The organism is Roseovarius conchicola (assembly GCF_041403425.1).
Taxonomy (GTDB): Bacteria; Pseudomonadota; Alphaproteobacteria; order Rhodobacterales; family Rhodobacteraceae; genus Roseovarius; species Roseovarius conchicola.
Genome location: NZ_JBGEHK010000001.1, coordinates 1 through 115343, shown reverse-complemented (window position 1 = coordinate 115343; position 115343 = coordinate 1). Strand labels below are relative to the sequence as shown.

General features: G+C 59.8%; 99 protein-coding genes, 1 pseudogene and 1 riboswitch (1 of these 101 running past the window's edge). Of the genes and pseudogenes, 56 read left to right on the top strand and 44 right to left on the bottom strand.

Annotation, left to right across the window (positions count from 1 at the left end):
* Together V6N02_RS00500 and V6N02_RS00495 are read left to right on the top strand one after the other, a co-directional pair.
* Positions 1 to 1018, top strand: the 3' portion of a protein-coding gene (locus tag V6N02_RS00500; RefSeq protein WP_371223209.1) for a UDP-glucuronic acid decarboxylase family protein. Its footprint begins 23 nt before the window's first position; 1018 of the gene's 1041 nt are visible here — the last part of the coding sequence; the start codon falls outside the window, past its left edge; its stop codon occupies positions 1016 to 1018.
* 282 nt (positions 1019 to 1300) lie between these two features.
* A complete protein-coding gene (locus tag V6N02_RS00495) occupies positions 1301 to 3064 on the top strand; it encodes a glycosyltransferase family 2 protein (RefSeq protein WP_371223207.1) in 1764 nt (587 codons plus the stop codon).
* A gap of 23 nt (positions 3065 to 3087) precedes the next feature.
* Here V6N02_RS00495 and V6N02_RS00490 read toward each other — a convergent pair whose 3' ends face one another.
* The 4 genes from V6N02_RS00490 to V6N02_RS00475 all read right to left on the bottom strand — a co-directional run bounded on the left by V6N02_RS00490 (position 3088) and on the right by V6N02_RS00475 (position 7280).
* Positions 3088 to 3375 carry a hypothetical protein gene (locus V6N02_RS00490; RefSeq protein ID WP_371223205.1) on the bottom strand — a complete coding sequence of 96 codons (288 nt, stop codon included), beginning with the start codon at positions 3373 to 3375 and terminating at the stop codon, positions 3088 to 3090.
* 410 nt (positions 3376 to 3785) lie between these two features.
* A complete protein-coding gene (locus tag V6N02_RS00485; RefSeq protein WP_371223203.1) occupies positions 3786 to 4700 on the bottom strand; it encodes a glycoside hydrolase family 26 protein in 915 nt (304 codons plus the stop codon).
* A 107-nt stretch (positions 4701 to 4807) separates the two neighbouring features.
* The gene (gene galE / locus V6N02_RS00480) at positions 4808 to 5791 is read right to left on the bottom strand and encodes a UDP-glucose 4-epimerase GalE (protein ID WP_371223201.1); all 984 of its coding nucleotides are present in this window, start codon (positions 5789 to 5791) and stop codon (positions 4808 to 4810) included.
* 40 nt (positions 5792 to 5831) lie between these two features.
* A complete protein-coding gene (locus V6N02_RS00475) occupies positions 5832 to 7280 on the bottom strand; it encodes a tetratricopeptide repeat protein (protein ID WP_371223199.1) in 1449 nt (482 codons plus the stop codon).
* A 636-nt stretch (positions 7281 to 7916) separates the two neighbouring features.
* Here V6N02_RS00475 and V6N02_RS00470 point away from each other — a divergent pair.
* The gene (locus tag V6N02_RS00470) at positions 7917 to 8642 is read left to right on the top strand and encodes a hypothetical protein (protein WP_371223197.1); all 726 of its coding nucleotides are present in this window, start codon (positions 7917 to 7919) and stop codon (positions 8640 to 8642) included.
* A gap of 67 nt (positions 8643 to 8709) precedes the next feature.
* Here V6N02_RS00470 and V6N02_RS00465 read toward each other — a convergent pair whose 3' ends face one another.
* Positions 8710 to 9603: a MurR/RpiR family transcriptional regulator gene (locus V6N02_RS00465; RefSeq protein ID WP_371223195.1), complete on the bottom strand. Its 894-nt coding sequence runs from the start codon at positions 9601 to 9603 to the stop codon at positions 8710 to 8712.
* 84 nt (positions 9604 to 9687) lie between these two features.
* Between V6N02_RS00465 and V6N02_RS00460 the strand changes: the two genes are divergently transcribed.
* Together V6N02_RS00460 and V6N02_RS00455 are read left to right on the top strand one after the other, a co-directional pair.
* The gene (locus tag V6N02_RS00460; RefSeq protein ID WP_371223193.1) at positions 9688 to 12081 is read left to right on the top strand and encodes a GcvT family protein; all 2394 of its coding nucleotides are present in this window, start codon (positions 9688 to 9690) and stop codon (positions 12079 to 12081) included.
* A gap of 4 nt (positions 12082 to 12085) precedes the next feature.
* Complete coding sequence (locus V6N02_RS00455) at positions 12086 to 12844, top strand: 3-keto-5-aminohexanoate cleavage protein (RefSeq protein WP_371223191.1); 759 nt, start codon at positions 12086 to 12088, stop codon at positions 12842 to 12844.
* 47 nt (positions 12845 to 12891) lie between these two features.
* Here V6N02_RS00455 and V6N02_RS00450 read toward each other — a convergent pair whose 3' ends face one another.
* Positions 12892 to 13806, bottom strand: coding sequence for a LysR family transcriptional regulator (locus V6N02_RS00450; protein ID WP_371223189.1), 915 nt, complete (start codon positions 13804 to 13806; stop codon positions 12892 to 12894).
* Between the two features lie 124 nt (positions 13807 to 13930).
* Here V6N02_RS00450 and xdhA point away from each other — a divergent pair, with 124 nt between their 5' ends.
* The 7 genes and pseudogenes from xdhA to V6N02_RS00415 all read left to right on the top strand — a co-directional run bounded on the left by xdhA (position 13931) and on the right by V6N02_RS00415 (position 22914).
* Positions 13931 to 15388, top strand: a complete 1458-nt coding sequence (xdhA, locus tag V6N02_RS00445) for a xanthine dehydrogenase small subunit (RefSeq protein ID WP_371223187.1) — start codon at positions 13931 to 13933, stop codon at positions 15386 to 15388.
* A gap of 13 nt (positions 15389 to 15401) precedes the next feature.
* Positions 15402 to 17720 (top strand): xanthine dehydrogenase molybdopterin binding subunit, encoded by a 2319-nt coding sequence (xdhB, locus tag V6N02_RS00440; RefSeq protein WP_371223185.1) that lies wholly within the window; start codon positions 15402 to 15404, stop codon positions 17718 to 17720.
* A complete protein-coding gene (gene xdhC, locus V6N02_RS00435; RefSeq protein WP_371223183.1) occupies positions 17717 to 18532 on the top strand; it encodes a xanthine dehydrogenase accessory protein XdhC in 816 nt (271 codons plus the stop codon). Before xdhB ends, xdhC begins: the two co-directional genes overlap by 4 nt.
* A 53-nt stretch (positions 18533 to 18585) precedes the next feature.
* Positions 18586 to 20187 (top strand): xanthine/uracil/vitamin C permease, encoded by a 1602-nt coding sequence (locus V6N02_RS00430; protein ID WP_371223181.1) that lies wholly within the window; start codon positions 18586 to 18588, stop codon positions 20185 to 20187.
* A 59-nt stretch (positions 20188 to 20246) separates the two neighbouring features.
* Positions 20247 to 21542, top strand: coding sequence for a guanine deaminase (gene guaD, locus V6N02_RS00425; RefSeq protein ID WP_371223179.1), 1296 nt, complete (start codon positions 20247 to 20249; stop codon positions 21540 to 21542).
* 2 nt (positions 21543 to 21544) lie between these two features.
* Complete coding sequence (locus tag V6N02_RS00420) at positions 21545 to 21967, top strand: GlcG/HbpS family heme-binding protein (RefSeq protein ID WP_371223177.1); 423 nt, start codon at positions 21545 to 21547, stop codon at positions 21965 to 21967.
* A gap of 111 nt (positions 21968 to 22078) precedes the next feature.
* A pseudogene (locus V6N02_RS00415) lies at positions 22079 to 22914 on the top strand (bifunctional allantoicase/(S)-ureidoglycine aminohydrolase).
* A 1-nt stretch (position 22915) separates the two neighbouring features.
* On the opposite strand, the gene bhcR reads toward V6N02_RS00415, so the two are convergent.
* On the bottom strand, positions 22916 to 23743 hold the full coding sequence (gene bhcR, locus V6N02_RS00410) for an HTH-type transcriptional regulator BhcR (protein ID WP_371223175.1): 828 nt from the start codon (positions 23741 to 23743) through the stop codon (positions 22916 to 22918).
* A gap of 169 nt (positions 23744 to 23912) precedes the next feature.
* Here bhcR and bhcA point away from each other — a divergent pair, with 169 nt between their 5' ends.
* The 4 genes from bhcA (at position 23913) to bhcD (ending at position 28281) form a co-directional block, all read left to right on the top strand.
* The gene (bhcA, locus tag V6N02_RS00405) at positions 23913 to 25103 is read left to right on the top strand and encodes an L-aspartate--glyoxylate aminotransferase BhcA (protein ID WP_371223173.1); all 1191 of its coding nucleotides are present in this window, start codon (positions 23913 to 23915) and stop codon (positions 25101 to 25103) included.
* Positions 25103 to 26068 (top strand): beta-hydroxyaspartate dehydratase BhcB, encoded by a 966-nt coding sequence (bhcB, locus tag V6N02_RS00400; RefSeq protein WP_371223171.1) that lies wholly within the window; start codon positions 25103 to 25105, stop codon positions 26066 to 26068. Before bhcA ends, bhcB begins: the two co-directional genes overlap by 1 nt.
* A gap of 12 nt (positions 26069 to 26080) precedes the next feature.
* Positions 26081 to 27244, top strand: coding sequence for a 3-hydroxy-D-aspartate aldolase BhcC (gene bhcC, locus V6N02_RS00395; RefSeq protein WP_371223169.1), 1164 nt, complete (start codon positions 26081 to 26083; stop codon positions 27242 to 27244).
* A gap of 71 nt (positions 27245 to 27315) precedes the next feature.
* Positions 27316 to 28281 carry an iminosuccinate reductase BhcD gene (gene bhcD / locus V6N02_RS00390; RefSeq protein WP_371223167.1) on the top strand — a complete coding sequence of 322 codons (966 nt, stop codon included), beginning with the start codon at positions 27316 to 27318 and terminating at the stop codon, positions 28279 to 28281.
* 394 nt (positions 28282 to 28675) lie between these two features.
* Here the strand turns inward: bhcD and V6N02_RS00385 are convergent, their stop codons facing one another.
* The 3 genes from V6N02_RS00385 to puuE are packed head-to-tail and all read right to left on the bottom strand — an operon-like array spanning position 28676 to position 32063.
* Positions 28676 to 30112: a nucleobase:cation symporter-2 family protein gene (locus V6N02_RS00385; protein ID WP_371223165.1), complete on the bottom strand. Its 1437-nt coding sequence runs from the start codon at positions 30110 to 30112 to the stop codon at positions 28676 to 28678.
* A 56-nt stretch (positions 30113 to 30168) separates the two neighbouring features.
* Entirely contained in the window at positions 30169 to 30654 is a 486-nt protein-coding gene (locus V6N02_RS00380; protein ID WP_371223163.1) for an ureidoglycolate lyase, read from the bottom strand.
* On the bottom strand, positions 30651 to 32063 hold the full coding sequence (gene puuE / locus V6N02_RS00375; RefSeq protein WP_371223161.1) for an allantoinase PuuE: 1413 nt from the start codon (positions 32061 to 32063) through the stop codon (positions 30651 to 30653). Before puuE ends, V6N02_RS00380 begins: the two co-directional genes overlap by 4 nt.
* A gap of 148 nt (positions 32064 to 32211) precedes the next feature.
* Here puuE and uraH point away from each other — a divergent pair, with 148 nt between their 5' ends.
* Positions 32212 to 32565 (top strand): hydroxyisourate hydrolase, encoded by a 354-nt coding sequence (gene uraH, locus V6N02_RS00370; RefSeq protein ID WP_371223159.1) that lies wholly within the window; start codon positions 32212 to 32214, stop codon positions 32563 to 32565.
* Here the strand turns inward: uraH and V6N02_RS00365 are convergent.
* On the bottom strand, positions 32562 to 33473 hold the full coding sequence (locus tag V6N02_RS00365; RefSeq protein WP_371223157.1) for a LysR family transcriptional regulator: 912 nt from the start codon (positions 33471 to 33473) through the stop codon (positions 32562 to 32564). The two genes, uraH and V6N02_RS00365, sit on opposite strands and share 4 nt — an antisense overlap.
* A 98-nt stretch (positions 33474 to 33571) precedes the next feature.
* Between V6N02_RS00365 and V6N02_RS00360 the strand changes: the two genes are divergently transcribed.
* Positions 33572 to 34807 carry a urate hydroxylase PuuD gene (locus tag V6N02_RS00360; RefSeq protein ID WP_371223155.1) on the top strand — a complete coding sequence of 412 codons (1236 nt, stop codon included), beginning with the start codon at positions 33572 to 33574 and terminating at the stop codon, positions 34805 to 34807.
* Between the two features lie 46 nt (positions 34808 to 34853).
* Here the strand turns inward: V6N02_RS00360 and V6N02_RS00355 are convergent, their stop codons facing one another.
* The 11 genes from V6N02_RS00355 to V6N02_RS00305 form a co-directional block, all read right to left on the bottom strand.
* Positions 34854 to 36266 carry an exonuclease domain-containing protein gene (locus V6N02_RS00355; RefSeq protein WP_371223153.1) on the bottom strand — a complete coding sequence of 471 codons (1413 nt, stop codon included), beginning with the start codon at positions 36264 to 36266 and terminating at the stop codon, positions 34854 to 34856.
* A gap of 1 nt (position 36267) precedes the next feature.
* The gene (locus tag V6N02_RS00350) at positions 36268 to 36786 is read right to left on the bottom strand and encodes a hypothetical protein (RefSeq protein ID WP_371223151.1); all 519 of its coding nucleotides are present in this window, start codon (positions 36784 to 36786) and stop codon (positions 36268 to 36270) included.
* Positions 36787 to 36790: 4 nt separating this feature from the next.
* The gene (locus tag V6N02_RS00345) at positions 36791 to 38611 is read right to left on the bottom strand and encodes a DUF294 nucleotidyltransferase-like domain-containing protein (protein ID WP_371223149.1); all 1821 of its coding nucleotides are present in this window, start codon (positions 38609 to 38611) and stop codon (positions 36791 to 36793) included.
* A 99-nt stretch (positions 38612 to 38710) separates the two neighbouring features.
* The gene (locus V6N02_RS00340; protein WP_371223147.1) at positions 38711 to 40495 is read right to left on the bottom strand and encodes a sodium:solute symporter family protein; all 1785 of its coding nucleotides are present in this window, start codon (positions 40493 to 40495) and stop codon (positions 38711 to 38713) included.
* A gap of 4 nt (positions 40496 to 40499) precedes the next feature.
* Positions 40500 to 40760, bottom strand: a complete 261-nt coding sequence (locus tag V6N02_RS00335; protein ID WP_371223145.1) for a DUF4212 domain-containing protein — start codon at positions 40758 to 40760, stop codon at positions 40500 to 40502.
* Between the two features lie 62 nt (positions 40761 to 40822).
* Complete coding sequence (locus V6N02_RS00330; RefSeq protein ID WP_371224551.1) at positions 40823 to 41509, bottom strand: adenylate kinase; 687 nt, start codon at positions 41507 to 41509, stop codon at positions 40823 to 40825.
* On the bottom strand, positions 41509 to 43449 hold the full coding sequence (gene acs, locus V6N02_RS00325; protein WP_371223143.1) for an acetate--CoA ligase: 1941 nt from the start codon (positions 43447 to 43449) through the stop codon (positions 41509 to 41511). The genes V6N02_RS00330 and acs overlap by 1 nt, the downstream gene beginning before the upstream one ends.
* Before the next feature lie 521 nt (positions 43450 to 43970).
* A complete protein-coding gene (locus V6N02_RS00320; RefSeq protein WP_371223141.1) occupies positions 43971 to 44216 on the bottom strand; it encodes a MoaD/ThiS family protein in 246 nt (81 codons plus the stop codon).
* 3 nt (positions 44217 to 44219) lie between these two features.
* A complete protein-coding gene (locus tag V6N02_RS00315; protein WP_371223139.1) occupies positions 44220 to 46472 on the bottom strand; it encodes a xanthine dehydrogenase family protein molybdopterin-binding subunit in 2253 nt (750 codons plus the stop codon).
* Complete coding sequence (locus tag V6N02_RS00310) at positions 46472 to 46951, bottom strand: (2Fe-2S)-binding protein (protein WP_371223137.1); 480 nt, start codon at positions 46949 to 46951, stop codon at positions 46472 to 46474. The genes V6N02_RS00315 and V6N02_RS00310 overlap by 1 nt, the downstream gene beginning before the upstream one ends.
* Positions 46948 to 47808, bottom strand: a complete 861-nt coding sequence (locus V6N02_RS00305) for an FAD binding domain-containing protein (RefSeq protein WP_371223135.1) — start codon at positions 47806 to 47808, stop codon at positions 46948 to 46950. The genes V6N02_RS00310 and V6N02_RS00305 overlap by 4 nt, the downstream gene beginning before the upstream one ends.
* 350 nt (positions 47809 to 48158) lie before the next feature.
* Between V6N02_RS00305 and V6N02_RS00300 the strand changes: the two genes are divergently transcribed.
* The 11 genes from V6N02_RS00300 (at position 48159) to V6N02_RS00250 (ending at position 60128) form a co-directional block, all read left to right on the top strand.
* The gene (locus V6N02_RS00300) at positions 48159 to 49283 is read left to right on the top strand and encodes an ABC transporter substrate-binding protein (RefSeq protein ID WP_371223133.1); all 1125 of its coding nucleotides are present in this window, start codon (positions 48159 to 48161) and stop codon (positions 49281 to 49283) included.
* Positions 49284 to 49397: 114 nt separating this feature from the next.
* Positions 49398 to 50330, top strand: a complete 933-nt coding sequence (locus V6N02_RS00295; protein ID WP_371223131.1) for an ABC transporter permease — start codon at positions 49398 to 49400, stop codon at positions 50328 to 50330.
* Entirely contained in the window at positions 50330 to 51145 is an 816-nt protein-coding gene (locus V6N02_RS00290; protein ID WP_371223129.1) for an ABC transporter permease, read from the top strand. Before V6N02_RS00295 ends, V6N02_RS00290 begins: the two co-directional genes overlap by 1 nt.
* A gap of 2 nt (positions 51146 to 51147) precedes the next feature.
* Positions 51148 to 52242: an ABC transporter ATP-binding protein gene (locus V6N02_RS00285; RefSeq protein ID WP_371223127.1), complete on the top strand. Its 1095-nt coding sequence runs from the start codon at positions 51148 to 51150 to the stop codon at positions 52240 to 52242.
* Between the two features lie 60 nt (positions 52243 to 52302).
* Entirely contained in the window at positions 52303 to 52965 is a 663-nt protein-coding gene (locus V6N02_RS00280; RefSeq protein ID WP_371223125.1) for a TetR family transcriptional regulator C-terminal domain-containing protein, read from the top strand.
* A 24-nt stretch (positions 52966 to 52989) separates the two neighbouring features.
* Positions 52990 to 55050, top strand: a complete 2061-nt coding sequence (locus V6N02_RS00275) for an oxidoreductase (RefSeq protein WP_371223123.1) — start codon at positions 52990 to 52992, stop codon at positions 55048 to 55050.
* A gap of 1 nt (position 55051) precedes the next feature.
* Positions 55052 to 57157 (top strand): oxidoreductase, encoded by a 2106-nt coding sequence (locus V6N02_RS00270; RefSeq protein WP_371223121.1) that lies wholly within the window; start codon positions 55052 to 55054, stop codon positions 57155 to 57157.
* Complete coding sequence (locus V6N02_RS00265) at positions 57154 to 57630, top strand: hypothetical protein (RefSeq protein WP_371223119.1); 477 nt, start codon at positions 57154 to 57156, stop codon at positions 57628 to 57630. Before V6N02_RS00270 ends, V6N02_RS00265 begins: the two co-directional genes overlap by 4 nt.
* The gene (locus tag V6N02_RS00260) at positions 57627 to 57827 is read left to right on the top strand and encodes a hypothetical protein (protein WP_371223117.1); all 201 of its coding nucleotides are present in this window, start codon (positions 57627 to 57629) and stop codon (positions 57825 to 57827) included. The genes V6N02_RS00265 and V6N02_RS00260 overlap by 4 nt, the downstream gene beginning before the upstream one ends.
* Positions 57817 to 59793, top strand: coding sequence for an oxidoreductase (locus tag V6N02_RS00255; RefSeq protein WP_371223115.1), 1977 nt, complete (start codon positions 57817 to 57819; stop codon positions 59791 to 59793). Before V6N02_RS00260 ends, V6N02_RS00255 begins: the two co-directional genes overlap by 11 nt.
* A 2-nt stretch (positions 59794 to 59795) precedes the next feature.
* On the top strand, positions 59796 to 60128 hold the full coding sequence (locus V6N02_RS00250; RefSeq protein WP_371223113.1) for a hypothetical protein: 333 nt from the start codon (positions 59796 to 59798) through the stop codon (positions 60126 to 60128).
* A gap of 232 nt (positions 60129 to 60360) precedes the next feature.
* On the opposite strand, the gene V6N02_RS00245 is transcribed toward V6N02_RS00250, so the two are convergent.
* Genes V6N02_RS00245 through V6N02_RS00230 form a run of 4 tightly spaced genes read right to left on the bottom strand, consistent with a single transcriptional unit; the run spans position 60361 to position 63946 of the window.
* Positions 60361 to 61749: an aminotransferase gene (locus V6N02_RS00245; RefSeq protein WP_371223111.1), complete on the bottom strand. Its 1389-nt coding sequence runs from the start codon at positions 61747 to 61749 to the stop codon at positions 60361 to 60363.
* 14 nt (positions 61750 to 61763) lie between these two features.
* Entirely contained in the window at positions 61764 to 62138 is a 375-nt protein-coding gene (locus tag V6N02_RS00240) for a cupin domain-containing protein (protein WP_371223109.1), read from the bottom strand.
* A gap of 9 nt (positions 62139 to 62147) precedes the next feature.
* Positions 62148 to 63278, bottom strand: coding sequence for an acetylornithine deacetylase (gene argE / locus V6N02_RS00235; RefSeq protein ID WP_371223107.1), 1131 nt, complete (start codon positions 63276 to 63278; stop codon positions 62148 to 62150).
* Complete coding sequence (locus V6N02_RS00230) at positions 63275 to 63946, bottom strand: TetR family transcriptional regulator C-terminal domain-containing protein (RefSeq protein WP_371223105.1); 672 nt, start codon at positions 63944 to 63946, stop codon at positions 63275 to 63277. Before V6N02_RS00230 ends, argE begins: the two co-directional genes overlap by 4 nt.
* Positions 63947 to 64122: 176 nt before the next feature.
* Between V6N02_RS00230 and V6N02_RS00225 the strand changes: the two genes are divergently transcribed.
* Both V6N02_RS00225 and V6N02_RS00220 read left to right on the top strand, forming a co-directional pair.
* On the top strand, positions 64123 to 66189 hold the full coding sequence (locus V6N02_RS00225; RefSeq protein ID WP_371223103.1) for an FAD-dependent oxidoreductase: 2067 nt from the start codon (positions 64123 to 64125) through the stop codon (positions 66187 to 66189).
* 2 nt (positions 66190 to 66191) lie between these two features.
* Positions 66192 to 67394, top strand: a complete 1203-nt coding sequence (locus V6N02_RS00220; protein WP_371223101.1) for an aromatic ring-hydroxylating oxygenase subunit alpha — start codon at positions 66192 to 66194, stop codon at positions 67392 to 67394.
* A gap of 76 nt (positions 67395 to 67470) precedes the next feature.
* On the opposite strand, the gene V6N02_RS00215 is transcribed toward V6N02_RS00220, so the two are convergent.
* Complete coding sequence (locus V6N02_RS00215) at positions 67471 to 68475, bottom strand: GGDEF domain-containing protein (protein WP_371223099.1); 1005 nt, start codon at positions 68473 to 68475, stop codon at positions 67471 to 67473.
* Between the two features lie 5 nt (positions 68476 to 68480).
* Positions 68481 to 69080 (bottom strand): heme NO-binding domain-containing protein, encoded by a 600-nt coding sequence (locus tag V6N02_RS00210; RefSeq protein WP_371223097.1) that lies wholly within the window; start codon positions 69078 to 69080, stop codon positions 68481 to 68483.
* A gap of 120 nt (positions 69081 to 69200) precedes the next feature.
* Positions 69201 to 69306: riboswitch (TPP riboswitch) on the top strand.
* Positions 69307 to 69465: 159 nt separating this feature from the next.
* Here V6N02_RS00210 and V6N02_RS00205 point away from each other — a divergent pair.
* From V6N02_RS00205 to V6N02_RS00190, 4 genes are read left to right on the top strand one after another with little or no spacing between them, the layout of a single operon-like run.
* Complete coding sequence (locus tag V6N02_RS00205) at positions 69466 to 70401, top strand: ABC transporter substrate-binding protein (RefSeq protein ID WP_371223095.1); 936 nt, start codon at positions 69466 to 69468, stop codon at positions 70399 to 70401.
* The gene (gene tenA, locus V6N02_RS00200) at positions 70401 to 71072 is read left to right on the top strand and encodes a thiaminase II (RefSeq protein ID WP_371223093.1); all 672 of its coding nucleotides are present in this window, start codon (positions 70401 to 70403) and stop codon (positions 71070 to 71072) included. Before V6N02_RS00205 ends, tenA begins: the two co-directional genes overlap by 1 nt.
* Entirely contained in the window at positions 71069 to 71794 is a 726-nt protein-coding gene (locus tag V6N02_RS00195; RefSeq protein WP_371223091.1) for an ABC transporter ATP-binding protein, read from the top strand. Before tenA ends, V6N02_RS00195 begins: the two co-directional genes overlap by 4 nt.
* On the top strand, positions 71791 to 72525 hold the full coding sequence (locus V6N02_RS00190) for an ABC transporter permease (protein WP_371223089.1): 735 nt from the start codon (positions 71791 to 71793) through the stop codon (positions 72523 to 72525). Before V6N02_RS00195 ends, V6N02_RS00190 begins: the two co-directional genes overlap by 4 nt.
* Before the next feature lie 142 nt (positions 72526 to 72667).
* Here V6N02_RS00190 and V6N02_RS00185 read toward each other — a convergent pair whose 3' ends face one another.
* Both V6N02_RS00185 and V6N02_RS00180 read right to left on the bottom strand, forming a co-directional pair.
* Positions 72668 to 74233: an FAD-dependent oxidoreductase gene (locus V6N02_RS00185; protein ID WP_371223087.1), complete on the bottom strand. Its 1566-nt coding sequence runs from the start codon at positions 74231 to 74233 to the stop codon at positions 72668 to 72670.
* Positions 74234 to 74316: 83 nt separating this feature from the next.
* Entirely contained in the window at positions 74317 to 74859 is a 543-nt protein-coding gene (locus tag V6N02_RS00180; protein WP_371223085.1) for a hypothetical protein, read from the bottom strand.
* A gap of 131 nt (positions 74860 to 74990) precedes the next feature.
* Between V6N02_RS00180 and V6N02_RS00175 the strand changes: the two genes are divergently transcribed.
* The 5 genes from V6N02_RS00175 (at position 74991) to V6N02_RS00155 (ending at position 82912) form a co-directional block, all read left to right on the top strand.
* Positions 74991 to 75995 carry a hypothetical protein gene (locus V6N02_RS00175; RefSeq protein ID WP_371223083.1) on the top strand — a complete coding sequence of 335 codons (1005 nt, stop codon included), beginning with the start codon at positions 74991 to 74993 and terminating at the stop codon, positions 75993 to 75995.
* Positions 75995 to 76408, top strand: coding sequence for a hypothetical protein (locus V6N02_RS00170; protein ID WP_371223081.1), 414 nt, complete (start codon positions 75995 to 75997; stop codon positions 76406 to 76408). Before V6N02_RS00175 ends, V6N02_RS00170 begins: the two co-directional genes overlap by 1 nt.
* A gap of 106 nt (positions 76409 to 76514) precedes the next feature.
* Positions 76515 to 77810 carry an O-acetylhomoserine aminocarboxypropyltransferase/cysteine synthase family protein gene (locus V6N02_RS00165; RefSeq protein ID WP_371223079.1) on the top strand — a complete coding sequence of 432 codons (1296 nt, stop codon included), beginning with the start codon at positions 76515 to 76517 and terminating at the stop codon, positions 77808 to 77810.
* 154 nt (positions 77811 to 77964) lie between these two features.
* On the top strand, positions 77965 to 80838 hold the full coding sequence (locus tag V6N02_RS00160) for a hypothetical protein (protein WP_371223077.1): 2874 nt from the start codon (positions 77965 to 77967) through the stop codon (positions 80836 to 80838).
* Between the two features lie 160 nt (positions 80839 to 80998).
* Positions 80999 to 82912 (top strand): cation:proton antiporter domain-containing protein, encoded by a 1914-nt coding sequence (locus V6N02_RS00155; RefSeq protein WP_371223075.1) that lies wholly within the window; start codon positions 80999 to 81001, stop codon positions 82910 to 82912.
* Positions 82913 to 82916: 4 nt separating this feature from the next.
* Here the strand turns inward: V6N02_RS00155 and cobT are convergent, their stop codons facing one another.
* Positions 82917 to 83933, bottom strand: a complete 1017-nt coding sequence (cobT, locus tag V6N02_RS00150) for a nicotinate-nucleotide--dimethylbenzimidazole phosphoribosyltransferase (protein WP_371223073.1) — start codon at positions 83931 to 83933, stop codon at positions 82917 to 82919.
* Between the two features lie 79 nt (positions 83934 to 84012).
* Between cobT and cobS the strand changes: the two genes are divergently transcribed.
* Complete coding sequence (gene cobS, locus V6N02_RS00145) at positions 84013 to 84783, top strand: adenosylcobinamide-GDP ribazoletransferase (protein ID WP_371223071.1); 771 nt, start codon at positions 84013 to 84015, stop codon at positions 84781 to 84783.
* A gap of 47 nt (positions 84784 to 84830) precedes the next feature.
* On the opposite strand, the gene V6N02_RS00140 is transcribed toward cobS, so the two are convergent.
* From V6N02_RS00140 to V6N02_RS00115, 6 genes are all read right to left on the bottom strand, one after another.
* Complete coding sequence (locus tag V6N02_RS00140) at positions 84831 to 85349, bottom strand: CarD family transcriptional regulator (protein WP_371223069.1); 519 nt, start codon at positions 85347 to 85349, stop codon at positions 84831 to 84833.
* Positions 85350 to 85650: 301 nt separating this feature from the next.
* Entirely contained in the window at positions 85651 to 85989 is a 339-nt protein-coding gene (gene fdxA / locus V6N02_RS00135; RefSeq protein WP_371223067.1) for a ferredoxin FdxA, read from the bottom strand.
* Positions 85990 to 86041: 52 nt separating this feature from the next.
* The gene (locus V6N02_RS00130) at positions 86042 to 86422 is read right to left on the bottom strand and encodes an RNA-binding S4 domain-containing protein (protein ID WP_371223065.1); all 381 of its coding nucleotides are present in this window, start codon (positions 86420 to 86422) and stop codon (positions 86042 to 86044) included.
* 467 nt (positions 86423 to 86889) lie between these two features.
* Positions 86890 to 87168: a hypothetical protein gene (locus V6N02_RS00125; RefSeq protein ID WP_371223063.1), complete on the bottom strand. Its 279-nt coding sequence runs from the start codon at positions 87166 to 87168 to the stop codon at positions 86890 to 86892.
* A 2-nt stretch (positions 87169 to 87170) separates the two neighbouring features.
* A complete protein-coding gene (locus V6N02_RS00120; protein ID WP_371223061.1) occupies positions 87171 to 90014 on the bottom strand; it encodes a helicase-related protein in 2844 nt (947 codons plus the stop codon).
* Positions 90015 to 90033: 19 nt separating this feature from the next.
* Entirely contained in the window at positions 90034 to 90606 is a 573-nt protein-coding gene (locus V6N02_RS00115; RefSeq protein WP_371223059.1) for a tetratricopeptide repeat protein, read from the bottom strand.
* A gap of 71 nt (positions 90607 to 90677) precedes the next feature.
* Between V6N02_RS00115 and V6N02_RS00110 the strand changes: the two genes are divergently transcribed.
* Positions 90678 to 90965, top strand: a complete 288-nt coding sequence (locus V6N02_RS00110) for an SCP2 sterol-binding domain-containing protein (RefSeq protein ID WP_371223057.1) — start codon at positions 90678 to 90680, stop codon at positions 90963 to 90965.
* Positions 90965 to 91939 carry an alpha/beta fold hydrolase gene (locus V6N02_RS00105; RefSeq protein ID WP_371223055.1) on the top strand — a complete coding sequence of 325 codons (975 nt, stop codon included), beginning with the start codon at positions 90965 to 90967 and terminating at the stop codon, positions 91937 to 91939. Before V6N02_RS00110 ends, V6N02_RS00105 begins: the two co-directional genes overlap by 1 nt.
* On the opposite strand, the gene V6N02_RS00100 is transcribed toward V6N02_RS00105, so the two are convergent.
* Positions 91923 to 92753, bottom strand: coding sequence for a fumarylacetoacetate hydrolase family protein (locus tag V6N02_RS00100; RefSeq protein WP_371223053.1), 831 nt, complete (start codon positions 92751 to 92753; stop codon positions 91923 to 91925). The two genes, V6N02_RS00105 and V6N02_RS00100, sit on opposite strands and share 17 nt — an antisense overlap.
* Positions 92754 to 92833: 80 nt before the next feature.
* On the opposite strand from V6N02_RS00100, the gene V6N02_RS00095 reads away from it, so the two are divergent.
* From V6N02_RS00095 to V6N02_RS00085, 3 genes are all read left to right on the top strand, one after another.
* Positions 92834 to 93835, top strand: coding sequence for a ligase-associated DNA damage response exonuclease (locus V6N02_RS00095; protein ID WP_371223051.1), 1002 nt, complete (start codon positions 92834 to 92836; stop codon positions 93833 to 93835).
* Entirely contained in the window at positions 93832 to 95430 is a 1599-nt protein-coding gene (locus V6N02_RS00090) for an ATP-dependent DNA ligase (RefSeq protein ID WP_371223049.1), read from the top strand. Before V6N02_RS00095 ends, V6N02_RS00090 begins: the two co-directional genes overlap by 4 nt.
* A gap of 75 nt (positions 95431 to 95505) precedes the next feature.
* Complete coding sequence (locus V6N02_RS00085; RefSeq protein WP_371223047.1) at positions 95506 to 97326, top strand: M3 family oligoendopeptidase; 1821 nt, start codon at positions 95506 to 95508, stop codon at positions 97324 to 97326.
* Between the two features lie 71 nt (positions 97327 to 97397).
* Here V6N02_RS00085 and V6N02_RS00080 read toward each other — a convergent pair whose 3' ends face one another.
* From V6N02_RS00080 to V6N02_RS00070, 3 genes are all read right to left on the bottom strand, one after another.
* A complete protein-coding gene (locus tag V6N02_RS00080; RefSeq protein ID WP_371223045.1) occupies positions 97398 to 98894 on the bottom strand; it encodes an NAD(P)(+) transhydrogenase (Re/Si-specific) subunit beta in 1497 nt (498 codons plus the stop codon).
* A gap of 14 nt (positions 98895 to 98908) precedes the next feature.
* Positions 98909 to 100483, bottom strand: a complete 1575-nt coding sequence (locus V6N02_RS00075; RefSeq protein WP_371223043.1) for a Re/Si-specific NAD(P)(+) transhydrogenase subunit alpha — start codon at positions 100481 to 100483, stop codon at positions 98909 to 98911.
* A 145-nt stretch (positions 100484 to 100628) separates the two neighbouring features.
* Entirely contained in the window at positions 100629 to 101075 is a 447-nt protein-coding gene (locus V6N02_RS00070) for a methyltransferase family protein (RefSeq protein ID WP_371223041.1), read from the bottom strand.
* Positions 101076 to 101263: 188 nt separating this feature from the next.
* Here V6N02_RS00070 and V6N02_RS00065 point away from each other — a divergent pair, with 188 nt between their 5' ends.
* The 7 genes from V6N02_RS00065 to V6N02_RS00035 all read left to right on the top strand — a co-directional run bounded on the left by V6N02_RS00065 (position 101264) and on the right by V6N02_RS00035 (position 108809).
* Complete coding sequence (locus tag V6N02_RS00065; protein ID WP_371223039.1) at positions 101264 to 101623, top strand: MmcQ/YjbR family DNA-binding protein; 360 nt, start codon at positions 101264 to 101266, stop codon at positions 101621 to 101623.
* Positions 101620 to 102813: a kynureninase gene (gene kynU, locus V6N02_RS00060; RefSeq protein ID WP_371223037.1), complete on the top strand. Its 1194-nt coding sequence runs from the start codon at positions 101620 to 101622 to the stop codon at positions 102811 to 102813. The genes V6N02_RS00065 and kynU overlap by 4 nt, the downstream gene beginning before the upstream one ends.
* Positions 102814 to 102894: 81 nt before the next feature.
* Complete coding sequence (locus V6N02_RS00055; RefSeq protein WP_371223035.1) at positions 102895 to 103347, top strand: hypothetical protein; 453 nt, start codon at positions 102895 to 102897, stop codon at positions 103345 to 103347.
* 244 nt (positions 103348 to 103591) lie between these two features.
* The gene (locus tag V6N02_RS00050; protein WP_371224550.1) at positions 103592 to 106051 is read left to right on the top strand and encodes a Hint domain-containing protein; all 2460 of its coding nucleotides are present in this window, start codon (positions 103592 to 103594) and stop codon (positions 106049 to 106051) included.
* Between the two features lie 165 nt (positions 106052 to 106216).
* On the top strand, positions 106217 to 107209 hold the full coding sequence (locus V6N02_RS00045; protein ID WP_371223033.1) for an ABC transporter ATP-binding protein: 993 nt from the start codon (positions 106217 to 106219) through the stop codon (positions 107207 to 107209).
* Positions 107206 to 108027: an ABC transporter permease gene (locus tag V6N02_RS00040; RefSeq protein WP_371223031.1), complete on the top strand. Its 822-nt coding sequence runs from the start codon at positions 107206 to 107208 to the stop codon at positions 108025 to 108027. The genes V6N02_RS00045 and V6N02_RS00040 overlap by 4 nt, the downstream gene beginning before the upstream one ends.
* Positions 108024 to 108809, top strand: coding sequence for an ABC transporter permease (locus V6N02_RS00035; protein WP_371223029.1), 786 nt, complete (start codon positions 108024 to 108026; stop codon positions 108807 to 108809). Before V6N02_RS00040 ends, V6N02_RS00035 begins: the two co-directional genes overlap by 4 nt.
* On the opposite strand, the gene V6N02_RS00030 is transcribed toward V6N02_RS00035, so the two are convergent.
* Entirely contained in the window at positions 108806 to 109591 is a 786-nt protein-coding gene (locus V6N02_RS00030; protein ID WP_371223027.1) for a gamma-glutamyl-gamma-aminobutyrate hydrolase family protein, read from the bottom strand. The two genes, V6N02_RS00035 and V6N02_RS00030, sit on opposite strands and share 4 nt — an antisense overlap.
* 83 nt (positions 109592 to 109674) lie before the next feature.
* On the bottom strand, positions 109675 to 109803 hold the full coding sequence (locus V6N02_RS00025; protein WP_478013480.1) for a DUF2256 domain-containing protein: 129 nt from the start codon (positions 109801 to 109803) through the stop codon (positions 109675 to 109677).
* A 162-nt stretch (positions 109804 to 109965) separates the two neighbouring features.
* On the opposite strand from V6N02_RS00025, the gene pepN reads away from it, so the two are divergent.
* Positions 109966 to 112518, top strand: coding sequence for an aminopeptidase N (gene pepN / locus V6N02_RS00020; protein ID WP_371223023.1), 2553 nt, complete (start codon positions 109966 to 109968; stop codon positions 112516 to 112518).
* A 66-nt stretch (positions 112519 to 112584) separates the two neighbouring features.
* The gene (locus V6N02_RS00015) at positions 112585 to 113115 is read left to right on the top strand and encodes a hypothetical protein (protein WP_371223021.1); all 531 of its coding nucleotides are present in this window, start codon (positions 112585 to 112587) and stop codon (positions 113113 to 113115) included.
* On the opposite strand, the gene V6N02_RS00010 is transcribed toward V6N02_RS00015, so the two are convergent.
* Positions 113108 to 113812: a transglycosylase SLT domain-containing protein gene (locus tag V6N02_RS00010; protein WP_371223019.1), complete on the bottom strand. Its 705-nt coding sequence runs from the start codon at positions 113810 to 113812 to the stop codon at positions 113108 to 113110. The two genes, V6N02_RS00015 and V6N02_RS00010, sit on opposite strands and share 8 nt — an antisense overlap.
* 143 nt (positions 113813 to 113955) lie before the next feature.
* Here V6N02_RS00010 and V6N02_RS00005 point away from each other — a divergent pair, with 143 nt between their 5' ends.
* Positions 113956 to 115203 carry a hypothetical protein gene (locus V6N02_RS00005; RefSeq protein ID WP_371223017.1) on the top strand — a complete coding sequence of 416 codons (1248 nt, stop codon included), beginning with the start codon at positions 113956 to 113958 and terminating at the stop codon, positions 115201 to 115203.
* Positions 115204 to 115343: the final 140 nt, after the last annotated feature.

Sequence of the window (115343 nt, the reverse complement as noted above, 5' to 3'; positions counted from 1 at the left end):
GGGCGTGGGTGCCCGGTCGATGGTTGCGCGTGCGAAGATGGGTTCGCAGCAGCGCGTGTTGATCGCAGGGGGAGCCGGGTTTCTGGGTTCTCAGCTTTGCGACGTTTACATAGAACAGAAATTCAAGGTGGTGTGCCTGGACAATCTGTCTACGGGCAGGATTGAAAACATAGCTCACCTGCTGGACAACCCGGATTTCGAGTATGTCCAGCACGATGTCGTCGATCCGTTCAGGACGACGCAGAGGTTCGATTTCATCTACAACATGGCCTGCCCCGCGTCGCCGCCGAGGTATCAGGAAGACCCGATAAAGACCTTCCAGACCAATGTGCGCGGTGCAGAAAACCTGTTGGAGCTGGCGCAGGAAACAGGTGCGCGCATTCTGCAAGCTTCAACCTCCGAAGTGTACGGAGATCCACAGGTCTCGCCTCAACAAGAAAGCTATCATGGGAATGTCCACACGATGGGTCCCCGCTCGTGCTATGACGAGGGGAAACGGGCGGCGGAAACCCTGTTTCACTGCTATAACGATCAGCGTGGCGTTGATACGAGAGTGGCGAGAATCTTTAACACCTATGGCCCGCGTATGGACCCCGAAGACGGCCGGGTTGTGTCGAACTTCGTCACGCAGGCCCTGCGCGGCGATGACATAACGATCTATGGCGACGGAACCCAGACGAGGTCATTTTGCTATGTGGATGATCTGGTGCGCGGCCTGCATTCCCTGATGCATTCCGATTTGCCCATTCATCGCCCCGTCAACCTTGGCAATCCTGGCGAGTTCACGATGAAGCAACTGGCGCGCATCGTCATTGACGAGGTCAAAACGTCATCCAAAATCAGGTTTGAAGACCTGCCGGTTGATGATCCGCGTCAGCGTCGCCCGGATATTTCCGAGGCCCGGAAAAGGTTGAACTGGACGCCACAGATCAATCTGAGTGCGGGATTGCGCCTGACCATTCCCTATTACATGTCGGAATTGCGCAGAAATGCACCGAAGGTTTCAACCGCCGTTTGACGCGGGAGCAGTCCAATTCTCACGCATGACCACGGTTTTTCATTGCCGTTGAACAACCGTGGTCTGCTCAAACCCGTCGGCCCGATCACTGAACGCAAAGCTTGTTCCGGATGAGAATGGCCGGTATTTGTACCATGTCTTTCGGGGCTGGCGATGCCCCGATTTTGCCGCGAAACTGTGTGAAAGTACGTGATGCAATCACCACCTGACACTCTCACACCCCCTATTCCATCCGAACCAGCCCAACATTCCGGCCGCCCGTCCTATACCAGGCCGTTGCTGATGGGGCGCAAGCGGGTGAAATACCACCTGTTGGCCATCATATGGGTTATCGCCGCCTCTTGGTTCTGGGTCTGGTGGTTGCATCCTGATCACATCTTGCCCGGTGTGCGGTATTGGGTGGCCACCGTGGCGCTTAGCTGGTTGTTCATCCTGCAAATCCTGTTGATCGTGGTGTCGCGGCGCGCGATTGTTCCGGCTGGCGCACCGCCGGACCCGGCAACGGTCAGAGTGGCGATGATAACCACCAAAACGCCATCCGAACCCTTCTCGCTTGTTCGCAAGACGCTGGAAGCCATGCTGGCGCAGACATATCCGCATGATACCTGGCTTGCCGATGAAGACCCGCAGGCCGAGACCATCGAATGGTGCAAGGCGCATGGTGTCAGGATTTCGACCCGAAAAGACAAGCCAGAGTATCATCGCGCGGAATGGCCGCGCCGAACGCGGTGCAAGGAAGGCAACCTGGCCTATTTCTATGATCACTATGGATATGACGAGTATGATTTCGTCTCACAGCTGGACGCCGATCACGTGCCGCAGCCCACTTATCTGGAAGAAATCATGCGCGGCTTTGCCGATCCCGAGGTCGGATATGTCAGCGCGCCCAGCATCTGTTCATCCAATGCCGAGGAAAGCTGGGCCGCGCGTACGCGGCTGGATACCGAGGCGGGGTTCCACGGGATATTCCAATGCGGATACACCAATGGCCTGACGCCGATGTGCATCGGGTCGCATTACGCGGTTCGGACCAAAGCCTTGAAAGAGGTCGGAGGGCTGGGGCCGGAACTGGCCGAGGATCATTCAACCACGATGATCATGAGTGCCGGCGGGTGGAAAGGAGTGCACGCCTTTGACGCGATTGCCGAGGGCGAAGGCCCGGCAACTGTGTCCGATCTTTGCACCCAGGAGTTTCAGTGGTCGCGCAGCCTGGTGTCCTTGCTGTTGTTCCACACGCCGCGGTATTTCAGGGATTTGCCTGTGCGCCTTCGGCATCAGTTCGTGCTGTGCCAGCTGCTCTATCCGATTATCGCCAGCGTCATGGTCGTGTTCTACGTCGTGCCGATCTCGGCCGTGATGTTCGACCTGCGATATGCCAATGTCACGTATCCCGATTTCATCCTGCATTTCACGGCCCCGACCGTGGCCATGATCGCCTTTTCCGTGTCGCTGAAACGGGACGGTTTCTATCGCCCCAAAACCGGGCGCGTCTGGAGCTGGGAGAAGGCGTTGTTTCCGGCGCTTCAATGGCCTTGGGTTCTTTGGGGCTGCATCATGGCGGTGCGCGACAGGATCTTTGGCGGGTTTGTCGATTTTCGGATCACACCGAAGGGGGACGATGTCGAAGCCACGCTGCCGATCAGTATCGTTCTGCCCTATGTCGTGTTGGCATTGGGATGTTTCATTCCGATCATCATGGTGGGTTACCTGCGAGATGCCGCGGGGTTCTACCTGCTGACCTTCATCAGTGGATTTGCATATACCGTCGTTGCGATCCTGATCGTTGTGCGCCACATTCGCGATAACAAAATCCGCCTGAGCCGTGCACTTAGATCGTTGACCTTACAGCTGACAATTGTCCCGCTCTTGGTCGTTCTGTCCTCATCCGCGCTTTATCTTCGTGGTATGGATGGGCTTTATGCCCTGTCGCTGGGACTGGGCAAATACCAATTTGTACAAGCTCAATATGTCGTGTCTGGGGCGGGGATGTCGGGGACGCAGCCCAGCGTCAGATACTCATTTACCTGGCCCGTGCAAACACAGTAAGCGCTGCGCCTGCTTCGCGGCACTCAGCGCGTATGGCAACGGGACAAACGGCCAAAACCCGACGGGGAGCAGATGTAAGAGCCGTTTCCGTGCTTGGCTATTCTGGCGGCCAGCCGTTTGCGTTCGCGCGCGGACAAGCGGACCGTTCCCACCGTCGCTTTCTTGGCATTGCTGTGCCAGTCATAGCTGACCTTCGAGACGGTGTTTTGCTGCGTATTGACGCGTTCGGATGCAGAGGCGTTCAGGGCCATTAGCGCTGTTGAGACGAACACTGCGAGCGTGAGTTTTGTACCTTGTTCGAAAGGTTTCATCTGCTTTTCCTAATCAGGCAGCCCTGAAAAACGGCAAAGCGTCTTTCAAAGTGCATCATTTTTCTTTTTCCGCAGTTGCCCCATCGCTTTTCTTGCTCGTGCGTACGGGGTGCCTCGCCTACACCGTTACCGTGCAAGCGGCGATCAAAACAACCACAGAATGATTGAGACCTGATTAGGATGGTGATTTTGAGGCGGCGGTGGGGTGATTGCATGGCTCATAGCCCGGCAAACCGGCTTGAAACCGTGGTTTTTATTGTTTGAATTCTTCACATTAAGCAGGTTTGGCGCGGGGCTGTGGTTTCTTGCGATTGCGCTGGCGATAAACCGCCACCTTTCCAGCGCAAAAAAGAAGAGGCGCCGTTTCCATGCGCCTCTTCCTTGTTCCGGTCGCTAAATCGCGGTGAATCTTAGTCGATAACGCGTTCGTTCACGCGCCAATCCGGCAGGCCATACCCGTCTGGCCAAGGGTAAACTTCGTGCTGATTGAAATAGACCACGCCGACCAGTTCGGGGAACTGGGGGTATATCTGCCGCACGGCATTCTCCCATTTCCGGACATAGGCCTCGGTTCCCACATAGCCAAGTTCTGCGACGACAACCGGCTTACCGAACTTGACGGCCCGGTTGTAACGTGGGGTCAGGATATCAACGAACCCAAGTTCCTTGCCAAATCTTTCCTGTTCCCACGCCTGCAATCCGAAAACGGACACACCCACAAGGTCAACATAGTCATCACCGGGGTAGTAATCAGAGAGGTTTTCGTAACCCAAAGGCGACCACATGTAGTTGGCATTCGGCGCCTCGGCCCTGCAGATATCTACGGCACGGCGGTAGCCTTCGATATAGTCTTCTTTTTTCCAACCTGCCCAGATGAACTGACCGGTGTAATCGTCCATCTCCTGGGCCCAGCGCACGGTCACCGCGCTTTCCATGGTGCCAAGAACCGCACAGATTCCGCGCATGTACTGATCGTAATTGCCCTCGGAGAGATTGCGCTGCAGGATTTCGGCCGTGTTCCGTTCCGAACGCGACCACGTCCAGGGTTCGATCGTGACAAGGACAGCGCGGTTGCGTTCCTTGGCATAGACATCGGCATCCACCAGGCTGGGCAGGAACACGTCTTCCCATGGCAGGAAGAGATGCTCGATCGTGACCTCGGGATCGGATTCAAAATCTCCACCGGGGTCATAAACCCCGAACGGCATTTCCCCGGGTGGGGCGGCTGACGCGTAGCTGATCGGAGACAGGGCAAGGCACGTAGCGGCCAATATGGCGCGCCAGCCCGGTCCGGTTGCTTTTCCAACTGAGGACATGAAGGTCATGTTCTTATCCTTTTCGTCATTGGGGAGCGGTTGAAAATCCAGGCTCCCAATCTCAATCGATGCTTGTTCAAATTCATCAGGGGTTGTGCTTTTGCGGTCCGGGCTTCTCATGAGACATGCACTCCAAAGCTGGGGGCCGCGTCCCGGATAATGCTTTCCAGATCACTGCGTTCGGCGGTGAAACCAAGAAGCGTGCTGGCTTGGGACGGATCCGCGATGAGTATCGGAGGATCCCCTTCCCGGCGTGTCTCATAGCGGATTGGCAAGGGTTTGCCCGTCAGTTTTTCGATACCCGCCACCAGTTCCAGCACGGAATGCCCTTCGCCCGTTCCGAGATTCACCGCAAAGCTGTTCGCGCCGGATTCAAGTCGGGCCAGCGCCGCGACGTGACCTCGCGCCAGATCCTGCACATGGATGTAGTCGCGAATGCAGCTTCCGTCGGCCGTCGGATAGTCTGTTCCGAAGATGCCGAAACTATCGATCTGCCCCGCGGCGGCCATCAACGCCAAGGGGATGACGTGGGTTTCCGGGGCATGCTTTTCACTCAATTCGCCCTCGGGATCGGCCCCTGCCGCATTGAAATAGCGCAACGCGGCGTAGCGAATGCCATGGGCGGTTTCGACATCCCGCAACATGCGTTCGCAGACAAGTTTGGTGGTTCCGTAAGGATTGACGGGATGCTGTGGCGTTTCTTCGGAAATCGGGACCGTTTCAGGCGTTCCATAGGTCGCGCAGCTGCTTGAAAGGATGATCCCCGTGACGTCGGCATCGCGGCAGGACCTGAGCAGCGAAACCATGCCTGTAACATTGTTGTCGTAATAGGCAATCGGGTCTTTTACGGATTCACCGACATAGGCCGAGGCGGCGAAATGCATGACTGATTTCGTGTCATATGCCTTCATCACCGACGTGACCGTCGCGGTATCGCGCACATCGGCCTTGATCAAGGGACCCCATTTCACAGCGGTCTCGTGACCCTCGGACAGGTTATCGATGACCACGGGCATATAGCCGCTCAGCGACAGATGCTTGCAGACGTGGCTACCTATGTAGCCCGCGCCACCGGTGACGAGTATGGGTTTGTTCTTCATTCTTCTACCAACTTCGGCTGCTTTCGGGTTCTCAGGCTCGTTATCTGAACTGCCTGGCCAAGAGCGGGCCGATGACATTCGGCTCCACAACGGAGTGTTTGCAATTGCGGGAAATTCGGGAGGCCTTGCACTCTTTGACAATCGCCCGAATGGTCGCCTTGGTGGCGCGCCCGCTGGGATTGCCTTTGAAACTGCCGCGGCTTTTCATATCCCCCTGCAACAGGTAGATCGCCAGGTTGGGATTGGCCGCAAACAGGTCTTTTCCGAACTCGTCCGAGACGACATCGTCCCAGTTGCCAAGACGTTCGCCAATTGATTTGTATTCGCGCACGCTTCTGGCCTTGGCGGCCTGAATTGACAGTTCGTATTGCGACGTTTCATTGGGCGTCAGCAGATCGGAATATTTCTCGATGTAACCGCTTGCCCGGCCCGGTTGCCGGCGCACGTTCATCTGGTTTCCGTCCCTGACCAGGCTGATCAGAAACTTCGCCGCATCCTTGTTGCCCTCCGAAGCAGCGTCTTCGAGCTTGGCAATGGTCTTGGGACCGCTGGCGCGCATACTGATCCCCCACATCTGACGCTGGGCATCCAGCACTTCGATCCGCGAGGAATTCTGCGCGCGGGCCAACTGGGCAAACTCATTGAATTTTTTGCCTCTCGCTTTCCCGAGGAACCCGTACATGGCACCTTCTGCCAATGTCTCCCAGGCCGATGTGCGACCCAATTCGCCAGCGCGCCGCAAATACATCTCGCCTTTTCTGGCGTTCCTTTTCTCCCACATCAGGAAGGCGCCAAGCTGTTCCAGACCCTCGCCGTTCCCGTCTTTGGCAGCGTCCTCAAAAAGCTGTGTCGCGCGCGCGGTGTTCTGGCGCAGGCCGTCACCATTCAGCAAGAACGATCCCAGCGTGATTTTTGCCTGGGTGTCGCCGTCCTGAACGGCCTGATCCAACAGGCGCGCCCCTTCATCGACATCGCGATCCAGAACCCAGCCCCCGATCAGCCCTTCCCCGAGAACGCGGGCCGCCTCGGTCCCACCGTTGGCGGCAGCGGCGGTCAGCAAGCTGCGCGCGGCCTCCGGGTCGGCCTGGGAATTGATGCCCCATAAGCGGTCAATTCCCAGTTTTGTCTGGGCACGCACATCACCTGCAGCGGCAGCTTGTTCAAGCAATTCAAGCCCTGAATCGGGATCCGCGTCGAGGTAGATACCATCGACAAGAAGAGTGCCCAATTTGATCTTGGCGTCCAAATCCCCGCTATTTGCGGCTTGCATCAACAGGGCTTTGCCGGCCTGAGCATCTTTAGGGATTCCATCGAGTCCATAGACGAGCGCTTCGCCCAATTTCCGCTGAGCGGCGACGTCTCCCGCCTCGGCCTTGCTTTGAAGGCCATCGAAATCAAGCTCTTGAGCCACGGCAATGCCAGCGGCCGAATGCACAAAAAACACGGCTGTTAACGCGCCTTTAAGTGCGAATGATACGATCTTCTGCATTTCTATCAACTTACCCCCCCTAAGGTATGTCGATAGATTCCCGATGTGCCTATTCAGCCTGCCATAATCAAAATAGTGTTTTTTAATATGTTAAAATCATTGCATATTTCTTTGTCGCATTCCAGATTTTATTGCCGAATTTCTCCAGATCAGGCCATTCCGGGACCGGATTTCGCTAAAAAGGTGATGAAATGGCGATGCTTACCCCCTATGCGTGTTCACGGTCTCGACTTTTGATTAACTTATCAGAATCACAGGCCTCTTCCCCCAGCGCACATGGGATGGTGTGTGGCGGCTCCGGCAGTCAGCGGGACAATTGCAGCCGAGGACAGTTCATTGCAATTTCTGAGAGGCCGAGAGGCGTCTTTGCCCTCGCTCCCGGCGTCATGGCCCCACCACGGCCGCCCGGGGAATCGGGGCAGGTTATCAGCGATAAGTTTCTGCAGGTTTTCCCGCCCTAACGCGACGTTTTTGAGCTATGGATACGGCTCCGGATTCTGCGCCGAGGCCTGTTCTTGCGGCAGGCAGATCATCCTCTTGTCGGCAGGTGCAGATTGCCCGCGCTGACTGTGCGCCGGGCGCCCCGGAAAAGCGCAAAGGTTGACTAAATTGCCATAAAGTAAGAACTTTGCAAGGTTGAACGACGCGCTACACATTTATTACTGGGGGGTAATTATGAAGTTTTTAGCCATTTTTCCTATTCTTGCGGCGGCCGTGTCGATACCGATCGTCGCCCATTCTCAGGAGCAGTCGGAATCTGCTCTTCCGGTGGCATTCTGCGATCCTTTGATGTCCGAGGACCGGCTGGACCTGGAGGACGATGACAGAGACGAGGAAGAGTTAGAGATTGACCAGACCTATCGATACGATCTGGAAGAAGCCGAACCACTGACGACGCGCGAAGACATCATGAACGCGCTGTTTGAAGAAAAATGGAATTTCGAAACCAAAGACCCCATCGCGCGGCGAGAGCTTTGCGATGCCGAAGAAAACTACGTCGTGCTATGGAGTAAATTGCTGGCGCCAATGGAGTCGGGGGAAATGTCTTTGGATGCAGAGGGTTACACGTCCATTCGCAAAGATGGCACGTTCCAATTCGTCTTTGCCGAACGCCCCTATTCAGGAAACTGGGAACTTGACGGTGTAGAAATGGTCCTGACGGCCGATTGGCTGAACGAGGGTGCACCCTACCGGAACCCGGTCGAGTTTGTAAGAACACCGGTTGAGACCGTGGCTGCTGACGGCGACGAATACAGCTTTGTGGATGAGATGTATCGCTTGGGGGGCTTTCGCTTCTATCGGATTCCAACCACGGTCAAGGGTCGGAGCCAGAACTGCAGCTGTGAAAACATAGACCGTTAGAACTGGCAGCCCGACAGCTGCGTCACGTTATGTCCAAGATGGCCGCCTGACGGCTGTCAGCGGGATGTCAGCGCTTTCCTTGGGTATTGCTGGCAGGTTCGTCCTGCCAGTATTCTCCGAGTTCGTGGTTGTGTCGTTCGATCTTCGCAATACGCTCCTGCGCGGTGGCCCCGTTCCGCTGAATGATCATTCCGATGATCGTCTCAAAGAAAACGAGCGCGGTGGCGTGGGACGGGAAAAACTGGGGGCTGTCTGTCTTAAGGCAAAAACAGTGGTCCGCGTATTCGGCCGCAGGAGCGAGAGGGCTATCGGTCAGGACGATGACCGGGACGTTCTGAGCGGCGACATGACGGGCAAGTTCGACCGCCCGCGCCGCGTAGGGTTGAACGCTGAAAACAAGACAGGCGTCACGGTGGTCGAGGTCGGCCAGATCATTTGCCAAAGCACCGCTTTCAAGGCCAAGTGAGCGCCAGTTCCCAAGCGACATATTGGCCAGATAAGCGGCGTAATCCACGATTGGTTTCGCGCTCAGCAACCCGATCAAACTCACCCGGCGCGCCTTGGCAAGCACGCTCGCCGCGGCTTCAAGCTGCGCTTCGTCCAGATCGGTAAGCATCGCGTCTATGTTGCGAAGAGAGGCCGAGACGTGATGCGCGGCGAAACTGGTTTCGTCGGTGCTGTCGCGCAGCTGCGCCTGCGCCTTGTCGGCCAGGAACGTGCGCTTGTGCAGAAGGTCTTGCCGGCACACGTCGCGCAGATCGTCATAGGTTTCATAGCCAATAGCCCGCGCCAGGCGGGTGAAGGTCGGGGCGGGCAGATTGGTCGATTTCGCGACAAAGCGTTGTGACCGGGTGGCAATCTCGCCAGGGTTTTCAACAACATACCTTGCAGCCTTGCGCAGCTGCGGGCTGAGGCTTTGGATTTTGCCCGGGGTAAGGTCAACAGGTTTGGGTCTGGGCATGATGATGGTTTCTTTGTTGCATATGTTACGCTGACTTGTATTTGATGAAACATATGCAACACGACTCGTCAAGCCGAGGCCCTCATGACCCAAACCTCACTCCCTGCGCATGCTTCGGTCGTCGTCATCGGCGGCGGTATCATGGGGTGTTCGACGCTGTACCACCTCGCCCAGATGGGCGTGGGCGATGCCATCCTGATTGAACGCAACAAGCTGACCTCGGGCACCACATGGCACTCGGCCGCGCAGGTCAGGGCGCTGCGCCATTCGCAGAACCTAACCCGGATGATCCAGTATTCGGTCGATCTTTACTCTCGTCTTGAGACAGAGACGGGTCAGAATGTGGGCTGGATCCAGAAGGGCAGCCTGTCGGTTGCCACATCGGAGGGAAGGCTGACACATATCCGCCGACAAGAAGCCTTGGCGCATGCCTATGGCGTCACGGCACAATCCATCAGCGCGGATGAGGCCAAGGCACGCTGGCCGCTGATGAACGCAGACGATGTGATCGGCGCGGTCTGGTCCCCCGATGATGGTCGCGTCAGCCCGTCCGACGTTTGTGCGGGCCTGGTCAAAGGGGCCAAAAGGTTGGGCGCCACGATTTTCGAGGACACGGGCGTGACCGGTATTCTGACCGAAAATGGGCGCGTCAGAGGTGTTGAAACAACGCAAGGCACCGTAACCTGCGATGCCATTGCGCTCTGTGCCGGGCTGTGGTCGCGCGAGATCGGGGCGATGGCCGGGGCCGAGGTCCCTGCCCTCGCATGTGAACACTTCTATCTGTTGACCAAACCGATTGACGGGATTGCGGGCAACATGCCCACCCTCAGCGATCACGACAGCCATCTTTACATCCGCGATGACTCTGGTGGTCTGCTGGTGGGATGTTTTGAACCGATGGGCAAGCCAATCGCCCCCGGTGTGCTGGATGAAAGCTTTGAATTCGGCCTTCTGCCGGAAGACTGGGATCACTTTGAACCGATGATGCTGAACGCGCTGCACCGGCTGCCAGCGCTTGAGACGGCCGAGGTGAAAATGCTGCTGAACGGGCCGGAGAGTTTCACGCCGGACGGGATGTTCATGCTGGGCGAAACTGCTGAAACGAAGGGGCTTTTCCTGGGGTGCGGCTTGAATTCGGTCGGCATCGCCTCGGGGGGTGGCGCAGGTATGAACCTGGCGCATTGCATCGTGCATGGCCGCACGGCTTACGATCTGGGCGAGGCAGATGCCAAACGCTTTGCACCGGTCTTCAACTCGCTTGAACACCTAATGGCGCGCGCGCCCGAGATACTTGGAACCCATTACGAGATCGCTTACCCGGGCCGTCAACTTGCCACCGCCCGCAACCTGCGCGCGCTTCCTCTGGAAAAAGAATACAGGGCGGCGGGCGCCTATTTCGGCCAGTTCTATGGCTGGGAACGCCCGCTCTATTTCGGCAAGACGACTGAACCCGAGATGACATTCGGCACCCCGGATTGGTCTGACAACGTGGCTGCCGAGGTGAAGGCGGCCCATGAAAGCGCTGCAATCTTTGACGCCTCCCCTTTTGGCAAGATCGAGGTCGAAGGCCCGGATGCCGAGGCCTTTCTGCAGCATGTTTGCGCATCGAACATGGCCAAAGCGCCGGGGAGCGCGATTTACACGGCTGTTCTGAACGAACGCGGGACGTATGAGTCCGACATCACCGCGCATCGGATCACCGACACTCACTATCGCCTGTTCACCGGCACCAATGCGATCAGGCGGGATCTGGCGTGGTTTCAACGCCATACCAACGGGTTTGACGTGACTTTGACCGACAGCACGGAGGACTATGCGGTTCTGGGCCTGATGGGGCCGGACGCGGCACGGATCGTCACCGAGACAGGGGCTGAATGCCTGACCGAATTGGGGTATTTTAAGGTTGGCCCGGCCCATATCGCCGGATGCCATGTGCGGGCGGTGCGGATGTCTTACGTGGGTGAGGCCGGGTGGGAAATCACCATGAAGGCGGAAAACGCGGCGCCCGTATATCGTGCGTTGACCAAAGCGGGGGCGCCGCCCGCCGGCTTGTTTGCCCAGACCTCCATGCGGATCGAAAAAGGCTTTGCCGCGTTCGGGCACGAGCTGGACACGGACACGTCCCCGGTCGAAGCGGGGCTGGATATGCTGGTGGCGAAGACCAAGCGCTTTGTCGGGTCAGAAGCCCTGGCCCAGCGCCGTGAAACCGCCAAGCGCCGTCTTGTCACGGTTGTTCTGGCGGATGAAACTGCCGTTCCGCTGGGTCATGAGCCGATCTATGCAGGCGAGCGCATTGTCGGGCATACGACATCTGCCTCCTTCGGGTATCGTATCGGGAAACCCGTTGCCCTTGCCAGCGTGGGCATGGACGACGCCGATCACGCAGAGGTCGAAGTGGATATTGCCGGGGTCCGTTTTGCCGCGAGATTGCAATATGCCTGCGCCTTTGATCCCGCAGGCCACCGGATGAAAGGGTGAACAGATGCCACGGCCCTATGTTCTTGTGGCGCCGAACGGCGCGCGCCGCACCCGGAAAGATCACCCGGCGGTTCCGATAGACATGGATCAGATTATCCAAGCCGCGCAGGCCTGTGCCGCTGCCGGGGCCGATGGCCTCCATTTGCATATCCGGGATGACGATGGGCAGCACACACTGGAGGCCGGTCGCTATCGCGAGACGATTGCCGAACTGGCGCACCGTGTGCCGTCGATGGATGTGCAAATCACCACCGAAGCCGTTGGCCGTTATACCGTCGAAGATCAACTGCGCTGCATTGAAGAGGTCAAACCGGCCTGGGTCTCCATCGCCGTGCGAGAGGTCAACCGCGCGCCGGATTTGGCCAGTCGAGTCTACGGCACATGTGCCGATCTGGGCGCAAAGGTACAGCATATTCTCTACGATGCAGATGATGCTGACCTGCTTGATCACTGGTTGGGCGACAGCACGGCCCGCGCGGATCAAACCGACAGGCTGGTGGTTCTGGGCCGCTACGCGACCGGCGAGAATGCGAAGCCTTCCGATCTTGATGGGGCAGCCCTTGCCCAAACGGCGAAGAGCAGGTGGATGGCGTGCGCTTTTGGCCCGTATGAACATGATTGCCTTCTGCGCGCCGCCCAAATGGGGGGCGATATCCGGGTTGGGTTTGAAAACAGCCTATCCGGATCAGATGGCGCGCCATGGACCGATAACGCGGCATCCGTTTCGGCCTTGATTGCGAAAATGACAGCTGAAGGGGTGTGAGCCGGGCCTTCCCGCCCCGAACACACAGACCTTTGTAAACCAGAAAGCTAGGATGCGGCTTTCTGGGCTTTCAGGCGTTGGCGTGCCTCGGACACTATAAAGTCGATAAACAGACGGACCTTTGAATCCTGAAGCCGACGATGCGGATAAAGACAGGCGAACGATACCGGTATCGGGGGCGTCTCGGTCAGGATCTCGACCAGCGCCCCGCTTTGCAGATGATGCTCGATTTCAAAGCGCGGTTTGTTGACGATGCCCCGGCCATCCAGCGCCCAGCCGGTCAGCACATCGCCATCGTCGGAATCAAACTGCCCCGACACATGAAGCTTCCGCAGACCCTCCCTGCCCTGAACAGTCCAGTAATACTCGGGCGATCTGGGAAAACGCAGCAAGAGGCAGTTATGCCGGTCAAGATCGTCTACGGTTTCGGGCGTACCGTTTTTCGCAAGATAGTCGGGGGCTGCACAGAGCGCGCGGGGACAATCCATGATCTTGCGCTGTTTCAGGTTTGAATCCGGCAGATGCCCGACGACGAAGGCCGCATCTATACCGTCTTGCAACAGGTCCACCGTGCGGTCTGTCTGGCGCAAACGCACGCTGACACCCGGATAGGTTTCCGCAAACCGGGGGATCAGCGGCGCGATGATCCGGCGGCCAGCGCTCAGCGGGGCCGAGACCTGCACGACACCATGCGGATTGCTGGAAAACCCCGAAACGGCGGCCTCTCCATCCTCGATGGCCCCAACGATTTTCCGGGCGTGATCATAAAACGCCTGCCCGGCTTCGGTTGGCATCAGTTTGCGCGTGGTGCGGTTGAACAGCCGCACATCAAGGCGGTTCTCGAGCTCTTTGATCCGGTTGCTGGCCACGGCCGGCGTCAGGCGCAGATCGCGGCCTCCGGCGGTGATGCTGCCCAGTTCGACCACCCGCACAAAGACCTTCAGGCTTTCGATATAGGGCATCTGCCACCTCCTTCTATTTTCAACGATTCATTGAAGTAGCTTAGCATACTTGCACGTATATCTGAAAATCGACCTGCGGCATACTGAAAGAATAAAGACTCAAAGCCAGCCCGCAGGGGGAGCCATGACCACCAGATCAAACATTCGTTTTGTGCTGAATGACGAGGATGTGACGCTTGATCGCGTTGGGGCTTCGGACACCCTGTTGGATTTCCTTCGGATCAATCGTCGCCTGACCGGCACCAAGGAAGGTTGCGCCGAGGGCGATTGCGGGGCCTGTACCGTGCTGGTTGGTCGCCTGGCCGAGGGCGCGCTGCGTTATGAGCCGGTCAATGCCTGCATCCGGTTGCTGGCCTCACTGGATGGGTGCCACGTCGTGTCGGTCGAACATCTGTCAGGCCCCGAAGGACGATTGCACCCTGTGCAACAAGCCATGGTCGAGCATCACGGTAGCCAGTGCGGTTTCTGTACACCGGGTTTCGTGATGTCGCTTTATGCGCTGTGGATGGAAAACCCTGATCCAACGGAAACCGAGATCGAGACTGCCCTGCAGGGCAATCTTTGCCGCTGCACGGGCTATGAGCCAATCATCAAAGCGGCCAAGGCAGCCACCACGCTGGGCAGCCCGGCCGATGACGCGCTGACCCGCGAGCGCGCAGCCATGACCGAACGGCTGTCTGCCCTGCAAGACGGGCAGCGCGTCGAGGTGGCGGATGGCAACAGCCTGTGCATCCTGCCCGCCTCGGTCGATGATCTGGCCGAGGTCTTACTGGAACGGCCCAAGGCCACGCTGGTCGCCGGGGCCACCGATGTGGGGCTTTGGGTCACGAAATTCCTGCGCGATATCTCGCCCGTTGTGTTCCTGAATCACCTTGAGGAACTGCGCGCGCTGGATGTCACGGACGAGACAATCGAGATCGGCGCGGGGGTCAGCTATACCGACAGCCGCGCGGCCATGGCCACGGATTACCCGCATCTTGGCCCTTTCTGGGATCGCATCGCCGGGTGGCAAATCCGCAGCATGGGCACAATCGGCGGGAATGTCGCCAACGGCTCGCCCATCGGGGACACGCCGCCGGTGCTGATCGCGCTGGGTGCCACAATCACGCTGCGGCACGGGGCCAACAGCCGGACCTTGCCCATCGAGGATTTCTTTATCGAGTATGGCAGGCAGGACCGGGCCGAGGGCGAGTTCCTCGCCTCGATCAGCGTGCCGCGCCCGGCCGCGAACGGCCTTCATGCCGCCTACAAGATTTCCAAGCGCCGGGACGAGGATATCTCGTCCGTGTGCGCGGCCTTCAACGTGACGGTCGAGAATGGCCAGATCACCGCCGCCCGTATCGCCTTTGGCGGCATGGCCGGCACGCCCAAACGGGCAGCGCATTCCGAAGCCGCGCTGGTTGGACAGGCCTGGAGTGAGGCGACACTGCTGCACGCAGCAACCCGGCTTGAGGATGACTTCAAACCGCTCACCGATTGGCGTGCTTCGGACGCCTACCGGATGCAGGTGTCAAAGAACCTGTTCCGCCGGTTCTGGCTGGAACAGCAGGACGCGGGCACCCCCGTCCGGCTGAGCGTTTAGGGAGGAAAAAGCCATGGGAGACCAAAGCATTCAAGGCGGCGTCCATACCGATCTCAAGCACGACAGCGCCATCAAGCATGTCACGGGGCGCGCCGAGTATTGCGATGACATTGCCGAACCCGCAGGCACGCTGCACGCCTATCTGGGCCTGTCGACCCGCGCCCATGCGCTGATCCGTGAGATAGATTTGAGCGCCGTGCGCGCCGCCCCCGGCGTGATCGGCGTATTGCGGCCCGAGGACATTCCGGGCGTTAACGATGTCAGCCCCACGGGCCTGCATGACGAACCGATCTTTGCCGAGGAAAAGGTCGAGTTCTGGGGCCAGCCGATCTTTGCCGTGGTGGCCGAAACCCGCGATGCCGCCCGACGTGCTGCCAAGCTGGCCCGGATCACCTATGAAGACCTACCTCATGTGTTGGAACCTGATGCGGCGCAGGCGGCGGACATGCCCTACGTCACCCCACCACTCACGCTGAAACGCGGGAACGCGGATGAGGCCATGGAACAAGCCCCTCATCGGATCAAGGGCCAGATGCGCATCGGCGGGCAGGATCACCTTTATCTTGAAGGGCATATTGCTTTTGCCATTCCGGGCGAAGACGAGGATGTGCTGGTGCATTCCTCGACCCAGCACCCGAGCGAGGCGCAGCATATGGTGGCGCATGTGCTGGGTGTGAACTCGAACGCCGTGACGATCAATGTCCGCCGCATGGGCGGGGGCTTCGGCGGCAAGGAAACACAGATGAACCTGTTCTGTTCGGTCGCCGCTGTTGCGGCCAAGAAATGGAACCGCGCCGTCAAAATCCGCCCCGACCGTGACGATGACATGTCCGCCACCGGCAAGCGCCATGACTTCGTGATCGATTACGAGGTGGGCTTTGACAATGACGGACGCATTCTTGCCGTCTCGGGCGATTTCGCTGCGCGCTGCGGATTTTCGTCGGACCTGTCGGGGCCTGTGACCGACCGGGCGCTGTTTCACGCCGACAACGCCTATTACTATCCCAACGTGCTGCTCAATTCGCACCCGATGAAGACCAATACCGTTTCCAACACCGCCTTTCGCGGCTTTGGCGGGCCACAGGGCGTGATTGCAGCCGAGCGCATCATGGAAGAGATCGCCTATCATCGCGGGTTGGACACGCTGGATGTGCGCAAGGTGAATTTTTATGGCGAGGGTGGCCGGGATGTAACGCCCTATCACCAGACGGTTGAGGACAATATCGCGCCGCGCATCGTGGCGGAACTGGAAGAGAGCGCCGGGTATCAGACGCGCCGTCAGGCAATACTTGACTGGAACGCGAAAGGCGGGCCGATCCGTAAGGGGATTGCCCTGACGCCGGTGAAATTCGGCATCTCCTTCACCGCCACCTGGTACAATCAGGCGGGCGCGCTGCTGCACATCTACTCCGATGGCTCGATCCATCTGAACCATGGCGGCACCGAAATGGGCCAGGGGCTGAACACCAAGGTGGCCCAGGTGGTGGCCGATGAATTGCAGGTGGATTTTGACAAGATCAAGATCACCAAAACCACCACTGAAAAAGTGCCCAACACATCCGCGACCGCCGCCTCCTCCGGCTCGGACCTCAACGGGATGGCCGCCCAGGACGCTGCCTTGCAGATCAAGAAACGCCTGATCGCGTTCGCCGCCGAACGCTGGCAAACCGAAGAAAGCAAGATCCGCTTCATCCCCAATGCGGTCGAGATCGGAACCGAGGTGATCCCGTTCGACGACTTCATTCGCGAAGCCTATATGGCGCGCATCCACCTTTCGGCGGCGGGCTTTTACAAGACGCCCAAGATCCACTGGGACCGCGCCACCGGCAAGGGCCGCCCGTTCTATTACTACGCCTATGGCGCGGCCTGTTCCGAGGTCTCCGTCGATACGCTCACCGGCGAATACCGGGTGGAGCGGACGGATATCCTGCATGACGTGGGCCGCTCGCTGAACCCTGTGATCGACAAGGGTCAGGTGGAAGGTGCGTTTATCCAGGGCATGGGATGGCTGACCACCGAAGAGCTGTGGTGGGATGATCAGGGCCAGCTGCGCACCCATGCGCCCTCGACCTACAAGATTCCGCTGGCCTCGGATCGACCGCGGGAATTCAACGTCAAGCTCGCGGACTGGTCAGAGAACCGAGAGAACACGATCAAGCGATCAAAAGCCGTGGGCGAGCCACCCTTCATGCTCGGCATTTCGGTGTTCGAGGCGCTGTCCCATGCGGTGGCGAGCGTGGCGGATTACAAGACTTGCCCACGCCTCGATGCACCCGCCACGCCCGAACGCGTGTTGATGGCAGTTGAGCGGCTGCGCGGAGCGTCGTCATGACACTCGCGCGCTTCTTTCAGGCCCATTCGCAGGTGATCCATGTGTGCCTTGCGCGCGTGCGCGGTTCGTCCCCGCGCGAGGCGGGGGCCGAGATGTTCGTGGCTGAGAACGCTTTGCACGGAACAATCGGGGGTGGTCAGCTGGAATACATGGCGATCGACAAGGCGCGTGCCATGCTGCGCGCGGGCCGAACAAGCGAACATATGGATGTGCCGCTTGGCCCCGAAATCGGCCAATGCTGTGGCGGGCGCGTGGATATCACCCTCGCCCTTATGCATGCCGCTGATCGCACGAACGCGTTGGCCGATGCGGCGGCGGAACAGGCGGCCATGCCCCATATCTACGTGCTGGGTGCGGGCCATGTGGGCCGCGCGCTGGCCACGCTGTTTCAGGCGATGCCGGTGCGCTGCATTCTGATCGACAACCGGGTCGAGGAGTTATCGCTTTGCGACGCACAGGTGGAGAAACGACTGACCGCCCTGCCCGAGGCGGATATTCGCAACGCTCCGACCGGAAGCGCCTTTATCGTGCTGACCCATGATCACGCGCTGGATTTTCTGCTGACCGCCGAGGCGCTGGCGCGGGGCGACGCGGCCTATGTGGGCCTGATCGGATCGGCCACCAAGCGGGTGAAGTTCGAGCGCTTCTGCAAGACCGATGCGCCCGAGGTGCGCACGGGCGATTTGATTTGCCCCATCGGAGCGAATGGCAGCAGCGACAAGCGACCTGAAATCATTGCCGCTTTCATAGTGGCCGAAGTGATGGCGCGGCTGACAAACCACGCCAGGCAACGCGTTGAAATACATAAATAAAGAGAAAACCGACCCGCGACAGCGGGCAATTCCGACAGGAGGGACATAACGACATGTCTGATGCAACCTATCAATACAAGTTGTTCGCACGGAACGACTTCAACGCCTTTTGGGCGTTGTTCACCGACAACCTCGTCAATCTGCTGATCCTTTCGGCAATCTGTCAGTTCGTCTTTCAGATGCCGCCCGAGATCGTCTTCGGGCGTATCGTGCCCGGTGCGGCCATTGCCATTATCGCGGGGGTTGCCGTCTACACAATGATGGCGAAATGGGCCGCGAACCGACAGGGCAAGGACGTCACCGCCCTGCCCTATGGCATCTCGACGCCGGTGATGTTCGTCTATCTCTTCGGCGTGATCGGCCCGATCTACTGGTCGACGCAGGATGCGTTGCTGGCCTGGCAGGTGGGCATCGGCGCGGGGTTCATGGGGGGCATCGTCGCCGCCTGTGGGGCTCTGGTGGGTCCGTTCCTCAAGAAGATCACACCGCGTGCTGGCATGTTGGGCACGCTGTGCGGGATCGCATTGGTGTTCATCGGGTCCGTGCCGCTTTCGCAGATTTTCGAGCATCCACTGATCGGCTTTACCTCGCTGCTCTTCATCCTTTGGGGGTTGATTGGCCGGTTCCGTCTGCCCGGGAACATTCCGGCGGGTCTTGTGGCCATCGGCGCGGGGACAATCATTGCGATTATCCTCGGAGAGGCCAGCTTTGATGCCAGCGGCATCGGGTTCTATCCGCCGATTCCCTATATCGGCGACATGATCGCGGGGGTGCAGTATCTCTTTGCCAATCCCGAGCTGTTCCTCGTGCTGATCCCAGTGCAGATCTACAATTTCATCGAAACGATGAACAATGTGGAATCCGCCGAAGCGGCGGGCGATCATTACCCGGTCGGCCTGTGTCAGCTTACGGACGGTGCGGGGACCATGATCGGCGCGCTGTTCGGCTCGCCCTTCCCCACCACCGTCTATATCGGGCATCCCGCATACAAGCGGCTGGATGCGCATGCGGGCTATATCATCGGCGTGGCGGGAGTTATCGCGGCGGCAGCCTTCTTCGGCTTCCTGTCGTTCCTTGCCGGGCTGATCCCGGTGGCCGCCGCCGCCCCTGTTCTGGTCTTCGTGGCGGTCAGCCTGATCACCAACACTGGCTACGCGGTGAAACCCCTGCACATGGCCGCCGTGGCCTTCGCGATCCTGCCGCATATTTCGGCCTTCCTGATGGTCAAATGGGGCTCGCTGATGAACGCGCTGCGCGATGTCGGCGTGGAAGGGCTGCCCGGCCTTGGAGACGAGGGGCTGACAGCCGCGCTTCTGCAAGGGGGTGCGCATTACGAGGGGCATCTGGCCCTCAGCCAGGGCGCGATCATCACTGGACTGGTCTGGGGGGCCATCGTGGCGGACGTGATTGACGGGCGGTTCCGCTATGCCGGTGGCTTTGCGATTGCGGCTGCGGTGATGTCATCCATCGGGGTCATCCACTCCTACACGCTGCAAATGCCGCAGTTTGACCAGATCACCCTCGGCTACCTGATCATCGGTGCGTTCCTTTACATCTATCCGATGCTTGTCCCGCACGAGGATCTGATGCATCGGGTCATCGTTCCGGATGAACCGGACCTGATCGACGACGATACGCCCGCGATAGACGCTTGAGCAACGGGCCGGGGTGGATCACACTCCGCCCCGGCCATACCTTCCCAACGAGGCCCATCATGACCGACACGCTGCTGCGCGGACGCCTTCTGACTTTCCATCGCGAGCCTGTGGATGGCGCAGAGACCGACGCCTATACCTATCTCGAAGACGGTGCCCTGCTGCTGCGCGACGGGGTGATTGTGACGCGGGGAGAGTTTGCCGATGTGACCGCGCAAGCCCCCGACGCGCCGGTGATGGACCATCGTCCACACCTGATGATGGCCGGGTTCATCGACACGCATCTCCACTTCCCGCAGGTGCAGGTCATCGCCAGTTGGGGCGCGCAGCTGCTCGACTGGCTGAACGGTTATGTCTTTCCCGAAGAGGCGCGCTTTGCCGAGCCGGCCCATGCCGATGCCATCGCGGGCCGCTTCCTTGACCTGCTCACTGACCATGGCACCACCACGGCGGTGGCCTATTGCTCGTCCCACGCCGCCTCGGCCGAGGCCTATTTCACCGAAGCGCAGCGCCGCAATATGCGGATGATCGGCGGCAAGGTTCTGATGGATCGTAACGCGCCCGAAACGGTCTGCGATACACCGCAATCGGGCTATGATGACAGCAAGGCGCTGATCGCGCGCTGGCACGGCACCGGGCGGTTGGGCTATGCGATCTCGCCGCGCTTTGCCATCACCTCGACCCCCGCGCAGATGGAGATGACCGGTGCCCTTGCCGCAGAGCATCCGGACTGTCACATCCAGACACATCTATCTGAAAATATTGATGAAATTGCCCTTGCGACCTCGCTTTACCCAGAGGCCAAAGACTACCTGCATATCTATGAAACCTACGGCCTACTGAGCGATAAGGCCTTGTTGGGTCATTGCATCCACCTGTCGGACCGTGAAGTGGCCAGCTTGGCCGAAACCGGCGCGCATCCGGTGTTCTGCCCGACCTCGAACCTGTTTCTTGGCTCCGGCTGCTTTGACGACGCGCGGATGCGCGCAGCGGAGGTGAGCAACGGGATCGCAACTGATATTGGCGGCGGCACCAGCTATTCCATGCTGCAAACGCTGAATGAGGGTTACAAGGTTTTGCAATTGCAGGGCCAGAGCCTGCACGCCTTGCGCGCCTTTCACTGGATCACGCGGGGCAATGCCGAGGTGCTGGGGCTGGAGGACAGGATCGGCACGCTGGATGCGGGCACCGAGGCGGATATCGTCGTGCTGGATGCCCGTGCGACACCTGCCATGGCCCTGCGGATGGAACGCGCCGAAACGCTTGACGAAGAACTGTTCGCGCTGCAGATCATGGGCGATGACCGCGCCATCGCGCAAACCTATGTGGCCGGTGTGCCGCAAAAAGGAGCCTAGACATGCTGAGCGTGACCCGTCTGGATGCCAACGATGCCGATATCCTGATTGCGGGCGCTGTGGCCCATGCGGAACAGATCGGCGTGCCGATGTGCATTGCCATCACCGACGAGGCCGGTCAGTTGATCGCCTTTCGCCGGATGGATGGCGGCAAAGTCACCTCAAGCACCATTGCAATCGACAAGGCGTTTACCGCGGCAGGCGCGAAAAAGGCCACGCATGAATACGGCGCGGCCAGCCAACCGGGCGCGGCAGCCTACGGAATCGCCTCGGCCATTGGCGGGCGGTTGATGGTGGTGGGCGGGGGCCTGCCCGTGATCGTCAGGGACGCCGTTGTTGGTGGCATTGGTGTCAGTTCTGGAACGCCGGACCAAGATCGTGCCGTGGCGCAGGCCGGGATTGATGCCTTCCTCGCGCAGCTCTGAAAACACGCTTATTTTCAAGAGTTTCCGAAAGGACCTGTTTCAGGTTTCGCACTGCCGCTCTGTGCCCCCTGAACATACATTCAAGAAGAACGGCGACAGATCGGAGACGTTATGACGGCACGCTATTATGCTCCCACCGGGGGACATCCCGGACAGGACCAGCTTCTGACCGACCGCGCCGTTTTTACCGACGCTTATGCCGTGATCCCCAAGGGCACGATGCGCGATATCGTGACCAGCTTCCTGCCGTTCTGGGAGGATACGCGGCTTTGGGTCCTGTCGCGCCCACTCAGCGGGTTTGCCGAGACGTTTTCGAATACATCATGGAGGTCGCTCCGGGCGGCGGATCGGACCGGCCCGAGACGGATGCGGGCGCCGAGGCGGTGCTTTTCGTGGTGGAGGGCGAGGCGACGCTGACTGTGGCAGGCAATACCCATGTGCTGACGCCCGGCGGATATGCCTTTCTGCCCCCGGGCAGTGACTGGACGCTGCGCAATGCGGGCACCGTGCCCCTTCGTTTTCACTGGATCCGCAAGCTTTATGAGCCGGTCGACGGCCTTGCCCTGCCCGATGTCCTGATCGCCAACGAGCAGGAGATTGTGCCCACCCCGATGCCCGGCACGGATGACAAATGGGCCACCACGCGCTTTGTCGATCCATCTGACATGCGCCATGACATGCATGTCACCCTCGTGACCTTTGAACCCGGGGCCGTGATCCCGTTTTGCGAAACCCACGTGATGGAACACGGGCTTTACGTGTTGGAAGGTAAGGCGGTCTATCGCCTCAACCAGGATTGGGTCGAGGTGGAGGCCGGCGATTACATGTGGCTGCGCGCCTTTTGCCCGCAGGCCTGTTACGCCGGTGGGCCGGGGCGCTTCCGCTATCTGCTTTACAAGGACGTGAACCGGCATATGAGCCTGCGTGGGATCAACCCGCGCGGGTGATCTATCCTCCGATGGCTTTGGACAATTCCGATGCCGCACCGATCACCGCCTTACTCAGCGGCTCGATCTGGTCAACGCCAACCCGGCTTGTCGGCCCCGAAACGGAAATGCCTGCCACCGCCTCGCGGTTCATATCAAAGACGGCAGCGGCAATGCAGCACATGCCCAAATTGCGTTCTTCCCCGTCGATGGAATAACCGCGCGCGCGTGTTGTTTTCAGATCGGCGATCAGCGCATCATGGTCCACGATCGTGTTGGGCGTGAACGCCTCGCGCGGCTCGCTGGCCAGGTGCCGCTCAACCCTGTCCGGGGGCATTTCGGCCAACAGCGCCTTGCCGATCCCCGAGGAATGCATCGGTGCCAGCGTGCCGGGCGGAAAGAACGCGCGAATACTCTGTTCGGTTTCCACCTGGCTGAGAAACAGCACCTGCCCGCTTTTCTCAATCCCGAGATTGGCCGTCTCACCCGTCACTTCCATCAGGCGGCGCAGAACGGGGCGCGCACGTTCGACCAGGCTGGTGCGTTGCAGGAACCGCGCGCCGATCAGAAAGGCCTGCGGCCCGATATTCCAGACCTGCTCGGCAGCGTCGAATTCAACAAGACCCCGCCCCTCCAGCGTGATCAGCACGCGGTAAAGGGTGGCCGGGGATTGGTTCGTCTCGCTGGCCAGCACCGAAAGCGGCTTGCCCTGATCCTCGCTGAGATATTCGAACACCTCCATCGCCCGGTCGAGCGATTTGATGGTGTTTTGCGCGGTTTTATCGTCCCAGCCACGGGGCCGCCCCCGCGCGCGTCGCCCGGTTTGGGACTCGCTTTTGGGAAGATTCATCGGCTCTCTCATTTTCAATACAAAAAACAATTTCATATTATGAAAAAATCAAGCCTTTGACAATGTTTAATTTATTTTCCTTTTTTGAAAATGAAAAATGATTTCAAAAAAATTTCAATATGCGTCATGCCCTCTTAAGATGGGCAATAGCTTTACAAGGAGACGGAATATGAGCTTCCAAAATCCAGTATTCATTCCAGGACCGACAAACATCCCGGAAAACCTGCGCAAGGCCTGCGATATGCCGACGATTGACCACCGGTCACCGCTTTTCGGCAGCATCCTGCACCCCGCCCGCGAGGGTGCGCGCAAGGTTCTGAAAAGCACTTCCGCCGAGGTTTTCATCTTCCCCTCCACCGGCACCGGCGGTTGGGAAACCGCGCTGACCAACACGCTCAGCGCTGGCGACAAGGTTCTGGCCGCCCGCAACGGCATGTTCAGCCAGCGCTGGATCGACATGTGCCAGCGCCACGGGCTGGAGGTTCAGGTGGTCGAAACGCCATGGGGCCACGGCCTGCCTGCGGATCGCTATGCCGAGATCCTTGCCGCCGACACGGCCCATGAGATCAAGGTGGTTCTGGCCACCCATAACGAGACCGCCACAGGTGTCCGCTCGGATATTGCCGCCGTGCGCCGGGCGCTGGATGCCGCAGGTCACCCGGCAATGCTTTTTGTCGACGGGGTCAGCTCGATCGGCTCAATGGACTTCCGCTTTGACGAATGGGGCGTGGACGTGGCCGTGACCGGCTCGCAGAAAGGTTTCATGCTGAGCGCCGGGCTTGCCATCGTTGGGTTCAGCCAGAAGGCGATGGAAGCCACCAAAACCGGCACCCTGCCGCGCACCTTCTTTGATGTGCATGACATGGCCAAAGGCTATGAGAATAACGCCTATCCTTACACCCCCGCCGTGGGGCTGATGAACGGGCTGAACATTGCCTGCGGCATGTTGTTGGACGAAGGGCTGGAGACTGTTTTTGCCCGCCACCATCGCATTGCCGAAGGCGTACGCGCCGCCGTACATGCCTGGGGTCTGGACCTCTGTGCCGCTGACCCATCGGTTTACTCCGACACAGTGAGCGCCATTCGCACGCCCGAAGGCTTCAATGCCACCGACATCGTGACCCATGCCGCCGAGACCTATGGCGTCGCCTTTGGCGTCGGCCTCGGTGAAGTGGCCGGCAAGGTGTTCCGCATCGGCCATCTGGGCAGTCTGACGGATGTGATGACGCTGTCCGGCATCGCCACAGCCGAGATGTGCATGGCCGATCTGGGTCTGGATATCGCGCTCGGCTCGGGCGTGGCTGCCGCGCAGGATTACTATCGCGGCCATCCCGCGGCAGCGCAGAAAGCAGCGGCATGATGAAGGATGCCGGTATGATCATCCCCACCTACGAGGACATGCTGCGCGCGCATGAGCGCATCACCCCGCATATCAACCGCACGCCGATCCGAAGCTCGGATTACCTCGACGAGCTGACCGGTGCGCAGCTGTTCTTCAAATGCGAGAACTTTCAGGAGCCGGGCGCCTTCAAGGTGCGCGGTGCCACCAACGCCGTCTTTGGGCTGAGCGACGAACAGGCCGCCAAGGGCGTGGCAACGCATTCCTCGGGCAACCACGCCTCTTGCCTTAGCTATGCGGCGATGCTGCGCGGTATCCCCTGCAATGTGGTGATGCCAAAAACCGCCCCACAGGCCAAGAAAGACACGGTGCGCCGCTATGGCGGGCAGATCACCGAATGCGAAGCCTCAACCACCTCGCGCGAGGAAGCCTTCGCGAAGGTTCAGGCCGAAACCGGCGGGGATTTCGTCCATCCTTACAACGACCCGCGCGTGATCGCCGGGCAAGGCACCTGTGCGAAGGAAATGATGGAACAGACCGATGGTGTCGACATCGCCATCGCCCCGATTGGCGGCGGCGGAATGATCTCGGGCACCTGCCTGACCCTGTCGACGCTGGCGCCTGAGACCCGGATCATCGCTGCCGAGCCAGAGCAGGCCGACGATGCCTATCGCAGTTTCAAGGCGGGGCACATCATCGCCGATGATGCCCCACAAACCGTGGCAGACGGGCTGAAAGTGCCTTTGAAAGACCTGACATGGCACTTCGTGTCGAACCATGTGAGCGACATGCTGACCGCGTCCGAACAAGAGATCATCGACGCGATGAAACTCACCTGGAAACATCTGCGCGTGGTGATGGAACCCAGCTCGGCTGTGCCCCTCGCCACCATCCTCAAGAACAAAAGCCGTTTCGCGGGCAAACGCGTCGGCGTGATCATCACCGGCGGCAATGTCGATCTCGACACGCTGCACTGGACCATTTGAAGGGAGAGACCCATGAACGCGACTGTGAAACTCGAAGAGCTTGAGGTTGGTTTTGACGTGCCTGCCCTGCCCGGCATGGACGAGGCTGACATCCAGACGCCCGCGCTTGTGCTTGATCTTGATGCGCTGGAACGCAACATCAAAAAGATGGGCGATTACGCCAAGGCCCACGGCATGCGTCATCGCGTGCATGGCAAGATGCACAAATCGGTCGATGTGGCCAAGCTGCAGGAGCGCCTTGGCGGGGCCGTCGGGGTGTGCTGTCAGAAAGTGTCCGAAGCCGAAGTGTTTGCCCGCGGCGGGATCAAGGACGTTCTGGTCTCCAACCAGGTGCGCGATCCGCGCAAGCTGGACCGGCTGGCGCAACTGCCCAAGTTCGGTGCCCGCACGCTGGTCTGCGTCGATGATCTGGCCAATGTGGCCGAACTGTCCGGGGCGGCCCAAAAGCATGGCACCGAGATCGAGTGCCTGATCGAGATTGACTGTGGCGCAGGGCGTTGCGGTGTGACCACGACGGAAGCCGTCGTCGAGATTGCCAAGGCGATCGAGGCCGCACCAAACCTGAAATTTACCGGCATCCAAGCCTATCAGGGCGCGATGCAGCACATGGATAGCTATGAGGATCGCAAGGCCAAGCTGGACGTGGCCATCGCACAAGTGAAAGACGCGGTGGATGGGCTTGCCGCGACAGGGATCACCGCTGAGCTGGTTTCGGGCGGCGGCACCGGCTCCTACTATTTCGAGAGCAATTCCGGCGTCTATAACGAGCTGCAATGCGGCTCTTACGCCTTCATGGACGCCGATTATGGCCGCATTCTGGACAAGGACGGCAACCGTATCGATCAGGGCGAATGGGAGAACGCGTTCTTCCTGCTCACGCAGGTGATGAGCCACGCCAAGGCCGACAAGGCCATCGTGGATGCGGGCCTCAAGGCGCAGTCGGTCGATAGCGGATTGCCGGTGATCTTTGGGCGCAATGACGTCGAATATGTCAAATGCTCGGATGAACATGGCGTGGTGGCCGACCCGGACGGGGTGCTGGCGGTCGGCGAGAAGCTGCGCCTCGTGCCGGGCCACTGCGACCCAACCGCCAATGTGCATGACTGGTATGTCGGTGTGCGGAACGGCAAGGTTGAAACGGTCTGGCCGGTCAGTGCACGCGGCAAAGCCTACTGATTTTCCTCAATATCCCAATACCCGCCTCGCCCTTTCATTGGGCGGGGCACGTTTTTCAAAGGAGTGCCCCCATGCTGATCGTTCCCGAGCGCGAGATCGCCAACCTGATGACCCGCGAAGCCGCGTTTGACGCGGTAGAACAGGTGTTTGCCGCCATGGCCGCAGGTGATGCCTATAACTTTCCCGTGGTGCGCGAGGCGATTGGCCATGCCGATGCCCTCTATGGTTTCAAGGGCGGGTTTGACCGCGCGGGACAGACGTTGGGGTTGAAGGCGGGCGGTTACTGGCCCAACAACCTTGAGACGCAAGGCATCATCAACCACCAGTCCACGGTCTTCCTGTTTGATCCTGACACCGGTCGGGTCAGCACCATGGTCGGTGGCAACCTTTTGACCGCTTTGCGCACCGCGGCGGCCTCGTCCGTGTCGATCAAACATCTGGCGCGCAAGGATGCGAAGGTGATCGGCATGATCGGCGCGGGCCACCAAGCCACGTTCCAGCTGCGCGCGGCGTTGGAGCAGCGTGACTTCGAGAAGGTGATCGGGTGGAACCTGCACCCCGAGATGCTGCCCAATCTCGAAAAGGTCGCGGCCGAGGCAGGTCTGCCTTTCGAGGCAGTGGAGCTTGACGGGATGCGCAACGCGGATGTGATCATCTCGATCACCTCGTCCTTCGATGCCATTCTGGGCGCAGATCAGATCAGCCCCGGCTGTCATATCGCCTGCATGGGCACGGATACCAAGGGCAAGCAGGAGGTCGAACCGGAACTGCTGCAAAGCGCCACTGTCTTTACCGACGAGGTCGCGCAATCCTCAACCATCGGCGAGGCACAACATGCGGTGGCGCAAGGGTTGATCAAACTGGAAGACATCACGCAGGTGGGGGCCGTGATCAACGGCGCGCATCCCGGGCGTGCCTCGGAGGACGAGATCACCTTGTTCGACGGCACCGGCGTTGGCTTGCAGGATCTCGCCGTGGCAGCCTCGGTCGTCCGGCTGGCCGCCGAGCAAGGCATCGCGATTGAGGTGGATGTCTGAACGAAACCCGTTTCGCGACTCATATGGTTTTGAGGTGTTTGGATTTGCGGGACGGAGCGGACATTCGCCGCATACCAGCCACCGGAGGCCAGCATCAGCCTCTGGGGTGGCGAGCCACCATTTGCTTCCGGGCGCTTTATGCTCGCAAAGCACATCCACAGAATGAGCGTAGCACCTGCGTCAGACAAATCGCCAGCCCATGGGAGGGGCTGACGATGGCCGGGCCGCTGCGCGGCTGTTAACCGGCCTGGCGCACAGTCGTGACGACCGCACAGGACTCAAAGCCGCCATTCGTTGTCACAAACACTGATGCCCCTTGTATCAGGTCACATCAGCCCCCTCCGAGGAAAAGGCTGGGCCTTTCAGTGCCTGGCCGCGCAGGGCGGCACTTGACCTAATCCTCGCTGGGAAGTGACCCCCTGCCATGGCCGGACAAGCCGCCCGACACCTCCTCGGTGGCTTCCCCGGCCAGCTCTTCGGGCAGGATCAGGTTCAGCGCGATGGCGATCAGTGCCGCGGGCAGCAGGCCGCTGGTCATCAGGATGCGCAGGGTATCTGGCAGGTATTGCACCGCTTTCGGGTCAAGCTGCAGCCCAAGACCGACCGAAAGGGATATGGCGAAGATCACCATATTCCGGCGGTTCCAGTTGACATCGGACAGCATCGAAATGCCCGCCGCGACCACCATGCCGAACATCACGATCACACCGCCTCCAAGCACCTCGATCGGGATCGTTCGGATCACCGCGCCCACTTTCGGCATCAGGCCGCAGAGGATCAGGAACAGCGCACCGATGGTCACCACGTGACGGCTCATCAGGCCCGTCATTGCGATCAGCCCGACGTTCTGACTGAACGAGGTGTTGGGAAAACCACCGAACATACCCGCAATCGCTGTGCCGACGCCGTCGGCATAGGTCGCACCGGTGATTTCCTTTTCGGTCGCTTCACGGTTCGCACCGCCCTTGGTGATGCCCGACACGTCACCCACGGTTTCAACCGCAGAAACGAAGGCCATCAGACAGAAGCCGGCGACAGCGGCGACGCTGATTTCAAACCCGTATTTGAGAGGCTCCGGGAAGGCAATCGGCGCGGCGCGCTCCCAGCTTGCGGCGATGCCCTCCATGGTAACCATTCCGGCCATCATCGCGTAGATATAACCAACCACGATACCAATCACGACCGCGGACACCGCCAGCATTCCCTTGGCGTAGAATTTCAGCGCTAGCGTGACAAACACAACCACCAGCGCGGCAGACCAGTTCAGCAGGCTGCCATATTCCGGCGTGTCGATGGCCGGCACCCCGCCTGCGGCGTATTGGATACCCACCTTGACCAGCGCCAGCCCGATCATCGTGACCACGAGGCCAGTCACCAGCGGCGGCAGCGCAAAACGGATCTTGCCGATGAATGTTGCGATCAGGGCATGAAACAGACCGCCAATCACGACCCCGCCGAACAGGACCGGCAACGCCTCGACGCCCTTGCCGTCCACCAGCGGAATCATGATGGGAATGAAGGCAAAGCTTGTGCCCTGCACAATGGGCAGGCGCGCGCCCACCGGTCCCAGCCCGATCGTCTGAAAGAGCGTCGCAATCCCGGCAAAGAGCATCGACATCTGGATCAGGTAGGTCATGTCGGGGAAGCCCTGCGCGGCCGCATCCGACCCGAAGCCGAAGCCTGCGGCCCCTGCGATGATGATCGCGGGGGTCACGTTGGAGACGAACATCGCCAGGACGTGCTGAATGCCCAGCGGCACAGCGCGGTGCAGCGCGGGGGTGAAGTTGGGGTCCCGCAGCTGTTCGGGTGTTCCGATTGAGGTATCTGCCATCTTGGTCTTACTCCTCGATTGGTGGTTCGCCCGGGCAGTGCCCCCGGCAGCACGCATTAATCTTTGATGATGTAACTGGTGTCGAACCAATGCTCCTCCAGGTTGTCGCCCTCCCCGATCCGGTCCACGACCGCGAACAGACCGGGGGCGTGCAGCGGCGTCAGCACGCCGTGCCACGTCCCGCGGTGCAGGTTGATCCCCTGCCCCGCGCACGCCATGAACGCGAGGGGCGTGCCCGGCACGCCGCCGTCATCTGCGGCAACAATCACCAGAAACGGATCGTGGCTCATCGGCACAAAGGCCTGGCTACCCCCGGGGTGCCGCTCGACCATATCCAGTGTCAGGGGCAGCGTGCGGGGCTCGGCCTTGAACAGGCTGATCCCGGCGCGGCCATCGGTAAAATCAAGCTGCGCCAGATCGTGATAACGCCCGCACAGGCCCTGATTGATGATCTTGTCTGGCGCGCCCGCGGCCTCCAGAACATCGCCGAAGGGCGCGAAAGCCTCTGCCGTTAGCGGCACCGCTTTGATCACCCGGCTCATCCGCCCAGCTTTTCCTGCAAGCGCAGTTCTGCGATCCGTTCGACCTGTCGGCAGGCCTCGGCAAACTCGGTGGCGCGGTCATGGGCCACGCGGCGCTCGAACGCCTCCATGATCGACGCCTTGGTGTTGTCGCGCACGGCGATGATGAAGGGAAAGCCGAACTTGGTGGTGTAGGCGTCGTTGAGCTTGGTAAACGTGCTGCGCTCACCGTCGGTCAATGCGTCCAGCCCCACCGAGGCCTGTTCGGCCGTTGATTCCGCCGTCAGCCGCTTGGCCTCGGCCAGCTTGCCCGCCAGATCGGGATGCGCGGTCAGCACGCCCAGACGCTTTTCCTCGGACGCCGCGCGAAAGATGCGCGCCAGCGCGGAATGGACCCCGCGCGCGCTGTCATGGGACGGCCCCAGTTCAAGCGCATGGGCCCCTTCGGCGATCCACGGGCTGTGTTCGAACACGCCGCCAAATGCCTGGACGAAACTGGCCTTGTCCATTTCTGAGGGACGCACCCGGGCAACCGGCGGATGTGTGGCGGCCCAGTGTTCGGCGATCTGCAACCGGGTGGCAAACCACACGTCCTCATGCGCGCGCATGTGATCAAGCGCGCGGCACAGCGCAGCGAAGCGTCCCGGGCGACCCATCAAGCGGCAATGCAGCCCGATGGACAGCATCTTGGGCGCACCCGCGACGCCCTCTTCATAAAGCACATCGAAACTGTCGCGCAGATATGCCTCGAACTGATCGCCTGAATTGAAACCCTGCGGCGTGGCGAAGCGCATGTCGTTGCAATCAAGCGTGTAAGGGACGATCAATTGATCGCGGCCCGCTGCCTTCATCCAATAAGGCAAGTCATCGGCGTAACTATCTGCGATATAGTCAAATTCTCCCTCACCGGCCACCAGTTCAACCGTGGTGTCGGAACAGCGTCCGGTGTACCATCCGCGCGGTGCGCTACCGGTGACGTTTGTGTGCAGACGGATCGCTTCACGGATTTGCACGCGTTCCTCGTCGGGCGTCATATCCTTATGCTCGATCCATTTCAGCCCATGGCTGGCGATCTCCCACCCGGCGGCTTTCATGGCCGCCACCTGTTCGGGCGCGCGTGCCAGCGCGGTGGCCACGCCGAAGACTGTAACGGGTGTGTCCTTGAGCAGCCGATGCAGCCGCCAAAAACCCGCCCGCGCCCCGTATTCATAGATCGATTCCATGTTCCAGTGACGCTGCCCCGGCCAGGCCGATGCGCCCACGATCTCGGACAGGAACGCCTCGGACGCCGCATCGCCATGAAGGATGCAGTTCTCGCCGCCCTCCTCATAATTCAGCACGATCTGCACAGCGATTTTCGCACCGTTCGGCCAATTGGCGTCAGGCGGCGTTTCACCATATCCGGTCATGTCACGGGGATAGCGCGTCATTCCAGGGCCCTTTCTTGTTTCCAAACCTTTGTAAACCAAAATAATCGGCGTGTTTTTCAAAAAGGATGCGAAAGTGTTTCCCGTCTCGACACCTTTGCCAACGGGCCTTCACCCTCGCTATAGAGAGGGGAGTAACAAGGAGGCCCCGATGGCCGGATATCTGACAACGCATGTTCTGGACACCGCGCGCGGTGTACCTGCCGAAGGGCTGACCATTGATCTTTACCGGATCGAGGGCGACGCGCGGGTGCTGTTGAAGACGCTCAAGACCAATGATGACGGGCGCACGGACGAGCAGATCTTGCCGGAAAAGGATTTTGAGACAGGCGTTTACGAGCTTGTCTTCCATGCAGGCGCTTACCTTGATGCCATTGGCACGCCGCCTGAAAGCCCGCGCTTTCTGGATGTGATCCCGCTGCGGTTCGGCATGTCCGAGGCCACGCATTACCACGTGCCGCTGCTGCTTTCGCCATTTGGGTATTCGACCTATCGGGGCAGCTAGGCCGCCTCTTTGATTGCTGCGGCAATCCGCTCCACCGCGAAATCCATGAACAGCCGCGCCTTTGGGTCCTGACCACGCCGGTGGGTATAAAGGCAGGCCATCTGAACGGGTTCGGGCGGCGTTTGCGTCGCCACCAGCACCAGCCGCCCCGCGGCAAGGTGATCCGCCACCTCAAAGCGCGGCTTCATGACAATGCCCTGCCCGTCCAGTGCCCAATCGGTCAGCACGTCGCCATCATCGGATTCATAGCGGCTGCTGACCTTGAAACGCTCAACCCCGTTCGGCGTTTTCAACCGCCATTGAAACTCGGTTGCGCCGGGAAAGCGCAGGTTCAGGCATTCATGCGCCCCGTTGAGCAGGTCCTTCCCCTCTTTCGGCATCCCGCGCGCCTCGACATAGGCCGGGGCCGCACAAAGGACGCGTTCCACATCCGCGATCTTGCGGATGCGCAGGTTGCTGTCTTCGGGTTGGCCGAGGAAAAACGCCAGATCCAGCCCCTCGCTGGTCAGGTCAACCTTCCGGTCGGTCAGACGCAGACGCAGGCTGACATCCGGGTAATCCGCCAGGAACGCCGGGACATGCGGCGCGATCAGGCGGCGACCCACACCAAGGGGTGCCGCCACATACAGCGACCCTTTGGGTTGTTGCGTGATATCAATCACTTGCGCCTCGGCGCTCTCTACCGATTCCAGAACCTCGCAGGCCCCGCTATAGAAGGCGCGCCCTTGTTCGGTGGGTGTCAGGCTGCGGGTGGTGCGTTGAAACAACCGCACGCCCAAATGCGCCTCAAGCTGCGAGATGCGCGACGAGGTCACCGCCGGAGAAATCCGCAGATCGCGCCCGGCGGCGGACATGCTGCCCAGCTCGTAAACGCGGACAAAGGTCCGGATATTGTCGAGATAGGACATTATTCAGCTTTTTTTGATACTGCTTGGCATTCTCTTGCAATAGCAGAACATTCTCGGATCGCCTAGTCTGCCTGAAACACGTCTGAGGGAGAACAGCAATGTATGATTTAGCAGTGATGTGGGATTGGGTGGGGTTTGCCGTGCGCTGGCTCCATGTCATCACCGCCATTGCCTGGATTGGTTCGTCCTTCTATTTCGTGGCGCTTGACCTGGGCCTCAGGAAAGCGCCGCATCTGCCCCCCGGTGCCCATGGCGAAGAATGGCAGGTGCATGGCGGCGGGTTCTATCACATTCAGAAATACCTCGTGGCCCCGGAGAACATGCCCAGCCATCTTGTCTGGTTCAAATGGGAAAGTTACGCGACATGGTTGTCGGGGGCGGCCCTTCTGGCGATCCTTTACTGGGTCGGGGGCGAGCTTTACCTGCTTGATCCCAACAAGGCCGACCTGGCGCTGTGGCAGGGCATCCTGATCTCGGCAGGGTCGTTGACCATTGGCTGGATTTGCTATGACTTCCTGTGCAAATCCAAGCTGGGCGAAACGCCCACCATGCTGATGTTGCTGCTGTTCGTGATCCTGGTGGTGATGTCCTGGGGCTATCACCAGATTTTCACCGGTCGCGCCGCCCTGCTGCATCTGGGGGCGTTCACCGCGACGATCATGACGGCCAACGTGTTCTTCATCATCATGCCCAATCAGCGCATCGTGGTAAAAGATCTGCAAGAAGGCCGCACTCCCGATCCGAAATACGGCAAGATTGCCAAGCTGCGCTCGACCCATAACAATTACCTGACCCTGCCGGTCGTATTCCTGATGCTCAGCAACCACTACCCGCTGGCCTTTGCGACCGAGTATAGCTGGATCATCGCCAGCCTGATTTTCCTGACCGGTGTCACGATCCGGCATTACTTCAACACGCTGCATGCCACCGGCAGCGGCCCGCATTGGACATGGGGCGTGACGGTTCTGATCTTTGTCCTTATTGCGTGGCTGTCTTCCCTTCCCATGCAGGACAGTTACGAGGAGGCCGAAACACGCGAGCTGACGCGGTACGAACAACAATTCGCCTCGGCCGAGGGGTTTGACGAGGCCTATGACGTCGTGCTGGGCAACTGCTCGATGTGTCACGCCCGCGAACCGGCCTGGGAGGGGATGCATTGGCCGCCCAAAGGCGTGGTTCTGGAGACCGAAAGCGATGTCGCCCGACAGGCAAAGGCGATCTTCCTGCAAGCAGGTGTCAGCCACGCCATGCCGCCACCCAATGCCATATCCACCATGAGCGCCGAGAACCGCGCCGCCATCGTTGCCTGGTTCCGTCAGGGCCCTGCCCTTTGATGTGAAATCCGGCTAACGACTACAGGCCAGACGACGCAGGTATGGCCTACTCATTCAGGTCGAGAAGCAAGCGGTTGTGCTTCTGGGTTTCCTCGATCAACTGGCCGAACGTGTGAACCCCTTTGCCCTCTAATAAGGGAAGCAGCTTTACCAACGCATCGGCAGTCGCCTGAGCGTCACCCAGAGCGGTATGGCGCAGCTCGGCAGGGATCGTGATTGACAGGCGATCGCACAGCGCATCCAGAGAGTGTTCTTCATTGGTGCCGAATACCACCGCCGAAAGAAGCACGGTATCCAGTACCGGGTGGGTCCACTCCACCTTCATCTCGGCCTGATACTTGCGCAGCAGACCGATATCGAAGGGCGCGTTATGGGCAACCAGAACCGCGTCCCGGGCAAAATGATGAAAGGCTTGCCCGACCTCGCCAATTCCGGGGGCACCGGCCACATCCTTATCCGTCACGTGATGGATTTTCGTGGAGGCTGGCGGGATCGCCCGGCCTGGGTTTACATAGGTGTTCAGCACCTCGCCTTCCACGATGCGGCCGTTCAGGACGCGCACCGCGCCCAGTTGCACGATGTCGTCTTTTTCCACCGAAAGGCCCGTTGTCTCGGTGTCAAATGGCACAAAGCAAAGCCGGGACAGAGGCGTGTCCTTGATGTCCTTTGTCTCTGCCGCGTTCATCAGATCGAAGTCGAACACCAACGGGCGCGCGGCGATATGTTCGCTATGGCCCGTATCCGCATCGATAAAGATCATGTGACCATCATCGCTGAGCGCCTTCAACCGGGCATCGAAACTGGTTTCGCGCGTCATATCATAAAGCTTGAAAGACACCTCGGTTTCGCTTTGCGACAAACGTTCCATCGCCTCAAGCACCTCTTCGGTGTCGAAGTAATCCGCCAAAGGCGCTTTCAGACGGGGTGGCGCAATCTGTGACAGAACGCCTGCGGCCTGCGCATCGTACAGCACGATCTCCTGCGCGGGGTTCAGAAGGATCGTGGCGATGGGGATCTCGGTCAGAAGGGCGGTGAGTTGTTCGCTTTCGGCCCTCAGACGTTGGGTTTCCCGCGCCACTTTGGCAGCGGTATCCATGACCGATGAGTTCACGGTCTGGCTCAATGCGTTGGCGGCTGGCGCCAGATCGCCAAGATAGCGCGCAGCGTCGGTGCTGACCTCGCTGTCAACACCGGAATGGGCGCGCAGCCGAAGGCCCGCAGACAGGGCGTTGATCGGTTTTGCGACGTTCTCATCGAACAAAAGCCAGATGCCCAGCGCAAGGCCGGTGTTCAGGAAGACGAAGACGATGAAGGCCGTGACAAAAGGAGCCGTCGGCAAATCAATCTCGGCCCGAGACCAGCCAAAGGCCATCGCCCCCCCAGCCAGCCCCGTTCCTGCAACTGCGAGAAAACAGAAGAACAGGAAAATGCGGAAGCGCAGGCTGAGTTTGGTGAACATGTCAGGTCTCGCACACGAGTTTTAGGATCGGATCGCCGTCAGGCATGGTTTGCCAGTCGGCATTGGCCACGGTGCCGTCATCGCCAAATTCGGCCCCGTCAATCAGCAAGGCCGAGCGCGCGCCCTTGCAATCAAACAGCATCGGGGCCTGATTGACCGGCGACCATCGGCCAAAGAAGTAAAGATCGGCCAGCCGTTGATCCGGCAGGTTGTCATTCCTGCGCGCGGTGCCTGTGTCCACGGCCACAAAGCGTTTGGTGTAGGGCCAGACTTGCGTCCACGGTCTGAGCCAGCTTTGTTCGTCCACGGTCATGGCGATCTCGACATCTTTGGGCAGACGCTCGGCCGTGCGGTCAAACCAGGTGTATTCATTGGAAATCGTCATGCCGATCATGCCTAAGCCAGCGGCCACCGGCATGATCCATTTGGGCAGGCGTCGGCCTGTGCTGATATTCAGCAGCATGGCGACCCCGGCGCAGGCGATCCCGGCAAAAACTGTGGCGATGAGTTCTATAAACATGATGTCACCCTAACGCACCTTTCCCCGATCCCACAGCCGATTGCATTGTCTTGATCACGACGAACGCATCGCGCAGATGGCTGCGCTCGAAATCGGACAGGACGGACGGATCGAGATAGTTGCCGGGCTTTTCGCCCGTTTTGATCTGGGTCGCCTGATGCTCAAGCCGCATGATGGCGATCACATCGTAGGCATCCAACAGGTCGGCGCCGCCGGATTTTGACAACACGCCCGCCTCGATTGCCGCCTCCAGCCGGGCGCGCGTGTTGACCGGGCGCAAACGGCCTTGCAGCGTATAAATCCGCCCCAGATCGACCACTGGCACCACGCCGTTATGTTTAAGGTCAAGCTGATTGCGGTGATCGCCCGAGCGGATCGTGGCAAGCCCGCGCAACAGCCCCAGGGGTGGCTGGTGCTTGAGCGAGTTCGAGATCATATGCGCCGTGAAGATCGAGTTCTTGGAGGCCGCCTTCAGCGTGTCCTTCTGCAAGTTTTCAAACAGGCTTTCATCCCCGCCGATGGGGCGCAGATCGAACATCACCGAGGCCAGCATTTGCGCCTCGGGATCGGGCTTGGCAATCCAGCCTTTGAAGTAATCCCGCCAGACCAGCAGAGGCTGGCACCAGCGCGGGTTGGTCGCCATCATGTCACCGGGGCAGTAGAAATACCCGCAGCGATCCAGCCCGTCGCTGACATATTTCGCAAGTTTCGCGAAATAGGGCATGTCGGCCTCGCGCACGTCGTCGGACAGGATCAGGCAGTTGTCCTGATCCGACACGCCCGTCTGTTCCTGACGTCCCTGGCTGCCGCAGGCCAGCCAGAGGTAAGGCACTGGCGGCGCGCCAAGGTCTTCCTCGGCAAGCGCCAAGAGGCGGCGTGTTGCGGTATCGGCGATATCCGTGATCAGCCGGGTGACAACCTCGTGCCGGTTGCCGGTTTCCACCAGTTGCACAAGCAGCTGCGGAATCTCGGCCGTGGCGCGGGCCATTTCGGTGGCGTCAGCTGCCTCGGCCACGCGGCCGACCAGATCAGCAGAGGACAGGGCCTGGGCGCGGGTCAGATCCGTTTGCGTGACGATACCAACCAGCCTGGACCCTTTCACGATCGGAACATGCCCGATGCCCCGCTCGACCATCATGTGCAGAACATCCGTTACCAAAGCCTTTGGCCCCAGCGTCAGCGGGTCTGCCGTCATGATCGACGAGACCGGCGCATCCGGATCCTTACCCTCGACGATCACCCGGCCCGTCATGTCCCGCAAGGTGACGATCCCACGAAACTGCTCGGGGTCGCTGATGCACACGGATGAAATGTGACGCTCGTGCATCTGGGCCGCCGCCTCGCGGATGGAGGTTTCGGGCGTGCAGGTCACCGGGTCACGCGTCATCAGCCGCTTGACCGGCATCGTGGTGAGGCCCTTGCCGTCCGAGCGGCCCGGATGGCGACGGTCAAAGAATTTGGCCGCTGGCGCATGGGCGTCGATCAATCCGAACAGAACCTCGGAGGGGACCACGATCATGGTCGCTTCCTTGGCCGTTACAGCCGTGCGGCTGGCGATTCCGCCCCGCAGCAGCGCGCGTTCTCCGAAGGAGTTTCGCGGGCCGAGGATGGACAGTTGAACGTCGGCCTCATCCGTAATCTCAACCTCGCCATCGGTGATGACATAGAGGCTGGAAATCTCATCCCCGACCGTGAAGATCGTCTCGCCGACCGCAAAGGTCTTGGCCTCACACGCCTCGGCGGTGGACGCAAGCATCGCATCCGGCAGGCTGTCATAGGGGTGTACCGAGGCAAGGAACTGGGTCAAATCCGCCGGAAGGGGCATAGTCAGAACTTTCTAATGATGTGTCCCGCCCACAGTGACGCGGACGGGACAAAAGTGGAATGCGGGGCGCTGCCGCAGGGACAGCGCCCGGCGTTCTGTTTAGTGGCCGTCCACTGCAGTGCCGGCACCACGCGGGATGCGTACACTTTCCACAAGATCCTTGATCTCTTGCGGGGTCTCTTTGGTCATACCCGAGACCACGTAGGCCACCGCGAAGTTGACCATCGCACCGATCGCACCGAACGAGGTGGATTTGATCGGGCCCAGCAGCGGGTTGGCATCCGTGAACGAATTGGTGTCCGGGATGAAGAACCAGCCCTTGTGCAGGAAGATGTAGAGCAGGGTAACCGCCAGACCGGCCAGCATACCTGCCACCGCGCCTACGTTGTTGATGCGGGTCGAGAAGATGCCCATCATCAGCGCAGGGAAGATCGAGGCCGCCGCAAGTCCGAAGGCCAGGGCCACGGTTTGCGCCGCAAATCCCGGTGGATTGAGGCCCAGAAGAACCGCCACCACAATCGCTGCTGCCATCGAGATACGGGCTGCCAGAAGCTCGTTTTTCTCAGACATGTTCGGTGTCAGCTGACCTTTGAGCAGGTCATGGCTCACCGCCGACGAGATCGCCAGAAGCAGACCCGCCGCCGTGGACAGGGCCGCCGCAAGGCCACCCGCCGCAACCAGGCCGATCACCCAGCCGGGAAGGCTTGCGATCTCGGGGTTGGCAAGAACAAGGATGTCACGATTGAACTTGGTCAGCTCGTTGCCTTCCCAGCCGTTCTCGGCTGCCTTGGCTTGGAGGTCTTCGTTCTTGTCGTTGTAGTACTGGATCTTGCCGTCGCCGTTCTTGTCTTCCCAATCCAGAAGGCCGGTTTTCTGCCATGTGGCCATCCAGGCGTATTCCGGACCGGTTTCGATCTGTTCAACGCTGACCGCAGGGGCATCTGTCCCATTGGGCCACATCAGTTCCGAGATGTTCAGCCGTGCCATGGCCCCCACAGCAGGCGCTGTCAGGTAGAGCAAAGCGATGAACACCAGCGTCCAGCCAGCCGACCAGCGGGCATCCGACACTTTGGGAACGGTGAAGAAGCGCATGATGACGTGGGGCAGACCCGCGGTCCCGATCATCAGCGACAGGGTGAAGAGCACCATGTTGATGGTCGAGCCATGCGCGGCTGTGTATTCCTTGAAGCCAAGGTCGGTCACGATAGCATCCAGCTTGGCCAGAAGCGGTTCGCCACTTTCAACGGTACCGAACAGACCCAGCGCCGGGATTGGATTGCCGGTCAGTTGCAGCGAGATAAAGACCGCCGGGATCGTGTAGGCGGTGATCAGAACGCAGTACTGCGCCACCTGGGTGTAGGTCACACCCTTCATGCCGCCGAACACGGCATAGGCAAACACCACACAGGAGCCGATCAGCAGGCCCCAGAAGGCGTCAATCTCAAGGAAGCGACCAAAGGCAATGCCCACGCCCTGCATCTGACCAATCACGTAGGTAATCGAGGCCACCAGCAGACAGATCACAGCCACCATACGTGCGGTGGGCGAGTAGAACCGATCGCCGATGAACTCGGATACGGTGAACTTGCCGAACTTGCGCAGGTAAGGTGCCAGCAGCAGAGCCAGAAGCACATAGCCGCCCGTCCAGCCCATCAGGAAGGACGAGTTGTCATAACCGGTGAACGCAATCAGGCCCGCCATCGAGATGAACGAAGCCGCTGACATCCAGTCGGCAGCGGTGGCCATCCCGTTGGTGACCGGGTGCACGCCGCGACCGGCAGCGTAGAATTCAGAGGTCGAACCCGCCCGGGCCCAAACCGCGATGCCGATGTAAAGCGCGAAGGATGCACCCACAAACAGCAGGTTAAGTGTAAACTGATCCATTGCTTTATTCCTCGTCCACGCCGTGTTCCTGATCGAGCTTGTTCATGCGCCAGGCGTAGAAGAAGATCAGGATCAGGAAGATGATGATCGACCCTTGCTGGGCGAACCAGAAGCCAAGGTCGGTACCGCCGACGGAGATGCCCGACAGCAGCGGGCGCAGGATGATCCCGAACCCGAATGAGACCAGTGCCCAAATGGCAAGGCTGATCAGGATGAGACGCACATTGGCGGACCAATAGGCGTTATTTTCATCGTTTTGAGACATGGGTTTCCTCCCTCAATATCTGTCCCTCTGACCCCGTTTGGGGGGTCTTGCGTTGATGCGCCCTATGCCGTGGCCTTGGACACAACAGCGCTTAAATCGGATGCGATCTTGTCAATCGCCCCCATCGCGTCGACGCGGCTCAGCGCATCGGCATTCTCGTAATAGGCAATCAGCGGCGCGGTCTGGGCGTGATAGGCCTGCAGACGCTGCGCCACGGTTTCGGCGTTGTCATCGGCCCGCCGTTTCATGTCGGTCGATCCGCATTTATCGCAGATGCCCGGCTTGGCCGTGGGCTTGAAGCTGTCGTGAAAGCCTTCCCCACACCCGCCACAGGTGAATCGGCCCGAGATGCGTTCGACCATGGCGGCATCCTCGACCTCAAGGCTGATCGCGGCGTTGATCTTTTGGCCGGTGCCTTTCAGCAGATCGTCCAGAGCCTCGGCCTGAACCGTGGTGCGCGGGAAGCCATCGAGGATGACGCCCTTGGCACAATCATTGTCACAAAGACGGTCGCGCAGGATCGCAATGACGATTTCGTCACTGACCAGATCGCCGGCTTCCATGACGGCCTTGGCGCGTTGCCCGGCCTCGGTCCCCGCAGCCACGGCAGCGCGCAAAAGATCACCTGTTGATAGCTGGACCAGCCCGTGTTGCTCTTCAAGCATACGGGCTTGCGTCCCCTTGCCTGCCCCCGGAGGGCCAAGCAGGATCAGGACCGGAGCGTCGGTTTGTGTCACCGCGGCGTCCATCATCCGCCCCTCCGGTTCATGCGGTTGTCGATCAGATCGTCCACCACCGACGGATCGGCGAGGGTCGAAGTGTCGCCCAACGCGCCAAAATCATCCTCGGCAATCTTGCGTAGGATGCGGCGCATGATCTTGCCTGAACGGGTTTTCGGCAGGCCGGGTGCCCACTGGATCAAGTCGGGCTTGGCAATCGGGCCGATCTCGGTACGCACCCAGGTTTCCAACTCTTTGCGCAGTTCATCCGAAGGTTCCTCGCCGTTCATCAGGGTCACATAGGCGTAGATCCCCTGCCCCTTGACGTCATGCGGATACCCGACCACTGCGCTTTCGGCGACTTTCACATGAGCAACCAGCGCGCTTTCGACCTCGGCCGTGCCCATCCGGTGGCCGGAAACGTTGATCACGTCGTCCACGCGGCCCGTGATCCAGTAATCGCCGTCGTCATCGCGGCGGCACCCGTCGCCCGAGAAATAGTAGCCTTTGTAATCGCTGAAGTAGGTCTTCTCAAACCGTTCATGGTCGCCCCAGACGGTGCGCATCTGACCGGGCCAGCTGTCCTTCATGCACAGAACGCCTTCGACGCCATTGCCCTCGATCACTTCGCCGCTCGTGGGCTCCAGCACGACAGGCTGCACGCCAAAGAAAGGAATTTGCGCAGCGCCGGGTTTCAACGCGGTCGCACCGGGCAGCGGGGTCAGCATATGACCGCCAGTCTCGGTCTGCCAGAACGTGTCGACGATGGGGCATTTGCCCTTGCCGACAACCTCGTTGTACCAATTCCATGCTTCCGGATTGATCGGCTCCCCAACGGAACCCAGCACCCGCAGGTCGGACAGGTCGTGCTTTTCAACCCAGTCATTGCCTGCGCCCATCAAGGCGCGAATGGCGGTCGGAGCCGTGTAAAACTGGTTGACCTTGTGCTTGGCGCAGACTTCCCAGAAACGGCCCGCATCGGGATAGGTCGGTACGCCTTCAAACATCACGGTCGTCGCACCATTCGCAAGCGGGCCGTAGACAATATAGCTGTGGCCCGTGACCCAGCCCACATCCGCGGTGCACCAGAAAACATCGCCTTCATGGTAATCAAACACGATCTCGTGGGTCATGGATGCATAAACCAGATAGCCCCCGGTCGTGTGCACCACGCCTTTGGGTTGCCCGGTCGAGCCGGAGGTATAGAGGATGAACAGCGGGTCTTCCGCGTTCATCTCTTCGACGGGGCACTCGTCCGATGCCTCGGCCATCATGGCGTTGCAATCATAATCGTGCTCGGTCCATGTGGTCTGTTCGCCGGTGCGTTTGACCACAAGGCATTTCACACCTTCCTTGCAATGCAGAAGAGCCGCATCCGTGTTGGATTTCAGCGGCGTTTTTCGTCCACCCCGGGGCGCGTGATCAGCGGTGATGACAACTTTCGCGTCACAACCATTGATCCGCGCGCCCAGAGCGTCCGGGGAGAAACCGGCAAAAACGATAGAATGAATGGCTCCGATCCGCGCACAGGCCAGCATGGCATAAGCGGCCTCGGGGATCATTGGCAGATAGATGACGACACGGTCGCCCTTCTCAACGCCCAAAGAGCGCAACACGTTGGCCATTTTACAGACGGATCCGTGGAGGTCGCGATAGGTGATATGCTGGGCCGCCTCTTTGGTCGGGTCATCCGGCTCCCAGATGATCGCGGTCTGATCGCCACGGGTTTCCAGATGACGGTCAATGCAGTTGGCTGAGACGTTCAGGGTGCCGTCCTCGAACCAGCGGATATCGATCTTGCCGGGCTCGAACGAGGTGTTCTTGATCTTGGTGAACGGCTTGATCCAGTCGATCCGCTTGCCATGCTCGCCCCAGAAAGCATCCGGGTCATTCACCGATGCGCTGTACATCTGCGTGTAGTCGCGGGCGCTGACATGTGGCTTGGGTGTTGTCGAATCCTCGGTGTTCATTGGCGTCCTCCTCACGCTGCACGAACTTTGATCCCCAAAACTGGGTAGATCGGTGCTTGACGCCGGAAAATACACAATTCTGTAGATTTTCGAGTAATCTATTGTCTTTGGTGAATTTTTTTGTGAATTTATCAATCAAAATCATCAGAAAAATGTAAATTATTTTACAATCTGGAATTTCTTCCAATGATTTCCGTAGGGTAACTTTGGCGTGATGATCCTTGGCACCCCATTTCGGCATACCAATGCATACAATATAGAGGCTGTATTGAGGATTTCCAGTTCTTCGGCACGGTGTCAGAGGGGTGGTGCCAACACACTTATACCGCGAATCGCACCCCGTAACCCGAGCTTTGGCGAGGTGTCAGTCGGCGACCTTAGTTGGCATGCACGGAACCATCTGGCACAGATGTGTGGGGGGGTCCGGCTTTGGCTCAGGGCCCAACGCCGCGCCCAGCTGCTCGCCAAAGCGAATTGCCAGCCAATCGCGAGGTCTGTAGACCGATCTACTATCGATCCCCTTACCCGCCCTTCAATCGCGCCAGCAAGACAACCTCGCTATCCGGTTTGATTGGCTGGAACCAGCTGTCGTTATAGATGCGTCCGTCGATGGCGACGGACACACCCCTTTTCAGCTGAGGGCGGATTGCCGGATATTTCTCCGACAATCCATCCAGCAGTTCGCGCAGGGTACTCGCCTCGATCTCGACCTCGGTTTTATCCTCGGTCGCGGCCGCAAGCGAGCCCCAGATGCGCACCTGCACCATGGCTTATTTCGACTGCATCGCCGCCAGAACCTTGGGCGGTGACATCGGCAGCTGGGCCATGCGCACACCGGCGGATTCCGAGACCGAGTTGGCAATCGCCGCCAGGGGCGGAACGATCGAGGTTTCACCCACGCCACGCACTCCGTAAGGGTGGCCCGGGTTCGGGATTTCCAGGATCACCGTGTCGATCATCGGCAGGTCTGACGCGACGGGAATGCGGTAATCCAGGAAGCCTGCGTTTTGCAACACGCCGTCCTCGCCATAGATATATTCCTCGTTCAGCGCCCAGCCGATGCCTTGCACGGCCCCGCCCTGAAACTGACCTTCCACATAGGCCGGGTGTACCGCCTTGCCAGCATCCTGAAACACGGTATAGCGCAGGATTTTCACCGCACCGGTGTCGGGGTCCACCTCGGTATCCACCATATGCGTGGCGAACGAGACCCCTGCCCCTTCGGGATTGGCCTCGTGATGGCCCGCAATCGGCCCGCCGGTGTTTGAAGCTGTCGCGGCGATTTCGGCCAGGGTCATTGGCGGGTGATCGCCCGCGTTGGGGCCCGCCGGTTTGGCGGCACCGTCTTCCCAAATCACGGCCTCTTCATCAATGCCCCAAACCATGGCGGCGCGCTTGCACATCTCACGCTTGGCAGCGCGGGCGGCTTCAATGGTGGCAAGGCCCACGGCAAAGGTCACACGGGAGCCATCGGTGACCTCGTTCTGACCAAGGCTGCCGGTGTCGGCCACGATGGTGCGCACCTTCTCATACGGGATGCCCAGCTCTTCGGCGGCCATCATCGACATGGACGCACGAGAACCACCAATATCGGGATTGCCTTCAGACACGGTGACCGTGCCATCGGGCGTGATGTTCAGCGACACGCAGGTGTCCCCGCCAAAGTTGAACCAGAACCCACACGCCACGCCGCGACCCTGATTAGGACCAAGCGGCGCTGTCCAGTGCGGATGGTCCTTGGCTTTGCGCAGTGTCGCCTCAAGGCCAATCGCCGGATAGGTCACGCCGTAGGAGGATTTCGTGCCCTCGCGTGCAGCGTTTTTCAGGCGCACTTCCAGAGGATCGAGGCCGAAGCCCTTGGCCAACTCATCAATCGCCGACTCCACGGCGAAGGCGGCCATCGGCGCGCCCGGTGCACGGTACGCGGCCTGTTTGGGACGGTTGGTGACAATGTCCCAGCCAACGGTTTTGACATGCTCCAGATCATAGGGCGCAAAGGCCGACATCGAGCCGAACTCGACGGGCGAGCCGGGATAGGCCCCGCCTTGATAGCGCAGTTCGGCCATCGCGCCGGTGATGCGGCCATCCTTGGTCATGCCAATGCGCACATCGACAGAAGACGAAGCTGTAGGCCCGGTGGCCCGCAGCACTTCGGACCGGCTCATCACCATTTTGACCGGGCGGCCTGATTTCTTGGACAGGGCCAATGCGACGGGTTCAAGGAACACTGTGGTTTTGCCGCCAAAGCCGCCACCAATCTCCGAAGCGGTGACGCGCAATTGGCCCTGCTCCATCCCGAAAATCGCGGCGCAGGTGTTGCGCACCATGTAATGACCTTGGGTGCAGCACCACAGATCGGCCTGCCCATCCGGACCCATCGAGGCCATGCAGGCATGGGGTTCGATATAGCCCTGGTGGGTGGCTTCGGTTTTGTAAGAGCGTTCCAGAACCTTGTCCGCTTTGGCCAGCCCGGCCTCGATATCGCCGTGACCAAACTCGAACCGCGAGATCACGTTGGGCGACATGCCCGCAGGCACCGTTTCATCGGTCCGCCCTTCATGCAGGACAGGAGCGTCGGCGGTGATCGCCTCATCCACATCCGTCACATGCGGCAGCACTTCATAGTCCACCTTGATCAGCTTGAGGGCGCGTTTGGCAATCGCCTCGGACGAGGCGGCAACCGCAGCGACAGCATGCCCGTCATAGAGCGCCTTTTCACGCGCCATGCAGTTATCAAGGATATCGGCGGTGAAATCATCGTCCTCAATCGGGTTGAAATCGGCACTGGTCACCACCGCGCGAACACCGGCCAAAGCCTCGGCTTCGGATGTGTCGATCGAGACGATCCGCGCATGGGCATGGGGGCTGCGCAATACGCGGCCAATCAGCATGCCCGGTGCTGTGATATCCGCACCAAACCGTGCGCGGCCAGTGACCTTGTCAATCCCGTCAGGGCGGTTGGGGCGGGTGCCGACAACCTTGAAGTCACGGGTCTGGGTGTCTGATTTGCTATCCAGGGCCATTACGATGCCTCCCGCATTTCTTCGGCTGCATCCATCACAGCGCGAATGATTTTATCATAGCCCGTGCAGCGGCACAGGTTTCCAGCCAGCCAATAGCGGGCCTCCTCCTCGGTCGGGTCGGGGTGGTGTTCCAGCAATGACTTGGCCGCCACCAGAAGGCCCGGGGTGCAGATGCCGCATTGCAGGGCGGCGTGTTCGATGAACTTGCGCTGCAGCGGGTGCAGGTTTTCGCCATCCGACATGCCTTCGATCGTGGCCACCTCGGCACCTTCCGCCTCGGCCCCTAGCACAAGACAGGAGCAGACCAGACGGCCATTCACGGTGACCGAACAGGCCCCGCAATCGCCGGTGCCACAGCCCTCTTTCGAGCCGGTCATGCCAAGACGGTCACGCAGAACGTCCAGCAGGGTTTCATCGGGCTCGCACAGGAATTCGGTGGGATCGCCGTTGATGGTTGTTGTGACGTGAACCTGGCTCATGACGCACCTCCTGCGCGCTTTTTGGCTATTTCGGCGGCCCGGCGGGCCAACACTCCGGCGACATGCACGCGGAACTCGACCGTGCCGCGTTTGTCGGAGATGGGTTTGGCAGCGGCCGAGGCGGCAGCGGCAAGGGCCTCCATCGCCGGCTCGTCCAGCTTGGTGCCGATGATGGCCTGCGCGGCCTCCTCCACCAGCAAAACAGTGGCAGCCACCGCACCAAGTGAGACACGCGCGTCGGTGCAGGTGCCAGCCTCATCCAGCGTCAGCGAGACACCGCAGCCAACCACGGCAATGTCCATTTCGGTGCGCGGAATGAACCGCAGATAGGCATCGGACGAGCGCGCGGGGCGCGCCGGCAGGAAGATCGAGGCAACCAGCTCGCCCTTGCCCAGCGAGGTTTTGCCCGGTGCAACGGGGATATCCTCGACCGGGACATCGCGGGTTCCATTCGGCCCGACGACGCGGGCGGTGGCTCCGGCAGCAACCATTGCAGGTACGCTGTCGGCAGCGGGCGAGGCGTTGCACAGGTTACCGACCATGGTGCAGCGACCCTGAATCTGGGTGGATCCGATCAGGTTCGTGCCTTCGACCACACCGGGCCAGTCAGCAACCAACCCCGAGTTCTCGCTCAGCTCGGCGCCAGAGACAGCAGCGCCGATGCGCCAGCCGCCGTCTTCCTGCGTGATCTGGCGCATTTCATCGATGCGCTTGATATCCACAATCGTTTCGGGATCCGCCATATCCGAGCGCATCCGAACAAGAAGGTCGGTGCCGCCTGCCAGGACCTTGGCATCGGGCTGATCAGCAAGAAGGGCCACGGCCTCTTCCACTGACTGAGGGGCTACATATTGCATGATGGCTTTCCATACTCCCAGGACTATCTGAGCAAGGCTTGCTGCAAGCCGTGACAGAGATCAATGTATTTTCTTATCTCCCCCTCCGGCGCCGGGTTACAGCCCCCAATCGGGGTACTTGATCTGCAGGCTCCGGTGGCTATCGTGACAAAGTGGATTGACTCGTTCCAGAAATCAATACATTCATTGAATGATTGTTCAATCACACTAGAGTTTGAAAGACCCTTTTGAAGAAAAATGACCGGGAATAAGTGGTTGCAACCTTAACCTGCAGCACATTCAACCGGCGGAAGAGGGCAAAATATCCAGCCAGATCATAGCGATCTGGCATCAACAGGGAGACGATAAGAATGGATGTACTCGACCAACTAGGATCAATGCGCGAAGGCAAGATGAGCCGACGCGCATTTACGCGTTCACTTCTGGCGGCAGGCGTTGCCGTGGCCACGGTTCCGGGCGCGACGCGCAAGGCGATGGCCGCCGAAGGTGATCAGGCGACCTATTTCACTTGGGGTGGCTATGACATCCCCGAACTGTTCGGCGAATATCAGGAGAAGAACGGTGAACTACCGAACTTCTCGATCTTTGGAGCCTCGGAAGAGGCACTCACGAAAATTCGCGGCGGTTTTGTCGTCGACGTATCCCATCCATGCAACCAAGCGCTGCCGCGCTGGGTGAATTCAGGTTTCTTCCAACCAATCGACACCGGGCGTCTGGCGCATGCCGGCGACGTGATGCCAGCATTGACTGACCTGCCCGGCAACGACGCTGGCGAAGGCAAGTTGAACATGATGCCGTTTGACTGGGGTCAAACGTCGATCACCTACCGGACCGACCTGTTCGAGCTGGAAGGCGAAGAAAGCTGGGATATGCTGTGGGATCAGCGCTATGCGGGCCGCCTTGGCAGCCTGGCCGCCGGGGCCGATGCCTGGTGGATCGGCGCGATCAAGGCCGGTGTTTCCTTTGATGAGCTGAACACCGACGAGGCATTTGAAAAAATCGCGGCCGTCATGCGTGAACAGCGTCCGCTGTTGCGCACCTATACCGACGACACCACAACGCTGGAACAGGCGCTTGCATCTGGCGAGATGGTCGCGGCCATGACATGGAACAGCTCGGCTGCCCTGTTGAAATCCGAAGGTGTTCCGGTTGCGTTTGCGCAGCCCAAAGAAGGCGCGCTGACCTGGGTCTGCGGCCTGATGATCCACAAGGACGCGCCCAATCTGGACCGCGCCTATGACGTGATCGACAGCCTGCTTTCCGTGGAAACCGGCAAGTTCATGATCAATGATTACGGCTATGGCCATTCCAATGCCAAGTCGTTCGAAGGGTTCGACGAAGAAATGCTCGCCGGTATCGGCCTCAGTTCCGACCCATTGAAAATCCTCAACGCCGGGCATTTCCAACAACCTCAGTCGCAGGAATGGGAAACCAAGATGAACGGCATGTTTGAGGAAATCAAAGCCGGCTTCTGATCCGTCCCTTTACCGCCCTGCCCCTTCGGGCGGGGCGGCCACATTGCCATCAAGAACACGTTTCGCCGAAAGGCATTCCAAAGGAAGGATCGGGGTTTTTCCCGAGCATAGTTCATGGCCGATCAAACCGCAGTAGCTCCGTCCAGCAGCCCCTCCACTCCGCCACGCGTGAATTGGTTTCAGCGCCAATTGCACAAGTCCGAGTCTTTTCGCGGCTACACGCTCTTGTCGCCGGCGCTGATATTCCTCGGAATCGCAATCCTAGTCCCTTTCGCCATTCTGGTGGTGATGAGCTTCTGGACAACAGCCGGGTTCGACTTCAACCGCGAACTGACCACTCATAATTACGAGCAGATCGCCGAACGTCCGATCTATCTGGCGCTCTTGTGGCGCTCGCTGTGGATTTCCACGATTGCCACAGTCGCCACCGTGATCCTGTGTTATCCGATGGCCTATTACGTCGCCTTCCACGTCCATCGCAACAAGATGATGTGGATCGTGCTGATGACACTTCCTTTCTGGACCTCCTATCTGCTGCGCGTCTTCGCGTGGAAGGTTGTGCTGGGCTATGAGGGCGTGATCAATTCCGGGCTGATATGGGCGGGGTGGATCGAAGCCCCTCTGGAGTTTCTGCTCTACAGCCCTTCGGCGGTGATCATTACGCTGGCCCATGCCTGGGCGGCCTTTGCGATCCTGCCGCTTTACGTTTCGCTGGAAAAGATCGACAAATCGCTGCTAGAGGCCGCAACCGATCTGGGCGACGGGCCGGTGCGCCGGTTCTTCCGCATCACCTTTCCGCTGTCGATGCCCGGTGTGATCTCCGCCTCGATCCTGATCTTCATCCCGACCACGGGCGACTATATCACCCCGGCGCTGCTGGGTGGGCCTGATGGCATGATGATCGGCAACCTCATTCAGGCACAGTTCGGCCCGGTCAACAACTGGCCCATGGGAGCCGCCCTCTCAATCGTCCTGATGCTCACCATCGCGGCCATTTCCGTGGCCTTCATCCTGGTCACCTTCTTTGTCAGAAAGCGGATCACCTGATGTCAGACTCGTATATCAACAAACCAAACCGCCCGCTGCAGCTCTATGCGATCATCTTTCTGATCTTCCTCTATGTGCCGGTTCTGTTCCTGCCGCTCTTCAGCTTCAATGACAGCATCTATGTGCGCTTCCCGATGGAGGGATTCACGCTGCAGTGGTATCGCGAGTTGATGGGCCGTGAGGCGGTCTGGGCCGCGCTGATGAACAGCTTCAAGGTCGGGATCACAGCCTCGATCATCGCCACCGCTCTGGGTATCTTCGGGGCCAAGGCGATCACGCGGTACCGCTTCCGCGGCAAGGGACCGATCGTGACTTTCATCATGTTGCCGCTGGTGGTGCCGCTGATCATTTTCGGCGTGGCCCTGCTGGTGCTGATGACCTCCATCGGCATCCCGCTCTCGCTCTACACCGTGACCATTGGTCACCTGATCATCTGCATTCCCTTCGCCATTGCGGTGCTGCTGCCGCGCTTTGAAGGCTTCGATGCCTCCATCGAAGAAGCCAGCGCCGATCTTGGTGAAAACGCGTGGTGGACATTCTGGCGGGTCACCCTGCCGATGATTTTCCCGGGCGTCGTGGCAAGCCTTCTGCTGTGCTTTACCGTCTCGTTCGATGAATTCATCCTGGCGTTCTTCCTCAATGGAACCGAAGCCACCCTGCCAATGTACATCTGGGGCCAACTGCGCTTCCCGCAGGAATTCCCCTCTGTTCTGGCCCTGTCCTCGATGATCATCGCCGCATCGTTCATCATCGTGTTCTTCGGCCAGTGGATCAACCGCGATGCCAGCATCTCCTCTATTGAAGGTGGAAAATAACAATGAGCCACGACGATTTCATCTCCATCCGCGACGTCCAGAAATACTTTGGATCGTTTCAGGCCATCGAGAACATCACGATGGATATTGGCCATGGCGAGTTCTTTTCTCTGCTTGGCGCTTCGGGCTGCGGCAAGACCACCTTGCTGCGGATGCTGGCCGGGTTTGAAAGCCCGACATCAGGCGAGATCTATATCGACGGTCAGCCGATGTCAGAGGTGCCGCCGCATATGCGCCCCGTAAACATGGTCTTCCAAAGCTATGCGATTTTCCCGCATCTCAACGTGCGCGACAACATCGCCTATGGGCTGCGCAAGCGCAAATTGCCCAAAACTGAGGTCAACAAGATGGTCGACGAGATGCTCGATCTGATCTCGTTGCCCGATTACGGGGATCGCAAGGCCAATCAGCTGTCCGGTGGTCAGCGCCAACGGATCGCCCTGGCCCGCGCACTGATCCTGAAACCCAAGGTGCTGCTGCTGGACGAGCCGCTGGGCGCGCTGGACAAGCAGCTGCGCGAACAGATGCAGCTGGAATTGCGCGCGCTGCAACGGGCCGTGGGCATTACCTTCGTCTTCGTGACCCACGATCAGGAAGAGGCGATGACCCTGTCGGATCGCATTGCAGTCATGGCCAATGGCCGGGTGATGCAGCTGGACTCCCCCGGTGGCCTCTATGAATCGCCCAACTCGCGCGATGTCGCATCCTTCATTGGGACGATGAATTTCTTCGACGGTGTCGTCAAAGAGCATAAGGGGGCCGACCTGACCATCGAGGCGCAAGGCATCGGCACGGTCGCGGCCAACACCCGGAATGGTCCGTTCCAGACCGGCGATAAGGTTCAGGTGGCGATCCGGCCCGAAAAGCTGAAGCTGACAACCGAGCGCCCGGAAGGCGCGACCTATACGGCGCAGGGCAAGGTCGAGAACATGGCCTATCTGGGCGAACGCAGCCATTTCCAGGTGGGTATGGACGGGGTGGAGGGCCATATTGCGGTCTCATCCCAGAATGACCGCCCCGGGGCACAGCCCTTTGCCATGGACAGCCCTGTCTGGCTGCAATGGGAAAATGACGCGTTGGTCGTGCTGCGCCGCTGAAGATCCGCGAAAGGCCCGCTAAAGCGGGCATGATGCCTTAACAACTGAAAGCAAAGACAGATGCCTGACCTCAATACCAAGGCGCAAGGGGAGCAAAAACTGCCCCCGCGCACCGCTCCGAAGGAGACGCGGCGCCTGCAGTTGATCGAGGCCACAATCGAGTCGATCGCCAAGCATGGCATTTCAGGGACAACGATGAAAACCGTGACCGGAATCGCCGGGCTGTCGATGGGCATCGTCAACTTTCATTTTCAAAATAAAGACACGCTTTTTGGCGAAACCCTGCGTTATCTGGCCGAAGAACATCGCAACCTTTGGAGCGAGGGCATAAGAGAGGCCTCGCTCAGCCCGAAAGACAAGCTGATGGCGATTATCGAAGCGCATTTCGATCCGAGGATCTGCAACCGTAAGAAACTGACCGTGTGGTACAATTTCTACGGCGAGGCCGCCAATCGTGCCGCTTACCGGCAAATCATGGCCGATATCGACGACGAGCGCTGGCAGGCGACAACCAACATCTGTCGCGAAGTGATCGCAGATGGCGGTTATGCCGGGTTGGACCCTGCGGACATCACGAACACAATCGAGGGATTGTCAGACGGTTTTTGCCTGAACATCCTGCTCTATCCTGATGATTTCAATCGCGAAACTGCTATTCAGCGTGTTTGCGGCGTATTGGCGGGGTTCTTCCCTGAACATTTTCTCCCGGTTGCCCGCCTGTAGCAACTAACGCCGTAGGTGTCAGCTATGTCGCGCGATCCTCGTTATGATATCTTGTTTGAACCGGTTAAAATCGGCCCCGTCACGGCGCGGAACCGGTTCTACCAGGTGCCCCATTGCAATGGCATGGGGCGCAGTTACCCCAGTTCGATGGCCGCGATGCGCCGCACCAAGGCCGAGGGCGGCTGGGCGGTTGTGTGCACTGAAGAGATCGAAATCCATCACAGTGCGGATCATTCGCCGTGGATGGGCGGACGCCTTTGGGACGAGCGCGACATTCCGTATCACGCCCGCATGTGCGACGGCATTCACGAGTTTGACAGCCTCGCCGGGGCCGAGCTGAACTATGCGGGGTTCATGGCCGCCAACCGCTATTGCCGCCTGCCGCCGATGGGTCCGTCCCACATGCCTGTGGCCACGACCGACCCGCTGCAATCGCGGGCCATGGATAAGGAAGACATCCGCAACCTGCGCCGCTGGCACCGTGATGCTGCCTTGCGGGCCAAACAGGCAGGGTATGACCTGATCTATGTCTATGCCGGTCATCACCTAAGTGTGTTTTCGCATTTCCTGTCGCGCTATCGCAATGAGCGCACGGATGAATATGGCGGCTCGCTAGAGAACCGCGCGCGGCTGTTCCGCGAGGTTCTGGCCGACACAAAGAATGCTGTGGGAGACAGCTGTGCGGTGGCCATTCGTCTGGCGGTTGACGAGTTGATGGGCCCGGACGGGTTTACATCCGAGGGCGAAGGCCGCGAGTTGATTGAAATGATGGCCGAAGACCCAGACCTGTGGGATGTGAACGTCTCGGGCTGGGAAAATGACAGTGCCACATCCCGGTTTAAAGCATCGGGTTTTCAGGACGATTACGTCGCCTTCGTCAAATCCGTGACCACCAAGCCGGTTGTGGGCGTGGGGCGCTATACGTCGCCCGATGCGATGGTCTCGCTGATCAAGGGGGGCAAGCTGGACTTCATTGGGGCCGCACGTCCCTCCATCGCCGATCCCTTCCTGCCCAAGAAAATCGAAGAAGGGCGGATCGAGGATATCCGCGAGTGCATCGGCTGTAACATCTGCGTGTCGGGCGATCACAGCTTTACCCCGATCCGATGCACCCAGAACCCGACCATGGGGGAGGAATGGCGGCATGGCTGGCACCCGGAACGCATTGCGCCCAAGACAGCGGATGAAAGCGTTCTGATTATCGGTGCCGGACCGGCGGGCATGGAAGCGGCGCGCGCTTTGGGCCTGCGCGGGTACAAGGTGACGCTGGCCGACAGGTCGGAGGAACTGGGCGGGCGTATGGTTGCCGAACGCCGTCTGCCTGGCCTTGCCGAATGGGGCCGCGTGATTGACTATCGCGCCTATCAGATCAGCCAGATGGTCAATGTTGACGCGTATCTTGAAAGCGAGATGAGCGCCGAGATGGTGCCGGATTTCGACGCGGATCATGTGGTGATCGCCACCGGCGCGCATTGGCGTCTGGATGGCACAGGTCGCGCGAACCCGACAGGGTTTGGCACCCTTGAAAGCCAGATGATCCTGTCGCCCGAGGCGGTGATGGCTGGCACTGTGCCGGATGGCCCGGTCGTGATCTTCGATGATGATCACTATTACATGGGCGGTGCACTGGCCGAGAAACTGCGCCTGGCCGGGGCCGAGGTGACGCTGGTCACTCCTTCCACCGCGGTCAGCGAATGGACCCATAACACGCTGGAACAACACATCATTCAGGCCAAGCTGATGGAGATGGGCGTGCAGATCGTGCTGAGCCATAACATCGCCCAGATCAATGCCGGTGAGGCGGTTCTGGAATGTGGGTATACCGGGGCCACGCGCGCCCTACCCTGCGCTGCCGTTGTCCCTGTCACCATGCGCCTACCCGATGATGCGCTTTACACCGCTCTTGAGGCGCAAGACCTGCCCTCGCTCACCCGGATCGGGGATGCGCTGGCCCCCAGCACGATTGCCGCCGCCGTTTACAGCGGTCACCGCTATGCTCAGGAACTGGGCCAGACCATCGGCGACAGGGCACCCTTCCGCCGCGAACTGATCAACCTTTCCGAAGATTTCCCGCAAGGACACTGACATGCCCCGCGATACGACCGACCGCGATCCGCGTTACGATATCCTGTTTGAACCGATGCAGATTGGCCCGGTCACGGCCAAAAACCGGTTCTACCAAGTGCCCCATTGCACAGGTATGGGCCATTTGCGTCCGCGCACCCTGGCCCATATGCGCCGCATCAAGGCCGAGGGCGGTTGGGGCGTGATCTGTACCGAGTATAACTCGATCCATCCCAGCTCGGATGACCTGCCAACCCCTTCGGCAAGCCTGTGGAACGACAGCGATATTCGTGCCCATCGCCTGATGACGGACATGGTGCATGAACATGGCGCGCTAGCAGGGGCAGAGCTTTGGTATGGTGGTCATCGCAGTGCCAATCTGATGACCCGTCAGGTGGCGATGGACATCCAATCGGTGCCAAATGCCGTCGGCCACCCCTATCAAACCCGCGCAATGGACAAGACCGACATTCGCAACCTGCGCCGCTGGCATCGCAAGGCCGCCATTCGCGCGCGCGATGCGGGGTTTGACATCGTTTACGTCTACGCCACCCATGGCTATCTGCTGGCCAATTTCCTCAATCCAAAGGTCAACACCCGCAGTGATGAATATGGCGGCAGCTTAGAGAACCGCACCCGGCTGATCCGCGAGCTGATCGCGGAAACCAAGGATGCGGTAGGGGATCGCTGTGGTGTTGCCGTGCGCTTTGCTGCGGATGAGCAGATTGGCGAAGACGGTGTGCCCATCCATGGCGAGCGCTGCGATATGTTCGAAATGATGGCCGACCTGCCCGACATCTGGGACATCAATATCAAGGATTACAGCCTTGAGATGGGCGTGTCGCGCTTTATCAAGGAAGGCTCGCTGGAGCCTTACATGGATTTCGTGAAGGGCGTGACCAGCAAACCTGTGGTCACGGTTGGGCGCTTCACCTCGCCCGATACGATGGTCAGTCAGATCAAGCGCGGGATCACGGATTTCATCGGCGCGGCGCGCCCGTCCATTGCCGATCCTTACCTGCCCAACAAGATCGAAACCGGCGATCTGAGCGCGATCCGTGAATGTATTGGCTGCAACATCTGTTATTCGGGCGACAGCAGCGGCACACCGATCCGCTGCACGCAGAACCCGACAATGGGTGAGGAATGGCGAAAAGGCTGGCATCCTGAGAACATCGAACCGGCGGCCAGCGACGACAGCGTGTTGATCGTCGGCGCAGGCCCGTCCGGGCTGGAGGCCGCGCGCGCCTTGGGCAAACGCGGATACAATGTGATGCTGGCCGAAGCCACGCGCGAAATCGGCGGCCGGATCACCCGCGAGGCCACCCTGCCGGGGATGAGCGAATATATCCGTGTGCGCGATTACCGCGATCAGCAACTGCTTGAGATGATGAATGTCGAAGTGTTCCGCGAAAGCGAGTTAGGCGTGCAGGACGTGATGGATGTGGGCGCACAGCATGTGGCGATTGCCACCGGGGCGACCTGGCGCAAGGAGCGCTACAATGGCTATGGTTATGTCGATATCGCCGCCAAAGGCAGCACCCCTGTGATCCTGACGCCCGATGATATCATGGCGGGCACGATGCCCCCCGAAGGACCGGTGATGGTCTACGATGAGGATGGCTATTACATGGGTGGTGTGATCGCCGAGGCACTGCGGGCTGCCGGGCATGAGGTGACGCTGGTGACACCTTCGGAAACCGTGTCCCCTTGGGCGGGCTATACGTCCGAGCGGTGGCGTGTCCGCACCCATCTGATGGAGATGGGGGTCAGCTTTGAGCTGGCGCATTCCCTGTCGGAATTTGACGGCGAAGCGGCAACGCTTGCTTGCGAGTTCACCGAGGTGGAAAAATCGATCAAGGTCGCCTCGGTTGTGATGGTCACACAGCGCAAACCCAATGATCAGCTCTATCACGATATCATGGCCAGCGTGGACGGCGATGCGTCCCGCCTGCCCTTCACCCTTGCACGCATCGGCGATTGCGAGGCCCCGGCCATCGTCGCCGCCGCCGTCTATGCCGGGCATAAATATGCGCGCGAGCTGGACACCGAACCGGATATCGACGAGCCGATGAAACATGACCGCGTCGACGTCGGCGAAACCCCGGAAGGAGCGCATTTGGCATGACAGAGGTGAGCCAAAAATATCTCGATACGCTCAAACTGTACTACGAAGAAGAGGTTGAGGGAGAGGCGTATTTCGGCGCGCTGGCCGAGCGCTTGGAAGACCCCGAGGAAAAACGCAAGATGCAGATGATGGCGGATGTGGAAACCTATGCCGCTGCATCTGTCAAACCCTTGCTGGACAAGCACGGCCTGAGCCCACGGCCCACGGCGGATTTGCATGCCTCGGGCCGGGCATCCGCCGCCAAGGCCACCGGCGATTTTGCGCATTTCATGGCCGAATGGCGCAAAAGTTTCCCCGCTTACATGGATGATTTTGAGGGGCTTGAGGCGATGGCTCCGCCCGAAGATCTGCCGCCACTCAAGGTGCTGACCAATCACGAGATTGCCGCGATTGAATTCCTTGAACGCGAAGCCAAGGGAGCAGCCGACAGCACAGCCCCCATGCAACATTACCTGGAGACAGGTGAGGCATGACACGGCGGGCGATCTCTGTTCTGGCCATTATTGGTCTTACCGGAGCCGGGCTGACCACTTATGCGCTCACGCGTCCCGATCCTGCACCGGTGTTCGACGATGGTCTGGGCGAGCCGATTGACTGCACCACCTGTGATGCGCGCCAGAAAGCCAAGAAACGGCTAAGTGACCACTTGCGGTCAAAGAATGCCGAGTGAGACCATGAGTGGCGGTTTCGACACCCTGTTCTCGCCGCTGGAAATTCGCGGTAAGGTTCTGAAAAACAGAATTTTTTCCACTGGCCACATGACGGTGATGATCCGCGATGGTCAGCCTACCGACCAGATGGTCGCCTATCATGAGGCGCGGGCAAAAGGCGGGGCTGCCCTGATCATTATCGAGGCCGCCCGCGCCCATCCGTCCGGCGAATCCGGACGCCCTGCCATCCGCGCCTATGAGGATGCCTGCATCCCGGGATACGCACGAATTGCCAAGGCGGTGCAGGCGCATAGATGTAAAATCTTTGCACAACTCAGCCATCCAGGGCGCGAGATGGGAATAAACGCCGATGGCACCCATTCTGTGGCCGTGGCCCCCTCGCCGGTGCCCAATGAGCGCTTTCATGTGATGCCTCGGGAAATGCCTGTTGCGCTGATCCACGAGATCATCGACGGGTATCGCGCCTCGGCTGCGCGGCTGCGCAAGGCCGGGCTGGACGGGGTCGAGGTGGTGGCCTCGCACGGCTATTTGCTTAGCCAGTTTCTGAACCCGCGGCTCAATCAACGCAGCGACGCCTATGGCGGTAGTGCCGAGAACCGATTGCGTTTCGTGACCGAGTTGCTGGATGCGGTGCGCGAGGGAGCGGGACCGGACATGATCGTCGGCCTGCGGATTTCCGGGGATGAGCCGGATCATGCGGGTTTGGAGCAAGCCGAGGTGTTGGAGATCGCGCCCGCGTTGGCCCAGTATGGCGAGCTGGATTACATGAGTGTCACGGCGGGCACCTCCGCCGGGCTTGCCGGCTCCACCCATATCGTGCCGCCCATGGCCTATGATCCGGCCTATACAGCGCCGCTGGCTGCAACGATCAAGGCCAATTTGGACATTCCCGTCTTTGTCGCCGGGCGGATCAACCAGCCCCAGATTGCCGAGCAGGTTCTGTCCTCGGGACAGGCCGATATGTGCGCCATGACCCGCGCGATGATTGCCGACCCGCTGATGGCGATGAAGGCCGAAGCGGGGCGCGTTGATGATATCCGCGCCTGTATCGCCTGCAATCAGGCGTGCATCGGTCATATGCTGAACGGGATTTCGATATCCTGTATTCAGCATCCCGAAACCGGGCGTGAGTTGACCTATGGCACCTTGCACCCCACGGGCACACCAAAGAAAATTCTGATTGCCGGTGGCGGGCCTGCGGGCCTGAAAGCCGCCAGCATCGCCGCAAGGCGCGGGCATAACGTGACGCTATACGAGGCCAAGCCGGTATTGGGTGGTCAGGTCAATCTGGCCCAAACCCTGCCGGGACGTGCCGAGTTTGGCGGCTTGGCCACCAATCTGGCCTATGAGGCGGACCAGGCCGGGGTCCGCATTCATCTGGGCACGCCGGTCACACCCGATCTGATCGCCGGGCAAGCGCCCGATGTCGTTGTCGTTGCCACGGGCGCGCAACCCTATGACCCCGAGATTGAGGGCGCGGACGAGGCGCATGTGGTCACCGCTTGGGCTGTCCTGCAGGGCGAGGCCAATGTGGGCAGCCGCGCGGTGATCGCCGATTGGCGATGCGACTGGATCGGGATGGGCCTGGCCGAAAAGCTGGCGCGTGATGGCTGTCAGGTGCGTCTCGCCGTGAACGGCATGGTCGCCGGGCAGTCGATCCCGCAATATGTGCGTGATCAATGGCTGGGCACGTTGCACAAGCTAGGGGTCGAGGTGATGCCGCATATGCGCCTGTTCGGGGCGGATGCCGACACGGCCTATTTTCAACATACGCTGAGTGGCGAGCCGGTGATGCTGGAAAACACCGACACGCTGGTCACCGCGTTGGGCCACGTGCCCAACACCACGCTGACCGAAGCGCTGGCCGACTATCCGGGCGAGGTGCATGTGATCGGCGACAGCCTTGCCGCGCGCACAGCGGAAGAGGCGGTATTTGACGGGCTGAAACTGGCCTGGGAGCTATGAACATGATCCATATGCTGTCGTCTTTCGAGATCAAACCCGGCGAGGATGAAGCGGCTTTCAAAACGGCCTATGCCGAGTTTGTCGACGACCTGATCAAAGATGATCTGATCATGTCGTCCAGCCCGATTGGCACCCGTGTTTCCGACACGCCGATGGATACGGACGATGACCGCGCGCATACGCATTTCTCGGTGATGAGCTTTCGGGATCGCAAACAGCTAGACCATGCATACGCTTACATGCTGCACCGGCGCACCACTGCGACGGACAGCCATCATGACATGTATTCGCGGATCACCAATTCGGTGTTTTTGTGCTGGCAGGACGGGGCCTAGCCGCCCTGCACGTAACAGGCATTCGACAAGCCGGGCCAGCGCCGGACCGTGGGGTGGCGCTGCGTCATCAATGTGACGCACTTTATCTGTCAAAGCCCGTATGCCCTGTCCAAGACACACCCAGCCTCACCAAAGCGCCAGCCCGGGCGGGGCGGTTCGGCGCTGGTCCGGCGGCCTGCGGCCTTGATTCCGGGCTGGGGTGGCGGACTTGAGTGTTTCGCAAAAACAGACGTCAGGCAAATTCACCCTCAACCTCTCTGAGCGCGTCGGCCAGAATATCGAACATATCGTCGATCTGCGCCTTGGTGATCACCAGCGGCGGCGAGAAGACGCACATGCTGCCGATGGGGCGCACGATCAGTCCGCGTTTTTCGCAGGCCTGGTCCAGTTTGTCGCCCAGGTTCTCACGCACCTCCTTGGAGGTCTCACGGCCATCCTCGGCGCTGACACCTTCAAGGCACCCCAAAAGCCCCATCCCGCGCGCATCGCTAATAATGGGCGACTCGGCCAGTTCCGCCAGACGTTTGTGGAAATGTGGGGTGACCGAACGGACATGCTCCAAAATGCCGTCACGCTCGAAAATCTCGATGTTTTTCAACGCACAGGCACTGACCACCGGATGCGAGGTATAGGTGTATCCATTGGTGTAATAGACATCCTGCCCTTCGCCGGTCATCCGTTCCATCACCTTGTCGGAAATGATGCAGGCGCCCAGCGGCAGATAGCCCGACGTGATGCCCTTGGCACAGGTGATCATGTCGGGTTCGATCCCAAACACATCCTCGGACGCGAACCAATGGCCAAGGCGTCCAAAGCCGGTCACCACCTCGTCCGAAATATAGAGGATGTCGTGCTGGCGGCACAGGTCGCGGGTGCGTTTGTGATAGCCATCGGGCGGCACGATCACACCGCCAGAGCTGAGGATCGGCTCGGCGATAAAGGCCCCGATCTTGTCGGCACCAATCTCGGCAATCGCGTTCTCCATATCTGCCACCTTGGCATCGCACCACTCTTCAACACTCATCCCCTTGGGGCGCATGTAAGGGTTCACATCGGGCAGCAGATGCACGAGATCCGTGGCGTGATCAAAATGGCTGTTGGCACGGTCTTTGCCTGTCGCGCTGGCCGCCAGATAGGTCGACCCGTGATAGGCTTTTTCACGGCTCAGGATCATTTTCTTCTCGGGCCGGCCCGTCCGGTTGAAAAAATACTGCATCGTGCGCAGGGCGGCATCGACAGCCGTGGACCCGCCCGTGGTAAAGAACACGGTGTTCAGATCGCCGGGGGTAAGCTCGGCGATCTTGGCCGCCAGACGCGCCGAGGGTGAGTTTGATGACGACCAGGGCGAGGAATAGGCCAGCTGCATCATCTGATCATGCACCGTGTCGGCCATTTCCTTGACGCCATAGCCGATCTGGGTGCACCACATGCCGCCCGGCCCGTCGATCATCTTCTGGCCCTTGTCGGTGTAGAGATACACCCCCTCACCGTGGGTGATCATATAACGTTCATTCTCGCCCCAGTTGGACATCTGCTCGTAAGGGTGCAGGTTGTGGGCGGCATCGGCGCGGGCAATTTCATCCCAATCGGCGTTATGGCCCAGCTCGGCTCTCTCGTTCATGTCAGATCTCCCTCTCAGCTGCCCATTCCGGGCGTGTGTTCTTCGGCTTCGGAATAGACCGCGACGATGCAGCCGTTTTCGGAATGCGATGTGTGTTCGGTCCCGGCGGCCAGAAACACCACGTCACCTTTGCGATAGGTGGTGCCGTCATTATCCGTCAGCTCGCCATCGACGACGAGGAATTCTTCGGCCCCGCCATGCATATGTGGGGTGGATTGCGACCCCGGCGCCATGCGGTAGATGTAAAAGCCGACAAACCGCTCGGCATCGGGATTCAACTGAATGAAGGAGGTGCCGTTCTCGTATTCTCCATCCGGTTCGGACGGGGTAAAGGCGCTTTCGTCATAGATGCTGACCACCTTACGCTCGTGCGGCTGAATGTCTTTCATGGCTCTCTCCTATTGGCTTATCTCTTGTAAAATCCGGTCCATCATAGCGTCGCAGGCGGCCAGTTGGGACATTTCGATATATTCATCCGGCTTGTGCCCCTGCCCCTCCATCGAGCCCGGACCGCAGACCACCGTCGGGATGCCCAGCGCGTCGAAAAAACCGGCCTCGGTGCCAAAGGGAACCTTGGTGATGCCGTTGGTGTGGGCCATACGCTGGGCGAAACCGACCACATCATGGGCCTCGGGCACATCAAGGCCGGGATAGGCGTTCAGCTCTTCGATTTCGATTTCGCCCCGAACCGCGTCGGCGCAGGCATCAATCCGCGCGCGCATCTCTTCCGGCGTGTCCGCAGCCAGGTGGCGGTACTCAAACAGCAGCTTGGCGTGATCCGGCACGATATTCAGCGCGGTACCACCTGACAGCTTACCCACATGCACGGTGGAATAGGGAATGCCATAGGCTTCATCCCGTGCGCCATTCCGGGCCAGATCATCTTGCAACCCTCTGAGGGCATTTATGAAATCGGTGGCGACATGCAGCGCGTTGGTGAATTGAGGGGCCAGCGCAGAGTGGCCCGCCTGCCCATGGCAGATCGCCCGCAGCGCCGCCTTGCCCTTGTGCCCGACAGCGACCTCCATGCCGGTCGGTTCGCCGACGAAACAGGCGCGCGGGTGTCCGATCAGAGGGGCGACATCACCGATCATCTGGCGGATGCCGACGCAGCCGATCTCCTCGTCAAAGGACAGCACGATCTTCAACGGCTCTTTCAAGTCTGCAACCGCCGCCCGGTCGGCCACCGCCAGAACCGAAGCGACATAACCCTTCATATCCGTTGTGCCGCGGCCATAAAGTCGATCCTGATCGCGGCTCAGTTTGAAAGGCGCGCGCGTCCACTCCTGCCCTTCGACCGGGACAACATCGGTATGGGCCGACAGCAGCACGCCGGCTCCGGCAGGCCCCAATGTGGCCACCAGACCGGCCTTCTCGCCGGTGTCATCCGGCAGACGCGTTACAGCAAATCCCCGGTCGCGCAGATAGGCCTCGACATAGTCGATCAGCGCCCGATTGCTGTTGTCCGGTATCGTCGGAAAGGCGATCAGCCGCTCCAGGACCTCAAGAGTTTGCGACGAACAGGTCATGCCGTGCCCACTTTCCGGGCCATGGGCAAGACGGCGCCATCGGCATTGAAATATTGCGGCAGAACGGCCTGCATATAGCGAAAGCACAGGCGGGCCGCGCGGTTGCGATCAAACCCGTCCGGATGCAGCAGGTAATCCGTCCAGATGCCCTCCAGCATCGCCAGCACTCCATCGGCCGTGTCCCTGGCAAGCGGTTCGGCCTCGGCCACGCCTTCGCTGCGCAGCATCTCAAGCAAGGCCCCGGATGCAAGCGTGCTCATCCGCACGTCACGGGTGTCACTGTGCTGGCGAAAGGTCTCGCGCTCGCGTGCTTCACCGCGAAAGGCGTACCAGATGCTGACGCTGCGCCGGTTCAGCACTGCTTCGCCCAGATCGCTGCGAATGATCGCCTCAATGGTTTCCTGAGGGCTGGGGCCAGCCTGTGCCAAAAGCTTGTCCAACTGCGCGTAATAGGTGATTCCGGCATGGGCGACAGCGGCCTCTAACAGCTTGTCTTTGCTCTCAAAATGCAGGTGGATCATGCCACGGGACAAGCCTGCGCGTTCGATGATCGTGCTGACGGACGTGCGCGCAATGCCCAGCTCGGCCACGCAATCAAGGGTCGCCTCGATCAGCGCCAATCTGTTCTTCTCGCGCAGCTGTTGTCGTCTGTCTTTGGGCTGGGTCACGGTGAGTGATCCTTATCAAGGCAGGCATAACCCCGTCCGAAATCGGGTTGACAGGGCCATGGATTCTTCGCCATGTTAAATGGACGCTCGTCCATTTGCAACTGCATTGGCCTTTGCCAGCCCAGCTTTCCGGGATGTCCGGACCACAGAGGGCCCGCTCAGAAGGGATTGCCATCATGCCGACACCCGATCGTTACTCGGTGCTGTTTGAATCCGTCAAAATCGGCCCGGTGACGGCCCCAAACCGGTTTTATCAGGTGCCCCACTGCAACAGCCTGGGCTATATGCGCCCCAAGGCCGAAGCCGCGATGCGGCGCATGAAGGCGCAAGGCGGCTGGGGGGTGATCTGCACGCAGGAGGTTGAAATTCACCCCTCCTCCGATCTGTCGCCCTTCCCCGAAGGAAGACTGTGGGATGATCGCGATATCCCCGGGATGGTGATGATGGTGGATGCGGTGCATGAGCATGGCAGCCTTGCTGGAATCGAATTGGCGCATAATGGCTGTCACGCGATGAACCATATGACCCGCGCGACGGCACTCGCGCCATCGGATATGGCGTTACATATCCCCCACCCACGGCAGGCCCGCGCCATGGATAAGGAAGACATTCGCAACCTGCGCCGCTGGCACCAGGATGCCACGCGCCGGTCGCTCACCGCCGGGTTTGACATTGTTTATGTTTATGCCGGGCATCACATGACCACCGCCCATCACTTCATGTTGCCCGAATACAATCAGCGCATGGACGAATATGGCGGATCTCTGGAGAACCGCGTGCGTCTGACGCGCGAATTGCTGGAAGACACGCTGGAAATTTGCGACGGCAAGGCCGCCGTTGCCTTCCGCTTTGCCGTGGACGAGATGATGGGCGAAGACGGCATGCAGGCCCATGAAGAAGGGCGCGCCGTGGTCGAATTACTGGCCGAAATGCCCGATCTGTGGGACGTCAACGTGGCCGGGTGGGACAATGACAGCCAGACCACCCGGTTTGAGCCGCAAGACGGCTACCAGATGCCCTATGTCGATTTCGTCAAATCGGTCACGACCAAGCCGGTTGTGGGCACCGGGCGGCTGACCTCGCCCGATGTGATGGCGGGGCTGATCAACAAAGGCACGCTCGATTTCATCGGCGCGGCGCGCCCGTCGATTGCCGATCCCTTCATTCCCCTGAAGATCAAGGAAGACCGGATTGATGAAATCCGCGAATGCATCGGCTGCAACATCTGTGTGAGCTGTGACAACCTGTCGATCCCGATCCGCTGTACGCAAAATCCCACCATGGGTGAGGAATGGCGGCGCGGATGGCATCCTGAAGAGATCGACGGCAAGGGCAAGGAAGAGGCCGCCTTGGTGGTTGGCGCAGGCCCTGCCGGGTTGGAATGCGCAATGCAATTGGCGCGGCGGGGTTATCATGTGACGCTGGCCGAAGCCGGGTCCGAGGCGGGCGGGCGCGTATTGCATGAATCCGGGTTACCCGGCCTTTCAGCGTGGAAACGTGTGGCGGATTACCGGATGCACGACCTGCAACAGCGCGCCAATGTCGATCTGTACTTTGACAGCGAGCTGGACGCCGATCAGGTGATCGAACTTGGCATTCCCAATGTGTTTGTCGCCACCGGATCAACCTGGCGGACAGACGGCCGGGGACGCGCCACGATGCATGGCGTCCCGATTGCAGATGGGGCCGAAGTGCTGTCGCCAGACGACATTATGGCAGGCAAGATGCCCAGCGCCGGACCGGTGCTGGTCTATGATGATGATCAGGGGTATCTGGCCGCCGTTCTGGCCGAACATCTGGCGCAAGCCGGGTTGGAGGTGGTTTTTGTCACCCCGGCCAGCGTGGTCTCACCCTTCACCGACCACACCTTGGAACAGGGGCGCGTGCAGACCCGCCTGATCGAACTGGGCGTCGAGATCATCCCGACGCATGTTCTCACCGAGATCGGGGCCGAGAGCATCTGTATCGCCTGTGATTACTCCGACCGACCCCGTGATGTGCCCGCGCGCTCGGCCGTTCTGGTGACGGAACGGCACCGGACGACTGGGCTTTACGAGGCATTGAAAGCCTCGGGGCAGGCCTTCAACCACCTCGCGCTGGTTGGCGACGCCGAGGCACCGGGACTGATTGCCGATGCAGTCTGGCATGGCCATCTGGCCGCGCGCGAGTTCGAGCGCGATCCGGCACTGAACGATGCCGACTGGTTCCGCCGTGAAATCACCGATCTGAGAGAGGAGAGCTAATCATGCCAAGCCGCCCTGCTGAACTGGACACATTGCTGGCTGAACATCGTGAGGGATTGGCCCTGCCGCGCGGGTTCTACACCTCACAGGAAATCTACGACCATGACATTGCAACCTATTGGAATAAAAATTGGATTTGGGTTGGCCATGTCAGTCAGATCCCCAATCCGGGGGACTATTTCCTGTTCGATTATGCCAATGAGTCGATCATTGTCGTCCGGGATCGAGACGGAGACATTCATGCCCATCTGAACGTGTGCCGGCATCGCGGCTCACGTATTTGCACCGAGCAATCGGGCAATGCCCGCACCCTTGTTTGCCCCTATCACGCCTGGACTTTTGAACTGACCGGCAAGTTAAGGGCCGGACGGGCGATGGGTCCCGATTTCAACCCTGCTGACTGGGGGCTGTTTCCCGCTCAGCTACGGGTGTTTCAGGGGCTGATCTTTGTCTGTGCCAGTCAGGACGCTCCTCCAATCGACGATGGGCTGGCCGAGCTCGCGCCATTGATGGCCCCTTTTGGCACAGAACGCATGAAGATCGCCCACACGGCAAACTACCCCGTTCCCGCCAACTGGAAGCTGGCGCTTGAGAACTACATGGAATGCTATCATTGCGCCCCGGCCCATCTGGAATATGCGCGCTCGCACACGCTGAAGATGCCAAAGGATGTCGAGACGATGACGCCTGCGCTGATCGAGCGATCCCGTAAAATCGGCCTGCCCGGCGAGGAGTTTCATCAAAGCGGTGTCGACACAGGCGCACCAGGTGCAGATTTCTACTATCGTCGCTACCCGCTTTACGACGGCTATGAAACCGGCAGCAAATCGGGCGCGCCACTCGCGCCCCCCTTGGGAGAGCTGACCGGATGCGATGGCGGAGCCACCGATTTCCAGATGGGGATGCTGAACAACATTTTGTTCTATGCCGATCACGCGGTTGGGTATCGGTTTGTGCCGCGCGGCCTGCAAGAGACGGATATTCAAGTGGTCTGGATGGTGCGGGAAGATGCCGAAGAAGGCACAGATTATGATCTGGATGATCTGACCTGGCTTTGGCATGTCACTTCACTGGATGACGAGCGGATCATCCGGCTGAACCAACAGGGGGTGAATTCGCAGTTTTTCCAACCCGGCCCGCTGGCCGAAATGGAATGGAGCATTCGCAGCTTTTATGACGGCTATCTGGCGATGATCACCCGCTGAAGGATTCTGTTTGCTGCCTGCACCACTTATCCGCACTGAGGCGTTAACTGGTCAGACCTCGGCATAGGCCTTTTGGCTAGCTGTCACGCATCGTCATATCAAACACCTTGTGCCGTCCGCGCCCCGCATTCTTGGCCGCGTACAGGGCTGTATCGGCATCCTCCATCATGAGTTCGATGGACGGGCACTTATACTGCGCGCTCAGCGTGAACCCGATACTGGCCGAAATGCGGCACATGTTGCCATTGAAGGGAATCGGTTCTTCCAGCCGTTTGATCAACCGCAGCGCTATTTCAGATGCGATTCTTGCATCGGTCAGCTGCGGAAAAATCAATGCAAATTCGTCCCCGCCCGTACGCACGATCGTGTCGTCCCTGCGGGTTTCCTCCAGCATGATGCGGGCCACGGTCTGCAACACGAAATCGCCCGCGGCATGGCCCAGCGTATCATTGACCGCCTTGAAGAAATCCAGATCGCAATTCATCAACGCGAAATCGGTTTCCGTCTCAAACAGCCGGTCCAGAACAAAGTCCATGGCGCGCCGGTTTTTCAACCCGGTCAGCGTGTCGGTAAACGCCTGTTCCTCGGCGGCGATCTTGGCCCCTTGCAGACGCAGGTTCAGCTTGCGCGAGGCCTCCATCGCGGCAGATTTCGCTTCGACCAGGTAGAGCATTTCCATCGCTAGGTCGGTGGGCGCAAAATCCGCGTTGGTCAGGTCGAAATCACGCACGGCATCGAGGATCGAAATGCCGAACGACATGTTGACCACCGCGCCGCCAGCAGGGCAGAACCCGGTTCCCTCGGGCAGCGGAACCAGCACAGCTTTCAACCCGGTGCGGGGTGGATCGCGCAGTTGCAGGTGCAGCTTGACCCCGGCGGCGGCCAGCAACTCTCGCATGGTGGTGCCAATCCGGGGGCGTTTCAGTTCGACCAGTTCCAGAAAACGCAGGCCTGTCGGATCCCCCGCGGGGCGCAGTTTGGCCAATGTCGGCCCCGCATGCACGATATGGCCCGTCGCATCCAGCACCACATGCATCGGGCAAAGCGTATCCATCATGTGAGCAGCTGCAATCTTGTCCATCCTGCTCATCCCGCGACCCCAGCCCCAAGGCTGAAATTGCGGCCATCTGCAAACGCCGTCTCCAGCAATTCCACCGCGATGATCTCGGTCCCGTTCCGCCCGCCCTTGTGCTCAAGATAAACCAGCGCGCCATAGTCATCGGCCATGGTACGCAACAACCCCATCATCACGTAACCGAACTCGCCGATATCCTTCTGCCCGGCCTGCACCACGAGGCTGTAGGAGGCACGGGTATGGCCACGCAGTTCCAACCGGGGCAATTGCAGATCTGACACGGCCAGCCGGGCACGTTCCGGCAGATCATCCAGCGAATGAAGGAACTCTTCGAATGTCATGCCCCCAAAGCGCAACAGGCGGCGAAGTGCCTCAACGTTGGGATGCGAAACCAGATAGGTGCCGATATCTTCCAGTAAGTCGTGACGAGGGCGTTCCAACACCTCGGCGGCCCTGTCCAGAACCTGATGTGTGATCGCCTCGTCATAGGTCATCATCGCCTCAAACTCGGTCAGCCCAAGGTCAAGCGACTGGACGATTTTCAACCATATATCGCGCCCATAGGTATCACGGATGAATCGCTCAATCGCGCGATTGATCAGCCCATGCATTGCCTGCCTCCATTTACTGTCCGCGCAGCTTGTCAAACCCGCCTTAACAAAGCGCCAACAGCTAAAATTATCCGCAGTTTTTGTGCCCCTTGCCCTTTGGTCACCCCCCTGCTAGGTCGGATTTATCCGTTGGGGTGCCCCGATTTGTCGGCGCTGAGAGGTCCATGACCAACCCATCGAACCTGATCCGGTCAGTACCGGCGGAGGGAACGGAGTTTCAAAGGGACGTAACCTGCGTTCGCTCTTCCTTCGCACCACCGGATTCAGGGGATGTTGAAAGGAAGACTGGAATGAGCCACCCCCTGCTTTCTTTGTGCCGCCGCGCGTGCTTTTGCAGCGTCAGGAGCCAACGGATTTCACCAAACCTTTTCCCTGGAGAAACAACATGAAATTCGCCGCCCTTCTGGCCGCTTTTCTGCTGGCCACGCCTGCCTTTGCGCAGGACAAGATGACCGTCATTCTGGACTGGTTCGTTAACCCCAATCACGGCCCGATTATTGTCGCGCAGGAAAAGGGATACTTTGCTGATCAGGGCCTTGAGGTCGAGGTGATTGCCCCGGCTGATCCGTCTGATCCGCCCAAGATGGTCGCCGCCGCGCAGGCCGATCTGGCGATTTCCTATCAACCGCAACTGCATCTACAAGTGGCTGAGGAGCTGCCCTTGATCCGGGTGGGCACGCTGGTCGCCAGCCCGCTCAACTGCCTGTTGGTGCTTGAGGAGGGTCCGATAAAGTCGCCCGCCGACCTGAAGGGCAAGAAAATCGGGTTCTCCGTCGCGGGTGTGGAAGAGGCGCTGCTGGTCGCTATTCTGGCCAAGCATGACCTGTCCCTGGACGATATCGAACTGGTCAATGTGAACTGGTCGCTGTCACCTTCGCTGATGTCGGGCCAGGTGGATGCGGTCCTGGGTGCGTTCCGGAATTTCGAGCTGAACCAGATGGAGATCGAAGGGGTGCCGGGCCGCTGCATGTTTGTCGAGGAAGAAGGTGTGCCGTCATATGATGAGCTGATCTATGTCGCCAATCCTGCCGAGATGGACATGGATCTGATCAACCGTTTCCTGCATGCCACCGAGCTGGCCACGCAATACATCATCAATCATCCGCACGAGAGCTGGGAGCTTTTCGCCGGCACATCGGCCGAGCTGAACGACGCGTTGAACGCCAAGGCCTGGGACGACACGCTGCCCCGTTTTGCCCTGCGTCCTGCCGCGCTGGATGCCGGGCGCTATGCGCGGTTCGAAGCCTTCCTGAACGAGGCCGGGTTGGTTGAAGGCACACGCGGCCTTGAGCAATTGGCGATCGACCCCGGGGCGAAGTGATGGAATATGGTCGGGACTTTTCTCATTGGCGCACGTCGGCAGGTGCGCAGTGGTCTGCCTTCACGCAGCATGACTTTGTGCGGGGGCTGGGCGATGGCACACTCCCGCGCGAAGCGTTTATGCGCTATCTGGTCCAGGACTACATCTTCCTGATCCATTTTGCGCGGGCCTGGGCGCTGGCGGTCACCAAGGCGGACACAGTCGAGGAGATGCGCCTTGCCGCGGGCACGGTGGATGCGTTGATCAATGGCGAAATCGCACTGCATATCAAGACCTGCGCCGAGGCAGGGCTGAGCGAACATGATTTGTTCGCTGCCCCCGAACACCCCCATAACATCGCCTATACGCGATATGTTCTGGATGCAGGCCATTCGGGAGACTTCCTTGATCTTCTGGCCGCCCTTGCCCCTTGTGTGATGGGCTACGGCGAGATCGGGCTGACTCTGAAAGAGCAGGCCGGCAGCGATGTCTATGGCGACTGGATCGCCACCTATTCCGGCGAGGACTATCAGAGCAGCTGCATCGCCGTAGGGCAGTTGATCGACGGGGCCATCACGCGGCGTCTGGGCGATGATCCAACCCGGAGTCCCCGGTGGGAGGCCCTGACCCAGCGGTTCATCACCGCCACACGGCTGGAAGTGGGGTTCTGGGACATGGGCCTGTCGGGATGAGCAGCGCGCCGGGCTTCACCTTGTCGGGCACTGTCCGGATCGGCGGGGCGGTGATCATTGGCCCGGTTGAACTGAGCGTGCCAGCCGCACGCTGGACCTGCTTGCTGGGTCCGTCAGGCGTTGGCAAAACCACATTGTTGCGCCTGATCGCGGGGATCGAAGATGGGACCGTTCTGGAGGGCAGCATTGCCGTCTCGGATCACGTCCCCTTGCCGGGTCGCATTGCATTGATGGCGCAGAGTGATCTGCTGATGCCGTGGCTGAGCGTGTTGGACAATGTGATCCTTGGGATACGCCTGCGCGGCGCAGTCCCGGATCACGACCGCGCACAAGACCTGTTGGCGCGGGTGGGGCTGGTCAACCACGCGAGAAAACACCCCGGCGCCCTGTCGGGCGGGGAACGCCAACGCGTCGCGCTGGCCCGAACGCTGATGGAAGATCGCGCGGTGGTTCTGCTGGACGAACCGTTCTCGGCGCTTGATGCGCGCACCCGGGCAGAGATGCAGGATCTGGCTGCCGACTTGCTGAAAGAGCGCACTGTGTTGATGGTCACCCACGACCCAGGCGAGGCAATCAGGATGGGCGATCAGGTGGTATTGCTGACCGAGCGCGGATGCGAGGCGGTCCCACTGCCAGAGACCCACCCCCCTCGTGCAGTGGATGATGAACAGGCATTGGCGGCTCAGGGGGCGCTGCTGTCGCGCCTGATGGCGCGGGCATGACCCGACCCTGGCTGAACGCAATGCTATCAGCGGGAGTGGCAATTGCCCTCTGGCAGGCACTGGTGGCATGGACGGGCGTGCCCCGCTTTATCCTGCCTGGCCCGGGGCTGGTGGCCGAAACGCTCTGGACCAGTCGCGCACTGATTGCCGAACATGCGATGACCACGATGATCGAAGTGCTGTTGGGCCTTGCCCTTGGCGCGATACTTGGTGGGGCCACGGCCATTGGCCTTGCCGCCTCGCCCATGGCACGCAGCCTGATCCGCCCGATGATGGTATTTTCCCAGGCGATTCCGGTCTTTGCGCTGGCCCCGGTGCTGACATTGTGGCTGGGCTATGGGATCTGGTCGAAAGTCGCCATGGCGCTGCTGATCATCTATTTCCCTGTTACGTCGGCCTTCTTTGACGCGCTGATGCGCACGCCGCGCGGTTGGCTGGACCTTGCCCGCGTGATGGGCGCCTCGCCAGCGCGGATCATGTGGCATATCCGGGTGCCTGCGGGCCTGCCCGGACTTGCCTCGGGCCTGCGGCTTGCGGCGGTTTATGCTCCGATCGGCGCGATCATCGGCGAATGGGTCGGAGCATCTCAAGGACTGGGATACCTGATGCTGCTTGCCAATGGCCGCGCCAAGATTGACCTGATGTTTGCCGCGCTGATCGTGTTGGCAATCTTTACACTGATCCTGCACGCGGTTGTCGATCATGCCTGCCGCAATTGGCTGGACCGATAGCCCCGCACCACGGGGCTGAACACATGAAACAAAACGACACCGACCCGCCTTGATAAGAAGGTATTGCGGCACGGGATACGGGCCGTCTTGCGGGACAGAACAGATATCTGACCAAGCCGCGCGGGGATGATCCCGGCAGAGCCTAGCGTGGCGGAATACCAAGGTCGAATTTCAACAGGTTATGCGGATCGACATTCGTTTTCACATCCTGAAGATCGCTGTAGATCTGGGGCGAGTAATAGGTTTCGACATCCTGATCTGCATCCGGGAAGTTGATGAACGCTCCGGTGGTATAGGGGGCCAGTGCCTCGCGAAATCCAGTGACCCAGTTCAGCACGGCCTGTTCGTTCACCCCGCTATCGGGCCACCACCAGGCTTGAATCTGCAGCATATAGGGCATCTCGCGCCACGCGAAGGAGGTGCCGCCTTCGGGCTCGATTTTGCCCTGCCCACCCATACCGTGCCAGCTGAGATACATGTTCACATCCTTCACCACCGGATAGCAGTCGATATAGTTCTTGGCCGCATCCGCAATGTCTGCGGCATTCCCTGCGGGCATAGACGAACTGACCTTGTGCGGCTCGGGGCATGTGATGCAGGTATCTGTGGGTTTGCTCATAGAGCCAGCCCCCACCTGCAGTGCAAAACCCTGCGCCGGCAGGGGCGTCCCATCGCGCCCCCGGGCCGGCTCCTCGCGGCCCGGAAACAGCCCGACGATAAAGTTCTCAGGGCTATCAAACCTGTAGGACCGAATGTCCTTTAACTCGAGCCCCTCATAGATCATCAGAGGCGCAATCGCCTTTTCGCATTCTTCTTCAGAGCCATAGAACCGACCGCCAATCAGAAAGGCAGGATTGGCGTCGATATGCGGCCCTTCCGGAACCACGGTCATCCGCGCAAAAAGGTTGAGACGATGATCGGCATCTTCACAGACCTTGGCCCATCGTTCCGCCATCTCGGTGCGTAACTCGCGACCGTATTGCAGCGTGAAGGTGCAAAACTCCGGATCAAACTCGGTCAACTGAAACCGGAACCGGGTCACAACGCCGAAATTGCCACCGCCGCCGCCCCGGATCGCTTTGAAAAGAGCGGGGGCGTTGACCAGCATGCTGGTCTCTCCCTTGGTGAAACGATCCTTGTCCAGTTGAACAATATCGCCATTGGGCAGAACCATTTCCACCTCGCGCAGCATATCCACGGTCAGGCCCAAGGTCCGATAGGACAAGCCCCAGCCGCCGCCATTGGTCAGGCCACCCACATTGACCGTATCACAACCGCCCGTGGGCAGCAGGCGATTGTCCTCAGCCAGCCGTTTGATCACCTCGTCCAGCCGCCGGCCAGACCCCAGCCAGACGTGGCTTTTGTCATCATCCACGTCGATCATGTTGATCTCATCAAGAGCCAGCACCGCACCATGGCTGTTCATGCACATGGCCTCGTGATGATGGCCGCCCGAACGAATGGTCACCGGCACACCCCGGCCATCACGCTTTTTTAGCTCGTAAAGTCTTTTGAGTAAGAAACTGACATCATCGGCGTGTCGGCAATGGAAAATGGCCTGAGGTTTGAATTGCAGCCGCGCGTTATGAACCTGACGGTCTTTGTCGTAGTCACCGGAACCCGAGGAGTATATGGATGTGACGCACATCCCTTTTGCTCCCGCTTCGATGATGATGGGCCGGATATCGGGTACGTGGGCTTCGGTCATGGTGTTTCCTCTCTGAATAAATCTCAATAAAACAATCAGTTGAAATACTCAGGCCTCCCTACACAGACCTGCTGTGACGCATGTCAGGGCATCAATACATCTGATCGGGTAAAGCTGGCGCTGGCCTCGCTCAAATCATCGAACAACAATTCGACGCGCACCTGCTGAATGCTGCCGGGTGCGAATGTCGCGTAGGGCAGCCCATCGCTTTCGATAATGGCATTTGGTGCATTGGTACCCTCGTGACAGGGCGGCAATGGCCACTCCTGCATCTCGCCGTCGTTGATCGCATAACGCATCTGCAACAGCCCACAACGCCACGACCATATATGCGTGACATAAAGCAGGTCCTGCCCGTTGAAGTCGCGCACGGCCACCCAGTTGGCCTTGGTCATCTCAAGGATCGGCTTCACTTCGGTTGCGGTGGTGAATCTGCCAGTAGGGGTTTGCGGTTCGGCCTCAAAGCTTTTGCCGATGCTCACACCCTCACCGATGATCACATCCTCACCGATAACGACGCTTTCGTCCAAGCCAAGACCGATGGCAGGCGCAGATGAATCCCCCCCGCCCTCACCGCCCGCATACCCAAAAGCAAGCGCGATCATGATCAGTATCCAATCCAACATCTCAAATCCTCGTCCTTAAAATATCAGTCACATATCAGGTTTTTGCAGAACACCTCAAACTGCCCCTTCTTTGCTGTCGCTTTGGGTTTTATAGTGCCCTCAACGAACAGGCAGGCAAGATCGGGACAAGTATGGCCGGTAAGGCATCAGAAATCCAACCATACAACATCATGATCGTCGGTCAGGGCGGACGCCTGCAATATGAGGCGATTGTATTCGCCGCTTCCTTACGCGCAATGAGTCCCGGTTTTGAGGGCCGCCTGATCGTGGCCGAACCACAACCGGGGCCACTGTGGAACAACGATCCGACGATCCGCGGCGATGAGACACGCGGTCTGCTGGACCGGTTGGATGCCGAGATTATTCCGTTTGAAAGCAAGCATTTCGGACAGGCCTATCCTTATGGCAACAAGATCGAGGCGCTGATGGCCCTGCCCAAGGGCGAGCCGTTTGTCTTCTTTGACACCGACACGCTGATCACCGGCGATCTGGCGCAGGTGCCGTTTGATTTTGAACGCCCCACCGCCTCGTTGCGCCGCGAGGGCACCTGGCCCAAGATCGAACTTTACGGGCCGGGATATACCCAGATCTGGAAGTCACTTTATGACCGGTTCGGGCTTGAGTTTGACAGCTCGCTTGACCCGGCATGGCCCGATGAATTCTGGCGCAGATATCTTTATTTCAACGCCGGGTTCTTCTTTTACAAATGCCCGCATGTGTTCGGTCAGCGGTTCCTTGAATATGCCCTGTCCATCCGCGATGATCCGCCCCCCGAACTGATCGTGCAGGAACTGGACCCATGGCTGGATCAGGTGGCCCTGCCCTTGGTCATTCATTCGCTGGGTGGTGGGCGTGATGCCCTGCCCGAGGGGTTGCTGGATGGCGATGTCACCTGCCATTACCGCCTGCTGCCACTGCTCTATGCCCGCGAAAGCGACCGGGTTGTCCAGGTGCTGGAAGCGGTCAGTGCGCCCAACTGGATCAAACGGGTTCTGAAAACCTATGACCCGATGAAATTCATGATTTACCACGGGCGCGGCCACAAGGTGCGCGACCTGTTTGATCGCGATGATCTGCCCCGCAAGGAACAGGCGATCCGCAACAAGATCAAACGTGAAGGCTATTGGATGCGCTGATGGCTATGGACCCCAAGGGAGACGGCAGCGGACTGACACTTCTGGCCTATGCCTACAGCCCGTCCGAGGCCGCCCTGATGATCTCGGCGCTTGAAGGCGCGGGATACGATGTTTTTGTCCCCGGCTACCATATGATGGCCAACGCACAGCATTTTTCCGTCGCCTTCGGCGGTGCCAAGATCATGGTGCCGGATGATCAGGCCGAAACCGCCGCAGCCTTGCTTGCCGCGATATCCGCCGACACCGAGGTCGCGCAATCAAAGATGCCCGGCGCTAGATCGTATCCCGGCCTGCTCCGACGTGTTGCCATGTCGATTGTCTATTTCTTCACCGGAACCGCCCCGGCGCTCAACGCGCGTTTTCTCCAGCAAAAGGCAGATGTTCCCGACCCAAAGCCCGAACAGGAAGAATAGTCCAAAGCCAGCGCAGACCAAAACCAAAGGCCCCGACTGCCCAGTTGTGGGCCGCTCGCAGATGCCATACACCTTTGGCCAAACAGATTGCCAAGGGAGACCTAAAATGTCGGATCGTGTTCACCAGTTTGGTTTCGATACATTGCAAATTCACGCCGGTGCCCGGCCTGACCCGGCGACGGGCGCGCGGCAGGTCCCGATCTATCAGACCACGGCCTATGTGTTCCGCGATGCCGAACATGCCGCCGCGCTCTTCAACCTGCAGGAAGTCGGCTATATCTATTCGCGCCTGACCAACCCGACCGTGGCAGCCTTGCAGGAACGCGTGGCAACATTGGAAGGCGGCGCAGGCGCTGTCTGCTGTTCCTCGGGTCACGCCGCCCAGATCATGGCGCTGTTCCCGCTGATGGAACCGGGGCGCAATGTGGTGGTTTCCACACGGCTTTACGGGGGGTCGATCACGCAGTTCGGCCAGACCATCAAACGCTTCGGCTGGGAGGCCAAGTTTGTCGACATTGACGACGCCGACGCCGTGAAAGCCGCGATTGACGATGATACCCGCGCGGTGTTCTGCGAATCCATCGCCAATCCCGGCGGACATATCGCCGATATCCGTGGGCTGGCGAATATCGCCGATGCGGCGGGCCTGCCGCTGATCGTGGATAACACCACGGCCTCGCCTTACCTGTGCCGCCCAATCGAACACGGCGCCACATTGGTGGTCCATTCCATGACCAAGTACCTGACCGGCAATGGCAGTGTCACCGGCGGCGTGGTCGTGGACAGCGGCACGTTTGATTGGTCGGCCTCCGATAAATTCCCCTCGCTCAGTGCGCCGGAACCGGCCTATCACGGGCTGAAATTCCACGAGACATTCGGACCGCTGGCCTTCACCTTCCACGGCATCGCCATTGGCCTGCGCGATCTGGGTATGACCCTGAACCCGCAAGCGGCGCATTACACGCTGATGGGCATCGAAACCCTGTCCCTGCGGATGCAGCGCCATTGCGAAAACGCCCAGGCCGTGGCCGAATGGCTGGAAAAGGATGACCGGGTCGAAGCGGTCACCTATGCCGGTCTGAAATCCTCGCCCTCGCATAAACGCGCCAAGACATATTGCCCCAAAGGCGCGGGCGGCTTGTTCACCGTGGCGCTGAAATCGGGCTATGATGGCTGCGTGAAACTGGTGGATAGTCTGGAACTGTTCAGCCATGTGGCCAATCTGGGCGATACCCGCTCGCTGATCATCCACTCGGCCAGCACCACCCACCGCCAGTTGACCCCTGAACAGCAAACCGCAGCCGGGGCCAGCCCGAACGTTGTGCGGATTTCTATCGGGATTGAAGATGTTGATGACATCATTGCCGATCTGGATCAGGCGCTCAGCAAAGCCAGCGCCTGAGCGGTAACAAGCGCTCTGTCAGATCGCCCCGCCTGATGCCTAAAACTGCGTCTGGCGGGGCTTTTGCTTTTCCTCAGCATAAACCTGCTATAAAATCCGGGACACAGGGGAGAGGACTCCTCTCGTGCCCCGATGTGGTGTTAAAGCGGTTCCGATGAAACAGAATTTTGCCCTGACATTGTCATTTGATGGCATTGGCCTGTTGCACCGCGCCTTTCCGGGTTGGCATCTGGTGGGCGATGTGGCGCTGGACGTGGCCGATCTGAATGGCGAGTTGGCGACGATGCGCCAAACCGCGCAGGCGCTTGATGCCTCGGGGCTGCGCACCAAGGTGGTTCTGCCCAATGATCAGGTCAGGTATCTGACCATCGAAGCGCCTGATGATGGGGACGATGTTGTCGAGGCGGTCAAATCCGCACTGAATGGCGCAACCCCCTATCCGGTTGACGATCTGGCTTATGATTTCGTGGCGCAGAACGGTCAGATATTTATTGCTGCCGTGGCGCGCGAGACCCTGGTCGAGGCCGAAGCCTTTGCCACGGAACACCAGTTCAACCCGATCAGCTTCGTGGCCAAGCCCGAAAACGGCCATTTCGTCGGTGAGCCTTTTTTCGGCGCCACCCTGAATGCCAACGGGCAAGGCATTAGCACAGATCAGATTGAACGAGACATGGCGCCGATCCGGGTGATCGGGGCATCGAAACTGCCCGCTCCCGAGGCGCCGGCCGAGACACCCGATCCCGAAGAAACAGAAACGCCTGCCCCCGCCGAGGCAGACAGTGTTGCCGACGAGACCGCAGAGCAGGTCCAGCCTGAGCCACCTGAAGCCCCCGAGCAGGAGGCGGAACCGGCGGTTGAGGACACGCCGGAAGAAGAAGAAGCGGCCGACCCAAACACGCCCGAGGTCACAGATGACACGGTCGAGGCCGCGTCAAAGGACAGCACCGATGACGTTGTACCGGAGGCCACCGATCAGGCGGCAGAACCGGCTGCGCAGGACACGCCTGACGTGGAAACGGCAGAAGACGCATCTGCCGACGACGCTGATCCGATCGAACCGAAGCCCTCAGAGGACGACGAAACCCCACCCGTCATAACCGAAGATGCGCCGCCCAAGCAGGCTACTCCCGACGACGCGCCCGCCAAGGATGTGACTGCCGACGCGGACGGCCCTGCCGAACCGCCTGCCGCTTTTGCAAGTATCCGCGCTAAACGCGACGATGCAGGCCCGCCACCGCGCAAACTGCAGGGTGTGCTGCGTAACGACGCTCCGGCACGGATCACGCTTCGGGCAACGCAGGAGTCGCCATCTGACCAACAAGAGCCGGAGCAGATCGCCAAGGTCACCGGCATTGCCGAGGCCAGCCTGCCCGAAGACGAAACCGACACGCTCAGCCATGACATACGCCCCGGCACGGATATTTTTGCACCCGAGCCTGAAATAGCCGCCGCTGCCACTGGCGTGGTCGAGGACCCGCTTCCTGACGAGATGGTATCTGATCCTTTGCCAACCGAGCCGGCATCTGCCGAGCCGGAGTCGCAGGCCTCGTTCTTCACCCGTCGCTCACGCCGGGCAAGACCTGCCGCCGCTCCCGCGCCGATTTCGGACTCAGCGAACGAACGCGAGCGTATGACCGTCTTCGGCGCGCGCGAAAAGCCTTCGGTCGGGGGCAAGCCGCGTTTTCTGGGATTGGTGCTGACTGCTGTGCTTCTGCTGTTCCTGATTGGTGTCGCGGCCTGGGCCTCGATCTTTCTGGATGACGGGATTGCCCGGTTCTTCCGGGATGATGATACCGCCGCCGTGGCCAGCTTGCCCAGCACTGAGAACACCGAGTTGGATGACGAGGTCGAACTGGCCGCACTTGACCCCGATGCCACTTTGCCCGTTCTCGAAGATCCCGCCACCGAAATCCTCAGCCGGGTGATGCCATCGGATCTGTCCCCGGACGAGGCGAAGGCAAGGTATGCCGCCACCGGCATCTGGCAATTGTCCCCCGAACCGCCAGCCACACCATCGGCGAGCGAGCTTGAAGATGTCTATCAGACCTCGCTTGATCCAGATCTGGATTTTCAGGATGCTGTTGCATTGCCGGAGGGTGCAGCGGGCTTTTCGGATGTGACATTCTTTACCCCTGCTTCGCCTCCTGCGGCAGACACCACTTTCACGCTGGATTCGCGCGGCTTCGTCCTTGCCACCCCCGAGGGCGCGCTGACTCCCGATGCCGTGCGCGTTTTCGCTGGCCAACCCGCCGCCGTGCCGCCCAGGGCAACCACGCCGGATGATCCGGCCGATCCCACGGCCGAACCACAGGCGGACACCGCCGAGGTCGCTCCGCAGGTGGCCGCGCTGCGCCCGCGCGCGCGCCCCGCAAATGCCGCCGAGCAGATCGAACGTAATGAACTGAGCGGACGCACGCGCAACGAACTGGCTGCCCTGCGCCCAAAACTGCGCCCGGCCAGTGCCCAGGAAGCCGCCGAAGAAGCCCGACAGATCGCGGCCGCCCGGGCCGCCGCTGCGCAGGCTCAGGCCGAGGCAAGCGCCGCCGCGCAAGCCTCGACCGTCGATCTGGCCGCACTCGAAGGGGCCGTGGCCGAGGCGGTCGCGCAACCTGATCCCTTTGCCGGGGCCACGGCGCAGGCGGTGTCGGCCTCACTGAAGCCCAACACGCGCCCGCGTAATTTCGACGGTATCGTGCAGCGCACCAAGCGCAATCAGCAAAAGGCCGAAGCCGAACAACCCGTGCGCGTCGCCGCCGCACAAAAGGTCACCCCGAAAATCCCCACCGCCGCAAGCGTGTCGAAACAAGCCACTCAACGCAACGCGCTGAAGTTCAAGCGGGTCAATCTGATCGGGGTTTATGGCACGCCCAACAATCGCCGCGCCCTCGTTCGGATGAACAACGGACGTTACAAGAAAGTAAAGGTGGGCGACCGGCTGGATGGCGGCAAGGTCCGTGCGATCGGCGATGGCGACCTGCGCTATCAGAAGGGCGGACGCACCGTCGTGCTGACGATGCCCAAAGGATAGAAGTTACCCGGGGATGGTCAGCCTTATCGCAGTCTCGACCAAAGGTATGAATTGCAAGCAGGCGACAATCATCGCACAATCTGATTGGGATGCTATTTTCACGTCTCCGTTCCGGTCTGGCCGGTGCGGAACAGTTTATTGTTCGATGTAGGGACCATTGATGGAAGGCGCGCTGTTTCAAGCCTCGCTGTTTTTAGCCGCCGCTGTGATCGCGGTACCAATTGCCGCGCGCCTGGGGCTGGGTTCGGTTCTGGGCTATCTGGCAGCGGGTATTCTGATCGGCCCGGTTCTGGGCCTTCTGGGTGGGCATGAATCAGTCGAACTACAACACTATGCCGAGTTTGGCGTGGTCATGATGCTGTTTCTGATCGGCCTTGAACTGGAACCGCGTGCGTTATGGGACATGCGCCACAGGCTGTTGGGGCTGGGCGGTTTGCAGATCGCCATAACGACCTTCGTGATCATGGCCGGGGCAGTCCTGTTTGTGCAGGGCTGGAGCGTGGGACTGGCCATCGGTCTGGTGTTTGCGCTGTCCTCAACGGCGATCGTGCTGCAAACCCTGTCCGAAAAAGGGTTGATGCAGACCGGCGGCGGGCGCTCGGCGTTTTCAGTGCTGTTGTCACAGGACATCGCGGTGATCCCGATGTTGGCCTTCATTCCCCTTCTTGCCATGCCCAAGCCGCCCGAATTGGTGCTGGCCGAAACACTGGAGCGGCTGAATGACGACGGGCACAGCTCGGAAAGTGGGGCACATGAGGCGGCAATCTCTCTGGTTCAAAGCCTGCCGGGCTGGGGTGTGACGCTTCTGACCATCGGGATTGTCGGCGCGATTGTCCTGTTTGGTGTCTACCTGATCCGCCCGGTTTTTCGGTTCATCCACTCCGCGCGCCTCCCCGAGATGTTCACGGCACTGGCGCTGCTGATCGTTGTGGGCATCGCCTTTCTGATGACACTTGTCGGGCTTTCGCCCGCTCTGGGCGCGTTTCTGGCCGGTGTGGTTCTGGCCAATAGCGAGTTTCGTCACGAGCTGGAAAGCGACATCGCCCCTTTCAAAGGCCTGTTCCTGGGCCTGTTTTTCATCACTGTCGGGGCGGGCATCAACTTTAACATTCTGGCCAGCCAGACCTTCCAGGTGTTGGGTCTGGCGCTCGCCGTGATCGTGATCAAGGGCGGTATCCTCTACGGGCTGGGACGCGGTTTTGGCCTGCGCGGACGCGATCTGTGGCTGTTCACCCTGTCGCTTGCACAGGCGGGTGAATTCGGCTTTGTGCTGCTGGCATTTTCGGGGCAACAAAATGCCATCCCCCCGGACCTGATCGAGTTGTTGCTGCTGGTCATCGCGATCACGATGTTGATCACACCGCTTCTGTTCATTCTCTACGACTATCTGTCCAGGCGGATGGAAGATGGTGCCGCGCCGGTTGCCGATGACGAGATCGACGATCAGGGTCCTGTGATCATCGCCGGGATCGGGCGGTTCGGGCAGATCGTGAACCGGCTGGTGCGCTCAAGCGGGTATAAAACCGTGGTGCTGGATCACAACCTGACGACGATCCAGCGGATGCGCCGCTTTGGCGTGAAGGGGTTTCTGGGCGATCCGACACGGCCCGAACTGCTGCATGCGGCAGGGCTGAAGGATGCCCGCGTTCTGGTGGCCGCACTGGATGACGCCGATGCCACCACACGTCTCGTGGCCTTTGCCCGGCGTGAACGGCCCGATCTGCATATCGTTGCGCGCGCCCGTGATCGCACCCATGTGTTCCAGCTTTATAATGCCGGGGCCAGTGATATCGTGCGCGAGCTCTTTGACAGCTCGCTGCGGGCGGGCCGTTACGTGCTGGAAAACATTGGTCTCAGCGAATTTGAAGCCGCCGAAATCGAGCGCACATTCTATCATCATGACCGGCATTCGGTGCAGGAACTGGCGGCCTTGTGGGATCCCACAATCCCGACGATAGACAACAAGCCCTACATCCGACGCGCCAAAGAGCTGGAAAGCGATTTGCAGACCATGTTGCTCTCCCAGCTTGAGGAAAGCGCGCGCATTGCCGAAGATGGCAAGGACGAGGCGTAACGGATTAACCGTCGCTCACCCCTGCCTCGGCAAACGTCGCCATGCCCGAATGACAGGCCAGCGCAGCCTTGAGAACCCCGATCGCCAGGGTCCCGCCCGAGCCTTCGCCCAGCCGCATGCCGAGCGAGAGGACCGGCCGCTTGCCAAGGTTTTCGAGCAGGGCAGCATGTGCCGCTTCGGCGCTGACGTGACCGGCCATGGCATGATCCAATGCACCGGGTTGGGTCGTCTCCAGACAGGCCGCGGCAGCAGTACAGATGAACCCGTCCAGAAGAACCGGGATACGAAGGTGACGCGCGCGCGCAATGGCACCGGCCATCGCCGCCAGTTCACGCCCGCCCAGACAGCGCAACGTGTCCAGCCCGCCGGCACAGTCAGCGCGATGCAACGCCACCGCCTCGGCCACGACGCGGGTTTTGAGGGCCAGCCCGGCATCATCGACACCGGTGCCCCGCCCGGCCCAATCGGCGGCCTCCCCCCCGAACAGCATATGTGCAATCGCGGCCGCGCTGGTTGTATTGCCGATGCCCATTTCGCCAACCACCAGCAAATCAGACTTTGGATCGACCGCGTCCCAGCCAGTGCGAAGCGCGGTCACAACCTCGGCCTCACTCATCGCGGGGCCTTGGGTGAAATCGGCGGTGGGCCGGTCCAGATCAAGCGCGATCACGTCAAGATGCGCACCCACTGTTCGGGCCAATTGGTTAATGGCCGCGCCGCCATGTTGGAAATTCAGCACCATTTGCGCTGTGACCTCGGAAGGAAACGCAGACACACCCTGCGCTGTCACCCCGTGATTGCCCGCAAACACAATCACTTGCGGGGCATCAATCGTGGGCTGCGCATCGCCGCGCCAGCCACAGTACCACGCCGCGATGTCCTCCAGTCGGCCAAGGGCGCCGGGGGGCTTGGTCAGCATTGCATCGCGCTCACCCGCCCTGATGCGCGCCTCGGCATCGGCACCCGGTGCATCACGTAGCAGGGCCGCAAACCCATCGAGGGTGGAAAAGGTATCGTTCATCTGGGTCTCGCATTGCATGACGGGGTCAAGGTCGTGTATCGCAGGCCGGGTCCGGCAACGCATCAGAAAAATCCAGCTAATGGTCAAAAACGACACCTCCCCCGCAAAGCCCCAGGATGTGCTGATCGCACTGACCCTGCTCAGCCGTCTGCCACTGCCCGAGGATCAGGCATGGGACCGGCAGGCCAAAGCGGCCTGGGCCTATCCGCTGGTCGGCGTCGTACTGGGTGGGCTGGCCGCCCTGGCCGGGCTTCTGGCAATGGCGTTGGGCCTGCCTGCCCCCATGATGGCGCTGATCACGTTGACCGTGCTAATCGTTCTGAGCGGCGGGATGCACGAAGACGGGCTGGCCGACACGGCAGACGGGTTTTGGGGCGGTTGGACACGCGAACGCCGTCTTGAGATCATGAAAGACAGCCACATCGGCAGCTATGGGGTAATTGCCCTTATCCTGTCGCTGGCCGCCCGGTGGGCGTGCCTGTGGCTGCTGTGGGACAGCGGAGCCGCGTTGGCAGTCCCGGCAGTTTTGGCCAGTGCCGTTGTATCACGTGCCGCGATGCCGGCAGTGATGACCGCCCTGCCCCATGCCCGCGCAACCGGATTGTCCCATCAGGTGGGCAAGGTGAGCGGGGTTACGGCATGGCTTGGCGGAGGCCTGGCCGCGCTGTTGGCAGTATCGTTATTGGGCGGGAGTGCCATCTGGGCCATGATCTGGGGGGCCTTGGTGGTCTTTGGGCTGGCCATGCTGGCCCGACGCAAGATCTGCGGGCAGACCGGGGATGTGCTGGGGGCCAGCCAGCAACTGGCTGAAATCACTCTGCTGGTCTGTTTGTCCGCCAATCTGGCATAAAAAAACCGCGCCCGGGACGGGCGCGGTTCTTGTTACCAGGGTTCGACCTAGGCTGCGGCCGGGGCGCGCGACATCAAAACATCGCTGACGCGTTTGGCAGCCAACACCTCGTCACCGCCATCCACGGCGGCCACTTCGCGGGTCAGACGCTCAAGCGCGGCTTCGTACAGCTGACGCTCGGAATAGCTTTGCTCGCGCTGATCATCGGTGCGGTGCAGATCGCGCACCACTTCGGCAATCGCAATCAGATCACCCGAGTTGATCTTTTGCTCATATTCCTGAGCCCGGCGCGACCACATGGCGCGCTTCACCTTGGCCTTGCCCTTCAGCGTGGTCATCGCCTTGGTGATGATATCGGGGCTGGACAGGCCGCGCATCCCGATTTCGGTTGCCTTGTTAGTTGGTACACGCAGGGTCATCTTGTCTTTCTCGAACGAGATCACAAACAGTTCCAGCGTGATTCCGGCCACTTCCTGCTCTTCGATCGACACGATCTGGCCAACGCCATGGGCAGGGTAAACCACGAAATCATCGGGGCGGAACTCGGACTTCTTCGACTTGCTCATTCAGCTTTTCCTCTCAGGGGGCCCGGTTTGAGTGCAAAAGCCACCAACGGGAGTTCACGAAACTCACGGCTGGGGGGTTTTAGGCACAAAGAAACCCATCCCCAGGCGGCAGCACGGGCAGATGGATATCAGGCGAATTAGATCATTTGCGACGGCACTATAGCATAAAAAACGCCCCCTCGAAAGGGTGACGCCCCGTAGATAATGAATTTTATAGTTTTATCAGAGGGTTGTAGCCGCCTATCCGGAGGCCACCAGATGTTGTAGGGGTCAGCTTTGCGATTCGGCAATCTGTGCCTGATCAGCCACCTTCGCCAGCATTTTCCGAGAAATACTTCTCCATCTTGCCGCCTTCACCGTCGCGTTCTTCGGCGTTGTCCATCTGATCCTTCTTCGAGATGATCACCGGCCACATTTCCGAATACTTACGGTTGAACTCGACCCATTTCTCCATGTCCGGCTCGGTATCCGGGCGGATTGCATCGGCGGGGCATTCCGGTTCACAGACACCACAATCAATGCACTCGTCAGGATGGATCACCAGCATGTTTTCGCCCTCGTAAAAACAATCCACGGGGCAGACTTCAACGCAGTCAGTGTATTTGCATTCAATGCAGTTTTCGATCACGACATAGGTCATTGCGGTCTCTGTTCATGGGCGTGTTGGATGTCAGTTAATCCAGACACCGGGATCATTCAAGCGTTCCACGCGTATTGAGATCGAGTTTACGACGATCACGCTTGGTGGGCCGCCCTTTTCCCTCAAATCTGGGGGCTGCGGCGACGCTGTCCTGCTTTTTCGGCTCAGGCGGCGATAGATCTTCGTAAAGCGCCTGTGCCTCGGGGGCCGGGCCACGGCGCGTGCCTAGCGCAAGAATACGGATCACACGCACCTGTTTGGCCTGCGGAAAAGTCAGCACATCATCGGGCGCGACGGCAACAGCCGGTTTGGCCACCCGCGTGCCATTAACCCGCACATGCCCGCCCGAGATCAGCTTGGCCGACAGGCTGCGGGTCTTGAAGAACCGCGCCTGCCAAAGCCATTTATCAAGGCGGATTTTTTCGGTAGCCATCTAACCTGTGGCCCAGTCAGGACTATAGTAGTGCCACAAATTGTATACTTCTGAAGTGATACTCTGCGCCAAACCGTACAATTTGTGGTCCGTGGTTAATAAGCAAGCATTTCGATCTTCAATGCACTCCAAAATCACCGCGTCTGAAAGTCCAACTTTCCAAAAATTAGCTTTCCCGACTATATCTCTGCTCGGATAATAGACTTCGCAAACATTGTTGGAGAATTTGGCAAAAGCGTGATCCATACCTCTGACAATCAGACGATCATCCTCTCCCATGATATCCGAAACTTCCGTAAGAACATTAGGGACCGTGAGTATTGATGAAGCGACTTTGTAGAATCCCGAAATCCAAGTCAAATGAGATTCAGAGTATTCTTTTAGTCCCTTCACGACCCCTAACTTGCTGGAGTCGCACTCGCCTGCTAGCAGGACCAACAACAGGTTGCTATCTAGAAGCAAAGGCCTCATGACATTTCTATTAGGGTGCCATCTCGTTCTGAAATATGAAAAGTTCGAACCATCCGTCTCGGAGCAATTTTGTCTCCCATTCCGATTAGCCCCATACTCTCCCTCGTGGAGCCGAGATCAAAACCTATCTCAATCTGCCAGTCTGGATTTAAGTACTTTACACCTTCCAATAAGGGGTATTTGAAGCTTTCTTTGTCCATGAACTCTTCAAAGTACTCGAATGCCCTTCGAATTGCGGATGGAGCGTCTTCAATTGGTTTAGCGTCCAAGCTCATACTCAACTCTTATCTTTCAGACCCATCAAAGCCGCGGCGAACGGATTGTCCGGGTCGATCCGGTCTTTCTTCTGCGGCTTGGCGGAATAGGTCTTGGCCTTGTCATCACGCCGCGGCGCGCCCTTGCGGGGACCACCCGGTTTACCTTTGCCCTTGGGTTTGCGGCCCTGCCCTTGCGATTGCGCGGGACGGTTGCCGCCACGCGGACGCGCAGCCCAGCGGAACGTGTAGAACACTTCAACTTCGGGCGCTTCGCTTGCCTCAGGCGCGGCATCCTCTGCCGTCTCGTCCGGCGTCGCCTCGGCCAATTCCTCTGCCGCGGCTTCGGCGGCTTCGACCATCTCGTGCCCGGTTTCCGGGGCCGCTTCAGCACCGTCCGAGGTATCAGGTTCAACCACGACCGCCCCGGCAGAATTGGAAACAGCCACTGGCTCTGCTGCTGGTTCAACTGCGGCCTCTGGTGCGGCTTTGATCTTCTCGCGTTCACCACGCTCGGCCTTGTAACCCAGCCCCTGCATCAGGTCGGCGAATTGCTCCAGCGTCATGCCGGTGATCGACAGCATATCCGCTTTCGCCTCGAATCCCCCGCGACTGTCTTCCGCGCGCAGCATATCGGCCAAACGTTCTAGCATATCGATGCGGATGGCCCGCTCGCCCGCCGCGCGATAGCCGGCCATACCGTGATACCCTTGCGGCGCATCCTTGGCAGCGGGCACCGTGACCAGACCCGGAGGCGGGCTTTCAGGAAACTCGCTCAGGCCTTTCGCGAGCGACCAAAGCACCAAACGCAGACGCGTGGGAGCCGGTTTCAGCAAGAGCGGCATGAAGATCGTGAACTGACCAAAGCGCACACCATGTTTGCGCAATGCGCCGCGCGCATCCTGATCCAGCGCCTTCACATCTTCGGCCACATCGCCACGCGGCAGAATGCCAAGCGCCTCAACCAGTTGGAACCCAAAGCCGCGGGCGAGACCGGTCAGTTCCTCATCGCGCTGGATATTCAGCAACGGTTCAAACAGGGTCGCCACCTTGCGGTCGATGAAATGCTGAAGGCGGCGCTGCACCTTCTGGGCCACATCCGGGCCAGCCTCGTCATCGACAAAGGCCTGTGCTTCGGGCTTCAGAGGGTCAGAACCGGCCACCAGCTTGCCCAGCGCCTGATCGCCCCACATGAGGCCGCCCTGTTCGGTGAAATCAATCTCGGTGTCAGGCGCGTTATAGAACCTGTCAGCTTTCAGATGAAAATGCGGGGCCAATGCCTGCAGGCTGGCCTGTGCCAATGTCTTGGCCTCGGCGCCGCTGGCCGATTTGTCCTTAATGAACCGGAACCCTTCAAGACGGCCGACAAATTCGCCCTCAACCGTCACTTCGCCCTGATCGTTTACTTCGGCCACCATGGCCTCCTTCTGCTTGAGCCGGCGCAACAAAACCGAGGTGCGCCGATCCACAAATCTTTGCGTCAATGCGCCGTGCAGCGCGTCTGATAGGCGGTCTTCTACAGCGCGCGTCGCCCCGCGCCAATGGGATTCGTCATCGACCCAGCCTTTGCGCTGCGCAACGTAAGTCCAGGTGCGGATGAACGCCAGCCGCTTGGACAGCGTGTCAATGTCGCCATCGGTGCGGTCAATGCGCTTGATCTGACGGGCCAGCCAATCATCGGGAACCCGCCCATATTCATGCAAATCAGCGTAAATCGTCTCAAGCAGGCCGGCATGCTCTGCCGGGCTGATACCGCGGAAATCGGGAATTCGGCAGACATCCCACAGCAGCTTGACCGCCCGGCCATCCGTGGCGCGTGCGCGAATATCTGCCTGCGCCGACAGGGTTTTGAGCGCAATGACGTCATCCGCGTCCCGCGCGCGGGCCAGCATCTCGTCCTCAGGCTTGGCCTCGAGCGAGGCGATCAGCGCCTCGGGCGAACCGAATTGCAGCCGCGCGTTGCGCCATTCCAGTTTGCGGATCGGGGTGAAACGGTGATCCATGATCGCTTGCGCAGTGTCGACATGCAAATCCGGGGCCTCGCCAGTCACGCCAAAGGTGCCATGGCTCATCCCGCGCCCGGCGCGGCCTGCAATCTGACCCAGCTCGTTCGGGGCAAGGTTGCGCATCCGGCGCCCATCAAATTTGGTCAGGGACGAAAATGCCACGTGGTTGATATCAAGGTTCAGGCCCATCCCGATGGCATCCGTGGCCACCAGATAATCCACTTCGCCATTCTGATAGAGATCGACCTGAGCATTGCGGGTGCGCGGGCTAAGCGCCCCCATCACAACCGCAGCCCCGCCTTTCTGACGGCGCAGCAATTCGGCAATGGCATAGACGTTATCGACCGAGAACCCCACGATGGCGCTGCGCGCGGGCATCTTGGCGATCTTCTTGGGGCCGGTATAGCTGAGCTGAGACATCCGCTCGCGACCCAGGAATTCGGCCTCGGGCACCATCGCGGCAATCGCGCCCCGCATCGTGTGACTGCCCAGAAACTGCGTTTCCTTCAGCCCTCGCATCCGCAGTAGGCGGTCGGTGAACACATGGCCACGCTCTGGATCGGCACAAAGCTGTATTTCATCCACGGCCACGAAATCTGCGCCCATGCCCTCGGGCATTGCTTCGACCGTGCAGACCCAGTACTGCGCCCGCGGCGGCACGATCCGTTCTTCGCCGGTGACCAAAGCCACCACCGAGGGTCCACGAATGGCAACGATCTTGTCGTAGACTTCGCGCGCCAAAAGGCGCAGCGGCAGGCCAATCACCCCGCTGGAATACCCCAACATCCGCTCAATCGCGTAATGGGTTTTGCCGGTATTGGTGGGGCCCAGAACCGCGAGGGTTCTTGACTGCTCGGCCATCTTGTCCGTCTCCGTGCCCTCAGAGGTCCTGTCCGCGAAGTTGCGGTTCAAGACGCTCCAGCGCGGCTGTTACGTCTTTGTGATGCGGGTGCAGTGCCAAAACACGCTCATAGGCTTCTTGCGCCATCTCGGGCCGGTTCATGTCTTCCAGCAAAAACCCCAGCGCCTCGATTGCGCCAAAATGGCGGGGGTTCAGGGTCAAAACGCGTTCCAGATCGGCAAAGGATGGCCCCATCAGCTCGGCCTGAATATAGGCCAGCGCACGATAGTAATAGCCTTCGGCAAAATCCGGCGCATGATCGGTCAGCGCGGTCAGGTGTTCGATAGCCTCCATCGTTTTCCCGGCTTCAAAGGCATCCCGCCCGCGTTTCAGCAGCAAATCCATGGTGGCCGAGCCGGATTTCGAGAATTCCAGTTCGATCTCGCCGGCCAGGGTCTGGGCGGAGCGGGCATCGGCCTCTTGCAACTGCGCAAACAACTCGTCCAGACGCGCCATATCGGCCGCGTTGGCAGGCCCGAGAGGTAAGGAAAACATGACTACCGTCAGAAATGCCGTAACGGTAGAATTGAGGTTGGGATACTTTGCGCTCATAACAGAGTTGAGTTTAGCGTAGATTGCCGGATTGCAAACCCCCCGGCAGATCAATTCTGGAGGAAGAGCAGATGAGCGACGTGATTACCAAGGCCGTGGCCGCCCTGAACGAAAAAGACAGCAGCGATTTTGACGGCACCGCCAAATTCGTGATCGATGGCGAAGGCGCTATCGTGATCGACAGCGACGGGGCACGTGCCAGCGATGACGAGGCCGACGTGACCCTGACAGCAGATGTCGAAACGTTCCAGGCCATTCTCGATGGCGATCTGAACCCGACAGCTGCCTTTATGGGCGGACAGTTGACCGTGGATGGCGATATGGGCATGGCCATGAAACTGGGCGGTGTGTTGTCGTAATGGAAACCGCCCCTCTACGCGCAGATCTGGCCGATGGGCCGGAAGACGGTCAGGCCTGGTGGGTGAAGGCCCGCGATGGCGTGCGCCTGCGCATCGGGGCGTACAATCGCGACGCAGCGAAGGGCACTGTGCTGCTGTTTCCCGGACGCACGGAATATGTCGAGAAATACGGCCGGGCGGCGCGCGATCTGGCGCGGCATGACCTGGCCACGCTGGTGATCGACTGGCGCGGTCAGGGCCTAGCGGATCGGTTGGTGGATGACCCGATGTCAGGGCATGTGCACCACTTTACGGATTATCAGCAGGACGTGGCGGCGATGGTTCAGGCCGCACATGACCTTGACCTGCCACAACCTTTCTACCTTCTCGCCCACTCGATGGGTGGTGGCATCGGCCTGCGCGCCGTGATGGAAGGGCTGGACGTGAAAGCCTGCGCTTTCAGCGGGCCAATGTGGGGTATCCAGCTATCGGATATCCTGCGCATCGTCGCATGGTCAGTGTCGTGGAGCAGCAAACGGCTGGGCATGGACCACATCTATGCGCCCAGCACCACGAACAATGAAAGCTATGTTCTGGTGGAACCCTTCGAGACCAACAAACTGACACACGACCCGGACATGTATCAGTACATGATCGATCAGACCCGCGCGGTTCCCGAGCTGGGATTGGGCGGGCCCAGCCTGCGCTGGTTGCACGAGGCGCTTCAGGAAACCCGCACGCTGGCCTTTCGCCCCTCGCCCGCGCTGCCCTGCATCACCTTTGCCGGCACTGACGAGGAAATCGTCGATCTGGGCCGGATCGAAGATCGCATGGCCAAATGGCCGGGATCGCAGATGCATTGGATCGAGGGCGGTAAACACGAGGTGTTGATGGAAACGCCTGACGTGCGCACCCGCATTTTCGATCAGATCGCCGCGTTCTTCGACGATCCTGCGATGGCCATTCCAGAAAGCGCGCTCAGCCGTCCTGCGTGACCTTCTGGGTCTGACGGCCCAGCCCGTCGATCTCCAACACCATTTCGTCTCCCTCTCTCAGGAAGCGTGGCGGTTTCATCCCCATGCCCACGCCCGGGGGCGTTCCGGTCGCGATAATGTCACCCGGATGCAGGCTCATCATCTGACTGAGATAATGCACCACATGGGCCACGGAAAAGATCATTGAACTGGTCGATCCGGTCTGCATCCGCGTGCCATTCACGTCCAGGCTCAGGCCCAGCGCCTGTGGATCACCCACCTCGTCCGGGGTGACCAGCCACGGGCCGACCGGGCCGAACGTGTCACAACTTTTGCCTTTGGTCCACTGGCCCTTGCGTTCAGTCTGAAAATGCCGCTCCGAGACATCGTTGACGATGGTAAAGCCTGCCACGTAAGACAGCGCATCAGCCTCATCGACATATTTGGCGTGTTTGCCGATCACCACGCCCAGTTCGACCTCCCAATCGGATTTCTGCGACCCGCGCGGCAATGAGACGTCATCATTTGGCCCGCAGATCGACGAGGTGGCTTTCATGAAGACGATCGGCTCGGGCGGTGGGTTCAAGCCCACTTCGGCGGCATGGTCATAGTAGTTCAGACCGATGCCGATGAACTTGCCCGTCCCGGCCACAGGCGGACCCAGACGCGGCGAGCCTTCGACCAGGGGCAGGCTGTCCGGATCAACCTCGGGCAGATCGCCCAGCACATCGCCGGCCAGATCATCGATGACCCCGCTCAGATCGCGCAGGCCGCCCGCGCTGTCCAAAACGCCCGGCTTTTCCTGACCCGGTTCGCCATATCTCAGAAACCGCATTCGCCTCTCCTGTCATTACTTGGCACCACGATACCTCAGACGGGCTGGCAAACAACCCGGGAAAGCCTATCCTTGCAACCATGGCACTGACGTTTCGACCCGAAGGGATCTATTGCGAGGCTGGCGGGTTTTTCATCGACCCGTGGCGGCCTGTAGAACGTGCTCTGATCACCCATGGCCATGCCGATCATGCGCGCCCGGGCATGGCGCAGTATCTGGCCACCGACATTGCCGCCCCGGTGATGCGCCACCGTCTGGGCGATATCGCTTTGGACACGATTGTCTATGGCGAGACACGCCAGATCGGCGGTGCAAGCGTGTCGTTCCACCCCGCTGGCCATGTCCCCGGCTCGGCCCAGATACGGGTCGAGGTGGCGGGCGAGGTCTGGGTGGTGTCAGGCGATTACAAGACCGAGGCCGACGCGCTCTCAACCCCGTTTGAACCGGTGAAATGCCATAACTTCATCACCGAGTGCACCTTTGGGCTTCCGGTCTTCACGTGGCCATCCGAGGCCGACGTAGCAGCCGAGATCAACACATGGTGGGCCGAAAACGCCGCTCAGGCCCGGTTCAGCCTGCTTGGGGCCTACTCTCTGGGCAAGGCACAACGGGTGATGTCCCTGCTTGACCCGACCATCGGCCCAATCCTGACCCATGGCGCTGTGGAAAACACCAATGCAGTGCTGCGCGCCCAAGGGTTAACCCTGCCCGACACGATCCACGTCACCCCCGACACGAACGCAAAAGATCACCCCGGTGCCTTGGTCATCGCCCCACCCGGTGCGCTTGGCAGCACATGGGCGCGCCGCTTCAAACCCCACGCGACCGGCTTTGCCAGCGGCTGGATGCGTTTGCGCGGGGTGCGGCGACGGCGATCAGTGGATCGTGGGTTTGTCGTGTCCGACCATGCCGATTGGGCCGGGTTGAACAGCGCCATCGCGGCAACGCAGGCCGAGAATATCTATGTCACTCATGGCTACACCGATATCTTCGCCCGCTGGTTGACCGAGCAGGGATACAACGCGCAAGTGGTCCCAACCGAATTCACAGGTGAGAATCTCGACGATGGAGAGATCACATGAAACGCTTCGCAGCGCTTTATGCCACCATCGACCAAACCACAAAAACCACCCAGAAGGTCGCCGCGCTGGCCACCTATTTCCGGGAGGCCCCGGAAGAGGACCGCCTGTGGACCATCGCGCTGTTTTCCGGGCGCCGCCCACGCCGGACCATCACCACCACGCGCTTGCGCGAATGGGCGGCTGAACGGGCAGGCATCCCCCTGTGGTTGTTCGAGGAAAGCTATCCGATTGTCGGCGATCTGGCCGAAACGATTGCTCTGGTTCTGCCCAAGCCAACCGCGACCCATGACAATAGCCTGACAAAGTGGATCACCCGCCTGCGCGCGCTGGATCATGAAGAGGAAGAGGCGCGCAAGGATGCGGTGCTAAACGCCTGGGCCCAGATGCCGGATATGGAACGGCTGGTGTTCAACAAGCTGCTCACCGGTGGGTTTCGCGTCGGGATCAGCCGCAAACTGATGACGCGCGCCTTAGCGCAGGCAACGGACCATGACGAGGCCGAGCTCGCGCATCGTCTGATGGGCGACTGGACACCCGACACAACCAGCTATCACACCCTGATCGAAGCGCCCGACACCGGCGCGGCCCTGTCACGGCCCTACCCGTTTTGTCTGGCTTACGGGGTTGAGCCTGAGGACGGCGTGGAAAGCCTTGGCACCCCAGACGATTGGCTGGCCGAATGGAAATGGGACGGCATTCGCGGGCAGTTGATCCTGCGCGGGGGCGAACATTTCGTCTGGTCCCGTGGCGAAGACCTGATGACAGATCGCTTTCCCGAACTGGCCCGCGCCCGCGATTTCCTGCCAGACGGCACCGTGATCGACGGCGAAGTCGTCGCCTGGGACGACTCCGCCCCAATGCCGTTCAACGCCCTGCAAAAACGCATCGGGCGCAAGACTGTTCCCAAAAAACTGCTGACCGACGCGCCGGTGATCATCCTTGCCTATGATCTGTTGGAGGAAGGCGGCAAGGATCTGCGCGCCCTGCCCTTTGCCGAGCGTCGTGCGCGGTTGGATGCCATGTTGGCAGATCTGCCCGAGGCCGCGCCGGTCCGGCCCTCGCCTCTGATTCCCTTCAAAGATTGGCAAAACCTGCATGACCACCGCGCCACAGCCCGCGAGGCGCGCGCCGAAGGCTTGATGCTGAAACGCACTGACAGCCCCTATCATGCCGGGCGCAAGAAGGGCGATTGGTGGAAATGGAAGCTGGACCCGCTGACCATCGACGCGGTGATGATCTATGCCCAGCAAGGCCATGGACGGCGCGCCAACCTGTTCACTGACTTCACCTTTGCGGTGCGCGATGGCAATGACCTGATCCCCTTCACCAAGGCCTATTCCGGCCTCACCGATGCCGAGTTTCGCAAGATCACCGCCTGGGTGCGCAAGAACACCCTGCAACGCTTTGGCCCCGTGCGACAGGTGACCCCGGAACATGTGTTCGAGATCGCGTTCGAGGGGATCGCGGAATCCACCCGGCACAAATCAGGCGTGGCCCTGCGCTTCCCACGGATGAAACGCTGGCGACATGACAAGCCGGTCAACGAGGCCAACACGATGGATGACCTCAAGGAGATGCTGAAGACCTACGGTTAACTGCCCCAACAAGACGGACCTTGAGCCTTTCCCCTCCCCACCCTATGTCATGCGAACACCAATAGGAGATCGCCCATGTTCCAGCTTCCCTTTCCCGTCCGTGATGCCAATGCCGGGTCCGGCTCGGACAACCTGGGCGATCTGCCCGAATGGGATCTGAGTGATCTCTACACCGGCGAGGACGCGCCCGAGCTGAAACGTGATCTTGATTGGCTGGAGAAGGCCAGCGCGGATTTCGCCGCCGATTACGAAGGCAAGCTGGCCGATCTGGATGCGGCGGGCCTGTTGGAGTGCATCCTGCGCGATGAAAGGATCAGTACGGTTGCCGGGCGCATCATGTCCTTTGCGGGCCTGCGCTATTACCAGCTGACCACCGATGGCGAACGCGCCAAGTTCCTGTCGGATTGTCAGGAAAAAATCACCAATTTCACCACCCAACTGGTGTTCTTCTCGCTGGAACTGAACCGGCTGGACGAAGACGCCCTGAATACCATGTACGCCGAAAACGCGGACCTCAAGCGCTACAAACCCGTGCTGGACCGCATCCGCGCGATGAAACCCTATCAATTGTCCGACGAGCTTGAAAAATTCCTGCACGACATGGGCGTTGTCGGCGATGCCTGGGAACGACTGTTCGATGAAACCATCGCGGGCCTCACCTTTACCGTTGAGGGTGAGGAAATGGGGATCGAGGCGACCTTGAACCTGCTCACCGATCAGGACCGTTCCAAACGCGAAGCGGCCAGCCATGAACTGGCCCGGGTCTTTGGTGAAAACATCAAGATTTTCTCGCGCGTGCACAACACCGCCGCCAAGGAAAAGGAGGTGGTCGATCGCTGGCGCGGCATGCCCACGGCCCAAACGGGTCGGCACCTCAGCAACCATGTCGAACCCGAGGTGGTCGAGGCGCTGCGCAACGCCGTGGTCGACGCCTACCCCAAACTGAGCCATCGCTATTACGAGCTGAAGCGTAAATGGCTGGGTCTGGATCGCATGCAGGTCTGGGACCGCAACGCGCCGCTGCCGATTGAAGACAGCAAGATTGTCGATTGGGCCAGCGCCGAAGACATGGTGATGGAGGCCTACACCAGCTTTGATGCGCGCATGGGCGATCTGGCCAAACCGTTCTTCAGCGATGGCTGGATTGATGCAGGCGTCAAACCGGGCAAGGCTCCGGGGGCCTTTGCGCATCCCACCGTGACCGATGTGCACCCCTATGTGATGCTGAACTACCTCGGCAAACCGCGCGATGTGATGACTTTGGCGCATGAGCTGGGCCACGGCGTGCATCAGGTTCTGGCCGCCGATCAGGGGGAGTTGCTGGCCTCAACCCCGTTGACCCTGGCCGAAACCGCCAGCGTGTTCGGCGAAATGCTCACCTTCCGCAAAATGCTGGATGGCGCCGCCAATCCGCAAGAACGCAAGGTGCTTTTGGCCGGTAAGGTCGAGGATATGATCAACACGGTGATCCGCCAGATCGCCTTCTATGATTTTGAGTGCAAACTGCACGACGCCCGGCGCGCGGGCGAATTGACGCCCGAGGATATCAACGCCCTCTGGATGTCAGTACAGGCCGAAAGCCTTGGACCGGCGTTTGATTTCATGGAGGGGTACGAGACCTTCTGGGCCTATATCCCGCATTTCGTGCACTCGCCCTTCTACGTCTATGCCTACGCCTTTGGCGACGGCTTGGTGAACGCGCTTTATGCGGTTTACGAAGAAAACCCCGAAGGTTTTCAGGAAAAGTATTTCGAGATGCTGAAAGCTGGTGGATCAAAGCACCATAAAGAGCTTTTGGCCCCCTTCGGTCTTGATGCCTCGGACCCCAAATTCTGGGACAAGGGGCTGAGCATGATTTCAGGCTTCATCGACGAATTGGAAGCGATGGAGGACTGATCTCCACCCTCCTGAACATGAAAAGGGCGCCTCAACCGGGCGCCCTTCTTTTTAGGTAAAAGACCCTTAGATCAGTCGATCTTGGGCAACAGCGACGAGACGGAATCCTTCGCATCGCCATAGAACATCCGCGTGTTCTCTTTATAGAACAGCGGGTTCTCGATGCCCGAATAGCCTGTGCCCTGCCCGCGTTTGGACACGAACACCTGCTTGGCTTTCCAGCATTCCAGAACCGGCATTCCGGCGATGGGGCTGTTGGGATCGTCCTGTGCCGCCGGGTTCACGATGTCGTTCGAGCCGATCACGATCACCACGTCGGTGTCCGGGAAATCCTCGTTGATCTCGTCCATCTCCAGCACGATGTCATAAGGCACGCGCGCCTCGGCCAGCAGCACGTTCATATGCCCCGGCAGACGCCCGGCAACGGGGTGGATGGCGAACCGAACCTCTTTGCCCTTGGCGCGCAGTTTGGTGGTCAACTCAGACACGGCCTGCTGGGCCTGCGCCACGGCCATACCATAGCCGGGGATGATGATGATGCTTTGCGCCTCATTGAGGGCCGCGGCAACGCCATCTGCCTCGATGGCCACCTGTTCGCCTTCCACGGCCATCTGCTCACCCGCAGCGCCGCCAAAGCCGCCCAGAATGACCGACACAAAGGACCGGTTCATCGCCTTACACATGATGTAAGAAAGGATCGCACCTGACGAGCCGACAAGCGCGCCGACCACGATCAAAAGGTCATTGCCAAGCGAGAAGCCGATGGCCGCCGCCGCCCAGCCGGAATAGCTGTTCAGCATGGAGACCACGACGGGCATGTCGGCCCCGCCAATACCCATGATCAGGTGATAGCCGATGAACAGCGCCAGCAGCGTCAGCATCACCAGCGTCCAGCTGCCCGATCCCGAAAGATACATGATCGCGAACAACAGGGACAGGCCCGCGGCAGCCGCATTCAGAAGATGTCCGCCGGGCAATTGCTTGGCCGCGGAATCCACCTTGCCAGCCAGTTTGCCATAGGCGATGACCGAACCGGTGAAGGTCACGGCACCGATCCAGATGCCAAGCATCAGTTCGACCCGAAGGATATTGATCTCAACAGAGGTCTTCTTGGCAATCAGCTGCCCGAAAGAAGACAGCTCACCATAGATCGCGGCAGGCAGGCCGATGGCGGTGTACCCGCCCTCTTTCACGGCGCCCAGCACGAGGTTATTCTCGGCAAATAGCGTGCTCATGGTGTTGATCATGATGTCGGCATTGAAGCCCACGAAGACGGCAGCCAGACCCACAAGCGAGTGCATGATCGCCACCAGTTCGGGCATTTGCGTCATCTGCACGCGGGTGGCCAGCTGATAGCCTACTGCGGCCCCTGCCGCGATCAGGATCAGCGAGAGCAGCCACAAACCCGAACCCGGACCGATCAGCGTGGCCAGCACCGCAATCGCCATACCGGCAATGCCGTACCAGACCGCGCGTTTCGCGCTTTCCTGCCCCGACAGACCGCCGAGGCTAAGGATGAAGAGAACAGCGGCAACCGCATAGGCCGCAATGGTAAATCCGAAATCCATGTCTCAGGCCCCCCTTACGATTTCTGGAACATGGCGAGCATGCGCCGTGTCACGAGGAAGCCGCCGAAAATGTTAATCGAGGCCATGAACACCGCCAGGATCGACAGCAATGTGATCAGGAACGAGCTGGATCCGATCTGGATCAACGCCCCCAGAATGATGATCGAAGAGATCGCGTTGGTCACCGCCATAAGCGGCGTATGCAATGAATGCGCCACGTTCCAGATCACCTGGAAGCCGACAAAGACCGACAGCAGGAAAACGATAAAGTGCTGCATGAAGCTGGCCGGGGCAACAAGGCCAATCAGCAGCACAAGCAACCCGCCTGCAACCAGAAGACCGACCTGAGTCATTGTCTGTTTCTTGAACGCGGCCACTTCTTCGGCGCGTTTTTCCTCGGCGGTCAGTTCCCTTGGCGCTTCTTTCTTGGGCTGCGCCGCAATCGCCTGCACCTTGGGCGGTGGCGGCGGGAAGGTCACGTCGCCCGCATGGGTCACGGTGGCCCCGCGGATCACGTCATCTTCCATGTCATGCACGATCACGCCGTCTTTTTCCGGTGTCAGATCGGTCATCATGTGGCGAATATTGGTGGCGTAAAGCGTCGAGGATTGCGTCGCCATACGGCTGGGGAAATCGGTGTAACCAACGATGGTCACGCCATTATCCGTGACGATTTTCTCGTCCATTACGGTCAGTTCACAATTGCCGCCTTTTTCCGCCGCAAGGTCCACAATGACCGATCCGGGCTTCATCGCCTCGACCATATCCTTGGTCCACAGCACGGGGGCGTCCCGGTTTGGGATCAGGGCCGTGGTGATCACGATGTCGATATCCGGCGCCATTTCGCGGAACTTGGCCAGCTGGGCTTCGCGGAACTCGGGGCTTGAGGGGGCTGCATAGCCGCCCGTCTCGGCGCCATCGGTCGTGTCCTCGTCAAACTCGAGGAACACGAATTCGGCACCCATCGATTCAATCTGCTCGGCCACTTCGGGGCGCACATCGAAGGCATAGGTGATCGCACCCAGCGACGTTGATGTACCGATCGCAGCAAGACCAGCAACACCCGCACCGACGATCAGAACCTTGGCCGGGGGCACTTTGCCGGCGGCTGTCACCTGACCGGTGAAGAAGCGGCCAAAGTTGTTACCCGCCTCGATCACCGCGCGGTAGCCCGCGATATTGGCCATCGAGGACAAGGCGTCCATCTTCTGCGCCCGCGAAATACGCGGCACCATTTCCATGGCCACAACCGTCGCGCCTTTCTTGGCTGCCGAGGCCATCTGCTTTTCATTCCCACCGGGATTGAAGAAAGAAATCAGGGTCTGACCATCGCGCAACCGCTTCAGCTCGGTATCAACCGGCGGGCGGACCTTGGCCACCACATCAGCAGCTTTCCAGAGCGCGGCAGCGGTTTTGGCGATCTCGACACCAGCCGCCTTGTAATCGGCATCCGAAAATCCGGCCAGGGCACCGGCGCCTGTCTCGATGATGCAGTCATGGCCCAGTTTTTGCAGCTGCAGCGCGCTGTCGGGCGTCATCGCCACGCGGGCTTCGCCCTCCGCCACCTCTTTGGGTGTTCCGATCTTCATTGCTGTCCCCCTCTTTTGGGTGCCGCTTGGGCGGCGTCAGATATCGTTCAGGTGCAGAACGGTTGTCCTACCCCGCAGATCGCGCAAGGTGCAAGAGGATGTCGCTGCGACGTGAGCAAATGTCGCATTATAGAGACGCCACCCGTCAAACCCAACGCCGTACCTTGCGTTCATACTTTGCAAATTCGGCCCTGAACGCCTGTCTCATACGGGTTTCCTCGGGTTCGATAAAGCGTTTTTCCAGTATCCACAGGAATACCGGGACCAGCGGTAGGGACAAAACCGCGTCCCAGCGCAGGATCAGCCCCATGAGGATCAGCACATCGCCCAGATAGATCGGGTTGCGTGTCCGGGTAAAGATACCAGAGGTGATCAGGCGCTCGGGTGTGTTGTGCGGCACCACCGTGGTGCGATGTTTGCGGAATTCCATGAATGCCAACAACGCCAGAAGGATACCACCGCCCACAAGCAGCCCACCGACGAAATCTGCCCAAGCGCCCAGCGCCAGACCGAATGTCAAATAGCTGGATTGCAGCCAGGCCAAGACCACGAAGAAGGCCAGCCAGACGGGGGGCATGTCGATCCATTTCATAAGGCATCTCTCCGAGGTCGGGTCAGGGCGGAAATTACAGATTTTCCACTTCATTTTCTGACCCGGAACACAAGGGCCGCGCAAGAGGCGGCATTGTCGCGCCTTGCTGTGTCGCCTAGCATATGATGCACAAGACCACCGGCGGCACTTTCGCAGGCCCCGTCCAAAGCCAAAGCAGGATCCACCTTATGACCCGCGACGAATTCAACAGCTTTTGCGCCACGCTCAAGGCCACCACCCATGTGGTGCAATGGGGCAATGCGGATGTATGGAAAGTGGGCGGCAAGGTGTTTGGCATTTGCGGGTGGAACAAGGGCAAAGACGCGTTCGTCTTCAAGGCCAGCCCCCTGGCCTACGAGGTTCTGCAGGATCAGCCGGGCATTCGCCCCGCTCCCTATCTGGCCTCGCGCGGCATGAAGTGGTTGCAGGTCTACGATGATCCGGGGCTGTCGGATACCGAATTGAAAGAGCACCTGATCGCTTCCTACGAGATGGTCGTCGCCAAGCTGACCAGGAAACTGCGCGCGGAATTGGGATTGACCGCATGAGCAACTTTGCCGCCACCAAAGCCCTGTTTCATCTGCCCGAGGGGGTGACCTATCTCGATGGCAACTCGTTGGGCCCCCTGCCCCTGGCGGCCACCCAGCGGATGAACAACGTGATGCAGGAGGAATGGGGCGAGATGCTGATCACCGGCTGGAACAAGGCCGGGTGGATGGCCCAACCCACCCGCGTTGGCGACCGGATTGCCCGGCTGATCGGGGCCGAGCCGGGCCATGTGGTGATGGGCGACACCCTGTCGATCAAAGTCTATCAGGCACTGGCCGCCGCCCTTTCCATGCGCCCCGACCGGCGGGTGATCCTGAGTGATACAGGCAATTTCCCGTCCGATCTGTACATGGCCCAAGGGCTGATCACCGCGCTGGACAAGGGTTATGAGCTGCGCACCGTCTCCCCGCACGAAGTGGAGGCAGCCATCACCGAAGAGGTGGCCGTGCTGATGCTGACGCAGGTCGATTACCGCACCGGGCGGATGCATGACATGGCGCACCTGACCGCGGCGGCCCATGCCGTGAATGTGGTGACCGTCTGGGATCTGGCCCACAGCGCCGGTGCGGTCGAGGTTGATCTGGCCGCGTGCAACGCCGACTTCGCAGTGGGCTGCACGTATAAGTTCCTCAATGGCGGGCCCGGGGCCCCGGCGTTCATTTATGTGACCCCCCGCCATGCCGAGACGGCACGTCCTGCCCTGTCTGGCTGGTTGGGGCACGCCGCCCCGTTCGCTTTTGAGCAAGGCTATCGCGCCGGAAACGGCATCGAGCGGATGCGGGTGGGCACCCCACCGGTGCTGGCAATGGCGGCGCTGGAGGCCGCGCTGGATATCTGGGATCAAGTCGAGATGGCGGATGTTCGAGCGTGTTCAATCGCACTGTCCGAGGCGTTCATTGCCCATATCAAGGCTGCTTGCCCCAAGTTGCATCTGGCCTGTCCGAGTGACCCCGCGCTGCGCGGATCTCAGGTATCCTTTCATTTCGATCAGGGTTATGCCGCGATGCAGGCCTGCATTGCGCGAGGCGTGATCGGCGATTTCCGCGCGCCCGACATCATGCGCTTTGGCATCACCCCGCTTTACCTGGATGAAGGCGACATCGCCCGCGCAGCTGATGTGGTGACAAAAGTCATAAATGATGGGCTTTGGGACCGCCCCGAGCACCACCAGCGCGCTCAGGTGACGTGACAAAGCGTTCTATACGTTTAAAAAACGGTTCTTAACCGATTTTCAGGTCATTTATGACAGACTTCTCCATCAGCGACGACGATGGAGATGTTGAAGATGGGCGGCAAAGGCAATCTCATAAGGGTCTTGGTGGCCATTCTTCTTCTCGCCTTGCCAGCCGTAACCCTAAGTATTCTCAGCAATTATTACGATGCACCCTATCTGCAGCCTTTGGATTTGACAGCAGAAGGCCTTGCCGCCGCCGGATCGGGAACAAGCGGAACAGGGCTTGCCAGAATTGATGTGCAGGTGGGTTGGGGGCGCGATTGGACGGGCAGCCTGACCCAGACACGGCTGCGCGAGGTAATCACCACCACGTTGGAAGCGCAGACAAAACTCTATAGCTTTGATTTTGAAGACATTCCCGGCGAACAGATCGACGTGACCTTCGTTGTTGGCCGAAACGTCTATGGCCCCTTTGAGCCAGGGCAGATGGTGACCGGCATCAACTCGGCGCTGATCGCTTTGAAAATGACCAACGGGCCAGAATGGTAACGCAAAACTCTCCCTGAAGTTGATGGCCATTCACCACGCTCTACCCCGCCCCAATATCACCTGAATTCATCGAAAATTTGCCTAAAACGCGCTGTTTTGCGGCCCAGAAGCGTTTGTATCCATTTTGGAAACGATCTGTGCGCGGACGCAACAAGCACAGGCAAAAAGCAGCAAAGACCGCTGAACGAAGGATGGAACAGACAGGCCGTACGGCCCGTCAGGCAGGAGTAGTACAGTGCCAACAATGGTCTCAGGTCTGGGAGGACCAGCAGGATTTGGTGAGAACGTTTATTCGACATCGCCCAAAGCAGCGGGCGGCGTCGATGACGGCTCGGTCGAGATTGACGTCACATCGGTTTTCGGACCGGGCGGTATCAACTTCTTTGGCACCAACTACACCGAGATTTACCTCAATTCCAACGGCACGATCTCGTTCGGAACCCCCTTCACCGACTTCAACACCACCGATTTGACGGCGGAAACCACGCCGATGCTGGCGCCGTTCTTTGCGGATGTGAATGTCGCCTCGGGCGGCGAGATTTACTGGGATATCGACCCGGTCGCGGGCACGATCATCATGACATGGGATTCCGTCGCCCCCTTCTCGGGCAGCGGCACCAATTCGTTCCAGGTGGTTCTCACCGACAATGGCGGCGGCGATTTCACCGTTGAATACATCTATGAAGACATCCAGTGGTCAGGCAGTGCAGGCGGCGATGTGGCCGATGTCGGCTGGACCGACGGAGGGGCCAATGATCAGTTGTTGGACGGGTCGGGCGATGCCACAGAACTGCTGAACTACGAAACCAATGATTTCGGCAACAGCGACCCAAACGGCACGTTCGAGATTGATTTCGCAGGCGGCGTTCCCCAATTCCCCGATGGTCTTGTCGAAGGCTCGGACGGAAATGACACGATCGACGGCAGTTTCGGCGGAGATCCCGAAGGCGATGTGATCGATGGCGGCGATGGCACCGGCGTCGGCGGCAACGCTGACGAAGTCTATGGCGGTGAGGGCGATGACAGTATCGCCTCGGGCTTGGCCGATGACACGGTTGTCGGGGGCGGCGGCGATGACACGATCGAAGGCGGGGATGGAAATGACAGCCTGGCGGGGGATAATAACGGCGTCACCTCGACCAGTGAATCACTGAACTGGAGTGCCGCAGGCGCAGACGAGGCCGATATCTCGGCCGGGTTCACGCAAGACACCGGCGGGATGGAAGTTTCGGTCAGTTTTTCTGACGACGGCGACAATAACGCCACGTTCACCGTCGAAAGCAGCGATACGCAGTTTGTCCCTGTGGGCGAGCCCTTCAGCACCACCTCAAGCGTGGCCCTGTTTGGCGATGGTGACGCGGCCACGTCGACCACCACGATTGCGTTTTCCGGCAGCGTCGACAGCGGGCTGGAGGATGAGGTCGAGAATGTCAGCTTCGCGATCAACGATGTTGACAGCTTTGCAGGCAACCATATCGATACGGTCACCGTGCTCGCCTTTGACGCAGATGGCAATCCGGTCACGGTCACTCTGACACCGCAAGGCGACGACACGGTGTCGGGCGACACCATCACCGCCGGGGGCGCGCTGGACGATCCCAATGATGCCAATGGCTCGGTCCTGGTGGAAATCGCCGGACCGGTTTCGGAAATCCAGATCATCTACACCAACGGTCTGACCGGCACACACGCAATCAACATCACCGATATACATTTCGACACGATCCCCACCGCCGCGGGCAATGACAGCATCGATGGCGGCGCGGGCAACGATACCCTTCTGGGCGAAGACGGTGATGACACGCTGATTGGCGGCACCGGCGATGACAGCATGGAAGGCGGTGCCGGTGATGATCTGTTCACCGTGGCCGAAGGCGACACCGCCCTGGGCGGCGATGGGTCTGACACCTTTGTTCTGACCGATCTTGGCGAGACAGGCAGCGGCACGATCAACATCACCGGCGGTGAAGGCGGCACAGATGTCGATACGCTGCAACTGACCCCCGATGTCACCCTGGCCGACATTACCTTTACCGACACCAATCCGGATGATCTGGCGGGTTTCTTCACCCTGGCCGACGGAACGGTGGTGACCTTTGACGAGATCGAAAACATCATCTGCTTCACCCCCGGCACAATGATCCTGACCGAAACAGGCGAGCGCCCGATTGATACCCTGCGGATCGGCGACCGGGTGATCACCCGCGATCACGGGGCGCAACCTCTGCGCTGGATCGGCCAAAGCCATGTACGTGGGGACGGTCGGTTTGCCCCGGTCGAGGTGGCTCCTCATATGCTGCCGGGCGCAAAGCGATCCCTGCTGGTCTCGCCACAGCATCGCTTTGTCTTTGGCGGATACCAGAGCGAGCTGTATTTCGGCGACCCCGAAGTGATGGCCGCCGCCACCCATCTTGAAGATGGCATCAATGTCTGGCGCAGCCCCCGCGCGTTGGTGACGTATATCCACCTGGTGTTTGACGCCCACGAGGTGATCTTTGCCGAGGGCGCAGCCACTGAAAGCTTTCATGTCGGCACCATGGGCCTGTCGGCCATCACCGGCGCTGTGCGTAAGGATCTGTTTCATCACATGCCGCATTTGCGTGCCGACCCGACAACCCACGGCCCCACCGCACGCCGTATACTGAAGGCCCACGAGGCCCGGCTTTTGATCCCGGCGCCGCAAGACATCGCTCAGGCTGCCTGAGAATTACGACGGAACATGAACAGACCAACCAAAGCTTTCAGCATCTTGGCGGATCAAACGCGGCCTTGCCTTGCAAAGCCCCCCAAACCGGCATTCGACCAAAACACTTTCGTTTTCCACCAGACGCGTTAGACCTTCAGGCACCGCAAGTTTTGGGGCAATGCGATGGAACCGTCCTGCATAAAGGTGACCGGGCTGAAGAAATCCTACTGGGTTCATCAGCGCAAGGAAGGGTTCCGTCAAAGCCTGAAATCCCTGCTGCACCGCCCCAAGACCGAGGTTGAGGCGGTCAAGGATATCTCGTTTTCAATCGGCAGCGGCGAAATTGTCGGGTTTCTGGGGCCCAACGGTGCTGGTAAAACCACCACGCTCAAGGCGCTGTCAGGCCTGCTCTATCCGACCAGCGGCAGTATCAAAGTGCTGGGACATACCCCGCAAGCACGCGATCATGATTTCCTGCGCCAGATCACCCTTGTGATGGGGCAGAAACAGCAACTGATCTGGGACTTGTCTGCGGCGGACTCCTTTCAGTTGAACAAGGTGATCTACGACATTCCCGAACAGCGGTACCTCGACACGCTGGGGCGGCTGACCGAGATGCTGGGCATTGGTGATGTGCTTTACAAACCGCAGCGGTCTCTGTCGCTGGGCGAGCGGATGAAGTGTGAGTTGGCCGCGGCGATGCTGCACAGCCCGAAAGTGTTGTTTCTGGATGAACCGACCATCGGCATGGACATCAATGTGCAGCAAAACGTGCGTCAGTTCGTGGCCGATTATCGTTCAGAATTCGGCGCGACGGTTCTGCTGACCTCGCATTATATGGCCGATGTAACCGCCCTTGCCGATCAAATACTGGTGATCGACGAAGGGCGTTTGATTTTCGAGGGCAATGATCGTGACCTGACGCAACAGTTCAGCAACACCAAACTGCTAAGCCTGCAATTTGCGACACCCATCGGCACCGAGGCGCTGGCCGAATATGGAGACATCAAACATATCAATGGTCTAAAGGCCGAAATTTATGTAGATCGTGACGCAATCAGCAGCATATCGGCGCGGCTGCTGAATGACCTGCCTGTCGCCGATATCTCGATCGCCGAAGTGCCGTTCGAGGATGTGCTTGGCCAGTTGTTCAACACCGCGCGAGACGGATCATGAAAGGGTCCTCTGCTTCTATCCGGCACTCGGGTCTTCGCAAATTCCGTGCCCTTCTTGCGTTTTACAGCACCGAGTTCTCCAACTACCGCGCCGAGTTCGTGATTTACCTGATCGGCGGCACGCAGCCCCTGATCATGTTGTTCATCTGGGTCACGCTGAACACTTCCGGCGCGCTTGAGGGCGATTACAGTTCAGGGCATTTCATCTGTTACTTCCTGTTGATCTACGGGGTGCGCAACTGCAACGCGATGTGGTTCACCTGGGCGCTGGATCAGGAAATCCGCGAGGGAGACCTGTCGTTCAAGCTGCTGCGCCCGGTGCATCCCTATTGGAACTATCTGGCCTATCAACTGGCCGATAGTGTTATCCGCGTCCCCCTGATGATGATCTTTCTGGTCGCGGGCATGATCGCCACCGGGGCTTATTCCGAACTGTTGGTGTCGCACCTCCCCTTCGCTCTTCTGGCGCTGCTGGGCGGCATGGCGACCCATTTCTACGCGAACTTCCTGATGGGCACCCTGTCCTTCTGGATGGAACGCACATTGGGCATCGAGATGATGTATTACACGCTCATGCTTTTGCTGGGCGGGGCCATCATCCCGATCGAGTTCTTCCCCGACACGGTTGAAGCCGTCATCAGGTGCACGCCCTTTCCCTACATCCTCGGCTTCCCTGTGGATGTCGCCATGGGCAATCTAAGCGCAGGTGAGATGCTGCGCGGATTCATCCTGCAAGTTGGATGGATCACCGGCATCGGCCTGCTGGGCCGTCATTTGTGGATCAGGGGCACCAAAAACTACTCCGGAGCAGGCGCATGATGACACCGCTGCGCCTGATCCGACAGTTTTTTACCAATGCCCTGCAGATCGAGATGGAATACCGCGCTGAATTTTTCGTCAGCGCGCTCAATTCCATGCTCGCTTTCGGGTCCGGATTCCTGGTGCTCTACGCGATCTTCCACAACGTCCCCACGTTGGGCGGCTGGGCGTTCGAAGAGGGGCTGATCCTGTTTGGCGTTTTCCTGATCATTGAAGGCTATATCGCGATGATCCTCAAACCCAATCTCAGCCGCATATCAGAATACATCCGGCTGGGTACGATGGACTTCATCCTGCTCAAACCCATCAACAGCCAGTTTTTCGTCTCGTTCCGCTTTGTGAATATCTGGGCCTTTCCCAGCCTGATCACCGGCTTTGGCCTGGTCACCTACGGCATGTGGGCGCTGGATGTGCTGAGCCTGCTTAACCTGGCGCAATTCACCCTGATGCTGATCCCTGCCCTGATCATCGTCTACGCCATCTGGTGCGTGCTGAACACCACGGCCTTCTGGTGGACCAAGGTGGAAAACATCAACCTGATGTTCCGCGCATTTTTCGAGGCCGGGCGCTTCCCGGTGACCGCCTATCCGGGCTGGCTGAAGGTGGTTCTGACAGTCATTGTCCCTGTGGCCTTCATGACGACAGTCCCGGCGCAGGCGGCATTTTCAGGCCTCAACCTTCACATGACCATCACAGGCTGGATCATCGCCATCGTCGCCCTTGGGATCAGCCACCTGTTCTGGCGCCTCGCGCTGGCGAGTTACGCAAGCGCCAGCAGTTAGCCCCCGGCCACGGCCAAAGACGGCTGTGATTGCCCGCCATCGGCCCAGGCCCGTGCCGCATCGCCAAAGGCGTTGAACAACGGGCGGCTGACCGGGTCATTGGCAGCGTTCCATTCCGGATGCCACTGCACTGACAGGGTAAAGCCTGGGGCACCCTTGATGTAAATAGCCTCAGGCGTGCCATCCGGCGCATGCCCGTCGATCACCACGTCCCTGCCGGGTTCAGTAATCCCTTGCCCGTGCAACGTATTGGTCAGCACTTCTTCTGCTCCCAGCAGCCGGTGAAATACACCGCCCGGGGTAAAGCGCACATTGTGGCGCAGGGCAAAGCACTCTTCCAACGTCCCATCGGGGGGCATGCGGTGATTGTCGCGCCCCGGCAGATCACGGATCTCGGGATGCAGCGTGCCGCCCATCGCCACGTTCACCTCCTGAAAACCGCGGCAAATGCCAAAGAACGGCTGTCCGCGTTCCACGCAGGCGCGCACCAAAGGCAGGGTGATCGCGTCGCGGGCACGGTCAAACGCACCATGCGCTTCGCTTTCGGCATGTCCATATTCTTCGGGATGGACATTGGGCCGCCCGCCGGTCAGCAGGAATCCATCGCAGGTTTCAAGCAACTCGTTCACGCTGACATAGCGCGGATCAGAAGGAACGATGAACGGCATGCAGCCTGCAACCTCGGCCACGGCCTCGGAATTCATCGTGCCACCGGCATGAACCGGATAGCGATCATCCATCTCGTAACTGTTGCCGATGATACCAATGACCGGACGGGACATACGCAGGGACTCTCCTGTTGTTTCGCTACACATAATGATGCGAGAACCTTAAGAAAACCTGCTTCAGCGCACAACCTGTCGCGCTATGATGCAGAACTGCCCCGGCGACGGCGGCACACATCCGAGCAATAGCGCACCTCATCCCAGACCTTTGCCCATTTGCGCCGCCACGTGAATGGGCGTCCACAAGCAACGCAAAGCTTTTGCGGCATATCCGATTTCTTGCGCTGTTTCGGCATGTTGGCTCCATGTCTTCATCTGTGGCCCATAGCTAGGGCATTTCATCGCGGGGCAAAGCCTCCACCGCCGTCTTGCAAGCCCGCAAGCATCCACCTAACGTCTGCCCGAAACCCGCATCAGCAAAGGCCACCCTCATGAAAGACGCCGCTCCGCAGACTATCTATCTGGCCGATTACACACCGCCTGCCTTTCTGGTCGACAAGGTCCACTTGACGTTTCAGCTAAATCCAGAAAAAACACGTGTTCTAAGCAGGATAGAGTTCGCTCCTAACCCCGATAGCTATGTGCGTGATTTCTTTTTACACGGCGAAGACCTGACCCTGATCAGCGCCAAGATCGATGGCGCATCCGTCACGCCGGAATTGGTCGAAGGCGGGCTGCGCTGCGATGTTCCTGATGCCCCGTTCGTCTGGGAAGCCGAGGTCGAAATCAACCCCGCCGCCAACACGGCCCTTGAGGGGCTATATATGTCCTCGGGCATGTATTGCACGCAATGCGAGGCCGAAGGGTTTCGCAAGATCACCTATTACCCCGACCGCCCCGATGTGATGGCCGTCTTTGATGTGCGGATCGAGGGTGATCTGCCGGTGATGCTGTCCAATGGCAATCCCGGCGCATCCGGTGATGGCTTTGCGGAATGGCATGATCCCTGGCCCAAACCGGCTTATCTGTTTGCGCTGGTGGCGGGCGATCTGATCAACCATCCCGACCGCTTCACCACCGCGTCGGGCCGCGATGTTGAACTGAACATCTGGGTCCGACCGGGGGATGAGGACAAATGCGCCTTCGGTATGGAGGCCCTGAAGAAATCCATGCGCTGGGATGAAGAGGTCTATGGCCGCGAATACGATCTTGATCTGTTCAACATCGTCGCCGTGGACGATTTCAACATGGGCGCGATGGAAAATAAGGGGCTGAATATCTTCAATTCCTCCTGCGTTCTGGCCAGCCCCGAGACCAGCACCGATGCCAATTTCGAGCGGATTGAGGCGATCATCGCACATGAGTATTTCCATAACTGGACCGGCAATCGCATCACCTGCCGCGACTGGTTTCAGCTGTGCCTGAAAGAAGGGCTGACGGTATTCCGCGATGCCGAATTTACATCCGATATGCGCAGTGCGCCAGTGAAGCGGATCGAGGATGCCATCATGCTGCGCGGTCGGCAATTCCGCGAGGATAACGGCCCGCTGGCGCATCCCGTTCGTCCGGATAGCTTTGTCGAGATCAACAATTTTTACACGGCAACCGTTTATGAAAAGGGCGCCGAGCTGATCGGGATGCTCAAGACATTGGTCGGCGATGATGCCTATCGCGCCGCCCTTGATCTTTACTTTAAGCGCCACGATGGTCAGGCCTGCACAATTGAAGACTGGCTGACTGTCTTTGAAGAGGTGACGGGCCGCGATCTGACCCAGTTCAAACGCTGGTACGAACAAGCTGGCACGCCACGCGTATCGGTTACAGATGACTTTAAGAACGGCACCTATACCCTTACGTTCAAACAGGAAACGCCACCCACACCCGGGCAGGATGTGAAAGATCCACGCGTGATCCCGATTGCCGTTGGCCTGCTTAATCCCAATGGCGATGAGGTGCAGGAAACCGTTGTGTTTGAAATGGATCAGGCCGAGCAAAGCTTTTCATTCGAAGGTCTAGCAGCGCGCCCTATCCCTTCTATTTTACGCGATTTTTCAGCACCCGTCATTCTGGAACGTGACACCAGCAACGACGAACGCGCCTTCCTGCTGGCCCATGACACCGACCCGTTCAACAAATGGGATGCGGGCCGTGCTTTGGCCCGTGACGGGCTGATCGCGATGATCCGCGATGGTGCGCAGCCCGATCAGGCGTATCTGGATGCCGTGGCTACCATGGCGCGCGACGACAGCCTTGATCCGGCCTTCCGCGCGCTGGCCCTTGGGCTGCCCAGCCAAGACGATCTGGCACAGGCGCTGTTCGACGACGGACACACCCCTGACCCGCAAGCGATCTGGGATGCGCTGGAAACCCTGCGTCAGGCCAGGGCCGAACATATGCAGGATATCACCACACGGCTTTATGCCCAGTATCAGGTCACCGACCCTTTCCAGCCAAATGCCGAACAGGCCGGTGCCCGGGCACTGGCCAATGCCGCCCTTGGCATGATCACCCGTCTTGATGGCGGCGCGCAGGCGCAAAAGCAATATGACACGGCCGACAACATGACCCAGCAATTGGCCGGATTCTCGTGCCTGTTGCAGGCGGGCAATGGCGAGGCGGCGGTGCAGCGCTTCTATGACCAATGGCAACATGACAGGTTGGTCATCGACAAATGGTTCTCGCTTCAGGTGGTCCATGCCCAACCGGATGCAGCCGCAGATGTGGCTGCCCGACTGACCGCCCATCCTGATTTCAGCATGAAGAACCCCAACCGGTTCCGCGCTACGCTGGGGGCATTGGCCATGTCGCCCGCCGGATTCCACCATGCCTCGGGGAAGGGTTACACGCTGCTGGCGGATTGGCTGATCAAACTCGATGCGCTGAACCCGCAAACCACTGCGCGCATGTGCACCGCGTTCGAGACCTGGCGGCGTTATGATGCGGCACGGCAAGCCCTGATCAAGACCCAGTTGGAGCGGATACTGGCGACGCCATCACTCAGCCGGGACACCACGGAAATGGTCAGCCGGATTCTGGGTGGTTAAGCACTACTCGACGGGCATCAGAAGGCTTGTTAAGCCCTTGCCACGACACGGTTTCGGAGACGCATCATGCACATTATAATTGCGGCGATTGGCCTGCTGACCGCCATCTATGTCCTGTTCATCCGTACGCGCAATGCGGGCCATGTGGCCGCTGACCTGACCGATATGGCCAATGATGTGCGCCTTGCCGCACGCCGGTTCGGCTTCAAGCGCCAGACCAATATCCATCCGGTCGAAACCATAGAAGACCCCAAACTGGCTGTTGGAGCCATTGCCACCGCCTTTCTGGAACTGGACGATCTGCCCACCCGTGAACAGCGCGACGCGCTACAATACGCGCTGCGCGATACCTATGACTTGGGCCATCAGCCTGCCGAAGAAATGACCATTTTGGGCCATTGGTTCGTGTCGGAATGCGGCGGGGCGGAACAGGCGGTGACGCGGCTAGCCCGCAAGCTTTACAAGCTGGATGGCGCCAACAGTTTTGATCCGCTCCTCAGCATCCTCAACACCACCATGAGCGCGGGATCGGGCGCTCTGAACCGCGCGCAAGGCAGTGCCCTGGACGAGGTAAAACGCGCCTTTCGGATCAGTTGAGCGATGGCTCTGCCGCTGCTGTCTCAAACGCCGCCGGACGGGATCGCGGGCGGACCGAACTGATCGGTTTGCAATAGGTTTGCGCGCGCATCCAGCGTTTCATGTCGTTGCGTTTCTTCGAACTGTGGAAAGGTCCCCAGTCGGCAGCAACACCGCGCATCCCCTGCGAGACAACCCCATCGCGCCCCACCGTCGTTGTCATGATCCGCAGCGCACAGGAAAGATTGTCCGGCCCATGTTTCAGCGCCGATCCACTACGCGCCCGGCAGCCATAGCCCCGTGCCGTGCCCGGCAGGATCTGAAGCAAGCCATACCACTTGCCTCCACCACCCACCGCGTAAGGCCGGTAGGTGCTTTCATGCTTGGCGAGTGTCGACAAAAGACCAACCCAGAAGGCGCGCCGTCCCTTCGGATTGGCATCCGGATAAGCAGGGCACCAGTCATTGATATCGCGGGGCACAATCTGGGTCAGAGGATTGGCGTGATCCTTCAGCGCCGCCAGCGCCGCACGGGTCCAGAGCTTGGACCCGCTGACATGTTCCCAACGTGTGCGGGGCAGATTGCCGTCGCGCGCAGGTGGTGAAATCCCTTCGCGTGGCGTCTCGATCCCTTCGGCAGAGACTGCAAAGGGCAAAAGAATCACTAAAAAACAGGCAGCTATCCGGATCATCCGGGCATCATCACGGGTTTTAACCATGATTTCAACGCCCCCCTCGGCAACAGTCTATTTCCCGCCGAGACCCTATAGGGGTCATGTTTTGGCCGGAATCCCCCGACAGAATGCCAAGGAAAATGTGTGTTGGAGGATCGATGCCCTCATTTCTTGCCAGGCCGCAGCAAATGTTGCGCCCTCTGATTTCGGATATGGCCGGACGTGCTGCGCCCCGCCTGACGCGGCTTTTGCCGGGACGGCGTGGCCCTGACCTGGATCACCTTTGCAAGCGGGTTATCCTGCCCTCGCTGCCAGTGGCGGACGAGGATATGACCCGTATTGCGATCTGGGAAAAAGGCCGCCGCTTGGTGCGTCAGGATCATTGGGACGAACTGTCACGTCGCGTTCAACTGGCCGATGATGCGCGACTTTGCACGCCCGGCGGCCTGCCCGAGACGATCCTGCTGGCCCTTGGCGCGCATGGCGATGTGGTGGCTGCCGCAACGGACGCGTTGCACGACGGGTGCCCGCCCGAACCCGGCGGGCTGCGGGCACTGGAAGAGGCGCAGGATGAGAGACCGGATGACTATGTTCCGGCATTGGTTGCGGCCCTTGCCCATCTGCGCATCGGTCGCGCATGGCTTGAGACTGGTGAGGCCGCGGGTATGGCCGGGGCCAGCGATGCGCTGCGGCAGGCCAAAGGTCACACCGAAAAAGCAGGCGAGCTGATTGCCTTCTTTGACGCCGAGGATCTGGACGCACCGTCGCTGGCCGCTGCCCGCGCGGCCCTGTCGGAAGGCCCCCCAAACGCGCAAATCCCCGATGGCATGATCAAGGCGTATCGCGATCTGATCACCCTTGATCCGGATTGCCCGCAGCACATGCGTGACTATGGCGCGGTGTTGGCCCGCACATATGGCGATCCTGACCTGCTGGATAACGAGGCTGGCCATGTTGCCGGCCTCACCCGACCCATCTGGGGGGATGGCGGCTATGCCTGGGTCTACCTCGATGCGCTGGCGATTGATCCGAACGCCTTGCTGGCGATTGATCCTGATCGCTTCATCGCTGGCCTGCGCGCCTTGCTGGGCAATCGTTCCAATCAATTCCTCGCCAACGAGATCGCCGCCCTTTGCGCACTGAAAATGGCCCCGGGCGAAGCGCATCCGCACGCCGCTGAAGCCAAGCGCGCTGCCTTGCATGGCTGTCTCGATTGGGTGCTCGCGCAGCACCTGCACGAATTGCATCCCCGTCTCTGGGCCGATACCGAGACGCATCACAGCTTATCCACCCCCCGCCCGGGCCACCGGGCCCTGATCGCGATGGGCCGCAAACGCGCCTTGCAATGCATCGCAGGCTTCTTCGCCGATCAGTTGAGCGATGGCAGTTCGATCGCCTTTTCACCTGCCGGAATGTACCGTCTGCCCGCGTTCTGATGGGCACGGGTCATTTGCTCAGAAGATAAAATCCGAGCTGTCCAGATCGCTGATTTTCACGCCATTGAGCGTGATGGAATTGCCGCCCCCGGTGTCGATCACCACGTTGCCGCCCACCTGCTTGGCCGCGCCCTGGGTTG

Excerpts from the sequence above, each read along its gene's own strand:
- V6N02_RS00495 (WP_371223207.1), top strand. The coding sequence starts at position 1,301 with ATGGGGCGCAAGCGGGTGAAATACCACCTGTTGGCCATCATATGGGTT.
- V6N02_RS00490 (WP_371223205.1), bottom strand. The coding sequence starts at position 3,375 with ATGAAACCTTTCGAACAAGGTACAAAACTCACGCTCGCAGTGTTCGTC.
- V6N02_RS00485 (WP_371223203.1), bottom strand. The coding sequence starts at position 4,700 with ATGACCTTCATGTCCTCAGTTGGAAAAGCAACCGGACCGGGCTGGCGC.
- galE (WP_371223201.1), bottom strand. The coding sequence starts at position 5,791 with ATGAAGAACAAACCCATACTCGTCACCGGTGGCGCGGGCTACATAGGT.
- V6N02_RS00475 (WP_371223199.1), bottom strand. The coding sequence starts at position 7,280 with ATGCAGAAGATCGTATCATTCGCACTTAAAGGCGCGTTAACAGCCGTG.
- V6N02_RS00465 (WP_371223195.1), bottom strand. The coding sequence starts at position 9,603 with ATGCCCAGACCCAAACCTGTTGACCTTACCCCGGGCAAAATCCAAAGC.
- V6N02_RS00460 (WP_371223193.1), top strand. The coding sequence starts at position 9,688 with ATGACCCAAACCTCACTCCCTGCGCATGCTTCGGTCGTCGTCATCGGC.
- V6N02_RS00455 (WP_371223191.1), top strand. The coding sequence starts at position 12,086 with ATGCCACGGCCCTATGTTCTTGTGGCGCCGAACGGCGCGCGCCGCACC.
- V6N02_RS00450 (WP_371223189.1), bottom strand. The coding sequence starts at position 13,806 with ATGCCCTATATCGAAAGCCTGAAGGTCTTTGTGCGGGTGGTCGAACTG.
- xdhA (WP_371223187.1), top strand. The coding sequence starts at position 13,931 with ATGACCACCAGATCAAACATTCGTTTTGTGCTGAATGACGAGGATGTG.
- xdhB (WP_371223185.1), top strand. The coding sequence starts at position 15,402 with ATGGGAGACCAAAGCATTCAAGGCGGCGTCCATACCGATCTCAAGCAC.
- xdhC (WP_371223183.1), top strand. The coding sequence starts at position 17,717 with ATGACACTCGCGCGCTTCTTTCAGGCCCATTCGCAGGTGATCCATGTG.
- V6N02_RS00430 (WP_371223181.1), top strand. The coding sequence starts at position 18,586 with ATGTCTGATGCAACCTATCAATACAAGTTGTTCGCACGGAACGACTTC.
- guaD (WP_371223179.1), top strand. The coding sequence starts at position 20,247 with ATGACCGACACGCTGCTGCGCGGACGCCTTCTGACTTTCCATCGCGAG.
- V6N02_RS00420 (WP_371223177.1), top strand. The coding sequence starts at position 21,545 with ATGCTGAGCGTGACCCGTCTGGATGCCAACGATGCCGATATCCTGATT.
- bhcR (WP_371223175.1), bottom strand. The coding sequence starts at position 23,743 with ATGAATCTTCCCAAAAGCGAGTCCCAAACCGGGCGACGCGCGCGGGGG.
- bhcA (WP_371223173.1), top strand. The coding sequence starts at position 23,913 with ATGAGCTTCCAAAATCCAGTATTCATTCCAGGACCGACAAACATCCCG.
- bhcB (WP_371223171.1), top strand. The coding sequence starts at position 25,103 with ATGAAGGATGCCGGTATGATCATCCCCACCTACGAGGACATGCTGCGC.
- bhcC (WP_371223169.1), top strand. The coding sequence starts at position 26,081 with ATGAACGCGACTGTGAAACTCGAAGAGCTTGAGGTTGGTTTTGACGTG.
- bhcD (WP_371223167.1), top strand. The coding sequence starts at position 27,316 with ATGCTGATCGTTCCCGAGCGCGAGATCGCCAACCTGATGACCCGCGAA.
- V6N02_RS00385 (WP_371223165.1), bottom strand. The coding sequence starts at position 30,112 with ATGGCAGATACCTCAATCGGAACACCCGAACAGCTGCGGGACCCCAAC.
- V6N02_RS00380 (WP_371223163.1), bottom strand. The coding sequence starts at position 30,654 with ATGAGCCGGGTGATCAAAGCGGTGCCGCTAACGGCAGAGGCTTTCGCG.
- puuE (WP_371223161.1), bottom strand. The coding sequence starts at position 32,063 with ATGACGCGCTATCCCCGTGACATGACCGGATATGGTGAAACGCCGCCT.
- uraH (WP_371223159.1), top strand. The coding sequence starts at position 32,212 with ATGGCCGGATATCTGACAACGCATGTTCTGGACACCGCGCGCGGTGTA.
- V6N02_RS00365 (WP_371223157.1), bottom strand. The coding sequence starts at position 33,473 with ATGTCCTATCTCGACAATATCCGGACCTTTGTCCGCGTTTACGAGCTG.
- V6N02_RS00360 (WP_371223155.1), top strand. The coding sequence starts at position 33,572 with ATGTATGATTTAGCAGTGATGTGGGATTGGGTGGGGTTTGCCGTGCGC.
- V6N02_RS00355 (WP_371223153.1), bottom strand. The coding sequence starts at position 36,266 with ATGTTCACCAAACTCAGCCTGCGCTTCCGCATTTTCCTGTTCTTCTGT.
- V6N02_RS00350 (WP_371223151.1), bottom strand. The coding sequence starts at position 36,786 with ATGTTTATAGAACTCATCGCCACAGTTTTTGCCGGGATCGCCTGCGCC.
- V6N02_RS00345 (WP_371223149.1), bottom strand. The coding sequence starts at position 38,611 with ATGCCCCTTCCGGCGGATTTGACCCAGTTCCTTGCCTCGGTACACCCC.
- V6N02_RS00340 (WP_371223147.1), bottom strand. The coding sequence starts at position 40,495 with ATGGATCAGTTTACACTTAACCTGCTGTTTGTGGGTGCATCCTTCGCG.
- V6N02_RS00335 (WP_371223145.1), bottom strand. The coding sequence starts at position 40,760 with ATGTCTCAAAACGATGAAAATAACGCCTATTGGTCCGCCAATGTGCGT.
- V6N02_RS00330 (WP_371224551.1), bottom strand. The coding sequence starts at position 41,509 with ATGGACGCCGCGGTGACACAAACCGACGCTCCGGTCCTGATCCTGCTT.
- acs (WP_371223143.1), bottom strand. The coding sequence starts at position 43,449 with ATGAACACCGAGGATTCGACAACACCCAAGCCACATGTCAGCGCCCGC.
- V6N02_RS00320 (WP_371223141.1), bottom strand. The coding sequence starts at position 44,216 with ATGGTGCAGGTGCGCATCTGGGGCTCGCTTGCGGCCGCGACCGAGGAT.
- V6N02_RS00315 (WP_371223139.1), bottom strand. The coding sequence starts at position 46,472 with ATGGCCCTGGATAGCAAATCAGACACCCAGACCCGTGACTTCAAGGTT.
- V6N02_RS00310 (WP_371223137.1), bottom strand. The coding sequence starts at position 46,951 with ATGAGCCAGGTTCACGTCACAACAACCATCAACGGCGATCCCACCGAA.
- V6N02_RS00305 (WP_371223135.1), bottom strand. The coding sequence starts at position 47,808 with ATGCAATATGTAGCCCCTCAGTCAGTGGAAGAGGCCGTGGCCCTTCTT.
- V6N02_RS00300 (WP_371223133.1), top strand. The coding sequence starts at position 48,159 with ATGGATGTACTCGACCAACTAGGATCAATGCGCGAAGGCAAGATGAGC.
- V6N02_RS00295 (WP_371223131.1), top strand. The coding sequence starts at position 49,398 with ATGGCCGATCAAACCGCAGTAGCTCCGTCCAGCAGCCCCTCCACTCCG.
- V6N02_RS00290 (WP_371223129.1), top strand. The coding sequence starts at position 50,330 with ATGTCAGACTCGTATATCAACAAACCAAACCGCCCGCTGCAGCTCTAT.
- V6N02_RS00285 (WP_371223127.1), top strand. The coding sequence starts at position 51,148 with ATGAGCCACGACGATTTCATCTCCATCCGCGACGTCCAGAAATACTTT.
- V6N02_RS00280 (WP_371223125.1), top strand. The coding sequence starts at position 52,303 with ATGCCTGACCTCAATACCAAGGCGCAAGGGGAGCAAAAACTGCCCCCG.
- V6N02_RS00275 (WP_371223123.1), top strand. The coding sequence starts at position 52,990 with ATGTCGCGCGATCCTCGTTATGATATCTTGTTTGAACCGGTTAAAATC.
- V6N02_RS00270 (WP_371223121.1), top strand. The coding sequence starts at position 55,052 with ATGCCCCGCGATACGACCGACCGCGATCCGCGTTACGATATCCTGTTT.
- V6N02_RS00265 (WP_371223119.1), top strand. The coding sequence starts at position 57,154 with ATGACAGAGGTGAGCCAAAAATATCTCGATACGCTCAAACTGTACTAC.
- V6N02_RS00260 (WP_371223117.1), top strand. The coding sequence starts at position 57,627 with ATGACACGGCGGGCGATCTCTGTTCTGGCCATTATTGGTCTTACCGGA.
- V6N02_RS00255 (WP_371223115.1), top strand. The coding sequence starts at position 57,817 with ATGCCGAGTGAGACCATGAGTGGCGGTTTCGACACCCTGTTCTCGCCG.
- V6N02_RS00250 (WP_371223113.1), top strand. The coding sequence starts at position 59,796 with ATGATCCATATGCTGTCGTCTTTCGAGATCAAACCCGGCGAGGATGAA.
- V6N02_RS00245 (WP_371223111.1), bottom strand. The coding sequence starts at position 61,749 with ATGAACGAGAGAGCCGAGCTGGGCCATAACGCCGATTGGGATGAAATT.
- V6N02_RS00240 (WP_371223109.1), bottom strand. The coding sequence starts at position 62,138 with ATGAAAGACATTCAGCCGCACGAGCGTAAGGTGGTCAGCATCTATGAC.
- argE (WP_371223107.1), bottom strand. The coding sequence starts at position 63,278 with ATGACCTGTTCGTCGCAAACTCTTGAGGTCCTGGAGCGGCTGATCGCC.
- V6N02_RS00225 (WP_371223103.1), top strand. The coding sequence starts at position 64,123 with ATGCCGACACCCGATCGTTACTCGGTGCTGTTTGAATCCGTCAAAATC.
- V6N02_RS00220 (WP_371223101.1), top strand. The coding sequence starts at position 66,192 with ATGCCAAGCCGCCCTGCTGAACTGGACACATTGCTGGCTGAACATCGT.
- V6N02_RS00215 (WP_371223099.1), bottom strand. The coding sequence starts at position 68,475 with ATGGACAAGATTGCAGCTGCTCACATGATGGATACGCTTTGCCCGATG.
- V6N02_RS00210 (WP_371223097.1), bottom strand. The coding sequence starts at position 69,080 with ATGCATGGGCTGATCAATCGCGCGATTGAGCGATTCATCCGTGATACC.
- V6N02_RS00205 (WP_371223095.1), top strand. The coding sequence starts at position 69,466 with ATGAAATTCGCCGCCCTTCTGGCCGCTTTTCTGCTGGCCACGCCTGCC.
- tenA (WP_371223093.1), top strand. The coding sequence starts at position 70,401 with ATGGAATATGGTCGGGACTTTTCTCATTGGCGCACGTCGGCAGGTGCG.
- V6N02_RS00195 (WP_371223091.1), top strand. The coding sequence starts at position 71,069 with ATGAGCAGCGCGCCGGGCTTCACCTTGTCGGGCACTGTCCGGATCGGC.
- V6N02_RS00190 (WP_371223089.1), top strand. The coding sequence starts at position 71,791 with ATGACCCGACCCTGGCTGAACGCAATGCTATCAGCGGGAGTGGCAATT.
- V6N02_RS00185 (WP_371223087.1), bottom strand. The coding sequence starts at position 74,233 with ATGACCGAAGCCCACGTACCCGATATCCGGCCCATCATCATCGAAGCG.
- V6N02_RS00180 (WP_371223085.1), bottom strand. The coding sequence starts at position 74,859 with ATGTTGGATTGGATACTGATCATGATCGCGCTTGCTTTTGGGTATGCG.
- V6N02_RS00175 (WP_371223083.1), top strand. The coding sequence starts at position 74,991 with ATGGCCGGTAAGGCATCAGAAATCCAACCATACAACATCATGATCGTC.
- V6N02_RS00170 (WP_371223081.1), top strand. The coding sequence starts at position 75,995 with ATGGCTATGGACCCCAAGGGAGACGGCAGCGGACTGACACTTCTGGCC.
- V6N02_RS00165 (WP_371223079.1), top strand. The coding sequence starts at position 76,515 with ATGTCGGATCGTGTTCACCAGTTTGGTTTCGATACATTGCAAATTCAC.
- V6N02_RS00160 (WP_371223077.1), top strand. The coding sequence starts at position 77,965 with ATGAAACAGAATTTTGCCCTGACATTGTCATTTGATGGCATTGGCCTG.
- V6N02_RS00155 (WP_371223075.1), top strand. The coding sequence starts at position 80,999 with ATGGAAGGCGCGCTGTTTCAAGCCTCGCTGTTTTTAGCCGCCGCTGTG.
- cobT (WP_371223073.1), bottom strand. The coding sequence starts at position 83,933 with ATGAACGATACCTTTTCCACCCTCGATGGGTTTGCGGCCCTGCTACGT.
- cobS (WP_371223071.1), top strand. The coding sequence starts at position 84,013 with ATGGTCAAAAACGACACCTCCCCCGCAAAGCCCCAGGATGTGCTGATC.
- V6N02_RS00140 (WP_371223069.1), bottom strand. The coding sequence starts at position 85,349 with ATGAGCAAGTCGAAGAAGTCCGAGTTCCGCCCCGATGATTTCGTGGTT.
- fdxA (WP_371223067.1), bottom strand. The coding sequence starts at position 85,989 with ATGACCTATGTCGTGATCGAAAACTGCATTGAATGCAAATACACTGAC.
- V6N02_RS00130 (WP_371223065.1), bottom strand. The coding sequence starts at position 86,422 with ATGGCTACCGAAAAAATCCGCCTTGATAAATGGCTTTGGCAGGCGCGG.
- V6N02_RS00125 (WP_371223063.1), bottom strand. The coding sequence starts at position 87,168 with ATGAGCTTGGACGCTAAACCAATTGAAGACGCTCCATCCGCAATTCGA.
- V6N02_RS00120 (WP_371223061.1), bottom strand. The coding sequence starts at position 90,014 with ATGGCCGAGCAGTCAAGAACCCTCGCGGTTCTGGGCCCCACCAATACC.
- V6N02_RS00115 (WP_371223059.1), bottom strand. The coding sequence starts at position 90,606 with ATGAGCGCAAAGTATCCCAACCTCAATTCTACCGTTACGGCATTTCTG.
- V6N02_RS00110 (WP_371223057.1), top strand. The coding sequence starts at position 90,678 with ATGAGCGACGTGATTACCAAGGCCGTGGCCGCCCTGAACGAAAAAGAC.
- V6N02_RS00105 (WP_371223055.1), top strand. The coding sequence starts at position 90,965 with ATGGAAACCGCCCCTCTACGCGCAGATCTGGCCGATGGGCCGGAAGAC.
- V6N02_RS00100 (WP_371223053.1), bottom strand. The coding sequence starts at position 92,753 with ATGCGGTTTCTGAGATATGGCGAACCGGGTCAGGAAAAGCCGGGCGTT.
- V6N02_RS00095 (WP_371223051.1), top strand. The coding sequence starts at position 92,834 with ATGGCACTGACGTTTCGACCCGAAGGGATCTATTGCGAGGCTGGCGGG.
- V6N02_RS00090 (WP_371223049.1), top strand. The coding sequence starts at position 93,832 with ATGAAACGCTTCGCAGCGCTTTATGCCACCATCGACCAAACCACAAAA.
- V6N02_RS00085 (WP_371223047.1), top strand. The coding sequence starts at position 95,506 with ATGTTCCAGCTTCCCTTTCCCGTCCGTGATGCCAATGCCGGGTCCGGC.
- V6N02_RS00080 (WP_371223045.1), bottom strand. The coding sequence starts at position 98,894 with ATGGATTTCGGATTTACCATTGCGGCCTATGCGGTTGCCGCTGTTCTC.
- V6N02_RS00075 (WP_371223043.1), bottom strand. The coding sequence starts at position 100,483 with ATGAAGATCGGAACACCCAAAGAGGTGGCGGAGGGCGAAGCCCGCGTG.
- V6N02_RS00070 (WP_371223041.1), bottom strand. The coding sequence starts at position 101,075 with ATGAAATGGATCGACATGCCCCCCGTCTGGCTGGCCTTCTTCGTGGTC.
- V6N02_RS00065 (WP_371223039.1), top strand. The coding sequence starts at position 101,264 with ATGACCCGCGACGAATTCAACAGCTTTTGCGCCACGCTCAAGGCCACC.
- kynU (WP_371223037.1), top strand. The coding sequence starts at position 101,620 with ATGAGCAACTTTGCCGCCACCAAAGCCCTGTTTCATCTGCCCGAGGGG.
- V6N02_RS00055 (WP_371223035.1), top strand. The coding sequence starts at position 102,895 with ATGGAGATGTTGAAGATGGGCGGCAAAGGCAATCTCATAAGGGTCTTG.
- V6N02_RS00050 (WP_371224550.1), top strand. The coding sequence starts at position 103,592 with ATGGTCTCAGGTCTGGGAGGACCAGCAGGATTTGGTGAGAACGTTTAT.
- V6N02_RS00045 (WP_371223033.1), top strand. The coding sequence starts at position 106,217 with ATGGAACCGTCCTGCATAAAGGTGACCGGGCTGAAGAAATCCTACTGG.
- V6N02_RS00040 (WP_371223031.1), top strand. The coding sequence starts at position 107,206 with ATGAAAGGGTCCTCTGCTTCTATCCGGCACTCGGGTCTTCGCAAATTC.
- V6N02_RS00035 (WP_371223029.1), top strand. The coding sequence starts at position 108,024 with ATGATGACACCGCTGCGCCTGATCCGACAGTTTTTTACCAATGCCCTG.
- V6N02_RS00030 (WP_371223027.1), bottom strand. The coding sequence starts at position 109,591 with ATGTCCCGTCCGGTCATTGGTATCATCGGCAACAGTTACGAGATGGAT.
- V6N02_RS00025 (WP_478013480.1), bottom strand. The coding sequence starts at position 109,803 with ATGCCGCAAAAGCTTTGCGTTGCTTGTGGACGCCCATTCACGTGGCGG.
- pepN (WP_371223023.1), top strand. The coding sequence starts at position 109,966 with ATGAAAGACGCCGCTCCGCAGACTATCTATCTGGCCGATTACACACCG.
- V6N02_RS00015 (WP_371223021.1), top strand. The coding sequence starts at position 112,585 with ATGCACATTATAATTGCGGCGATTGGCCTGCTGACCGCCATCTATGTC.
- V6N02_RS00010 (WP_371223019.1), bottom strand. The coding sequence starts at position 113,812 with ATGGTTAAAACCCGTGATGATGCCCGGATGATCCGGATAGCTGCCTGT.
- V6N02_RS00005 (WP_371223017.1), top strand. The coding sequence starts at position 113,956 with ATGTTGCGCCCTCTGATTTCGGATATGGCCGGACGTGCTGCGCCCCGC.